The following is a 101393-nucleotide window of genomic DNA, read 5'->3' as shown; positions in this document are numbered from 1 at the left end:
CCTACGAAAGTAGTAAGACCCCTTGAAGACGACGAGGTAGATAGGGCAGAGGTGGAAGTGTGGTAACACATGGAGCTGACTGTTACTAATCGGTCGAGGGCATAACCAAGGAAGGTTCGGGAACGGATGAAGATTTCTTGTATGTGGTTTTGAAGGTACATGATACTTTCAATCTAGTATGGCCCAGTGGCTCAGTTGGTTAGAGCGCCGCCCTGTCACGGCGGAGGTCGAGAGTTCGAGTCTCTTCTGGGTCGTTTTACCGACTACTAAGTTTGCATTTCATGCTCGCTAAGGGCGTCGGTATGCATCGCACGTAAGCGTCTGAAGAACAGACGCCAAGTGCTCATAGCGAGGGGTCTTAGCTCAGCTGGGAGAGCATCTGCCTTACAAGCAGAGGGTCATAGGTTCGAGCCCTATAGGCCCCATTATATGGATGGATTCCCGAGTGGCCAAAGGGGGCAGACTGTAAATCTGTTGCAAATTGCTTCGGTGGTTCGAATCCACCTCCATCCATTTCATGCCGATGTGGCTCAATTGGCAGAGCAGCTGATTTGTAATCAGCAGGTTATCGGTTCGAGTCCGATCATCGGCTTTTGTCTCAGAAGAGACAGAATAATTTCATATCGCGGGGTGGAGCAGTCTGGAAGCTCGTCGGGCTCATAACCCGAAGGTCGCAGGTTCAAATCCTGCCCCCGCAACTTTGCCCAGATAGCTCAGTCGGTAGAGCAGAGGACTGAAAATCCTCGTGTCACTGGTTCGATTCCGGTTCTGGGCACTTTTTTTTTCTCTAAAACCGAACAGGGGCGTGTAGCTCAGGTGGTAGAGCACTTGACTTTTAATCAAGTTGTCCGGGGTTCGAGCCCCCGCACGCTCATAAAAAAAAACAAGCGGAAAGTCCTGAAAAACTGACTTTCCGCTGTCTTTTTTTGCTTATAGGGATAATCATTTCCTGTTTTTCCTGTGCACCATCCTCGCCTGCAGAAGCAGGTAGAGGGGATAGACGAGGCACAGGGCCGGCAGAAGGAAGTTCGCCGGGAAGCCGAGTTTCTCGATAAAGCCCTCGATCAGGATGAAGATGATGATGAGGGGAAGGATATACGTCAGATATCCTTTTGTCCAGGCCGGGAGCTTCAGCCCCCTGCCGCTGTTCACCTCCTCATAGTAGCGGTCCCATCCCCAGGCGTACCGGTTCGTGCAGAACAGAAGGTACAGAAGGGAGCCGAGAGGCAGAAGCGTGTTGGAGAGGATGAAGTCCTCCAGGTCCTGCACGGTGGAGCCTGCCCCGAACGGCTGGAACCCGCTTAAGACGTTGAAGCCGAGCGCGCAGGGAAGCGACAGGACGATGACTGCCGCAATGTTCACAAGGACAGCCTTTTTTCTCGTCCAGCCGAAATCCATGGCAAAGGCGATGATGTTCTCAAAGACTGCGATGACGGTCGTCAGCGCCGCGAAGGCCAGGAACATGAAGAACAGGGCGCCCCACAGACGCCCGCCGGCCATCTCGCTGAAAGTCTGGGGCAGGGTCACGAAGACAGCGCCTCCGTACTGACCGGTGATATAGGGAAAACGCCACACATTGCCGAGGCCGATGGCGCACCCGGCGCTTATGAGGACAAAGCCGAGCCGGGAAGAAAATTTTTCTCGTTTCATAGTAAAAATCTCTGTTTCCACACTCTCATCCTTTCTATTCTAAGGAATGCGCGTGATAATGTCAACCAAAGCCGCATAAACAGGGCGTTTCCGGAAAAAATAAAGGTTGACATGGAATGGAATATCGTTTATATTTGTCTTTGTAAATAAAAGGGAGTAACTGGCATGTGATCTTACACATGTTTGCGATATCGTCAGTACGATGAGAGATCATCCGTATCGTAATGAAACAGTGAGACTTTTATTGCATAACAGGACGTATGCAATAGAAGTCTCTTTTTGTATAGAGTCCTGAACTACTGCTTGCGAAAGAAGAGAGGAGAAATGCTATGTTAACAAGCGAACAGGCCAGACAAAACCAGGAAAAGTATGGTTTTAACGAGCTGGTGGAGGGAAAGAAGAAAAGTACGCTGCAGATTTTTCTGGAGCAGTACAAAGATTTCCTCGTTATCATTCTGATCATTGCCGCCATCGTGTCCGGTTTTCTGGGGGATTTTGAGAGCACGGTCGTGATCCTTGTCGTGATCACCATGAATGCCATCCTCGGAACCGTGCAGACCCTGAAGGCGGAGCAGTCCCTGGACAGCTTAAAGAAGATGTCCGCCCCGGAGGCAAAAGTCATCCGCGACGGGGTGCTGCAGCAGATCCCGTCCAGGGAAGTGACCATCGGCGACCGGGTGCTCCTGGAGGCGGGCGACTGCGTGCCGGCGGACGGGAAGCTGGTGGAGTGCGCCAGCCTGAAAGTGGACGAGAGCGCGCTGACCGGCGAGAGCCTGTCCGTGGAGAAGTCCCTGGATGAGGTGCCGGAGGGAGCCGCCCTCGGCGATCAGACGAACCGGGTATTCTCCGGAAGCTTCGTCACCTATGGGCGCGCGGCCTGCGAGGTGACCCAGATCGGCATGGGCACAGAGGTGGGCAAGATTGCCAGCCTTCTGAAAAATACGTCTGAGAAGCGGACGCCCCTGCAGGTCAACCTGGATGACTTCGGCCGGAAACTCTCTATCCTGATCATCATTTTCTGCGGGATCCTGTTCGGGATCAGCGTGCTGCGGGGGGATAAACCGGGAGATGCCTTCCTGTTTGCGGTGGCCCTTGCGGTGGCTGCGATCCCGGAGGCCCTGAGCTCTATCGTGACCATCGTGCTCTCTTTTGGCACCCAGAAGATGGCGAGGGAGCACGCCATCATCCGCAAGCTGCAGGCTGTGGAGGGCCTGGGCAGCGTGTCCATCGTCTGTTCCGATAAGACAGGGACGCTTACCCAGAACAAGATGACAGTGGAAGATTACTATGTGGACGGCAAACGGATCCCCGCGGAGCAGATCGACCTGAACGACGCAAACCAGGAGCGGCTTCTCAACTTCAGCATCCTGTGCAATGATTCGACCAACACGGACGGCCAGGAGATCGGCGACCCGACGGAGACGGCCCTTATCAATCTTGGAAGCCGGCTTGGCCGGGAGGCGCTGGAAGTCCGGGATGTCTACGAGAGAAAGTCCGAGATCCCCTTTGACAGCGACCGGAAACTGATGTCCACAGCGCATATCCTGGAGGGAAAGCACATCATGGTCATCAAGGGCGCGGTGGACGTGCTCCTTACAAGGATGACAAGCCTTCGGAAGGGGGAGGCAGTCTTCCCCATGACAGAGGAGGAGAAAGCCCGCATCGAGGCGCAGAACATGGAGTTTTCCAGGGACGGCCTGCGCGTGCTGGCGTTTGCCTACAAAGAGATTGAAGAGGACAGGGCCATCACCCTGGAGGATGAGAACGATCTGACGTTCCTCGGCCTTGTCGCCATGATGGACCCGCCGCGGCAGGAGTCCAAGGCTGCGGTCGAGGAGTGTATCCTGGCCGGCATCAAGCCGATCATGATCACGGGCGACCACAAGGTGACGGCGGCTGCCATCGCCAAGAGGATCGGCATCCTGAAGGAGGAGTCCGAGGCATGCGAGGGCGCGGTGATCGAGGATATGTCCGACGAGGAACTGCAGGAGTTCGTGCCGAAGATCTCCGTCTACGCCCGGGTGTCACCGGAGCATAAGATCCGCATTGTGCGGGCGTGGCAGGAGCGGGGTAATATCGTGGCCATGACAGGCGACGGTGTGAACGATGCGCCGGCTCTGAAGCAGGCGGATATCGGCGTGGCCATGGGCATTACGGGAACAGAGGTGTCCAAGGACGCGGCGGCCATGGTCCTGACAGACGACAACTTTGCAACGATCGTAAAGGCGGTGGAGAACGGGCGGAACCTGTACCGGAACATCAAGTTCTCGATCCAGTTCCTGCTCTCCGGCAACTTCGGCGCCATCCTGACGGTGCTCTTCGCGTCCATCGCCGGACTTCCGGTTCCCTTTGCGCCGGTGCACCTGCTGTTTATCAACCTTCTGACAGACAGCCTGCCGGCTATTGCCCTGGGGCTTGAGCCCCACACGAAGGACGTGATGAAGGAGAAGCCCCGCCCGATAGGCGAGTCGATCCTGACGAAGGACTATCTTATGCGGATCGGCACGGAAGGCCTGTGCATCGGCGCCATGACCACGATCGCCTTCCTCATCGGGCTGAACGAGGGCGGCAGCCTGCTGGGAAGCACGCTGGCATTCGGCACCTTATGTACGTCCAGACTTGTGCACGGCTTTAACTGTAAGTCCAACAGACCGGTCATCTTCACAAAACGGTTCTTTAACAACATTTACCTGATCGGCGCTTTTGTGCTCGGCCTGCTCCTGATCACGGGCGTGCTGATGATCCCCGGCCTGCACGGCCTGTTCAATGTGCAGACGCTGGACGGCGCACACCTTCTGATCGTGTACGGACTGGCGCTTCTCAACCTGCCGATCATACAGCTCTTAAAGAAATTGAGGAAATAACATGGATCTGAACGGGGAAAACATTAAAAAAATACGGGGGCTTATCCTTTTTACAGCGGTCCTGGTGGTGTGCCTGTGGAAATACGACGTCGTGTTTTCCGTGCTGAAATTTATCCTGGGCGTGACGTTTCCGTTTATCCTGGGCGGCGCGTTTGCCTTTGTGCTGAACGTTCCCATGAACTTCCTGCAGAGGCACCTGTTTCCCCGGAAAATAACACAGAAGAGCCGGGCCCTGCAGAAGCTGGCCCGGCCAGCGAGCCTTGTCCTTGTGCTTCTGCTTGTGGTGGGCGTTGTGGGACTTGTCCTGTTCGTCCTCATCCCGCAGCTGGGAAGCACGTTCGGCAGCCTGGGGCGGAGCATCCGGATCTTCATCCCGCAGGTGCAGAAGTGGACGGAAGAGCTCTTCCGGGATAACGCCCAGATCAGCAGCTGGCTGCAGGAGCTGAATTTTGACTGGAACCACATCATGGAGATGGGTGTATCCTTCTTTCGCAACGGTGCGGGCAGCATGCTGGACTCCACCATCACTGTGGCCCGGGGCATCATCAGCGGCCTGACCACATTCTTCATCGCCTTTGTGTTCGCCTGCTACATCCTGCTCCAGAAGGAGAAGCTGAACGTGCAGGTGCGCAAAGTGATCTTCGCCTTCATCCCAAAAGGGAAGGCGGAGGCGCTGCTGGAGGTGTGCACGCTGACGTACAACACCTTTTCCAGCTTCCTCACCGGGCAGTGTGTGGAGGCCATTATCCTGGGCACGATGTTCGTGGTGGCCATGACGGTCTTCCATATGCCCTACGCGCTTCTGGTGGGCCTGGTCATCGCAGTGTCCGCGCTGATCCCCATCTTCGGGGCCTTTATCGGCTGCGTCATCGGGGCTTTCCTGATCTTCATGGTGAACCCGGTGCAGGCCCTCGGATTTATCATTCTCTTCTTTGTGCTGCAGCAGATCGAGGGAAACTTCATCTACCCCCATGTGGTGGGCAATTCGGTGGGACTGCCCTCCATCTGGGTGCTGGCGGCGGTGAGTCTTGGCGGAAGCCTGATGGGCGTGGTTGGCATGCTCATCTTCATCCCCATCGTCTCTGTGGTCTACGCCCTCTTCCGGGAGGTCGTGTACCTGAAACTGAAGCAGCACCGGATCGATCCGGAAGAGATCGAGGCGGAAGCGAAAAAAGAATAGCGCACAGTCAAAGGAGCCTCCGGAGGGGGTTCCTTTTTTCTTTGCGGTATAAGCAGACGCATATATATGGTATACGGGGATTGGTATTTGAATCCGTCTGCCGCCGGACGTATGATAGATGCGAAGAAAGAACAGAAAAGGCGGGAACAAAAGTATGAAAAAAATAAAGCGTGCAGACAAGATGAACCATGTGCATTCCGATATACGGGGGCCCCTGTATGTGCGGGCCATGGAGATGCAAAGACAGGGGCGGGACGTGCTGAAGCTGAACACGGGAAATCCGGCCGCCTTCGCCTTCGGCCTGCCGGACAGTATAAGAAATGCGCTGGACGGGCATCTGGAAGAGGGCGTCGGCTACTGCGATTTCAAAGGTATGCCAAAGGCCCGGGAGGCCATCTGCGAGTATGAAAAGAGCAAGGGTATCCTGGTGATCCCGGGAAGCGGTTTCGACTGGCAGCAGCCGGATCATTTCCGGATCGTGATGCTGCCGGAGGCGAAGGTGCTGACAGACGCGGTGAGACGGATGGGAAACTTTTTGGACGGGTACAGACAGAATATGTGAGTGAGAGACGGGCGGCATATCCGCCCGTTTTTTTCATAAGATATAGAAAAGCAGTTTTTTGTAAGGGGACAGATATGCTGAATTATCTCTGGGCGGGCATGATCGTCACGGGCATCGCGTATGCCGCCTGTACGGGACGGATCGTGGAAGTGACCAATGCGGCGCTGGACTCCTCCAAAGAGGCCATCACCCTGTGCATTACCATGGCGGGCGTGATGGCCTTCTGGACGGGACTTATGGAGATCGCCAGGCGGGGCGGCCTGATCCGCGCCCTGACGCGGTCCCTTTCGCCGGCGCTCGCCTTCCTTTTCCCGGAGCTTCCGAAGGCGCATCCGGCCAGGGAGCACATCGCCGCCAATTTTATCGCCAATGTGCTGGGGCTTGGCTGGGCCGCCACGCCTGCGGGGCTGCGGGCCATGGAGGAGCTGGGGAAACTGGAGGAGGACAGAAGGGCCGGCAGAAGCAGAGGGCGGGCGAGAAAACGGGGGATTGCCGGCAATGAGATGTGCACGTTCCTGATCATCAACATCTCTTCCCTGCAATTGATCCCGGTGAATGTGATCGCCTACCGGAGCCAGTACGGGAGCGTCAATCCGGCCGCCATCGTTGGAGCCGGGATCCTGGCGACGATGGCCAGCACCGGGGCGGCGGTCCTGTTCTGCAGGCTGATGGGGAGGAGGAAGGCCTAGTTTTCTGCGGCTTTCTCCTTCCGGCTCAGCATCGGCCACACGGTCAGCAGCATGGTGACAAAGCAGGCGGTGCCGCCCACGATATTGGAGATGGGCTCCGCCAGGAACACGCCGTCTGTCCCGAGTCCGCCCACTGCCGGCAGCAGTATGGTTAAGGGGATCACGATGATCACCTTGCGGAACAGAGAGAAGAAGACGGCCTGCCTGGAACGCCCCAGTGCCACGGCTGTGGACTGGCCGGCGAACTGGAGGGACATCATGAAGATGCCGGCAAAGTAAATATGCATGGCGGGGACGCCCTTCTCGATCAGCTCCGGATCGCTGTTAAAGAGATGGATGAAAAAGTGCGGGAAGAAGAACAGGAGGGCCCAGGCGAAGAAGGAGAATACAATGCAGGCCCAGGAGGTGAACCGGATGGCGGATTTCACCCGCCCGTACTCCCCTGCGCCGTAGTTGTAGCTCATGATCGGCTGGGCGCCGTTTGTGAGGCCGTTGGCCGGCATGGTGATGATCTCCCGCACGGAGTTGATGACTGTCATGATCCCCACATACAGGTCGCCGCCCCAGCGCTGCAGGGTGGCGTTGCACATGATCTGGACAGATCCGTTTGTGACGGACATGATGAAACCGGACAGGCCCAGGCCGGTGATCTTCCGGATCAGACGGGGGTCCGGGCGCATATGCCGCCAGGAGAGGGTGATAACTGCCTTTTTCCCGGTGAGGAAGTGAAAGACCCACACGGCGGATACGAACTGGGAGATGATGGTGGCCAGCGCGGCGCCACGCACGCCCATGTGAAAGACAAAGATAAACAGCGGGTCCAGGAGCAGGTTCAGCACAGCCCCGATGGACACGGAGAGCATGCCCGTGACGCCGAACCCCTGGGCGTTGATAAAATTGTTCATGCCAAGACTTACCATGACGAACAGCGTGCCGCACAGGTAGATGGTGAGGTAGGCGTCCGCATAGGGATAGGTGGCGTCGCTGGCGCCGAACAGATACATCAGCGGCCGGCGAAGCGCATAGCAGAGGATGGCAAGGACCAGGCCGCTGAGCAGGAGCATGGAGAAGGAATTCGCCATGATCTTTTTTGCCTTCTCCGTCTCCCCGCCGCCCCTTGCAATGGAGAAGAGGGGCGCCCCGCCGGTGCCGAAGAGGTTGGCAAAGGCGGTGATGATGGTGATGACGGGCAGCGTCAGGCCGATGCCTGTCAGCGCCTGGGTGGACGTGTGGGGGATGTGGCCGATGTAGATCCGGTCCACCACGTTGTACAGGACATTGATGAGCTGTGCGCACGTCATGGGGACAGCCAGGCGCAGGATGTTGCCGGCCACGCTCCCCTTGCTGAAATCACTTGTGTTCGATGCAGTCGCATGCATGGAAAGATCACCTTCTGAATGTAAAATCGCTGTAAACAGTATAGGCTTTTTTGAAATTCTTTTCAAGATTGCCTCATATACATAAGGGAGAGTGAAAGACAGGGAGAATAAGAATGGAGATGTTTATGATCCTGTCCAACCTGATCGTCCCGGCCGTGATCCTCGGGATCGTCTGCTGCGGGGCAGCGCGGAAGGTACAGGTGTACGATGCGTTTATCGAGGGGGCGAACGACGGGTTTCGGATCGTGGTGAAGATCATGCCGACCATGGTGGCGCTCATGATCGCGGTGGGCATCCTGCGGGCCTCCGGGTTCCTGGATCTGGCGGCGTCCCTGCTCGGACGCTTTACAGACCGCATTGGGTTTCCCGGGGAGCTGGTGCCGCTGACGATCGTGAAGATGTTTTCCTCCTCCGCGGCTACAGGCCTGCTCCTGGATATCTTTAAGGAATTTGGCACGGATACATACACAGGTCTTGTGGCCTCTGTCAGCATGTCCTGCACGGAGACGATCTTCTACACCATGAGCGTGTATTTTATGACGGCAAAGGTGACAAAGACGAGGTTCACGCTGCCGGGCGCCCTTATCGCCACCTTTGCCGGTCTGGCAGCCAGCGTGGTGCTTGCGGCGGGGATGGCGCAGGCTAGCCCCGCAGGGATGCGATGATCCGGTTGGGATTCAGGAAGAGATCCAGGGCATCCAGGATGGAGTGCACGCACAGGTCTGTGGATGTCAGGAGCCGGCCGTAGGCGCCCTCCTGCCCCAGCACAGAGACGGAGAAGGCGGCCTCGCGGCACATGAGGAGGTCGTTGCGCCCGTTTCCGATGGCGGCGCAGTTCTCCTGGCCGAGAGAGTAGAGGATATCCTGCTTCTCCTGCATGGCGGAATCGTTCGGGAAGGTGAGGATCTCCACCGGGAGCCCCTCGCACATCTGGCGCGCCGTACCGTTCGTGTCGGCAGTCAGAACATAGATCCGGAACAGCTCGGAGAGCTGCCGGATCCGGATGGCAACTGCCTCGGAGATGACGCCGTCCAGGGCGATGGTGCCGTTGTAGTCAAGAAGAAGGTATTTCAGATCCAGTGACGGGTAGCCTGGGATTTCTATTTTCATTGGTATATGCTCCTTTCAAATGTTCTGCGATCTATCTATTACCATAGCATAACCGGGATAAAATAGCTATCTCTTCCGGATCAGATCTTCCAGTATTTCAAAAGGCGCGGGTCCTGCATCCAGCACTGTTTTGTGAAACTTTTTCTGCGAGAAGGAACCGCCCCATGCATCTGAGGCAGTCTTCTTCAGCTCGAGAAATTCCACGTAGCCGATGTAGTATTTCAGATAGTTTCCCGGATCCGCCAGGATCAGATCAAAGATCTCCCGGACCGTGTCCGTGTCTGTGATGCCAAAGCTGCGGAAGAAGGCGACCGTCTCCGTAAGGGTCCAGCCGTCGTAGTGGATTCCCATGTCGGCGAGGGCGTAGAGGCCCAGGATGACAGAGGCGTTCTTCTGCTCCAGGAGCGCCCGGTCCGCGTCCATGTCTGTAAAATAGTAGGATAGCATCTCCACGTAGGTGGCCCATCCTTCCGTGTAGCCGCCAAAGGAGAGAAGACTGCGGATGGGGGCGGGGTCTGTGGAGTCATAGTATACGTTCTGGTAGAGATGCCCCGGATACCCCTCGTGGGCCAGGGTGGTGTAGAGTGTCAGGTCGTCGGGCAGATGTCCCCGGTTGATGTAGATCACATTTTCCCCGGCGTTGTCGATGGCGGGAACCATGTAGAAGGCAGGGCTTAAGAATTCCTCCATCTCCGGCTGTACGAAGCGGACCTGGGCATCCGTGTCCGGGAGAGCGGGGAAGTATGCTTCCGTCTCGTCCTTCAGCGCCGCCAGAATGGCCTGCGGGCTGGAATCATCCAGGGAGAACGCCGCCGCGTCCTCCCCCACAGGGGCGACGGACTGCATGGCGGACAGGTCTTCCGCCATCTGTGCGCGGGTCAGCTCCTGGAGCTGGGGGACTGTGCGGGAGGAGCCGGTATCCCGTTTTACAAGACAGGTATAGTACTGTTTGCCGTCAGGCCAGTAGCAGAGGCCGGCGTCGTTGACGCCGGTGTGTTCCAGCGCGTCCATGGCGGCGGCCAGCCGATTGTAGGCGGGGAAGACGCAGCCATGCATCCGCTCCCTGTGCTGGGCGATGCAGGCGTCCTTCTGGGCGGCGGAGAGCCCTTCCAGCGCATCCAGGCGGGACAGGAAGGAGGAGAAGAGGTAGTGGTCATCCCCCAGCGCGGTGTGGGCGGCACACTCCTCCATGACGTCCCGGGCGTTTGCGGCAGACATGAAGAGCCCCTTTTCTGATTTTTCCTTTTCAAACGCAATGAGGGAATCAAAGTAAGCCGGGATCTCCTCCAGAACTGCCAGATAGAGATCCACATCTTCCGGCGAGTCAAACGCGAACTCGCTCAGGAGGACGGGAAGCTGGGCCTGGACCCCGGTCAGGGGACACAGGGGTTCCTCGTAGAGGCCGTAGGGGGCGCCGGCGAGCGCTGTCTCCAGCCAGGACTCCAGCACGTCAAAGGTGAGCCGGTTCTCTTCGGACAGGTTCCCGCGGCGGAACCCATGAAGGGCGGACAGGCAGTTCTCCAGGGCGGCGCCGGAGGCGGCTGTGTCTGTGTCGAAGGAGCCGAGGGTGACAGGGGTATCCCGGATGCCAAAGCTCCCGGGGTTTTTCAGGGTGTAGTGGAGGGTGAGGGAGTCTGCGGACACCTCCCGGCGGAACAGCTCGTCGGTAAACTGCAGGAACCGCGCGTTCTCATCTCGGACGGTCGCAGAACTGCAGGCGGACAGGATCAGGAGAAGGGAAGCGGGAAGAAGAAGGGCATATTTTTTTCTCATACGAAGGGATCTCTCCGGTGCACAGGGTGTGTTACTTATACGTATGCAGGGGAGGGGAAAACCATGCGCGCAGGGAGAGAGGAAACACCTGTACAAAAAATGAAAAAAACTGCTTGCATTCTGTCCGGAACTGTTATATAATATCACTTGCGTTGAGGAAAACCTCGACAAAACAGATAGATGCGCGATTAGCTCAGCTGGCAGAGCACCTGACTCTTAATCAGGGTGTCCAGGGTTCGAACCCCTGATCGCGCACTTAGAAATCGCTGTTTTTGCGGACATTGCGAGCCGCGGGGACGGCGGTTTTTTTCTGCCACAAATGGCGGATTTGCGCGGTTTCCATGCTTGCGACAGAAAAAGAACAAGGCAGAGCAAGGCGAAAAGAAAAATTGGACGGGAAACAAAAATGTGGCGCGAAATCCGTCGCGAGTTCGTCGCGAGCAAAATAAATAGTCCAAGTTGATAGTGAAAATTAATTGCAGAATTGACAGCAGATGTGTCTGGAAAGATACCTGCTGTTATTTTTTTGTAGATTTTTAAAACGTATATTATGTTTTTGATGTAGCAGAAGGAGGTGAGGAAGAATGTACATCAAAATATATACAAAAAGTCAGTTGGTGCTTCTTAGGAGTGTAAACCGTCTGTTCCGTAAGAAGTACAGACTGCCACAGGAAATACTGAACAGAGTCGAGGCGATCCTCATGGTAAAGGAGTTGGGAGAGAATGGCTTTGTAGCAGTACTGCTTGATCCTGTGGAGAACGACATGACAGGGATTGAGGATGTTCTGAATTGTTATCCACGACTCCTTAAGGATGGCGAAGATGTGACAGATGTTCCTGTGGAAGAAACGAATACATGGCTGACAAAAGGAAAGGAGTGGTACATGGATACATTAAAAATCAAAGGAGAAAAGAGTTGGATATATGCGATTTACTCCATGACTGTGGAGAGGATTTACGGAAAATAAAAAAGGAAGTGGAGATAATCCGGCTTCCTTAAGAGTCTTCTGTGAAGTTGACGATTTCATTTGGCGTACAGTCTAAAATCCTGCATAGTTTTTCAACAGTAAGAAGAGTTATATTCTTATTTTTCTTTAAAGCGTCTAAAGTCTTATTATCAATGCCGGATTGTAGTAATTTATATTGGCTGATATTCTTTGCGCGCATAGTTTCCCATAATGGAGAATAATCGATCACTACAATCACCGCCTTTCAAGTCTCTGATAGTATCGTACCCAGAAAGTGTAAAAATAAATATTGTGGATATATCCACAATGATGTAGACTGTGAATAGACAGAGGGTGATTATATGGTAGAGAAATATGCTCAGGATATGGGTGAGAAACAAAAAAGACTTTTTAATGATTTTGTAAAAATTTGTATATATGCAACAGATGAAGAGTTTGACGCGTTATTAGAAATGAGACCAGTAGATTACGGAATGTTTAAAAGTCTGTCCGAGCATTTGATAGAGATGGGTGCGGATACTAGTTTTTTTAAATTACATGAAAGATATCCTAAATACGCCAAGAGATATGGCGAAGAGATAGAGAATGAGACTTCAAATATAACTTTTCCTAAGATGACAGCAGAAGAAGAAAAGCGTATGAAAGAGGAGCTGTATGAAAAAATCAGAAAATTGTATGGAGATGATGCCGTATAAATACCAGGGGGAAGAGTGGTAAGCTCTTCCCCCTGATTTAGTCTTCCTGCTCTTCTGGTGGTATATATTCAATCAAATCTGTAAGATTACATTCCAATACATAGCAAAGCCGTCTTAATATGTCGATATCCAGCCGTTGAATTTTATTATCCCGATAATTCCGGAGCTGAGTTCTTTGCATTTCAGCACGGAAAGAAAGTTGATTTAAAGAAATATTGCGTTGTTCAAGAATATCTTTTAAGCGAATACGAATTTTGCCGCAGTCATCCATATTTACTGGGAGCTGACGCAAAGGATTTTCTTTTTTAGGCATAGTACCTACCTCCGTGAGTTAATTATAATTAATCATTCATCTGCTTGTAAGGTTGATAGTTGTATGGTATAGTTATCACATGGTTAGATATATGCTCATGTAAAAAGAAAAATACAGAATGATGAAGAAGAAAAGAGGTGAGAGAGGATGTTCTATTATTGTGCCAAATGTGGAAACATCAAAAAAGTAACTTTAAAAGGCAATGAAGGCGTAAGCTGTGAAGTATGTGGAACGCCTATGCAGCCTGTTCCGGCAGAGTACCTGATGCCAAATGGTAATTTCTTCAAGTCTCAGGATGCGCGTCAAAACTTCATTTCTGCAATTCAGTCATCTGATACATATGATCCTGAGATTGGCGGAAAGAAGGAAGAAGTAAAACGTGAGATTGAGGAAGAGAAGCAACAGCGAATTCAGGAAATGAACCAGAAGATGGAACAGGAGCAGTTTCATCTGACCTGCCCAGTCTGCGGCAGTCACAGCGTACAGAAGATTTCAACCGTAGGCAAATATGCAAAGATAGGTGCATTTGGAATACTTGGTGCAGATGATCTTGGAAAAAGATGGAAATGTAAGGTATGTGGAGCTAAATTTTAAATTACGAAAGGAAAGTGAAAGAGATGGGATTTTTTGATAAGGCTTTAAAAACGGCACAGAATATAGGAGACAGCATATCTACATCAGCAGTAAAGGCAGGTTCTTCTGTTGGTGTAGCGGCGCAGGATAACGCAGAATTAAGTGCGATAAAAATGCAGATTAATGTAATTGAGCAGGAACTTAATGCCGCATATGCGCAGATTGGAAAGAAATATGTGGATTATGTCAGTGAGACAGGGGATATGGGAGGACTGGATGTCACAGACCTGCTTACCATGATGGATCCCAAACTTACAAGAAAACAAGAACTGGAAGCACAGTTGATTGAACTTGAGAAACGTATGAAACAGAATGCTGTTCTCAGAGATAAGGCAAAAGCTGAAGAAGAGTTCCAGGAAGAAAAGACGAAACTCGACAGGGCGTTGGCAATGGATGTCATCTCTCAGGATGAATATAATTACAAGATTAGCGTTGCCAGAAAGAAAGTAGACAACTTTGAGGAAATCAGAAGAATCGAACAGCAGTGTGAGATGGGAATTATCACAAACGAAGAGAAAAATGCAAAGATTGAAGCGCTTACAAAGTAGAGAAAGCAATAGGTAGATAAATGTATACATTGATAGGCATTATATGGCTTGCCCTTAGTATTATAATAGCTATAAAGTGGTATAACAAAGCAGAAAAAAATATAATTCGCATGGGAAGCCCTATAAAGCGTTTGATATTCTCAGCTTGGGACTGGGTTCTTTATCTGATCGTTTCGGCTATTCTTGTAGCGGTAGTGCTGGGTATCCTGCTCGGAATACTGAATGTATGGGGGTGGATAATCGGACTGGTATGTATTGCAGGTATAGTGATATGGATGCTGGTGAAAAGAAAGCATTAAGGAGAAAATCGGTTCAGAAGAACGCGAAGAAGATAGTCATGCATGAACGTCCGCCAGAGTTCAAAGGAAAAGCTAAAAGAATAAAAGGTTAATTATCCGGGCGCACGGCAGTTTTGTCGTGCGCCCGGACTATTTTTAGGAGGAGGCAAAATGAGTTCTTATATCATAGGTATAGGTGCAGGGGTTCTATTGTTTAATGTAGTATATATAAATATGCTTATGTGGGAGAGGTGGGAAGTATGAAAAAGGATGTAGATGTAAAAATGATAATTGCCGGAGTAACAATGACTGTTTCTATCATAAAATTAGTTATTCAGCACAGGGGGCAGGTGAAACGGAAGAATGTATAGTATTGTATCGAATGAAGAAAAATTAAATCAACTTCAAAATAACTGCTCAATGCCGGAGGTTTTGAGTGATGAAAAAGTGTTCAAACGGCTTAGGGCTGATGTTGAATGTCTTAATGAAGCATATGGGGCTGACAGAGATTTACAGGCTGATCTTGGAGGTTTTGTAGTGGTGATATGGGGTGGTCGGAGCGAAGTACAAAATGAAGTTGAAAAAGTATTGACCCATCATAAACTCCACCCAGATGAATATGAGTACATGGATAAAATAATCTTGCCGGAACGTGACGATATAACAGTTACGTTCCGGCTTTTTCTATGTTCCTCAGACTATGCAGTGGAGATAGTGACGATAGAGGAGGTGGGAGAGTGACATTTGCAGAAAGATTAGAACGGGAGGAATGGTGGGATGAACAGGAAAGTCTCTTGAACTTGTCGGATATCAATATGCCGCCAGATTACTATACTGGAAGTAAATGGGAGTGGATTACTGAGATTACTGCCTACATATTCAGAGAGCCGGAAACTTGGCAGGACATATACAGACAGTATCTTGTTAAGGCACAGCAACAAGGAAACACGGAACATACAAGACTGAATTATTATCGAGATGAAGAGGGATATATCCATAGGGAGGGGGAAGATGAAACTTATTTCCAGATAAGTACAACAACAGCAGATATCGCTGTACTTAAAAAAGTTGGAGACTGGATGTGTGCGAACAGTATAAAGTTTCGCTTGGAATATCTAGTCTACTGCGAGATGATCTCAGACCAACGTATTCAATGGCTGAAACGAATGGAGACGTGTATAAAGAAAGAGTTCTCAGAAGTGCATAGAGTTAGGATGGCTCATGGACTGGAAGAGGCACAATTTAACAAAACAGAGGTGTTCTATGATTTTTTGAACACTGTATACATCATACTTTGAATAGGAGGATTACCATGGAAAATACAGTAAAACAGACAGGACTTTTAGAGAAGACAGGAGTTTTTGACGAAGAATTGAAGAACAGATATGAACTTCATTTGACCTACAATGGTGTGAAAGGGAAAAGAGTACTTGTGATTTGTATGAATCCGGCTAGTGATAATATACAGGTCTTTGACAGCACTACAAATTATCTTCTGAATAATTTCGGGATGATGGGGTACTCGGATATAACAGTCTGGAATCTTTTCTCGAGGATATGCACTAAGCTGAAACCCTCTGAAATTACAGACAACAATAGAAACTTGGAATATTTAAAAGAACTGTTACAGTCGTCATATGACGCGATCGTGATAAGCTGGGGATGCACATTCATAGGGAATAAGAAAGTGGAGGCGGCAAAAAAGGAAGTGCTTGAATTGTTACAGCCTTTTGGAAAACAGGTGTATGAGATCGTGGATAAGGCAGGGAGATACGCGAACCTTTCATATACTCATGTGCTCTTTGCCGGGCAGAGATATAGTGGTCTGTGGGAACTTCGGAAGGTGAAAATATTGTCATCAAAGGGGCATGACAGAGCTAAGAAAAAATAATGGGATTATGGTTGACAATAGCGACATTGTATTGTAAAATTCAATTCATATCAATAAAGAATATTCCTATCGAAAGCATCAATAATGTTTCCTAAATATCAGTCAGCTTTGGAATACTTTACTGGAAGCATGAATGTTAGTAGAGTAACATAAGTCAACATGTTGTTGGCAAAAGATACGTGAACATGGAAGTTTGCGTGAATAGAATGTGAAAGCCCCTATGAGACATGGGCAAAACCAAATGGTTCTTGAGGATACTGACGACAGACGTTAGTCTGTTTGCGGTATCCTTTTTTTGTTCCCACTAGGCGATGTTCTTGTTTGATAAATTTCTTTAAGGAGGTCTAAAGTATGGCGAATTTAGACAAATTTACGCCACTGGATGTGGCAAGCAAATCAAATAAGAAACGAGGTGGAAGAAAAGGGGCACTCACAATGATCTGCTCGAAGAAAAACGGCAAGCGGCTGATGCTGTCAGCAGAACTTCTGGAAACCCTCAATCTTGAAGAAGATTTGACTCTTCAGATGGGGTTCATTGAAGAGACACTGGTAATGGCAAAAAAACTTCCTGGCGAGAATAATCGCTTTGTTCTCAAAAAGAGCGGCAAGAAATATGCAATTTATTCAGCGGAAGCAGTACGTAAGATTAGTAGCGTGCAGGGACTCTCTTTTGAGAAAAAAGTTAGCTTTACATGGTATATGCCGGTAGTGGATGAAGTTAATGGTGTTCCAGTAGTCATGTTTCGTCCGGAGAAAGGGGGAGCAGGTGATGAAAGCTAGAATAGTATCAACGCAGGTAAATGTGAAAGAGGGATTTGTCCCACACCCTGAGTGTGGGATTAGAAAAGGGAAATACGGTTGTTGGAGGACGGAAAAAAATAAGGATGGCAGTGGAACAACAACATGGTTTCAGCCGTTAGGTAGGGCAATAAAGGTGGAGTTGGTACTGCTGAATATGGAAAATGCGGAAAAAACCTTGCGTTTGGTTATTACAGACTTACATGGGGTGAAAACGGAAGTCGATATGCCCAGAGAGCTGATGACAGAGTACAAACTACTCGAACTGGTAAAGTATGGCGCACAGGTAACCAAACAGACCGCCCCAGCCTTAATCCGTTGTCTGGAAAACTTGGAAGTCATAGCACCGGTGGTATATGAGTACAGCAAGACAGGGTTCGACATACTGAATGGGGAGAGGGTTTTCAAGTCCTACAAACTGATTAACCAAAATGATATGGAAGGGACTTACATAGGAGATGTAAAAATTGAACCCCAAGGAAGTCTTGAAAAGTGGTTAGAGCTGGTTCGTACCGAAGTTATGAACTCACCGTTGGAAGTTATTCTTGTAATGGCGTTATCATCAGTTGTCTTTGACTATGTCCATCCGGTGTTCCCGACAGAGAACTTGGTCGTAGCACTGACAGGATTGAGCAGTTCTGGCAAAACGACCGCGCTCAATTTGGCTGTAAGTACAGGGGCACTTCCCGTAACAGCAGACAACTCTCTTCTGTTGACTTTTTTAGATACCGAATTGAGTATCATGCACCGGATGATGTCGGGATACTGCATCGGGATAGATGAAGGCTCTACACTTAAGAAAAAAGATACGACGAAAATCCTTTATTCCATAGCAAACGGGAAAGAAAGAGCGAGAATGACAAAAGCGCTTGGCATGGCAGAATCTGTTAGTTTTCATTCTGTGGTATTTACGAGCAGTGAGACGAGTCTGCTTGCCCAGGCAGATAATAATGCCGGGCTTCGTGTTCGAGTTTTAGAGTTGTCCGCTATCTGGACAAAGTCGGCAGAATCGAGCGACAGGATTAAGGAGGTAGTCACAGAAAATTACGGATGGGCGACTCCTGAAATGGCGGAGCATCTCTTGAATAAGAAACCGGAGAAGGTTGTGGAACGGTGTAAGTACTGGACAGAAATTTTTAAGGAACATAAAAAAGAAAATTCAGACACTGTTCTTCTTGGGCGATTAGCGAAAAAAATGGGAATCATCCTTGCAACAGCGGAGATGGCAGAAGAAGTATTTGGCTTGAAGTTTGACACGGACAAAATCTGCAACTTTCTTGTTGAACAGATACTGATTGATCCGCAGGAATACGATATTGGAATTAAAGCCCATGAGATTATTACTGCCTACTATACAGAACATCCAGAAGAATTTGGCGAAAACCTACCGGCGAACCATGACGACATATATAGAAAAAATGGATATGTAAAAAAGGGCAGATATACAACTCTGTATGATGGAACTGTTTCTACAAAGATACTTTATATAAAAAGAGAGACATTTGAGAAAATTATGGATATGTGTCGTTTCCCGGATTGTAAAAGTGTTTTAAAAAGGTTGAAAGAATTAAATTTGCTGGTATCGGATAAAGATCGCTATCTTAGCAGATTTAAACTGGGCTCGGATGATAACGCTGTATTAGTAGCTGGATATGGGATACGACTTCGAACGGAAGAACAGGAAAAAGAAAAAAGTGAGTTCGTTTCGATAAAGGGCAAGAAGAACATGGAACAGCTTAATCTTGTCGGGATAAATCCTTTTGCAGAAAACTAGAGGAAGATAAAGTGGGAAAGTGCTGTTACGCACTTTCCCCATACACAATAGGAGGACAATTCTTATGGTTAAATACAAAACGGTTTCCGGGTCAGTGCGTCCGCGGCCTGACAAAGACAATATAAAATACTATGACGTTATTCTGGAACTGGGAAGAGACCCGCTCACAGGCAAGCGAAAAAGAGTGCGTTTTAAGAGTGACTCTGATAGCAGAGAAGAAGCGGAAAATCTCCTTACAATAAAAAAAGCGGAATACTTGCAGGGGGATTTGTTGCTTCCAAATGCTATGACGGTAGAATATTTTATGAATGAGTATCTGGAGGACTATGTACGTGTTCAGGACAGCCCGGCGACATTTCGCGACTACAAGACGAATATTGACCGTTACATTATTCCAATGATCGGAAAAATTAAGCTTCAGAACCTCACAAAAGCCGCCATCCAGAAAGTCTATAATGGGTGGCGTGAGAAATCTAATGCCAGTGATAAACCGCTCAAGGCTGAGTCGATACGGCACATCAACAGGATTTTAAAAGCGGCTTTGAATGTAGCGTGTGAACTGGGGTACATCAAAACAAATCCGACCAAGAATGTAAAGATCGGAAAAGACCTTGTGACGAAACATATTGATGTCTATACAACGGAAGAAATACAGGCGTTGAAAAATGCGGTAAAGGGAACTGACATGGAGCTCCCGGTCGCGCTCCTTTTTGATTGTGTCATGCGTCGGGGAGAACTGCTTGGATTGTGTTTTGAAGATGTTGATTTCGACAAGAAAACGGTAACCATTCAACATTCATGGGTAGAATCAGAGGACAGCAAGCATCCAGTGTTAAAAGATTGTAAAACGGACGGCTCATACAGGAAAATGGTTGTAAGCGACGAGACGATCCGACTGCTGAAGCGTCAGCAGTTGCTTTGCAAACAAATCTGTCTTAGAGAAGGTAAGCGGTTCACAGGCAAGCAGAGAGTTGTTTGTAAACAGGATGGAGAGCCGTTTCTTCCCAAGAGTTTTACAAGGAAGTGGGCAGAGACCTTAAAGAAGCATGGACTACGCCATATAAAACTGCATGGAACACGCCATAGTGCTATTTCATGGTTACTGTCGCAGGGAGTGCCACTACATATCGTACAGGCGAGAGCAGGACATCAAGACCCGAAGATAACGCTCTCAGTGTATAGTCATGTGGCAAAGGATGATGAAAATCTGGTAGCTAATCTTATGGATGAAAAACTTTTCAAGAAGGTCTCAAATGAGTAAAAACATATAGGATGGCGCAGAAATGAGGATTTTGAACATCTGAAAAAATTGGAAAATAGCGTAATACAGCCCTTTTCAGGAGATGGCTACCACCTGATTACCATACTGGTTTTGTGTAGTTTGTTCTTTTTTGGCTGGCACGGTGGATGAGAAAGACCCGAAAACCCGTTTTCCCGTCCCGGAAAACTGAATGCAAAGAGAAAATTCTTTAGAATTTTCTGCATTCAGGGGACGGGAAATCGGGGAATCGGGGATTTTCGAATCCAACCAGTGCCAGACCTTTAGGAAAGATTGGTGGAAAGAAATGTTGTCCATGAAAAGAAAGACTTATTTGTAGCGAGTGGGCGCGGATTTCGTCGCGGATTTTTTGGAAGAAGATTGTTTGAAAATGCAAATGGCTTGGAGGAACCTATATGGAAAAATTTGCCGCGAGTTTTTCGCTGTGAGCGTCTCTTAATCAGGGTGTCCAGGGTTCGAACCCCTGATCGCGCACTTAGAAATCGCTGTTTTTGCGGACATTGCGAGCCGTGGGGACGGCGGTTTTTTTGCGTGAAGCAATGAGCAGCGCGGAGCGCGGAATCGAAGTGCGCGCTGCGAATGGAAGCAGAGAAAGAGCGCAGAGAAGATTTTCCCCGTAAATATCAGGAATGTCTTACGGAAAAGTCTGGATAGAACCCCCTCAGTGCGTTCATGATGAGCTTAAATGTAAGTTCGGCCATATGCTGGGGACTTACGGAAGATCCATCTGACAGCCAGGCCTTGACCAGGCCGATACAGCCGGAGAGACAGAAGGCGTAGTAGTATGTCAGATCATCCATTTTCTCCGGAAATGTTTCTTTCAGGGCGTTCAGGCTGTGCTCGGAGAGGATATTCTCAATCCGGTGCAGAAAAGAGATATCACCGTTGGGACCCAGGAGAGCGGCGCAGATATCCCGGTTTTCCGCGAGGATGGAAAAAATATCCTCGATGAACGGAAAGCTGTCTTCGTTGAACGGACTTACCGGATGGGTATGGATCAGATCTTCGATGTCTCCGGTCAGTTCGTTTTCAATCTTTTCCATCATGTCATAGATATCCGCATAGTGCAGATAGAAAGTGGAACGGTTGATGTCCACTTTTTCTACGAGTTCTTTGACCGTGATCTCTTTTAAACTCTTTTCTTTCAGAAGTTCGGCCAGTCCCTGACGGAGCTGGGCTCTTGTCTTGCGAACCCGCCGGTCCATATTTTTTGACATGAAACATTCCCTCCTTTAAAAATAATAGACACCACATTGTTTGATTATCCATTAACAGACAGAGCAGTGTTACATTAATGGTTGTATCTTTTTTATGATTTTACTATAATTCAGGATGCTTAAAAAATCAACACGATATCTATTAATAGAATTAATGTTGCAAAAAGAAAGGGGACAGTAGACAATGCTGAGACAGGAATGGCACAGGCTGTTCAAAAATAAGATTTTACTGATTGTTACAGTAGCGGTCATCGCGATCCCGACAATCTATACCACACTTTTCCTTGGATCCATGTGGGATCCATACGGGAATATCGATAAACTTCCGGTGGCGGTCATCAACCATGACGTGCCGGTCACCTATGAAGATCAGAAGCTGGATATTGGCGGAACGTTGATGGAGGAACTGAAAAAGAACGATTCTCTGGACTTTCAGTTTCCGTCAGAGACGGAGGCGCGGAAGGGCCTTGAGGACGGCACGTACTATATGGTTATCACCATACCGGAGGACTTTTCGGCTCATGCCTCAACGCTGACAGACGCGCATCCGGAGAAGATGACGCTGGCTTATGAAACGAATCCGGGAACGAACTACATCGCGTCCAAGATGAGCGAGACGGCGATGAAAGAACTGGAGAGCTCGGTACGGGAAGAGGTTACAAAAACGTATACAGAAGTTCTGTTCGGCAGGCTTGCGGAATTGGGTGACGGAATGCAGGAAGCGGCGGATGGTTCGGGTGAACTGAAAACCGGAACGGATCGGCTGGCCGACGGAAATCAGACGATTACCGACAATCTGCAGGCCCTTTCAGACAGTGCCTTAGTATTTGTGGACGGAAGCCGGGAGCTGGAAGTGGGGATTGGCCGGTATACAGACGGAGCCAGTGCGGTTGCAGCAGGGGCAGAAGAGCTGCAAAGCGGTGCAAATGCACTGGACAGTGGTGTAAATGGTGCGCAGAAAGGAGGTTCTGATCTGGCAGCTGGCGCGGCGGATGTAGATGATAACATGACTATGCTCAATGCCGGACTGTCCGAACTGAATGCGGAGGCGTCGGCCCTTCCCGATGCGGCGGATGCGCTGAATGACGGCGCGGCTTCATTAGGTGACAGCGCGCAACAGCTCTCGGACGGGATTGCATCTCTGTCTGACGGGGCGGCCGGCCTGAAGACCGGTGCTGATGCGCTTAGTTCCGGCCTGCAGTCTGCTGCTTCCAGTTCCCAGTCGCTGCGCGACGGGGCGGCCGGGATCAGTCAGGCGCTTTCGGCACTCGCCGGAGAGGAAGGCGTGCCGGAGGAAGTGCGGGCACAGATCGCGGCAGTTCAGCAGCAGGCGGACACATTTTCTGCAAGTGTTTCCGCCTACACATACGGTGTCGATGAAGCGGCGGACGGGAGCGCGCAGATTGCAGCGGAGATCCCGGATCTTCAGAACGGCATTTCCGCGGTACAGAGTGGTGCAGATTCCCTTAAGAACGGGATAGGGCGGCTTCAGACCGGCACTTCCGCATTGGCGGAACAGGCGCCGGCGCTGGCGGGTGGAATTTCCAATGCCGCATCAGGGGCGGATCAGCTTCAGAAGCAGGGAACATCGGCGCTCCGGAAAGGAGCTGCGGATCTGGACAGCGGTCTGGGAGAGCTGGCACAGGGAAGCGCGAAGCTGAAAGATGGAACGGATACGCTTGCCTCCGGAACCGGGCAGCTTACCTCGAACAGCAAATCGTTGACGGAAGGCGCGGCGAAACTAACAGATGGAGCCGGCCAGATCAGCAGCGGTGCGGGACAACTCGCTGACGGCAGCGGAGAACTAGGCGATGGGATCAGGCAGGTTTCGGAAGGCGCGGAGACGCTGTCAAAGGAACTGGGAAGCGGAGCGGAGCAGATCCTGGAGACGAACACATCGGATCAGGCGGCGGATATGTTTGCCGCACCGATAGATGCGGAAGAGACACAGATTACGGAGGTGGCCGACAACGGCCATGCTATGGCGCCGTATATGATGTCCGTAGGCTTGTGGGTCGGCTGTATCGCGTTCAGTCTGATGTATCCGCTGACCAGTTATGCCGGGCAGATGAAATCCGGTTTCCGCTGGTGGATCAGCAAGGCGTCCGTGCTCTATCTGACGGCAGTGCTCCAGGCAGTAGTTATGATCGGCGCACTGCATATATTCGATGGTTTTATACCTGTGGAAATGGGAAAGACAGTCCTGACAGCGTGCGTGGCGTCCCTTGCATTCATGTCGGTGATGTACTTCTTCACCAGCCTGCTGGGGCGCGTTGGAAGCTTCCTGATGCTGATCTTCATGGTGATCCAGCTGGCAGGTTCCGTGGGGACATACCCTTATGAACTGTCAGGATCATTTGTGCCGTATCTTCACGGCTGGGTACCGTTTACCTATACGGTGAAAGCGTTCCGCAGCGCCATAAGCGGCGGGGGAAGTGTCCGGGGCTGCCTCATTTTCCTGCTGATCCTGTTCCTCGTATTTACAGGACTTACGATCCTGGAGTTCACTGTGCGGGCACGGAAAATGCAGGAAGGGAAGAACACCTGGATGGTATGGCTGGAAGAGCACGGACTGGCATAATGGATGAAATGTCTCTTAATCAGGGTGTCCAGGGTTCGAACCCCTGATCGCGCACTTGAAAATCGCTGATTTTGCGGACGATGGAGCCGCGGGGTCGGCGGTTTTTTTCGTGCAGCAATCGAGCAACGCAAGAACATGAGCCCACAGCCGGGAGATACTTGTATATCCATGGCTGCGGGCTCATGTTCTTATGTGGCGAGAGCCACGACCGAGATGAAGCGAAGCGAAATCGAGGTTGGCGTTGCTCGGTTGTGAAGGAAGCTGTGTGGCTAAAGCAATTTTTGCAGAATTGTGAAAAATCCGCCCAAAATGAGTTATAATAATCCCAGTTAGGAAAGGCAGAGCAGGCGATGAGAAAAAAGGAAGGGAAAAAAGTGAAGAAAAAGGGCAGATGGAGGCGCAGGGCCGCCGCAGTCTGCCTCGCCATCGTGGCAGCCGTGGGAGGCTATATCGGGGTGATCTTCGGCTACGTGGGGACAGTGGAGCCGGAGACGGACGCAGTCACCACGAGCACCGAGAGCGCCATCTACACCCTGGACGAGTTTAAAGAGCGGCTGGAGCCCTACCGGGGACTCTATGAGGAGGCGGTGCTGGCCCATGCGGATGAGCCGGACAGCGGCACATACGCGATCCCCGGGCTGGAAGCGGCCAGAACGCTGACGGACAACGGCGCGGGGGAGCGGGCCATGTGTACCGGCATGACGCCGCAGGGCATCGCGGTGTCGGAGAAATACCTGTTCATCAGCGCCTACTGCCATACGAAGAAACATAATTCCGTGATCTTTATGCTGGACAAGGAGACCCATGACTTTATCAAGGAGATCGTGCTTCCAAGCAAGGCGCATGTGGGGAGCATCGCCTACGATGAGCAGAACAACAATCTGTGGGTGTGCGGCAGCAGGAACGGGATCGCCCAGGTGAACGCCCTGGCGATGGAGGACCTGGAGGCCTATGACTTTGCGGAGAACTGGGAGCCTGTGAGCTTCCTTCATGTAAACAACATACTGGACATTCCGAGAAGCTCCTTTATGACATATCATCAGTCCTTCCTCTATGTCGGGTATTACTCAACAAAAGAAAACAGCGTGATCAAAAAGTACGAAGTGCAGGACGACGGAAACATCCGCAATGTGCCCCTTGACACGGGCGGCGCGCGGGCGCGGCGCGGGGTGGCTGCGGAGGAAGACCTGAAGATCTCCCGCTTTGCGCAGGGGATGACGTTCCTTGGAGATATCCTTTTCCTGTCCTATTCGACCGGGATCATGCCCTCCAGACTGGCAGCCTATCAGGTATCCGACGGGATCCGGGATTTTACGAACCAGATGGCTTTGGAAAACATCCATCTGCCCTATATGCTGGAGCAGATCTGCATGGACGGCGGGACGATGTACCTGCTGTTTGAGTCCGGTTCCCACGCGTACCGGTATCTGCCGGGGATTGCCGTGGACCGGGTGCTGAAGATCGATATCCTGTAAAAAAGAAAATGGAAATGCGAAAACCCGTTAACCTTCCGGCTAACGGGTCTTCGTTGTTGTTATAGTTATCTAAAGGAATGAGAGTAAAGTGCGACACCCAAGCTTCCGCCGCAGTGTCTACTTTATGAGGGGGAGATAGTTGACTGTCTATCAACTATCTGTATGTTATTATAGGCAGGGAATGTGTCTAAAATATGAGCAGTCTCTAAAAAAATCAGAAAGTTTCTTAACAGAACCTTAAGTTTTTATTATCTGTGTCTTTAGAATTGAAAATAAGACAAATAACGCAAATATTCGCGCTATTTATTACTCTTCATTATAGCACGAAAAGCAGGAAAAGCAAGATGATATTTTGAACAAAACAGCAGGAGCTGATCTCGCTCCTGCTGTTTCCAAAAGCAGATAACGGGAGTCGAACCCGCCTTTCCAGCTTGGGAAGCTAGCGTCATACCGATAGACTATATCTGCATAGTTCCAGTATACCATCTTTTTTGAAAAAAGCAAGCGGGTGATGGGAATCGAACCCACGTATCCAGCTTGGAAGGCTGGTGTTCTACCATTGAACTACACCCGCGAACGGATTATATATTAGCATAGAAGCCTGTGAAATGCAAGCAAAAACAGAAAAAAACCGCGTGAAGGCAAAGCCGGGAAAGAAAAGCAGGAAGGGAGGAGGGAGAAAGTTCTCTGGCTGTTACGCTTCTGTCATCTCAGATGGCAGGTCAGGATGTCGACGAATTCGCCTGTCGTGGGTCTGCCGGACAGCGGGCAGGGGGAAATCTCCTGCAGAAGGCCCTTGTTCCCCCTCTCCCAGCAGACATTTACGACAGTCCGCAGATCGCGCTCCACACTGCCGGCGCTCGTATGACACAATTCCGCGATCTTAGGATATAACAGTTTGCTGATACCGAGCAGGTAATCTTCGTCTTCCAGGCAAAGCGAAACAGCCATGACCAGATACCGGTATCCCCGGTAGGTGGCTCCGATCCCAAGAGAACGCACTAGGTACTGGATATCATTCATTTCAGCGATAACTATAACTCCCTTCCTGCCAGACAGAACTCCATATGCTATCTTATTGGAAAGCGGCCATGTTCTAATTATATACGACAATATTCGACATTTGCCGATAAAAGAAGACGCAGGAATAACCATTTGCAGCCGGCGGAATATACTGATCATGACAACACAGACGGAGGCGGTGCGGCGATGGGGGCTTTCGGGATCGATGTGAGCCGTTTTCAGGGGAATATAGACTGGGGGGAGGTAAAGCGCAGCGGCGTGGAGTTTGCCATGCTCCGGGCCGGGTTCGGCACGGGCAGCATCGACGTGCAGTTCCGGAAAAATGCGGAAGGGTGCACAAGATGCGGCATCCCCTTTGGCGTCTACTGGTTCTCCTATGCCTATACGCCGCAGATGGCGGCCGATGAGGCGCAGCAGTGCTTTGAGACGGTGGAGGAATACGACCTGGCGTACCCGGTGTGCATTGACTTTGAGGAGGACTCGGTCCGGTACGCGGCCACAAAGGGTGTGACGGTCACGAGAGAGCTGGCCACCCGGATCGTGGAGGATTTCTGCGGCCGCATAGAGGACCTCGGCTATTTCGCCATGTACTACAGCAACCTGGATTTCCTGGAGCGGATGTTTGACGACCGGCTTAAAAGCAGGTACGCCCTCTGGTTCGCCAGGTATGCAAAGGAGCCGGGGATCAGCGGCGCGGCCATCTGGCAGTACAGCCAGCGGGGGCGGGTGAACGGGATCGCCGGGGATGTGGACCTGAACACAGCCATGTATGACATTGCGGAAATGATCCGCAGGAAGGGGCTGAACCGGCCCCGGTGATTTCATAATTTCTTAAGAAATTCCCCAACTGCCTCTTAAAAAATCCCTGCTATTCTTGTAATATGTAAGGGAGGTGATAGAAGATGGCAAACATACTGGTATGCGACGACGACAAGGAGATCGTGGAAGCAATCGATATATATCTGACACAGGAGGGGTACCGTGTGCTGAAGGCCTACGACGGGCAGGAGGCGCTGAAGGTGCTGCGGGAAGAGGATGTGGATCTTCTGGTGATCGACGTCATGATGCCCCGCCTGGACGGGATCCGGGCGACGCTGAAGATCCGGGAGGAGAACAACATCCCCATTATCATCCTCTCCGCAAAGTCCGAGGATGCGGATAAGATCCTGGGTCTCAACGTGGGGGCGGACGACTATGTGACGAAGCCCTTCAACCCGCTGGAGCTGGTGGCCAGGGTGAAGTCCCAGCTTCGCAGATACACCCGGCTCGGGAGCACGGTGAAGGAGATCGGCGCGGCGGTGTACACGACCGGCGGGCTGTCCATCAACGATGATCTGAAGGAAGTGACGGTGGACGGGGAGCCGGTGAAGCTGACGCCCATCGAGTACAACATACTGCTTCTGCTTGTAAAAAATCAGGGGAAAGTCTTCTCCATTGAACAGATCTACGAGAGCATATGGAACGAGGATGCCATCGGCGCGGACAATACAGTGGCGGTGCATATCCGGCATATCCGCGAGAAGATCGAGATCAACCCGAAGGATCCCAGGTACCTGAAGGTAGTCTGGGGCGTGGGCTACAAGGTGGAGAAGATTTAGATAAGGAGGACTTATGAATAAATGGTACAGAGCAGCGCCCGTCAAGGGGATCCTGCTCCTTGTGCAGCACGCGCTGGTGGTCCTTGTGACGGTGAGCCTCATCTGGATGGCCGCCTATCCGGGGCTTGCGGGAGACATTGTCTCCGGGAAGCAGGCGGCTGCCTATGACAGGTCCGAGGGGTTCGGGCAGCAGGTGTACTGGGATGCCCAGGATATCCTGCGGGCCATCTCCGACAAGGACGATCTGGAGACGGACGGGAAGCTGGATGAAAATAAACTGGTTGATATCGAAGAGATCTGTGCGAACGGACGCATCACCGGAGAGAACAGCTCCGGGCTCGCCTACACGGTGAGAGATCTGCTGGACTGGGGAAAGAAGCTGGAGAACGGGGAGCTGGCCTCCAACGACATGGTGTATGAGCGGTCGGGGGCGGCGCCGGATCCCATCATTGTCTGCCAGAAACCGGACGGCAGCTACGACTACTATTACTACGGGGATCTCAGGGAGCGGATCGAAGCCGGGGAGCTGGCCTTCATGACAGACCCGGACGCAGAGCTCTCCTCGGAGGAGATCCTGGCGTACCTGCGGGACGGGAACCTCTACCAGGGGGACAGCGCAGGGACCGTGGTGGACGGGGAGAACCAGGTGATCTACCGCACGGTCTGGAACTATGACGGCTGGTGGCTGGAGGAGTGCTGCGCGCCGGACGGGGCGGACTCCATCCTCGACATCGTGAACAGCGATCCGGACTGGAACGGCCGCCTGAACGAGGCCTTTGGCCAGATCTCCACGGCCCTCAGCATGATGACGGATAAATGGGAGAATTACGAGGCGGCCGCCGATGCCTGGGGGGAGGGCAATACGAACCTCTCTTACCTGTACGCGGACACGGCGGGAGGCCGCATCTACACGAACCGGGAGGAGTTCCGGGACTATGACAGGCTGGAAGACAGTATCACGGCGCTGGAGAGCACGGACGCCTTTGCCGTGGTGCGGCCCAGGCTTGCGGACTATGTAAGCAGCCTGAGCGGCCCGGGCGGCGACGAGTGGCGCCATGCGGCACAGCAGCTCGGCCCGGCGGGAGAGGACTTCGTGTTCGCCGTGAGCGTGGATACGGATTACCCTGTGCAGGACGTCTACTACAGCCAGAATGAGATGTATGAGACATACGCCCCCTCGATCCGGGGAATGGTGGCGGCGGGCATCGCCTCCCTCATCGGGATCCTGGCCATCCTCGTGTGGCTCACAGCCGTGGCGGGGCGCAGGAACCGGGATGAGGAGCTGCACCTGAACTTCTTTGACCGGATCCGGACGGAGCTGGCGGCGGTCCTGACCGCAGGCATCTGGTTTGGTTCCGTCTTCCTGCTGCTGAATATATACGGGCCGTTTACCGGCGTGGTCTACCACGGGGATCCGTCCTACTACTATGGGGGTGTGTTCCGGGTGAACGTGTGGGACGTAGTTGTCGTGTCAGCGGTCGCGGTCGTAAGCTGCGCCATGTTCATGGTGGGGTACTTAAGCCTGGTGCGCAGGATCAAAGGCCGGACGCTCTGGAAGAACAGCGTCCTCAAGTGGCTGTGCGGCTTCGTCCGCCGGGTGATCCGGCATATCGGCGAGGTGTGGCGGGTCGTGCTGGCATTTTTGGGCATCCTGTTCCTCCACTTCCTTGTCCTGCTGTCAGACGGCAGCTCCCTGTTCGTGCTCCTCATGTTTGCCGTGGACATTCTGGCGGCGGTGTACATGGTGCACCAGGCCATCGGCCGGAACAGGCTGGGAAGAGGGATCGGGAGGATTGCCTCCGGCGAGGTGGACTACAAGATCCCCCTGGACGGGCTTAAGGGCGGCCAGCGGGATATCGCGGAGAAGATCAACACCATCGGGGAGGGGCTGGATGCGGCTGTGGCGGCCAGCATGAAGAACGAGCGCCTGAAGACGGACCTGATCACCAATGTGTCCCATGACATCAAGACGCCCCTTACATCCATCATCAACTATGTGGATCTTTTGAAGCGGGAGAACTTCGCGGACCCGAAGATCCGCGGCTACATTGAGGTGCTGGAGGCCAAGGCGCAGCGGCTGAAGAACCTGACGGAGGATGTGGTGGAAGCGTCCAAGGTAAGCTCCGGCAACATCACCCTGGAGTACATGAACATCGATCTGGCGGAGATGATCCAGCAGACGAGCGGCGAGTTCGCGGAGAAATTCAGCGCCCGGCATCTGACGGAGGTGCTGAGCCTGCCGGAGGGCGGGGCGGTCATCCACGTGGACGGGCGGCGCATGTGGCGGGTGCTGGAGAACATCTACAACAATGCGGCCAAGTACGCCATGGAGGGGACCCGCGTCTACGCGGACCTGACGGCGGACGGGACCCGGGTGGTCTTCAGCCTGAAGAATGTCTCACAGCAGCCCCTCAACATCAGCGCCGATGAACTGACGGAGCGGTTTATCCGGGGGGATGTCTCCCGCAGCACGGAGGGGAGCGGGCTGGGACTGTCCATCGCCAAATCCCTGGCCGAGATGCAGGGCGGCACCTTCGAGATCTACCTGGACGGCGATCTCTTTAAAGTGACGATCACCTTTCCCCAGGTGAGAAAGACTGACTCGGAAGAATAGAAGAAGAAAGACAGTGCGGGGAGCCGGGATTTTCTGAAAAAATCCGGCTCCCATTTACGTATGTTCCATCTTGCGCTATAATATGGCTATGGAAAATTTGAAAACACTGTTTGAAGAAAATTTAAATACAGATTTTATAGCCGCCACCCTGAGCAGTCCGAGGACCAAGGGGGGCGCGGTCAAGGTGAAGGTGCGTCCCCTCTTGAAGAAGGGCACACTTTTCTTTCAGTTGGAGGAATTTAAGGGGAACCAGGCGTTTCACAGGAACCTCCCCCCGCAGGAGGCATGCGCGGCGCTGCTCGCCTGCATGGAGGAGATGAAGCAGCTCCAGATGGAGACAAGGAGCGCGCAGATCACGGCGCTCGTGAGCAAGAAGGGGAAGGTCACCGTGAAGAAGAAGGCGAGGAAGGAGCCTGCGAAGGAGGCGGATCTGTCCCACAACCGGCAGAAGAGGTACATCCTGGAGGAGGGCACGCCGGTGCCGTTCCTTGTGGATCTGGGCGTCATGACGCCGGAGGGGAAGGTCGTGCACGCCAGGTTTGACAAATTCCGGCAGATCAACCGCTTCCTGGAGTTTATCGAGGATATCCTGCCAAGGCTCGCAGACCGCGCAAAGGACGGCCGGGAGCTCACCATCCTGGACTTCGGATGCGGGAAATCCTACCTCACTTTTGCCATGTACTACTATCTCCACGAGATGAGAGGGCTGGATATCCGCATCATCGGCCTGGATCTGAAGGCGGATGTGATCCGCCGCTGCAGCAGGCTTGGCGAGGCATACGGCTATACGAAACTGAAGTTCCTGGAGGGAGATATCGCCGACTACACAGGGGTGGACCGGGTGGACATGGTAGTGACGCTCCACGCCTGCGATACGGCCACGGACTATGCCCTGGCCAAAGCGGTGGGCTGGGACGCGAAGGTGATCCTGTCCGTGCCATGCTGTCAGCATGAGCTGAACCGGCAGATCCAAAATGATGTGCTGGAGCCCGTGCTCGGATACGGACTTATCAAAGAGCGGGTGGCCGCTCTGGTGACGGACGCCCTGCGGGCCCGGTATCTGGAGCTGGAAGGCTACGAGACCCAGATCCTGGAATTTATCGACATGGAGCACACGCCCAAGAACATCCTGATCCGGGCCGTGAAGACCGGAAAAGGGGAGAAGAAGGAGGAGGCAGCCGGGAAGCTCAAGGCCTGTGAGGAGGCCCTGCACGTGGATCCCACGCTTGGAAGGCTGCTGGAGGACAGATGAAGAGACGCTTGATCCATGCGGGCATTCTGACCGCCGTGTTCATCGTGGCGGTCTTTGTGTTCAGCTATATCACAAACAGAGGAAATAACAATATGACGGCAGATCTCGGGAGCGCCACGCTTCCCTCCCTGTCGTTTGTCTGCGAGGGGTATGCCGTAAACAACCTGGAGGGGTATACCGGGGACATGGACGCCGCGACCATGCGGGACAGCATCACGCCGGTGCAGAACCAGCAGCTGGAGCTCCATATCCAGACCTATGACGCGAAGGTCCGCTCTCTGGAGTACGCGGTGTGCACCCTGGACGGCGGGGAGCAGTTGGCGGCGGAGACGGTGGAGGATCCGAAGGAGACGGAGATCCTGTCTCTTGACGGCAGCCTTCTGACGCAGGAGCGGCTTCTTCTTCTGACCCTGGACGTGGACGGGCAGGAGATCCGCTACTATACACGGGTTGCCGACGGCGCGCAGTTTTCCCTGGCCGAGTGCCTGAAGTACGTTTCTGATTACCATATGAACGCCATGGGCAAGGTGGAGAACGTAGGCGTAGGCGCGGCGCTGGAGCCGGCCGGCGAGGAGACCGGCTTTCACCATCTGACCATCCACTCGGACTACGACCATGTGTCCTGGGGGGACCTTGCGCCCCAGATAAAGGGGACGGAGCGGTGGACGATCACAGAGTCCAACAGCACGTACACATCCGTGCTTCTCGAGTATGAGGTGCTGTGCGCCGGGGAGGAGAACGAGCAGGATCTGTACACGGTGCGGGAGTTCTTCCGGGTGCGGAATACATCCGGCACTATGTATCTTCTCGACTACGACCGGACGATGGAGCAGATCTTTGATCCCGCCCATACGGTGATGAGTGAGAAGGGGATCCTTCTTGGCATCACGAATCCGGATGTGCCCTATCTTGTCAGCGGCGACGGGACCCGCGTAGCCTTTGTCCAGGCAAATGAACTGTGGTATTACGACCAGGACCGGGACGAGATCTCCCTCCTGTTCAGCTTTCGCAGCGCGGAGGGTAAGGATATCCGGGACCTCACGGCTGAGCACGGGATCCGGCTGATCGCCATGGACGACGGCGGCAATGTCACCTTCGCGGTCTGCGGCTACATGAACCGGGGTTTCCACGAAGGCGAGGTGGGCGCCGCCATCTACTACTATGCGGCGGAGCAGAACAACGTGGACGAGAAGGCGTTCATCCCCAGCAATAAATCCGCGGCCGTGGCGGAGGATGAGCTGGGCCGGCTCGTCTACTACAGCGCCGGGCAGGACAGGCTCTATGTGCTGGCGGGCGGCACCCTCTATGAGATTGATATGAAAAAGGAAGAGCAGACAGTCCTGGCTGAAGAACTGGAGGAGGGACAGTACGTGACGTCTGAGGACGGGCATCTGGCGGCATGGCAGACGGACGGCTCCCTCTGCGAGGCGTCCCGGGTGACCGTGATGGATCTGGAGAGCGGGGAGAACTATGAAGTGTCCGCGGACGACGGCGCGTCCATCCGCCCCCTTGGCTTTATCAATACGGATTTCGTGTGCGGTATGTCCAGGCAGGGGGATGCGGGGAGCACCATCTCCGGAGGCGCGGTGTATCCCATGTACAAGGTGGAGATCTTAAGCGGCGCGGACCAGGTGGAGAGGACCTATGAGTCCGACACGGAGCTTGTCCTTGGCGCCGAGGTGGCGGACGGGATGATCAACCTGGACCGGGTGGTGAAGAGCGGCGGCTCCTACAGCCAGATCGCGGCAAGTCAGATCACCAGCAACGAGGAGAAGAAGGAGAGCAACATTTTCCTGGAATCCTATGTGACGGATTTAAAAGAGACCCAGATGCGGCTCACGTTTGCGGACGGGATCGCGGACCGGAATCCCAAGGTGCTCCGTCCCAAGCAGGTGATCTACGAGCAGCCTGCCCAGGTGGCTTTTGAGGAGACGTCCCCGAAAGAGATCTACTATGTGTACGGCACAGGAAAGCTGCAGGGCATATATGACAGGGCCGGCGACGCCGTCCTCCGGGCCGAGGAAGTGAGCGGCGTGGCGGTCTCCGGCGGGCAGAAGTACATCTGGGAGAGGGGCAACCGGTATCTCACCTATGCCCTGAACGGCAGGGACGATGCGGTCAGCGCACTGCGGGAGAAACTTTCGGGGGGCGCGTCCGCCGTGGATGCGGTCCGGGAGGTGCTTGGCGGGCAGACGCTGGATCTGACCGGCTGCACGACGGAGGAGATGCTCTATATCGTGAATAAAAATATGCCGGTGGTAGGCCTGACAGGAGACGGCGGCTCCGTGATCCTTGTCGGGTATGACCAGAACTATGTGACCTACGTGGACGTGGCCTCCGGGAACCGGACGGCCGTGTCCCTGGAACAGATGGACGCCATGCTGGCCGGAAGCGGGCGGACGTTTATCAGCGCGCTGGAATAGAGAGAAAAGACAGTCAGCCATACGCAAAAGGGGACATCCCGCAGGCAGTGCCTGCAGAGGATGTCCCCTTTTCACATATCTGTATCGAATGAGCATTTGGCGCCGGGCTTCCTACAGAGCGGCTGTCTTCGGGAAGATCATGCCCCGGTAGCGGTTCAGCGCACAGTATACGACCAGTCCCAGCACGGTGCAGGACACAACCTCGCCGATCCCGATGGTCAGCATCAGGAAGGGGAGCGGCAGATTCACGCCGTAGGCGATCTTCAGCACAAACGGCACGATGAGCACGTTGGCGATGACCGGCGGCAGTGTCCCCAGGACGGGCCTGCGGCCGCGCAGGAGCCAGGTGAAAATGGCGCCGGTCAGGGTGGCCAGGCTTCCGAAGACAATATCCGGAAGAAGCGCGCCGCCCGCGATATTCCCCAGCAGGCATCCCACGAAAAGCCCCGGGATGGCGGCCGGCGTAAAGAGCGGCAGGATGGTCAGCGCCTCCGCGATCCGCACCTGGATCTCCCCGAAGGAGATGGGTGCGAAGAGGTAGGTCAGCACCACATAGATGGCGGCGATCATAGCCGCCTGGGTCAGAAATGCTACGTTCTTGTTCTTCATATTCAGTTCTCTCCTTTAGTTTTGTTTTACGAGTGGAAGGTCTCGAACACTCGCGCCTAAGCGGACAGGAAAGGCTTCCGGTGGAAGGCTTTTCTGTCTTCCCTTAACGCCGGGAACTGGCGGCAGGCCCGGTTTGATGCGGGTCTGCAACGTGGGATAGTATAGCATGACAAGGAATAGAAATCAATGGTTAAGCCAAATTCACGCCAAAATGATATTTGAACAAAAAATATATACGGGGCAGGGTTTACTGTTCTTGTGGAGCGGATCATTCCAGCCGGAGAGATTGAAAATAATCGGGAATAATAGACATAAAATAAATTGCCTGACTTAGCTAGATGTGCTATACTATCTGCACGGAAAGTCAGAGCGCATAAAGGCGGCCTACCCTCCATTTATCGGAGGGGCAAACCCTCCAGACGAAAGAAAGGAGGGCGATGCCGATGAACATTACATACTCGGATTTAATCCAGTTGATGATATTCATTGTCGCTCTTGTTGGTCTTTGTTATGAGATCTTCAAGGAAAAGAAGTAGCCGCCCACTACTGCCAATAGTGAACGGCTGTGTAAAACAGTTATCGTAATTATTTGGGGGTAGGCCGTGTGTTTCTGGCTTTCCCTTTTTCTAGTATCAATATAGCATATCCCGAACCGGCTTTCAAGGCTTATCTTCTTTTACTACAGAAAGTCGGTATGTCACGTGGTGATCTGCAGAAGGGGGATTTTTAAAGACTTCTTCGTCTATGATCAGATCTGTCCAGACCTGTATCCGGCGGCTGAGGCTCAGGGACATAGCAGACGTCCCGCGGCCTCCCCGATCTTTCCGCCCCGCAGCAGATACTGCTTCAGATTCCTCTGCAGGGATGTGTCCTCCGGGAGATCCATAAGGGGGATGTCCGGCCGCTTGTAGACCCAGGTGAGGAACTGATCCCGGTCCGGGAAGATGCCCGTCACTTCAAAGTCATCCTGGAAGGAGAGGATCCGTGAACCCTCCGGCAGACACGCCCGCAGTCCGGGGGCGAGCAGCCACGAGATGCACAGGAAGGGGGCGCCGCAGTAGTCCGGGAAGAACCGGGCGAGAAACCGGCGGGCCCGGCGGTAGGAATCGCGGCGCGCACCGGCGGAAAGATCCGCGTCCGAGGGAATGTGGATCTGGACGGCTTTCTGCCCGTCTTCCTCTGTGAGTTCAAACTCCAGGGTGCCGAGACGGAAGAGCCGGGCCGCGAGCTGGCGCATGGTCCAGAAAGCCCGGTCAAACCCGCAGGTCCCGTAGCTTTCCGTATGTTCGTGTATAAAGCGGGTAAAGCACTCCATCGTATCGGCAAAGATGTCTTCCGGGATCTGCAGTTTCTCATATGTCCTTTTTGTCTCTCCGCAGACGGCCAGCATGCACGTCAGGATCTTCATGCCGGCGGGATCGCCGCCGAGCAGCGCCTCAAGCTGCGCCAGCGCCCTGTCCCAGGACGCGGGGACAAGAAGGTCTGCAAGCAGGGGCTGCGCTTTTTCGAGCAGGCGGTCAAAAGACGGGTCCGCGCGCAGCGAAAGGACCTGCCGGACGCAGGCTTCCGGGAGTCTGATCGACCGGCAGAGGGCGGATAATCCGGAAACAGACATAAGATGCAGCATAGGTAAACCGTTCCTTTCTTTACAAGCTGGATTGCACGTATATGCGATCATTGTATCACAGACGCGGGCGGCGCGGTACCGCTGCTTGACAATTTTTCTCCCCTATGCTACGATTTGAAAAGATGTGTTTCATATTAGGAACGCAGGGACGGAGAGAGTAGGTCCGGGAAAGCTTTACAGAGAGGTTTCCATTGTGCTGAGAGGAAACGGGCGGAAGCGGGCTGAAGATGGCTCCTGAGCGGCGCGTGCGAGCGTCCGGCCGGATCCGGGGTAAGCGCGCGAAGGGACCGCCCTCTACAGCGGGAAGATGCCGGGGCGCAAGCGCCTGTGCGGCACCTGATGAGGCTTCTGTCGCGAGACAGGGGTGAAGGAGAAGTGGTAACACGGCAGATCGTCTTCTCTGATTTCCGAAGAGCGGAAGTCAGGGGAGACTTTTTTTATCAGATGGGGCGGACGCCCGCTTTTGCAGGCGGCAGGCTGCCATCCTGGGAGAGGAGAGAAGAGAATGGAAAAAGAGAAGTACTATATCACAACAGCCATTGCGTACACGTCAGGAAAACCCCATATCGGGAACACGTACGAGATCGTGCTGGCGGACGCCATCGCCCGGTACAAGAGGAGCCAGGGCTATGACGTGTTCTTCCAGACAGGAACCGACGAGCACGGACAGAAGATCGAGCTGAAGGCCGAGGAGGCAGGCGTGACGCCCAAGGAGTTCGTGGACAGCGTGGCGGGCGAGATCAAAAGGATCTGGGATCTGATGAACACATCCTACGACAAATTCATCCGCACCACGGACGCGGATCATGAGAAGCAGGTGCAGAAGATCTTTAAGAAGCTGTACGACCAGGGCGATATCTACAAAGGGTACTACGAGGGCATGTACTGCACGCCCTGCGAATCCTTTTTCACAGAGTCCCAGCTTGTGGACGGCAAATGTCCGGACTGCGGCCGGGAGGTGCAGCCGGCGAAGGAGGAGGCATACTTCTTCAAGATGAGCAAGTACGCGGACCGGCTGATCGAGCACATCAACACCCATCCGGAATTCATCCAGCCGGTGTCCAGGAAGAACGAGATGATGAACAACTTCCTGCTCCCGGGACTGCAGGATCTGTGCGTGTCCAGGACTTCCTTCAAATGGGGCATCCCGGTGGATTTCGACCCGGATCACGTGGTGTATGTATGGCTGGACGCGCTCACCAACTACATCACAGGCATCGGGTATGACTGCGGCGGGGAGAGCACGGAGCAGTTTCAGAAAAACTGGCCGGCGGACCTGCATCTGATCGGGAAGGACATCATAAGATTCCACACCATCTACTGGCCCATTTTCCTCATGGCTCTGGGACTGCCGCTGCCCAGGCAGGTGTTCGGCCATCCGTGGCTCCTGCAGGGGGACGGCAAGATGAGCAAGTCCAAGGGCAATGTGCTCTATGCGGATGAGCTTGTGGACTTCTTCGGCGTGGATGCGGTGCGCTACTTCGTGCTGCACGAGATGCCCTTTGACAATGACGGTGTGATCTCCTGGGAGCTGATGGTGGAGCGGATGAACTCCGATCTGGCCAACACGCTCGGCAATCTTGTGAACCGCACTATCTCCATGACAAACAAATATTTCGGCGGCGCAGTGACGGACAAGGGCGCGGCTGAGGAAGTGGACGCGGACCTGAAGGCCGTGACCGGGAACATGCCGGCGGCTGTGGAGAAGAAGATGGCGGACCTGCGGGTGGCGGATGCGATCACAGAGATCTTCACGCTGTTTAAGCGGTGCAATAAGTACATTGATGAGACCATGCCCTGGGCTCTCGCCAAGGACGAGGCGAAGAGGGACAGGCTGGAGACCGTTCTCTTCAATCTCATCGGGAGCATCAAGGCCGGCGCGCGGGCGCTGGAGCCCTTCATGCCGGAGACTTCGGAGAAGATCCTCGCCCAGCTCGGGGACGGCAAAGTGACGGAGAAGCCGGAGATCCTCTTCCAGAGGCTGGATCTGGAGGAAGTCATGAAGCGGGTGGAGGAGCTGCACCCGGCTGTGGAAGAGACGGAGGAAGAGGCGGGTGTCATCGATATCGAGGCGAAGCCGGAGATCACCTTCGAGGAATTTGGAAAGATGCAGTTCCAGGTGGGCGAGATCCTGGAGTGCGAGGCAGTGAAGAAGTCCAGGAAGCTCCTCTGCTCCAAAGTCCGCGTGGGAAGCCAGATCAGGCAGATCGTGTCCGGCATCAGGTCCAGCTATACGCCGGAGGAAATGGTGGGCAAGAAAGTCATGGTCCTTGTGAACTTGAAGCCCGCGAAGCTGGCAGGCGTGCTCTCGGAGGGCATGCTGCTGTGCGCGGAGGATGCGGACGGCAACCTGGCCCTTGTGACGCCGGAGAAGGAGATGCCGGCAGGGGCGCAGATCAGCTAGATAAAGAAAGCAAAGGAGAAGGGGACGGCCTCTTCTCCTTTTTGAACCTTAATAAAAAATTCATTTTCCCGTAATAGGATTTCTGCCCGGATTGTGGTATAATTGTGCTACTTAGGTTAGACCAGACACGGAATTGGAAGATACGATCATGATTTTTGATACACATGCGCATTATGATGATGAACAGTTTGACGCAGACCGGGAGGAGCTCCTCGGATCCCTGAAAGAGGGGAGCGTGGATGCGGTTGTGAACGTGGGCGCCTCGCTTGCGTCCAGCCGGGCGGCCGTCGCCCTGGCCGGGAGATACCCTTTTATGTATGCGGCTGCCGGGGTCCATCCGGACCACGCGGCGGAGCTGGACGAGGAATCTTTTTCGCAGCTTCGGGAGCTGTGCCGGCAGGAGAAGGTGGTCGCGGTCGGTGAGATCGGCCTGGACTACTACTGGGACGAGTCGCCCAGGGATGTGCAGAAGAAGTGGTTCATCCGGCAGATGGAGCTGGCCCGGGAGCTGTCGCTCCCGGTGAACATCCACAGCCGGGATGCGGCGGAGGACACGCTGGAGATCGTGCGGGAGCACGGCCGGGACCTGCCCGGCGTGATCCACTGCTTTTCCTACTCGAAGGAGATCGCCTGCGCGTACGTGAAGATGGGGTACTACATTGGCGTGGGCGGCGTCGTTACATTTAAGAACGGGCGCAGGCTGAAGGAGACGGTGGCGGAGATCCCGCTTACGTCCATCGTGCTGGAGACGGACTGCCCGTATCTTGCGCCGGAGCCGAACCGGGGGAAGCGGAACAGTTCCCTGAACCTTGTGTATGTGGCGCGCGAGATCGCACGGATCAAGGATGTGCCCTATGACGAGGTGGTGGCGTGCACGGCGCGCAATGCCCGGACGCTGTACCGGCTGGACAGATAGAACACAGAAGGAACGGAGGAGTGCGGATGCCCGTACCTACGCTGGGGAATCCCCAGAACACGATCGAGATACTGAAGAAATACAATTTCTCTTTTCAGAAGAAATACGGACAGAATTTTCTGATAGACACACATGTGCTCGACAAGATCATTGCAGCGGCCCATATCACAAAGGACGATTTTGTGATCGAGGTGGGGCCGGGAATCGGAACCATGACGCAGTATCTGGCTGCGGCTGCGGGGAAGGTGGCGGCGGTGGAGATCGACGGGTCGCTGATCCCCATTCTTGAAGATACCCTCAGCGCATACGACAATGTGCATATCATCAACCAGGATATCCTCAAGCTGGACATCAGGAAGCTTGTGGAGGAGGAGAACGGCGGCAGGCCGGTGAAAGTGGTGGCCAACCTGCCCTACTATATCACGACGCCCATCATCATGGGGCTCTTTGAGAGCCATGTGCCGCTGGAGAGCGTCACGGTCATGGTGCAGAAAGAGGTGGCGGACCGGATGCAGGTGGGGCCCGGGACGAAGGACTACGGCGCCCTGTCCCTGGCGGTCCAGTATTACGCGGATCCCTATATCGTGGCCAACGTACCGCCCAACTGCTTCATGCCAAGGCCGAAAGTGGGGTCGGCGGTCATCCGCCTGACCGTGCATAAGGAGCCGCCCGTGCATGTGGAGGACGAGAAGCTCCTGTTTGCCATCATCCGGGCGTCCTTCAACCAGAGGCGAAAGACGCTGGCCAACGGCCTGAAAAACGCGGCGGGGCTGAACCTGCCGAAGGAAGTTATTGAGGAGAGCATAGCTGAGCTGGGGAAAGGCGCGGGGATCCGGGGGGAGACCCTGACGCTGGAAGAATTCGCGCAGCTTTGCAATAGTATTTGTCACAAGAAGTAAAAGAAAATGAACAAGAAGAAAGGGGTATGAGTATGGAGAGACATTATCCTGCAGCAAGGGCGCTTTTTGAGATCACGCCTGAGATCGAGCATCTCGCACAGTTGTGTGAGAAGAACACGGCCATCGACAAGGAGCTCTACACAAAATATGAAGTAAAGCGCGGCCTGCGCGACTTAAACGGCAAGGGCGTCCTTGCGGGACTTACGAACATTTCTGACATCATCGCCAAAAAGGTGGTGGACGGGGAGGAGATTCCCTGCGACGGCAGGCTGTACTACAGGGGCTACAACATCAAGGACCTGGTGAACGGCTTCCTGGAGGCGGGACATTACGGGTTCGAGGAGATCACCTACCTGCTCCTGTTCGGAGAACTTCCGAACGAGAAGGAGCTGCAGGATTTCCACGAGACGCTGGTGGAGCGCAGGACGCTGCCGCCCAACTTCGTGCGGGATGTGATCATGAAAGCGCCAAGCCGCGATATGATGAACAGCCTGTCCAGATCGATCCTGAACCTGTATTCCTATGACGCGAAGGCGGACGACACATCGATCCCGAACGTGCTGCGCCAGTGCCTGAACCTGATCAGCCAGTTCCCCATGCTGATGGTGTACGGCTATCATGCATACAACTACCGCATGGGCGAGGATCTCTTTATCTACGCGCCCAAGCCGGAGCTGTCCACAGCGGAGAACATCCTTATGATGCTCCGCGAGGACCGGAAGTACACGAAGCTGGAGGCGAAGATCCTGGATATGGCTCTCGTGCTCCATATGGATCACGGCGGCGGCAATAACTCCACGTTCACGACCCACGTGGTGACTTCCTCCGGAACTGATACATACTCCACCATCGCGGCGGCCATGGCCTCCCTGAAGGGGCCGAAGCACGGCGGCGCGAACATCAAGGTGACGCAGATGTTCGAGGATATGAAGCAGCACCTCTCCGACTGGGAGGATGAGGACGCGGTGCGCAGCTATCTGTGCGACCTGCTGGACAAGAAGGCCTTCGATCAGAAGGGCCTTATCTACGGCATGGGACACGCGGTGTACTCCATCTCTGATCCCCGTGCGGACATTTTCAAATCGTTCGTGAAGCAGCTTGCATCGGAGAAGGGCTATGAGAAGGAGTATGCCCTCTACGATCTGGTGGAGCGGCTGGCGCCGGAGATCATTGCCGAGAAGCGCAAGATCTACAAGGGCGTCAACGCCAACGTGGACTTCTACAGCGGACTCGTGTACGGCATGCTGGGACTTCCCCAGGCCCTCTACACGCCGATCTTCGCGGCGGCCCGCATCGTCGGGTGGAGCGCGCACCGGCTGGAGGAGCTGAAGAATGTAGACAAGATCATCCGTCCTGCGTATAAAGCGCTTGCGCAGCACAGAGACTATGTGAAAATGGAGGACCGCTAGGAGGCAGCATCATATGAAGAGAGAGTTCTTTTACCCGTCCGCTGACGGCGAGACAGATATCCACGCAGTGGAGTGGATCCCGGAGGGGGAGGTAAAGGCTGTGCTCCAGATCAGCCACGGCATGGTGGAATACGCAGACCGCTACGACGCGTTCGCCGCCTGGCTTGCACAAAGAGGATGGTATGTCACGGGAAACGACCATCTGGGACATGGAAAATCCGTAACGTCCGAAGAGAAATACGGGTTCTTCCATGTGCCGGACGGCAATGCGTGCGTAATCCGGGACATCCATGCGCTGAGGGAACGTACCGGGAAGAAGTACCCGGGCGTTCCCTATTTTATGCTGGGGCACAGTATGGGATCCTTCCTGCTGCGGCAGTATCTGCTCCGGTACGGCCGGGGGCTTGCCGGGGCTGTCATCATGGGAACCGGCTACAAGGGAAAACCCATCCTTCTGGCAGGCCAGCTCCTGTGCAGGCTCTTTGCGGCAGTGAAGGGATGGGGGTACCGGAGCCGCCTCATCGACAGCCTGGGGCTTGGCGGCTATAACCGGAAGTTTGAACCCTGTGAGAGCAGCAGGGCCTGGGTTACCTCGGATCTTGAGATGCGGGAAAAGTATGAGGGGGACCCGCTGTGCAGTTTTACTTTTACCGTCAACGGCTACTTTCAGATGTTTGAGGGGATGAAGCAGATCGCAGGCAGGAAGGCGGCCCTCAAGGTGCCCCGGACCCTGCCGGTGCTCTTTATCTCCGGCGCCCAGGACCCGGTGGGCGGGTTCGGAAAGGACGTGGAGAAGGTATACCGGATGTACCGGGACGCAGGGATAAAGGACGTGAGCCTGAAGCTCTGTGAGAACGACCGGCACGAGGTGCTCAATGAGCAGGACCGGCAGCAGGTGTACGAATATATTTGGAGCTGGATGGAGGAGAGAAGGTGAAGAAGCAAACATTAGCGGGAACAGATCTGGAGGTCGGACGGATCTGCCTGGGGACGGGCGGATTCGGCGAAAAGACAGATGATAAGCAGGCGCGCCTGCTGCTTGACTGCTTCGTGGACGGCGGCGGCTGCTTTATTGACACGGCGAACGTATACTGCCGCTGGGTGCCGGGACGGGGAAATTCCAGTGAGCAGTACATCGGCCGGTGGCTGCGGGACAGGAAGGCGTCTGGTAAAGTAGTCGTCGCTACAAAAGGAGGGCATTATGATCTCAGCCGCCCGCAGATTTCCAGAGTGACGGAGGCGGACGTGCGCAAAGATCTGGAAGACAGTCTCCGCACATTGGGACTGGAGCGGATCGATCTGTACTGGCTGCACAGGGATAATCCGGATCTGCCTGTTTCAGAGATCATCGGATTTATGGAAGAATTAAAACAAGAAGGAAAGATCCGGTTCTACGGGGCGTCCAATTTCCCGCGGGAGCGGATGGATGAGGCGGTCCGCTACGCCAGGGAAAACGGGATACAGGGATTTTCGGCAGTGTCGAACCAGTGGAGCATCGCGTCCGTCAATCCGGGGAAAAACCTGAACCAGGACCGCACACTGGTCATAACGGACGCGGCGTATCAAAGATGGCATGAAAAGACCGGCATACCGCTGATCCCGTTCTCGTCCGGGGCCCAGGGCTTTTTCTCACGCCTGGAAAGAGCGGGCGTTCAGGCGAAAGGCGGCGCTGTTGTGCGGGAGGGGGAGCTGTCCCTCATCCCGCAGTCTGTGAGGGACGCGTATCTGAACCGGAGGAATCTGGCAATATACGAGCGGTTCCTGGAGATCAAAAAAGAGACGGGGATATCCATGCACAGCCTGACCCTGCTGTCCCTCCTTGGCAGATCCTTCCAGGTGATCCCCGTGGCGGCGGCATCGCGCCCGGATCAGGTGGAAGAAATCCTTGAGGCAGGAGAAACAGATATCATGCAGGATCTTGCAAAAGAAATACAACGATTTGAGGAGGAAGAAGCATGAAGAGATCGGAGATAAACAGAGCATTGAAAGAGATGGAGGCCATGATCCGCGAGTACCGGATCTCCCTCCCGCCCTTCTGCCACTTTACGCCGCAGGAGTGGGAGACGAAAGGCCATGACTACGACGAAGTCCGGGACAACGGTCTTGGATGGGACATCACGGACTACGGGATGGGGGATTTTGATAAGGTGGGTTTTTCCCTGATCACGATCCGCAACGGGAACGTGCATGACGGAAGATACCCGAAGCCCTACGCGGAGAAGCTCCTGTACATCAAAGAAGGCCAGCATTCCCCCATGCACTTTCACTGGAACAAGATGGAGGACATCATCAACCGGGGCGGCGGCAATGTGCTGATCCGCGTCTACAACTCTGATGAAACAGAGGACTTTGCGGACACGCCGGTGACGGTGCACTGCGACGGGCATGCGTACACGGTGCCCGCAGGCACGCAGATCCGGCTCTGCCCGGGAGAGTCCATCACGATCACGCCCTATCTCTACCACGACTTTGATGTGGAGGAGGGGAGCGGCCCCGTCCTTCTCGGAGAGGTGTCCATGTGCAATGACGACAATACGGACAACCGGTTCTATGAGAACGTGGGGCGTTTTCCGGCGATCGAGGAGGACGAGGAACCGTACCGGCTGCTCTGCAACGAGTATCCGGAGGCCTGATCTGAAGACAGGGCTGTGCGGGGAATCTGAAAGTGGAATTTGAAATTTGAGATTCGATTTTAAATTCGCGTTATATATTTTAAATTCTGTTGAATAATTTAAAAAAGCATTGTAAAATCTAAAATAAGAGGTGGAATTTAAAATGACAACAGAAGAATTTAAAGATATTTTAAATCTCATACAAAAACAGAAAACAGAAACCCAGACGATGGAGATCAAAGCAGCCGCAGACGGATGTCCGAAAAAACTGTTTGATACGCTTTCCGGATTCTCCAATCAGGACGATGGAGGCGTGATCGTATTCGGCGTAGATGAAAAACAGGAATTCCGTGAAGTGGGCGTTTATGACCCGCAGGATCTGCAAAAGCAGGTGAACAATCAGTGCCTGCAGATGGATCCGGTGGTGAGACCGCTTTTTACTGTTTTGGAAAAAGACGGGAAAAGCTTTGTGGCGGCTGAGATCCCTGCCGTGGATCTTGCAGAGAGACCCTGTTACTATAAAGGCGTCGGGCGGATCAAAGGTTCCTACATCCGGGCCGGAGACAGCGATGAGCATATGACGGAATATGAGATCTACAGTTATGAGGCGTTTCGGAAAACTCAAGGAGGGGAAGCCGAACCTTGCCGGTCTTTCAGACGAGACGGTAAGCGAATTGATGAGTGTGACAAAAGACGGCAGCCTGACTTTGAGCACAGTCATGCTGTTCAGTCCTTATCCTCAGGCTTTTTTTCCCGGGTATGGGATCATAGCCTCTGTAGTTCCCGGAACGCAAGTGGGAGATGTCGGAGAGCAGGGAGAGAGATTTGCGGATAATGAGAGGATAGAGGGAAACATTCCCCAGATGCTGGAAGAGGCTCTTCAGTTTGTGCGGCGGAATATGCGTCACAGGACAATTATTGATCCTGATACAGGAAAGAGGGCTGACCGGACGGACTATCCGCTGACTGCCGTCAGGGAGGCTGTGCTGAACGCGCTGGTACACAGGGATTACAGTATGCATACGGAAGCCATGCCGATCCAGCTTCTGCTCTTTGAGGACCGGATGGAGATCAGAAATCCGGGTGGGATCTACGGCAGGATCCGGGTAGATCAGCTCGGGAAAGTGCAGCCGGATACAAGAAATCCTGTGCTGGCTATGGCGCTGGAAGTGTTGGATGTTACGGAGAACCGCTACTCCGGTATACCGACAATCCGAAGGGAGATGGAGCGCTACGGACTGCCGCAGCCGGAATTTATAGATGAGAGGGGCAGTTTTAAGGTCTGCTTTCGGAAGAAAGGGGAACGGTACATGACCGGTGAGCATAGGGAGGGCGATGAAGAGGAACGGCAGCGCAGTCTGCTCCTCTATTGCCGGACACCCCGCACAAAAAAGGAACTCAGCACGTTCCTGGGATTACACTCTACGTCCTATGCGATCCAGAAATATGTTATGCCGCTGGTAGAGCAGGGAAAGATCCGGATGAGTATGCCGGATAAGCCAAAGAGTCCCAGACAGCTGTTTTATACAGAGGAATAAGAAGATCCTGCCGGGGCAATGCCCCGGCGGGATCTTTCTGCGCCTGTCTACTGTTATTTTCCGAAGGAACAGGTGAATGTGTCATTGTAGAGATCCTGATAGCTTCCGTAACCGTCGGCCTCCACCCAGTGCAGGACATGCAAGGTGAAGGAGAGCTCCTCCAGGGCCTCGCCCTCGGCAAGCCCGTATGTTTTCTCTGCATCCGGACGGAAAGAGAGTTCGCCCTGGGTATGCCGCCCGGCCGGAAGATCATGTGCGGCATCGTTTACATACATGTCTTCTGAAGTGTAGCCGTTGACGGATATGTTATCCCAATTGTAGCTCAAGGGTTCAGCGGACCTGTTTTCAAAATAGGTGTGAAGTGTGAAATTGCCGTCCTCGTCCTCCTCAAGATCGCCGATGACGTAGATAAACTGTTCTGTCTCCGCCACGACCTGCTCGCCCTCGCCCGGCTCGTAGGAGGGGAACTCCACTGTGTCGGCGGTCAGGCCGGTGGGATAGACCGTGTACTCCTGCTCCGGGTTCATGGCCTGGATCTCTTCGTAGGCAATGGGGTTCGTGGCGTTTGGCTCGCTGGGGTCTTCATCAGAATGCTGGGGCTTGATTTCAGGGGTAAAGATGAGCTCCTCTGCAGCGGAAACGCCGTCAGGCAGCGGGAAGATGCATTTGCCGGTTCCGCTTCCCCCGGCCGGGGCCCCGATCCCGATGGGGAAATCCGTATCATCTCCGGCCGCTTCTATCATCCCTGCGTAGGTGCTGTTTTCGTCCGCATAGCAGATATCGCTTTCCTCCTCGTCCCAGTGGACATAGCCGAATTCCAGATAGCACCGGTTGATGTAGGAGTTGTAGGAAGAAATATCCAGTGCCAGATCGTATCCGGTCTTGTTGGTAAACTCGAATTCCATGATGCACTCTCCGTCCTCACCGGCCTCTGCCCCGAGGGCGGTGATGGTGTAGTAGTCGTTGTCGGCCACTACGGTCTCCTCCATGGAGTAATCTGCTTTCGCGGCAGAGGGTTTGTCTTCGGACGCATCTTTTGAAGAGCCGCTGCCGGAACCTGTGTCAGAGCCGCCGCAGCCTGCCAGGAGGGCGGCGCACATCAGTGCTGCGAGAAATACATTTGTCTTCTTTTTCATAGTCTTTTACCTCGTTTCTTAATTTATCCGGTTGGAATCTCGTATACAGTAAAACTATATCATTTCAAAAACAGAGCCATCAACACGGTAAAAATTAACATTTTTGTCCCTTTTTGCGCTTTTTGGGCGAATACATATATGGAGGATTTCTTCAAAATATCGTATGGCGAAAGGGATGAGAGCGACAGTATGAAGATAAAATCTGACAGGGCGCAGCGGATCCGGGAACAGATCATGAAGACGGCGCAGGATTGTATAGATGAGGCGGGGCAGGAGCGGCCGGAGGTGAAGTGGCTCCGGGAGAAGTTCGCGTATATGCAGGAGAAGTATGCACTGAAGAGCAGGACGCAGACAGACCGGTTCCTGTATGAGCGGATGTACGGGCGTGAGGCTGATACGCCTGCGGCATATCTGAAGATCCGTTACTGGAGGACAGGCAGATACACGCCTGTGAACAGGGAGCAGTGCAGGCGGCTTGGAGAGGCGCTGGAACTTTCTGCAACAGACAGACGGTATCTCCTGCAGGGGTATTATGACAGGCGGGATGTGGCGTATGATTCACCGGCGGATTGGGACAGCCCGGAGTGCAGGGACCAGCGTGCGCTCCTTAGCCAGCTGGCGGGAGAATACATGGACAGGAAAACAGAGGCGGAGCTGTCTGCCCTTAAGATCCGGCCGGAAGAGAGACATGCCTATTTCCGGCACGTCTACTTTACAGATGCCTTCCGCTATGTGAAGGTTCCGAAAGAGAGGATCATGAAGTCGCTTGGCAAACATATCACCAGCACCCGGTATGACTCGGAGCTGCGGCGGCAGATGCATCTGCAGGGGGAGATACCGAGGAAAACGATGCTGCGGCACCTGCTTATCTTAAACGCGCCGGAACTTGCGCGGGAGAAGATAGACGCGCAGCTTGCCTTTCTCGGCTATCTTCCTCTGTGTGAGGAGCATACCATGGCCGGCGGGGAGAGGCTGGACCGTCTGCTCATCCGTCTCCTGGAAGGGTATGCCTGGGTGTATGATCCGGGAAAGCCGCAGGAGTCCGGAGCGTGGCTGCAGGAGACGTGCCGGGAGCTGGATGCGTTTTTTGCAGGGAGGGGAGAACCGCGGATGCGGTTCATGCATTTTAAAGCGCTGGAATTGTGACGGGGATATCCAGGCTTTTGTTCCAGCGGTAATTGACGTCGTCCCCTGCTTCCGGCTGCTGCAGGTCGGCTGTGATCCGGAAGGAGGACGGATCACAGGTGAGCGTGTCCAGAGTCAGAAGAAATTCTATGACATCCGGGTCGTCTTCTATGAACATCTGTCCGAAGCCCCTGCTTCCGGTGCAGGTGTGGCCGGGATCCGGTCCCGGATCTACAGCTGTGCCGGGGAACAGATCGATGATCTCCATGTCCGGGGCGTCGGCAGTGCAGCGCAGGCAGACTTTCCAGGCCCGCTTCGCCGTACATTCGGATGCATACATATAGGTGCCGGGGATCAGCTGTCCCGGGACAGTCTCAATGGGCGTTACGCTCTCTATGGAGATGGAGCCGCCTGTAATGGGCTGGCCCGCCTCCTCCCAGGAGCAGGATGCAAGATCAATGGGAAGACAGAAGTCTTCCGGGAGGTTGTATTGCAGATACAGATAGGGGATGTGCAGGGTGTAATTCCCGGGAGGTACATTCCCGAAATCCCAGTCATAGTAGTCTTTTGTGGCATCCCCGGGACTGTAGTTTACCAGGGAGCCCGCATAGACGGATCCGTCCTCTCCTGTGAGCGTGATCTGTCCGTCTCCCTCTGATCCGTAGGAGCCACGGATCACGGAGGGGATGATGGAAGGCACGCCTTCTGCGCTGCGGGGCTGGATGGAGATGAGAAGGTCTCCGTCCCTGTGCCGGGGGACAGAGAGGATGCTGTAATGTTCGTTGATCTCGTACAGGCTGCTGTCCACGGCCTGCACCGGCTCCGGGGTCATGGTGAATGCAATGTCCAGTTCACACGGGATCTGCGCCTGCGTCTCTTCCGCAAACGAAGAGCACAGCTGCAGCCTTACAGGCCCGTCGCCCGCAGACAGCTCCGCGCCGGAAAAGACAAGGCAGCTCCAGGTGTAGTCGGGGGCCTGCCAGATCCGCGTGGCGCTGATGGTGTCTGTGAGAAGCTCCGGTCCCTGGTATATGCTGTCAAAATCAGGCAGCAGGGCCAGGTAGGACAGATCCGGGAAATACCTGTCGGCCATTTCGTAGAAATCCGTACCTTTCGGGCGGATCAGGAACGTGATCTTGAGCGTGTTGTCCGCATAGACTGCCTCCTGCAGCGTGCCGGTCACATACTCTGTCTCAAAGGGGACTTCTTCCGCCAGGGAGTAGGCGGCCTGCCCGGAAGAAGACACAGAGCCGAACCCGTTTATCCAGAACAGGGAGGAAGCAGCGGTTTCTGCAGTGTCTGCCGGAACCGGCGCATCCGTGTCGCCGGGGAGCAGGGCAGCAGCCGGCTCCTGCTTAGGATCCCATTCCTCCTGCGCGCCGTTAGCTTCTGACGATCGGTCCGGACTGCTTTTTCCGGGGATGATCAGCGGATCCGGGTCCGCCGGCCCAGGAAGCTCTTCTTCTTTTTCACCGAGGATGATCTGCCAGAGATCCGGCACGATGTCGTAGTGGCGCAGCACGCAGTACGTGCACGCCGACAGGGCCAGAAAGGCCAGGATGAGAAGCGTAAGAAGGAGGGAGCGGCGCAGTTTGCCGATGATCCGGTGCTGCCGCTTTTTTGCTGTCTCGTAAGGGATGCCAAGGGAGGCGGCGATTTCCTTCATAGTCATGCCGCCGTAGTATTTCATGCGGATGAGGGCCGCCTCTTCGGGACGGAGTTCCTGAAGCGCCTGCTCCACATCCGCCCGCAGTTCTGCAAGGGAGATGGTCTGACCGCGGTCTGCGGCGATGCAGTCCGGGTCTGTGCCGGCGCTGATCCGGGTCTGAAGGCGCTGCTCTTTCCGGCAGCGGGAGATGGACAGATTCCGGGCGATGGCAGAGAGATAGACGGGAAGAGAGGACCTTGCCGGATCGTAGGAATCGCGGTGAAAATAAAAGTGCGCAAAGGTCTCGTTTACGCACTCTTTTACATCCTCGGGATTTCTGAGATACCGGGATGCGATCTTCCATATCAGTCCTGTGTACTGGTCCATCAGAAGCGCCAGTCCCTCCTGCGGGCTGCGCGCTATCATGTCCAGATATTTCCGGTCGTTTTCCTCAAGTCGGTCCATAGTAGAAGTCTCCTGCGTTTATTTGTTGATAAAATAGTAGCACAGGAAAGGCCGGCTCATCAACAAGGTGAAACTTAACCGGAAAACATTGTCTAATCCTCGTGCAGAATGGCCTGCACGGGTATTTTGGTGCGCGGGAGCCAGAACTGTACGAGTGGGCCGGTGAGGAACACGGCCACGACCGTACCGGCCCCTACGGTGCCGCCCAGGAGAAAGCCGAGGACGACGAAGAACAGGTCGCAGCCGACCCGCACCCACCGGAACTGGACGGCCTCGATCTTGTCGGACAGGATCACAGCCACCAGGTCGTTTGGACCGGTGCCGGCGTTGCTGTTGATGACGGCGGACATGCCGCAGGAGAGGATCACGCAGCCGAGGAGCATGCTGGCGATGCGCACAGCCATGCCCGACTGGACGTTGATCCAGCCGCCCAGAAGCCAGGTGAACAGATCGATGATGGGGCCGCCGCAGAACGCGCACACGACGGTGCCGGGTTTGACGTAGCCCTTTGTTGTCAGGAGCATAAGGAGCATGAGGATGCACAGCACGATGACGTGGACGGTCCCTACCGTGAGCCCTGCCAGGCGGGACAGTCCCTGGATGAAGACGGTGAAGGTATCGGTTCCAAGCTCCGACAGAAGGAACAGTGTGACGCCAAGATGCGCGATGGTCAGTCCGGCCAGAAGGACGAGGAGCGCCCTGGCCCAGTCCGCGGCGCTGCGGCCGGATGTGTCGGAAGCGAATTTTTCTTTCTTCTGATTCATGGATGTTCCCCCTCACATGCAAAACTATCTTTGTCTATCATATAACAAAGAAAAGAGATGCTGCAACCATAACACGAAAAACCGTCCATTACGGACGGTTTCTCGCGGTTGTTATAGTTATCTAAAGGAATGAGAGTAAAGTGCGGCGCCCTGCCGGCGCCTTACTTAATGAGGGGGGTGATAGCTGAAGTGTTCTTCAACTATCTGAGTCTTATTATAAATGGGAAATATGTCCAAAGTATGGAGGAAAACTTAAAGAAATCGAAAATTTCTTAAGGGTCTGTTAAGTAATCCTAAAGAGGGCAGAAACAAAAACCCGCCGGCAGATGCCGGCGGGCTTTCTTTCATATTTGATACATCCGGTGATGAAAAAGGACTTCTCTTGCATCGAAGGGGAGGACCCTCCGATGCGTCTACTTTATGAGGGGGGAGATAGTTGATGTGTTTTTCAACTATCCGGGTTTTATTATAAAGGGGAAATGTGTCCAAACTGTGTATATTTTATTAAAGTTGGGTACCTTTGTAGAAAACGGGGAAATCGGTGCGGGATTTCAGGCCCGGCATGGCGGTATTGTATATTTTAAAATTGACAAAAACGCGAAAAACTATACAGGTTTTACAAAAATGAAAGTATTCAAAAGTGATAAATCAGTAAAAATTCATCTTGAAAAATCCGTACATGCAAGGCCGGTCTGATAAAATGCAAAAAACGGATAATTTTACTGTCAGGGGAGTCGGGAAAAGCAGAAAAAATAGATAAAAAACAGCGGGAGATCCGCCGCCTGGAAGCACGGTAAATTTTGTTGACAAACCCATTTGTTAGCAGTAATATTCTCAGGAAAAATATAGAGAAGGAAGGGGATAGTACGGAGGAATTAACAGCAAATCTCTTGGAAGAACTGAACTGTACACCGGTCTTTGAGATCCCTGTCTTCGGCGGCATCGCCGTGAACGAATCCATTGTCGTGACGTGGATCATCATGGCGGCCCTGACGTTACTGTCTGTCATCTTTGTGAGAAACTTAAAAGTGGAGAATCCCGGGAAAGTCCAGCTTGCGCTGGAATCGGCAGTCGGATGGGCGCAGGATTTCTTTGAAGGCATCATTGGAAAAGAAAACAGGCGCTATGTTCCCTACCTGATCTGCGTGAGCCTCTACATTGCGGTTTCCAACCTCATCGGGCTGACAGGCTTCAAACCGCCGACGAAGGATCTGAATGTGACGGTGGCCCTGGCCATCATGAGTATGCTCCTCATAGAGTATTCGGGCATACACAGGAATGGCCTGAAACACTGGATGGCGCATTTTGCCAAACCGGTTCCCTTTGTGGCGCCGATCATGGTGATGGAGATCTTCATCCGTCCGCTGTCGCTCTGTATGCGGCTTTTCGGCAACATGCTGGGAGGATTTGTGGTCATGGAACTTGTGAAACTGGTCGTTCCACTGATCGTACCCATCCCGTTGAGTTTCTATTTTGATATATTCGACGGGCTTTTGCAGGCGTATGTCTTTGTGTTTCTGACTGCGCTTTTCATGAATGAAGAGATGGAATAACAAAACTTGAAATGAAGGAAAGAAAAGGAGATTAAAATCATGACAGGAACAATCATTGCATTTGGAGCAGCTATCGCTGTATTTACAGGTATTGGAGCAGGTATCGGCATCGGTGTTGCCACAGGAAAGGCAGCGGAGGCTATCGCGAGACAGCCGGAGGCGGAGAGCAAGATCAGCAAGACGCTGATCCTCGGATGCGCCCTGGCGGAGGCGACGGCTATCTACGGTTTCATTATCGGTCTGCTTGTGATCTTACTTCTTGGCTAGGAACAGCGGCAGGATACGGCAAAGTAGGATTACAGGAAAGGCAGGTACTGGAAAGTGCTGAGTTTAGACTTTAATTTTGTCCTGGAAATGATAAACCTGGTCATTCTTTATCTGCTGCTGCGCAAGTTTCTCATAGGCCCGCTCATGAATATCATGGAAAAACGCAGGGCCATGATCGCGGACGGGCTTCAGAACGCCAGCGACCAGCAGGCGCAGGCCATGGAGCTCAAAAGCCGGTATGAGGACGCGCTGACCGGCGCGAAGGATGAGTCAAGGCGCATGATCGAGCAGGCGAAGGCGGACGCGAAGAAGGAGTACGACCGGATCCTTGAACAGGCCGGGACCGAGGCGGACCAGATGATGCGGTCTGCCCGTGAGACCATCGACGTGGAGCGCGAGCAGGCCCTGCGGCAGATGAAGGCGGAAGTCGCCTCCCTTGCTGTCGACGCGGCCAGGAAGGTCATGGCGGACAGCTGCACGGCCAGGGAAAGCCAGGCGGTTTATGACCAATTTCTGAAAGAAGCAGGTGATCTCCATGAAGACAAATAGAGATGCCTGGTGTTCCATGTCGTCCATCCGCTATGCGAAGGTGCTCTTTGATCTTGGACTGTCCCGGGAGGAGACGGACCGGGCGGAGCGGATCGTGGAGGAGACCCCGGAGGTGGTCCGGGTTTTGCACAATCCCGTTGTGACAAAGGAAGAAAAACATACGGTGATCGACCGGATTTTTGATGTCAGGATCAGAAATTTTTTCAAGGTCGTGACCGACTGCGGGAAAGCGGATGCCATCCCGGAGATCTTCCGGGCCTATCATCAGTACAGGGATCAGATGGCAGGCATTGTGACCGCCCATCTCGCCTATGTGGTCCCGCCAACGCAGGAGCAGAAGGCGGGCATGGAGCGGTTTATCTGCAGGGAGCTGCACGCGGCGGGCGTGATCTGGGAGATGGAGGAGCGCCCGGACCTGATCGGCGGCTTCCGGCTCCTTGTGAACGGCCGGGAGTATGATTACAGCATGCAGGGACGGCTGAAACGGTTAGAACAAAAATTGACCCGGAGGTGAAAAACTTGAGTTCGATCAACTCAGATGAGATTATCTCTATAATAAAAGAAGAAATAGCAAACTATGATATGGTCACCAGGGATCAGGAGGTCGGCTATGTCGTCTCTGTCGGCGACGGGATCGCGACCATCTATGGGATCGACCACGCCATGTACGGCGAGATCGTCACGCTGGAGACCGGCCTGAAGGGGATGGTGCAGGATATCAAGGCAAATGAGATCAGCTGCATCCTCTTCGGCGATGACTCCGACGTCAGGGAGGGTACGAAGGTGGCGCGCACGGGCCGCCGGGCCGGCATCTCTGTCGGCGAAGGCTACATCGGCCGGGTTGTGGACGCCCTGGGCTCCCCTATCGACGGGAAAGGCGAGATCCAGGCAGAGGAATACCGGCCGGTCGAGCAGGAGGCGCCGGGCATCGTGGACAGGAAGTCTGTAAGCGTGCCGCTGGAGACGGGCATCCTGGCCATTGACTCCATGTTCCCCATCGGGCGTGGGCAGCGGGAGCTGATCATCGGCGACAGGCAGACAGGAAAGACGTCCATTGCCACGGATACGATCATCAACCAGAAGGGAAAAGATGTGATCTGCATCTATGTGGCCATCGGGCAGAAGGCTTCCACGGTGGCCCAGCTTGTGAACACGCTGCGCACCCACGGGGCCATGGATTACACGACGATCTTCTGTTCCACGGCAAGCGAGTGCGCGCCGCTGCAGTACATCGTGCCCTACTCAGCCACGGCGCTGGCCGAGTATTTCATGTATAAAGGAAAAGACGTGCTCATCGTCTATGACGACCTGTCCAAGCACGCGGTGGCATACCGGGCCATCTCGCTTCTGCTGGGGCGCTCGCCGGGACGTGAGGCGTATCCGGGCGATGTGTTCTATCTTCATTCCAGGCTTCTGGAGCGGAGCAGCCGCCTGAGTGAGGCGGCCGGAGGCGGATCCATCACAGCCCTGCCCATCATTGAGACGCAGGCCGGTGATGTGTCAGCCTACATCCCCACCAATGTCATTTCCATCACGGACGGACAGATCTTCCTGGAGAGCGACCTGTTTAACGCGGGCATGCGGCCGGCGGTCAACGTGGGACTTTCCGTGTCCCGTGTGGGCGGCGCGGCCCAGACAAAGGCGATGAAGAAGGCGTCGGGAAGCGTGCGTATCGACCTGGCCCAGGCCCGGGAGCTGGAGTCCTTTACCCAGTTCAGCTCGGATCTGGATGAGACCACGAAGACGCAGCTGAAATACGGCAGCTGCCTGACGGAGCTTTTAAAGCAGCCTCTCGGCAACCCGCTGAGCCTGCACGAGCAGGTGATCACGCTGGTGGCAGCTACGCACCGCATCCTGCAGGAGGTGGACACGGATCAGATCAAGGCGTTCCAGCTCGACATGCTGGCATTCTTTGAGAGGGAGCATCCGCAGATCTGCAGCGCCATCGAGGAGAAGAAGGTCCTGGACGACGCGCTGACGGAGCAGATCCTGCAGGCTGCGAAGGAATTCAGGGAGAAAAGGTAAGCGGGTGTTGTTATGGCGAATGCAAGAGAATTGAAAGAGAGGATGGCAAGCATCCAGGAGACGAAGAAGATCACCAATGCCATGTACCTGATCTCTTCATCCAAGATGAAGCAGGCCAGGAAGAAGCTGGCGGAGACGGAGCCCTTTTTCTTTGCCATGCAGGCGGAGATCGCCAGGATCCTGCGCCATGTGCCGGATATGCACAGCCATTTCTTTGACGGCAGGGAGAAGATCCCCGCGCAGGACCGCAAGGTGGGCTGCATCGTCATCACGGCGGACAAGGGCCTTGCGGGCGCGTACAACCACAATGTACTGAAGATGGCGGAGCAGCTGCTCGAAGAGCCGGGCCAGCATAAGATGTTCGTGCTGGGCGAGGTGGGAAGGCAGTATTTCTCCAGGCGGGAGAGCGAGCTGGACTCGGAGTTCCGCTACACCGTGCAGGAGCCGAACCTGTACCGCGCCAGGGTGATCGCCGTGAAGATGGTGGAGATGTTTGAGACGGGACAGCTGGATGATATCTATATCATTTACACCCGCATGCTCAATGCCCTGCAGGCGGAGACGCAGCAGATCAAACTTCTGCCTCTGCACAGGATCGACTTTGCGCCGGACAAGATGGCGGCCATGGCCGGGGTGTACCGGGAGGCGGTGATGCTGTACCCGTCCGCCCACAAGGTTATGGACAGCATTGTGCCGAACTACCTGATCGGCATCATCTACGGCTGCCTCGTGGAGTCCTACTGCAGCGAGCAGAACTCCCGTATGCAGGCCATGCAGAACGCGACAGACAGCGCGACGGATATGCTGAATGAGTTAAATATAACCTATAACCGTGCACGGCAGGCCGATATCACCCAGGAGCTGACGGAAGTGATCGGCGGCGCCAACGCACAGAAAAGGAAGTGAGATATAGCACTATGACAAAAGGAAGGATTGTACAGGTCATGGGACCTGTTGTAGATGTGGAATTTGACCGCAGGGAAGATCTTCCGTTCATCAAGGACGCGCTGGAAGTGGACAACGGCGGAAAGCGCTGCGTCATGGAGGCTGCGCAGCATGTGGGGAACAACATCGTGCGCTGCATCATGCTCGCCTCCAGCGACGGCCTCAGCAGAGGCATGGAAGTGACGGCCACCGGCGCGGGCATCAAAGTGCCGGTCGGCGAGCAGACTCTTGGAAGGCTTTTCAATGTGCTGGGCGATACCATTGACGACAAGGAGAAGATCCCGGCGGACACCGAGCACTGGGTCATCCACAGGGAAGCGCCCAGCTTTGAGGATCAGAGCCCTGCGGTGGAGATCCTGGAGACGGGGATCAAGGTCATCGATCTTCTGACCCCCTATGCCAAGGGCGGAAAGATCGGTCTTTTCGGCGGCGCCGGCGTGGGCAAGACCGTGCTCATCCAGGAGCTGATCCACAACATCGCTACAGAGCACGGCGGCTACTCGATCTTCACCGGCGTGGGCGAGCGTTCCAGAGAGGGAAACGATCTCTGGACAGAGATGAGCGAGTCCGGCGTATTAAATAAGACGGCCCTGGTGTTCGGGCAGATGAACGAACCCCCCGGAGCCCGTATGCGGGTGGCAGAGACAGGCCTTACTATGGCGGAGTATTTCAGGGACGAGGAGCATCAGAACGTACTGCTCTTTATTGACAATATTTTCCGTTTCGTGCAGGCTGGCTCTGAGGTGTCCGCCCTTCTGGGGCGTATGCCCTCGGCCGTGGGCTACCAGCCCACGCTGGCCAATGAGATGGGAGCGCTGCAGGAGCGGATCGCCTCCACAAAGAACGGCTCTGTCACTTCCGTGCAGGCCGTGTACGTGCCGGCAGACGACCTGACAGACCCGGCCCCGGCCACCACGTTCTCCCACCTGGATGCGACGACGGTCCTCTCCAGAAAGATCGTGGAGCAGGGCATTTACCCGGCGGTGGACCCGCTGGAATCCACCTCCCGTATCCTGGAGGCCGACGTAGTCGGCGAGGAGCACTACCGGGTGGCCCGGACGGTGCAGGAGATCCTCCAGAAGTACAAGGAACTGCAGGATATTATCGCGATCCTGGGTATGGAGGAGCTGTCGGAGGCAGACAAACTGACGGTCAGCCGCGCCAGAAAGATCCAGCGGTTCCTGTCCCAGCCGTTCTCTGTGGCCGAGACATTTACCGGCACGCCAGGCAAGTATGTGCCGCTGAAGGAGACGATCCGCGGTTTTAAGGCGATCATAGACGGAGAGATGGATGAGTATCCTGAAAACGCGTTCTTCAATGTCGGAACCATCGATGAGGTCATCGAGAAGGCGAAAGCCATGCAGGCGCAGGCCTAGCGCGGCCATCCGGCAGGAGGAGTGAAGCAGATGAATACATTTTATTTGAAAGTCATATGCAGCGACAAGGTCTTCTATGAGGGAAAATGCCAGAACCTGGTCCTTCCCATGGAGGACGGGCTGTTCAGTGTGCTGGCGCACCATGAGAACATGGTGGTGGCCGTGGCGGCCGGCGAACTGCATGTCAAGACGCCGGAGGGAGAGTGGATCACGGCGGCGGTATCTCCGGGATTTGCGGAGATCATCAACAACCGCGTCTCTGTCCTTGTCAATTCCGCAGAGCGGCCGGAAGAAATCGACGTCAAGCGTGCGGAGGAGGCCAGGCAGAGGGCGCAGGAGCGTCTGCGCCAGAAGCAGAGCATCCAGGAGTACTACCTGTCCCAGGCATCCCTGGCCCGGGCTATGAACCGCCTGCGCACCTCCCGCGACAAACACTGGAATATCTGATGGCAATGAGCCATGCGAAAGCGGAGAAAAAAGGGCAGGGCAACATCGACTGTGCTTGCACGGAAAGATGCTGCCCTGCCCTTTTTTATGCGATTTCATAGGGCGAATGCCCGGGATCGTCTCGGCGCGGAAGAGGCGAGGCGATCGGCATGGCTTAGAGGTTGCACTTTTTTTTGCGCCATGCTATAGTCAGTGCAGCGGGGAGGTGGATTGGAAATGAAAGTGATCATGTACGGAACAAATGCATGTCCGGACTGCGTGCATGCGCAGGAGGTGCTCAGGGAAAAGAATGTCCGTTGTCTCTATCTGGACTGGACAAACAGCACTGCGAATCTGAAACGTTTTCTGAAGCTCCGGGACACAGAGGCTTTGTTCGATGAGGTGAAGGAAAAAGGAAACATCGGAATTCCGTGCTTTCAGTTGGAAGATGGAACCCTGACGCTGGATCTTGAGGAAGTGCTCAGGAGAGTCCTGAAATAGAGGTTGTTATTTCGAAAGAATTATGTTATTTTATAAATACTTTTAACAGTGCGCGTCTGTGCACTGTTATCTTTTCCCCGGACCGGGTTATGTCTTAACAGCCGTCCGGCTGTCTCATTTTCGGACGCTTCAGATCGGAGCAAAGGACCGTGAATGTTGTACAACTGAAAAATGACAAAAGGAGGAGTTTGTATGGCAAACAAACTGAAGCAGTATTTTCCTATGATACGCACGAGGGCAGAAGTGCTGGAAGAAATTTCTTCAAGAGAAGCGCTTCTGGAAAGGTATCGGGGATGGACGGGGGAACAAAAGGAGGAGTTTCTGGACTTCTGCTCCGGGAACCGGGGCGTCAAGATTCTTTATGATTCTTTTTTTAAAGAGATCATGAGCCCGGAGACTGCACCGGAGCGTCTGGAGGAATTCCTGACGCTTCTTCTGGGACAGAATGTGAAGATACTCCGCACCCTACCCAATGATTCCTCCAGGCTGGCTGATGAGAATTCTCTGGTGATCATGGATATTATCGTGGAGCTGGAGGACCACAGTATTGCGAATGTGGAGGTGCAGAAGCTGGGCTACATGTTTCCCGGACAGCGGAGCGCCTGCTATTCGGCGGATCTTCTGCTCCGTCAGTATAAAAGAGTCCGGGGAGAAAAGGGGAAGGCATTCAGCTACAAAGACATAAAAAAAGTATATACGATCGTATTGTATGAGAAGAGCCCCAGGCAGTTTTCTGACTTTCCGGACAACTATGTCCATCATTTTTCTCATGTATCTGACACCGGGCTTCAGATGGATCTGCTGCAGGAATATGTCTTTGTAGCGCTTGACATATTTAAAAAAGCCATTCAAAATAGAGATATCAGAAACAGGTTGGAGGCATGGCTGTTTTTCCTTGCTACTGACGATCCGGAGGATATAGGGAAGCTGCTGGAGCGATATCCGGAATTCGGGAAGCTGTACAGGGAGATTTATGAGATTTGCCGGAATGTAGAAAAAGTTATGGAGATGTTTTCTATGGAGTTATGGGAACTTGACAGGAATACGGTACAGTACATGATGGATGAGATGCAGGAGGAACTGGATGCTCTGAAGCAGGAGAAGGAAGAAGTATTCAGAGAGCTGACCAGGATGAGAGAAGAGACAGCGGATGTGAAAAAAGAAGTAGCTAAGGCAGAGGAAGAGAAGGTCAGGGCAGAGGAAGAGAAGGTCAGGGCAGAAGAAGAGAAGGTCAGGGCAGAAGAAGAGAAGGTAAGAGCAGAGGAAGAGAAAAAGAAGATGGCGGAAGAAATGAAAGAAGCGGCTCTGTCCTATCAGAAAGAACTCGCGCAGTTGAAAGCCCGGCTCGCAGAACTGGAGAGTGAAAGAGGGGAAAAAGAGTGAAAAAGCTAAAGACGCGCTGGAGCGACCAGGTCCCTCAGAACCCGGACCAGGTCCTGTGTGAATATCCGAGACCCTCTATGAGGAGGGAGAGCTATGTCAATCTGAACGGATACTGGGATTATGAGATCACGGGAAGAGGGAAAAGGCCGCAGTCTTTTGCAGGACAGATCCTTGTTCCTTTTTCACCGGAGGCGCCGCTGTCAGGTGTGGAGCGACATCTGCACCCGCGGCAGGTCCTCTGGTACAGAAGGGATCTGCCGGAAGAAGTGAAGAGAAAGAGCGGGATGCGCTGGCTGCTGCATTTTGGCGCAGTGGATCAGTTTGCCGCGGTGTATGTGAACAGGAGGCTGGCGGCAAAACATCTGGGAGGCTACCTGCCTTTTTCTGCAGACGTGACAGAATTTCTGAAGGAGGGGGGAAACGAACTGGTTGTGGGCGTCTGCGATTTTACGGATCGCTCCTACTACAGCAGAGGGAAGCAGAAGCTTGCCCGTAGCGGTATGTTTTATACGGCGCAAAGCGGTATCTGGCAGACAGTCTGGATGGAGGAAGTGCCGGATGCGCATGTGGAAGAACTGAGGATCACGCCTGTTTTTGATGAGGAAGAGGTGGAGATCACGGTGTGCTCCGGCGCGGCGCAAAAGGCGGCGGTCACTGTCTGGTCCGGGGAGATGCAGCCGCGGACGGTGGAGGTGCAGACAAATGAACCTTTCCGGATCCCGGTCTGCCGGATGCATGCATGGACGCCGGAAGATCCCTTTTTATACTCACTGCGGGTGACACTGGACAGGGACTGCGTGGAGAGTTATTTTGCCATGCGGAAAATATCGGCAGGCGCAGATCAGGATGGAGTGCCCCGCCCGTTCTTAAATAATAAGCCTTATTTCCAAAAGGGCGTCCTGGATCAGGGGTACTGGCCGGACGGACTCTATACGGCTCCCTGTGACGAGGCGCTCCTCTTTGACATTCGGGAAATGAAGCGGCTTGGATTTAATATGATCCGGAAGCATATCAAGATCGAGCCGGAGCGCTGGTACTACCACTGCGACCGGCTTGGCATGCTGGTGTGGCAGGATATGGTCTGCGGCGGAAGGCCCTACAAGAGATGGTATGTGACGTACCTGGCGACTGCCCTGGAGAAGCTGAATATCCGTATGACTGACCGGACATACGGCCTGCTGGGGCGGAAGGATAAAAAAGGAAGAGAGCAGTTTGCCGCGGAGATGCTGGAAACGATCCGACGGCTTGGCAACCATCCCTCCATCGTCACATGGGTGCTGTTCAATGAGGGGTGGGGGCAGTTTGATGCGAAAGAGCTGACAGCCGCTGCCCGGGAGGAAGATCCGTACCGGCTGGTCGACCAGGCCAGCGGCTGGTTTGACCAGGGCGGCGGAGACTTCCGGAGCATACATAATTATTTTTTCAAATTCCGGTTCTGGCAGGAAAAGCGGATCCAGGCGTTGACGGAATTCGGGGGATACTGCTGGCACTGCCGGGAGCACAGTATGTATGCGAAGGTATATGGATACCGGCTGTACAGGAACAGGGAGGAATTAAGCAGAGGATATGACGGTTTGCTGGAGGAAGTGGCCTCCCATATCCCGGAGGGACTGTCTGTGACGGTCTACACGCAGCTCTCCGATGTGGAGGAGGAAGTCAACGGGCTTTACACATATGACCGGGAGATCCTCAAGATAGAGGAAGATATAGTAAAAAAATGGAATGAAGTCTGCCGGATCGGATAGAAAGGAACGATTGCATGGTCCATACATGGATAGCGGACGTCTCAGCGCTGTGCGATGAGGCGGTCTATGAGAAATATTATAAGGAACTTCCGGACTTCCGCAGGGAGAAAGCGGACCGGCTGCGTTTCCCGGAAGACAGGGCGCAAAGCGTGGGAGCATGGACTCTTTGGGAGAAAATGCGGGTGCATTGCGGTTTGGATGCGGGAACGGTCTTTAATCTGTCCCATTCCGGCCCTTACGCTCTCTGTAGCCTGTCTGCGGAGGCGGATGTGCGGGTAGGATGTGATGTGGAGACGGTCAGGGCGCTGCGCCTGCAGGTGGCGGAGCGCTTTTTTCTGCCGGGGGAGACGGCCCGGATCCTGAGCCGGCGGACCAGGGAGGAGCAGGCAGAAGAATTTTACCGGCTGTGGGTGCTCAAAGAGAGTTTCATGAAGGCAGTGCGCAGAGGGATGGGCCTGGATACCAGGAGTTTTGAGATCGGCTTTGACGGGGAGGACCGCCCGGTGCTGCTTCGGAAGCCGGTCGCTTACCCGGAAGAGTATTACTACCAGGAATACTGCGTCCCGGGCATACCTGCCAGGATCGCAGTGTGCAGTACGGATGGGCAATTTGGAGAGATCCGGGTGGTACGGCTGGAGTAAAACCTGCATTGACGTATGGGGGATGTTTTGCTAAAATAGGAAAAGGGAAAAGCATAGGTTTATGAAGAAACTGATAAGTTTACAAAAACCTGTGTGGGGTGAGTATATTTAATTGAATAAGGAGGAGTATCATGTTAGATCTTACATTCGCAGAGCAGGTCAAAATTATCTTAAGCCGGAAAGGCATGACGATCAAAGAACTCGCAGAGATGATTGAAGAGAAGACAGGAAAGAAGATGTCCAGGCAGAATCTGACGCAGCGGCTCGGGAGGGATAACTTCCAGGAGCAGGATATGCGCATGATCGCCGATATCCTGGGCTGTTCTTTTCAGTTGAGCATACTGGGAGATGCAAGGCAGCCGGAACACGCCGGAGAAGAAACGGGCGGGGTTACGGAGGCTGAGTTGCAGCGCCTGGAAAAGAAAAAAGAGAAAAAGCGGCGCAGGTCGGCGGAGAGAGATATCACGATCGGCGAGCTGGCAAAGATGAGCGAGCATCTGGATGAGCTTTCTGCCGCGGCGCCTGAGCCGGAGGAAGTATTTGAACCGGAGGCTGCCGCAGAGGCACCGGCGGAGCCGGAAGCGCAGCCTGCCAGGAAAGCGCGCGGAAGCTGGAGGGATTTCTTCCAGCGCAGACCAAGAAAACAGGAGGAGCCGGCCGGAGATGAGATGATCCCGGAGGAGCCGGCCGAAACAACGGCAGATAAGGAAGAAGTTCCGGAAGCGGAGATGGACCCGGAGATTCCGGAAGAGCCGGATACAGAGGCAGTGGACGCGGCAGGCGATGAGGAGGAAGACCTGGAGAGGGGAGACATCAATCCTTATACAGGACACGAGTATGAGAGCAATACCGTGCGCATGCATCCGAACCGCATCGGCTATGTGCAGGTGTATGACCGCAGCAGCCATCAGTGGACAGATATGACGGAATGGGCCTTTTTGGGCTACCAGGAGAGAAAGAAAGCGCTCCTTGGAGAGGACTATGAACCGCCGATCTACCTGGATTAGATCCGTGTGCAGAAGAAGTGTGCCGGGAAAGGAGGATGCCCATGAACTGGGAACAGCTTTTATCGACCAGAAGGGCCAGAGAGGGAGCCGGAAGACATGCAGGGTCTGCAGATCTGCGCAGCGAGTTTGAAAAAGACTATCACCGGATCATCGGCAGCGCATCGTTCCGCCGGCTGCAGGACAAGACGCAGGTTTTTCCGCTGGATCAGAGTGATTTTATCCGAACGAGGCTGACCCATTCCCTGGAAGTTTCGTCCTTTGCAAAATCACTTGGACAGAATATAGGTGAGAATATTCTTACATATAAGAGGGATCCGTCCTTCACCGTGCAGATGAAGGAGGATATTTGCAGTATACTCCAGTGCGCGGGGCTGATCCATGATATAGGGAATCCGCCGTTCGGACATTTCGGAGAGATTGCGATCCGGGAGTGGTTTGAGAGAAACCTGCCCCGCCTTACCTATCGCGGGAGGCCGGTCGATGAGGTGCTCACGGAGCAGATGAAGCAGGATTTTTACCATTTTGAGGGAAACGCGCAGGCGCTCCGGCTTGTGACAAAGCTCCATTTTCTTGTGGATGAAAATGGAATGAATCTCACCTATGCCCTTCTTAGCACCATTGTGAAGTATCCTGTCTCCTCGCTGGAGATCGATGAGGCCTGCGGAGATATCGCCAGGAAAAAGATGGGCTACTATCTTGCGGATGCAGAGACTTTCCGTCGTATAGCGGAAGCGACAGGAACGGATGGCAGACGTCATCCGCTCACATTTATCCTGGAAGCTGCGGATGATATTGCATACAAGACAGCGGACATAGAAGATGCTTTTGTCAAGGGATTTATTTCCTATCACGCTTTGATAGAAGAGTTAAAGAAACTAAAAAGTATCCAAAACAATGATAAAGTTGTTTTTAATCCTCTTGGAAAACTTGAGGAACTATACCGGCAAGGCGTGGAGAAGCAGGTGGACCATCCGGAGGAGTATGCGGTGAAGAACTGGATCGTGCGGGTGCAGGGCTTCCTGATCTCCTGCGCGACATTTGGTTTTACATCCAACTACCGGGCGATCATGGAAGGCGCCTATCCATATGATCTGTTTCATGGGACGTTTGCGGAGGAACTGATGGAACTGCTGGGCGATATGGCCATGCGGCGCGTGTTCTGTACAAGGAAGATCTATCTGATGGAGCTGGTGGAGGCAGGCATCCTGGACTATCTGATGGACAGCTTTGCACGCGCGGTTCTCAGTTACGATGATGACGACAGTGCGCTGGACTCCATTGACAGGCGGCTGGTGTATTTTATCTCCGGAAATTATAAGGACGCCTATCATTTTCAGGCAAAGGGAAAGAGCGATGAAGAGAGGCTGTATCTGAGGCTTTTGCTTGTTACGGATTTCATCTGCGGCATGACGGACAGCTATGCGAAACGTCTGTGCCAGGAACTGAAGGCGATGCTCTGACACAGCCCGTCTCAAAAAGCAGGTATTTTCTACCGGCGCAGCGAATAGATTGTGATAACCAGACAAAGAATGGAAGTGGAGGTTTGAAACAGTTTATTCGCTATTTGTATGAATATCAGGACGGCAGGCGGATCCGGAACGTGGGCTTCGTGAAAGTGGAGCAGGCGGATGTATCCACTGTTGTCCATATCCATGGAAAGGGCCTGCACCTGGCCGGAGACAGAAAGCTGAAGGTCTACATTTTCTATATGGAAGAGGGGCAGTGCATCGGGATCTGGCAGGGGGATATCGAAAATGTGAACCCGGCTGTCAATTACCGGTTGACATTTACGCCGGAGGATACGGGCCGGGTCTGTCTGTATCCCCGTATTGAAGGGATTATCCTTGAAAATGGCGGATGCAGACGGTTTGCCGCCGTGTGGGATGACATGCCTGTAGCGGTGGAGAAGATGAGACTGTGGAAAGATGAGCCGGAACCGGATCTGGCGGAGCTGCTGCAGCAAAATGCCGCCGGGGCGCAGGAGGACCCCGCGGAAAAAGCCGGGGAAGAGACCGGTATTTTCACAGACGGCCAGAAGATATCGGACGCAGGGCAGCAGGATAAGGACAGGAATATCTGCTGCATGAAGATACGGCGCAGGGATATTGCCCAACTGAAGCGATGCGAGTGGCGTCTGGCTAATAACAGTTTCCTCTTGCACGGGTATTACAGTTATCATCATCTCCTGCTGGTGCAGGAAGAAGACCAGTGGCTTCTGGGAGTTCCCGGCATCTATCATCCAAGAGAGGCGCAGGCTGCGGAAGCCTTTGGTTTTCCGAGGTTTCTCCGGATTGATGAACAGGCGGTGGAGCTGAGCGAGGACGAACAGAATCGGGACGACGATTTCGGATACTGGTGCAGGCCGGTGAGACGGTGACACAATTGATACAATTTTAATTCCTAATTCCGGACGTAACACTTTTAAAAAGTGTTACGTCCGGAATTAAAAAACTGGTGTACATTTGTATGAAGAGTGGTGTGTAAAAGTGCAAATTGTAGATGAAAAATATATGAAAGAAGCAATTAAGCAGGCAAAAAAGGCCTACGCCCTGGATGAAACGCCCATAGGCTGCGTGATCGTGTATGACGGGAAGATCCTGAGCCGCGGGTACAACCGGAGGAACACGGACAAGAACCCGCTGGCCCACGCGGAGATCACGGCAATCCGGAAGGCAAGCCGGAAGATGGGGGACTGGCGCCTGGAGGGCTGCACCATGTATGTGACGCTGGAGCCGTGCCAGATGTGCGCCGGCGCTATTGTCCAGTCGCGGATGGACCGAGTGGTGATCGGGTGCATGAACCCGAAAGCGGGCTGCGCGGGCTCTATTCTGAACCTGCTGCAGATGGACCGGTTCAACCACCAGGTGCAGATTGAGACGGGCGTGCTGGAAGAGGAGTGCAGCAGTCTGATGAAGCGGTTTTTCCGGGAGCTGCGGGAGAGAAAGAAGAAAGAAAAAAGAAGCGGTATCTGACCGGAAATCTTCCGTCAGACCGCTTCTTTGCCGTATTCCTTTTTTCGTGCATTGCGCTTCGAACCAGGCCAGCAGACGTTACCTTGGCAGTTAACTCAACCCAGGCGCCCTCACGGCACCCGGAAGATTCCGCTTAGTGCTGCTTCGTTCCCGACCTGACACGGTTCACGGATTTCCGTCGCGTAAGACCCGGATATCAACGTCACTTACCAAGGGCAGCTCTGCCAGCTTTCGCCCTCCGCGCAATATCACCCCTGCTATAGCGGACTGCAGGTACAAGGCACCGCTACCGCCCCGGCTGCACGAGTCTATATTGTAACCTGTTTTTGCCGGGATGTCAACCGGTGGAGGAGGCGGATTGTAAATACAGATGGAATATAGTAAAATAACAGGCATGATGAAAAAAGTACTATTAGCGGCAGTCAATGCAAAATACATACACTCCAATCTGGCAGTCTACAGCCTGCAAAGGTATGCCAGGCAGCGGATCCCCGGCGGGATGGACCGGATCGGGATCGCGGAGTATACCATCAACCAGCAGGCAGAGACGATCCTGGCGGATCTTTTCCGGCGCGCCCCGGAGGTGCTCTGTTTCTCCTGCTATATCTGGAACATGGACATGGTTGCCCGGCTTCTCCCGGAAGTGAAAAAGGTGCTCCCGGAAACGCAGATCTGGCTGGGCGGCCCCGAGGTTTCCTACGACGCGGCGGCGGTACTGGTGAAATACCCTTGCGTCAGCGGCGTGATGAGGGGAGAGGGGGAAGAGACCTTCGCGGAACTGGCGCAGGCCTGGGCCCGGGGAGAACAGCCGGATCTGCAGGGGATCAGGGGCGTCACATACCGGGAAAGCGATGGCCGGATCCGGGAAAATCCCTGGCGGGAACCGGTGGAACTGGACAGCATTCCCTTTGTCTATACAGACATGGCACAGTTCCGGAACCGGATCCTCTACTATGAGAGCAGCAGGGGATGCCCGTTTTCCTGCAGCTACTGTCTCTCCTCCATAGATAAAAAACTCCGGTTTCGCAGCCCCGCCCTTGTAAAAGAAGAACTCTGTTTTTTCCTGGAGCAGAAGACGGCGCAGGTCAAGTTTGTGGACCGCACCTTCAACTGCAGGCGCGATCACGCGATGGAGATCTGGCGTTTTATAAAAGAGCACGACAACGGCGTCACAAACTTCCATTTCGAGATCTCGGCAGATCTGCTGGATGAGGAGGAGCTCGCGCTCCTTCGCTCTATGCGCCCCGGGCTCGTTCAGTTGGAGATCGGCGTCCAGTCCACGAACCCGGAGACCATCCGGAAGATCCGGCGCAGCATGGATCTTGCAAAGCTGGAGCGCGCGGTGCGGCGGATCGGGGAGGGAGCCAATATACACCAGCACCTGGACCTGATCGCGGGGCTTCCGGGCGAGGACCTGGAAAGCTTCGGGCGCTCCTTTGACCGCGTCTACGCCATGCGGCCGGGCGAACTGCAGCTTGGCTTCCTCAAGGTGCTCAAGGGCTCCCGCATGGAGGAGGAAAAGGAGGAGTACGGCCTTGTCTGCCGGGATACGCCTCCCTATGAGGTGCTGTTCACCAGGTGGCTTTCCTACGCGGATATCCTCGTCCTGAAAGGGGTGGAGGAGATGACGGAGATCTACTACAACAGCGGTCAGTTCAAACATACTCTTTTATTTCTTGAGAAATATTTTTCTTCCCCGTTTGCCCTTTACCGGAAGCTGGCAGCCTGCTATGAGGAAAATGGCCTGCGGGGGATGCAGCATGCCAGACCGGCCAGATATGAGTTCCTCCTAGCCTTCGGCGGGAGCGTATGCCCCGGGGAGAAGGAAGCGCTGCGGGAAGCGCTCGTTTTTGATTACTATCTGCGTGAAAATGCGAAGAGCCGCCCGGCGTTTGCAGGAGAGCCCCAGGCGGACCCGGAATGGGTGCGCAGGTTTTACGAGGAGGAAGTGTCCGGGCACTGCTATCTGAAAGGCTATGAGGGCGTGGATAAAAACCAGCTCCGGCGCATGACCCATCTGGAATACTTTCCGCTGTCTGACGGGTATGTGCTTTTTGACTACCGGAAAAGAGATCCGCTGACCAACGACGGGACAGCGATCTGTGTTGCAAAAAGAAAATAAAACGTTTACAATATAGAGACGATATAAAGAAGGAGACAACCGTATGAACTTTAATAATAGGAAGACAAGAAGGATCATCGCGGCCATCATCATGGTCGTTATTGTCGCTATGGTGGCGACATCCATCATTCCCGCGCTGATGATGTAGGCGGGAGCAAGAGGTGTAAATATGGCGGCGCTAAGAAGAAGCCTGAGAGAGAGTAAAGAGCGGTTTGCAAAGAAAAAACAGAGGTGGCGCCTGATCCTGGCAGCATGCGGGGGGGCGTTCCTTCTTATTTTTGTATGCGTATACCTGTATCTTTTGAGCTGGGTGAACCGGGTGGACAGGGGCGTGATCTGCGACAACGTGTACATTGGGACGCAGGACGTATCCGGCATGACGGAAAAAGAGGCGGCGGCCGCCCTGAAGTCCCATGCAAAGAGCGACGGCGCGGTGACCGTGACGCTGCAGGCAGATAGAGGAGACGCCGCGGCGACCCTGGATGAACTGGGCCTTTCCCATGAAGATGTGGACAAGCTGACAAAGGAGGCGGCTGATTACGGAAAAACAGGAGGCGTGTTCTCCCGGTACAGGAAACTGAAAAAACTGGAAAAGGAACCTGTCGTGATCAGCGAGCAGTTTGAGCTGGATGAAAAAAAGACAAAGGCCGTGCTTGAGGAGCGGGCCGCGCCCCTCGTGCAGGAGGCTGTGGACGCCGCGATAGAGCGGACGGGCGATTCCTTTACCGTCACGCCGGAGCAGGTGGGGCGGACCATCGATGCAGAGGCGACCATCCGGGCGGTCACAGACCATCTCAACGGTCCCTGGGACCATCAGGATTTTACGCTGGAGCTGCAGACCACGAAGCAGGAGCCCTCTGTTACAGAAGAAGATCTTTCCTCCATTGAGGATGAGCTGGGAAGCTTCTGGACAGATGCCGGCGGCGGGGAACGGTGGCAGAACCTGAAGACCGGTGTGGATAAGCTGAACGGGACGGTCCTCATGCCCGGAGAGACCTTGTCCGTAGGGCAGACGACCGGCCCCTTCACGCCGGAAAACGGCTATGTGGAGGCCGGCGCCTACGAAAATGGGCAGGTTGTCTCTGACTACGGGGGCGGGATCTGTCAGGTGTCCAGCACACTGTATAATGCAGTTCTGTATGCGGAGCTGGAGATTGTGGAGCGGTCCCCCCACTCTATGACCGTCGCTTATGTGAAGCCTTCCAGGGACGCGGCCATCGCCGGGGATTATCTGGACTTCAAATTTAAAAATAACTACGATACGCCGGTCTATATCTACGGCGGGATCAATGAGAGCAATCAGCTCCAGTTTGCGATATACGGGAAAGATACCAGGCCGGAAGGGCGCACCGTGGAGTATGAGAGCGAGACCATTGACACAGATCCATGCGGGACAGTGTACCAGGAGAACAGTTCCCTTTCCTTCGGGGAGATGCAGTACGCGGGAAGCCCCCACGACGGTCTGGATGCGCAGCTCTGGAAGATCGTCTATGAGGACGGCGTGGAAGTGAGCAGGGAGGTCTTCAATACGAGCCACTATGAGAGATCCGATCAGATCATCGAGGTGGGGACCGCTTCGGACAACGGCGCCGCCGTAAGCGCCCTGCAGTCCGCCATCGCGTCCCAGGACGAATCGCAGATCTACGCGGCGATCAGCGGGGCATACGGCTCGTCGCCTGAGGAGGAATACACGGAGGAAAGCGGGGAGGAGTATTGATACAGACATCCATCGTATACGGGAACAGCATACAGACCGGGCGCTGGGCGCTCGCCCACTGCGTCAACGGCCTGGCAGCCCGGGGGGCGGACAGGATCCGCGCCGCAGCCCTGTTCCAGGTCCCGGCACAGCAGGGGAACAAAGAGCTGTATGAACAGAAAAAAGAGTGGAAAAAGATGGCAGGGAACCTGCCTCTTTTTTCGGCCTGCCGCATTGCCCTGGAGGCGGAGGTGCAGACCCTGAAAAGTCCGGCACTCCTCCTGCCATGCGCTGCGGTGACGGCAGAGGCGGAGGCATCCGTGGATTTCGGTCCCGGCACGCCTGCAGCCGGGGAGGAGATCCTTATGACAGGTTTTGCCGGGCAGGAGGGAATGCTGCGCATTGCAAAGGAGAGAAGAGAGATCCTTGCCGCGCGGTTTGCCCCGTCCTTTCTGCGCCTTGTGGAAAGAGGGGCAGACCAAATCTTTGCGCCGGACAGCGCGCTTTTCGCTCTGTACGGGGGCGCTTCTTCGGCCCTTCACGTGGGGGAGGGGGGCGTCTTCGGGGCGCTCTGGGAACTGGCGCGCCGGACAGGCGCCGGCCTGGAGGCAGACCTTAAGAAGATCCCGGTCCTGCAGGAGACCGTGGAAGTGTGCGAGCTTTTTCATATCAATCCCTATCAGCTCACAAGCGCCGGATGCTTCCTTATGACCGCGCCGGACGGGGAAGCCCTGCGGGAGAAGCTGGAGACAGCAGGGATCCGGGCGGCAGTCATCGGCCGTCTGCGCCCGGACAGGGATAAGATACTGAGAAACGGGGAGGAGATCCGGTATATCGACCGCCCCGCGCCGGATGAGATAGGGAAATTGTGGGAGAGAGAAAGGCAGGAGGAGTAAGAATGCTGAATATCGTGCTGCATGAGCCGGAGATACCCGCCAACACAGGCAATATAGGAAGGACCTGCGTGGCCGCGGGCGCGCGGCTCCACCTCATCGAACCGCTGGGATTCAGGCTGGATGAGAAAAACCTGCGCCGGGCAGGGATGGACTACTGGAAGGATCTGGATGTGACGACCTACATCGATTACCAGGACTTTCTTAAGCGAAATCCCGGCGCGAAGATCTATATGGCCACCACCAAGGCTCCGAAGGTGTACACGGATGTCCGGTATGAACCGGACTGCTATATCATGTTCGGGAAGGAGAGCGCCGGGATCCCGGAGGAGATCCTGGCGGCGCACAGGGAAGCCTGCGTGAGGATCCCCATGATGGGGGAGATCCGCTCCCTGAACCTGGGGAATTCTGTAGCCATTGTCCTCTATGAGGCGCTGCGCCAGAACGGGTTCCGGAATATGAATCTGGAAGGCCATCTTCACCGTCTGACGTGGGAGTAAAAGCAAAGTGAAAAGTTCTGCGCGGACTTAGGTCCGCGCAGAACTTTTTCGTTGTGGGGGAAATCTGTATTTTGCAGGAAACTGCATCGGAAGCGTCAAAATGCAGGCGGATGGCCGGAATGCTATAGCGGATTTCTATACTATATATAGAGAGGAATAATTGTAAGATTATAACCTGAATTGTCCAATCACAAAAGGTGTGATAAAGAAAAAATACAAAAAATAATAGACTTATCAGGCAAATCATATTATAATTTGAACTACAAGATATAAAAAACAGGAAAAAGAGAGGTGGTGAATCCATGGTAGAAGAGACCATTCAGACCATAAAGCAGGCTGAACAGGAAGCGGAGGAGATCGTGGCAAAAGCGGACGCGCAGTGCGAAGAGATCCTGGCGCAGGCGTCGGATGAAGCGAAAAAAATGAAAGAAAAGCTCATTCAGGATGCAAAAGCAGAGGCTGCGGCTGTAATGGACGCTGCCAGGAAAGAGGGAAAGGAGACAGCAGAAAAAGCGGCCCAGGAGACGGATGAGATCATCCGCGCCCTGAAAGAAGAAGCGGGAAAAAAGACACAGGCCGCTGTGTCGGACGTCATCAGTCATCTGATCTGACCCGCTTGAAAAAAACAGAAAAAGGAGGGATGTGTCTATGGCAGTACTGCAGATACAGAGAGTCAGTATCTGTGCGCTGAAGAAGGACCGCAAGGCGATCCTGGAGAGACTGCAGTCCCTGGGTATCATGGAGGTTACCGATCTGATCGGGGATGATGAGGCCTTCCGGCGGATGGACACCGCGGGCGCCCGGATGGGGTTTGAGAAGAAGGCCCACACAGCCGACCAGGCGCTGGAAGTGCTGGATCAGTACGCGCCCCAAAAGACGTCCATGTTCGCCAGCCTGGAGGGGAAAAAGCTGGTGGACAAAGACAGGTTCCGGAGGGCGGCCGGGGACAGGGAACGGATCCTTTCTGCGGCAGCGGATATCCTGGCCTGCAGCAGGCAGATCGCGGAGAAGAAGGCGGCGATCTTAAAGGATGAGAATCAGATCGAGAGCCTTGCCCCGTGGATCCTGCTGGGCGTTCCCATGAATTTCGGGGGAACAAGGGATACGGCTATGATGCCGGGCATCATGCCGGCGGGGACGACACTGGAAGACGTGTACCGGATCCTGGCAGAGCAGCTTCCGGAGACGGACGCGCTGGATGTGGAGATCGTGTCCTCGGGAACCGACGGCGTCTATCTGGCGGTGTTCTGCATGCGACAGGACGCCGGCGCAGTGGAGGAAGCGCTCCGGCAGGGAGGCTTCGCCAGACCGGCCCAGACAGTGGACGAAGATCCGGCCGTGAAGACCGAGGAGCTGAAAGCCGATATCGGGAGACTGACCCGGGAAATTGAAGAGAAAGAAAGTGCGATCCGCGCGCATGCCGAAAACAGGGAGGAGCTCGAGTATGTGTCGGACTACTTCCGCGTGCGGGCGGAGAAATACCAGGTGCTGGGGACGCTGCCCCAGTCCCAGAGCGCGTTCTTTGTAAGCGGCTATGTGCCTGCGAAGGCAGTGCCGGCCGTGCGCAAGGCGATTGAGGAGAAATACGACTGCGTCATGGACGTGGAGGATCTGCGGGAGGAGGACGAACCGCCCACGATCCTTTCCAACAACGGTTTCTCCGACTGCGTGGAGGGCGTGCTGGAGTCCTACGGACTGCCCCACAGGGGCGAATTTGACCCGACGACGATCATGTCATTTTTCTATGTGTTCTTCTTTGGCATGATGCTCTCGGACGCGGCCTACGGCCTGATCGTCGCCGCTGCCTGCTTCATCCTGCTGAAGAAATTCCCGAGGATGAGCGCGGGGATGCACAAATCCCTGAAGCTGTTCATGTTCTGCGGCATCTCCACCATTGTGTGGGGCATCCTCTTCGGCGGATACTTCGGGGATGCGGTGGATGTGATATCCAGGGTGTTCCTCGGATATGAAGTCAGCGTGCCGGCGCTCTGGTTTGCGCCGCTCAATGATCCCATGAAGCTTCTCATCTATTCCATGGCCTTCGGCCTTGTGCATTTGTTTGTAGGTCTTGGGATCAAGGGGTATATGCAACTGAAGGAGGGGCAGGTGCTGGACTTCTTCTGCGACGTGGTCCTCTGGTACGTATTCCTGATCGGCCTGATCCTGATGCTTCTGCCATCAGAGATCTTTGCCTCGATCGCGCAGATGGAGATCGTGTTCCCGCCGTTTTTGAACACGCTGGCGAAAGTGCTGGCTATCGCCGGGGCGGTCGGGCTTCTGCTCATGTCGGGAAGGGCAAACAAAAACCCGGTGCTCAGGCTGGCGCTCGGCGCCTACGACATTTACAACATTACAGGATGGCTCAGCGACGTTCTTTCCTACTCCCGTCTTCTGGCCCTGGGCCTGGCGACGGGCGTGATCGCTTCCGTTGTGAACCAGATGGGCAGCATGCTCGGGAAGAGCATAGCGGGCGTGCTCCTGTTTGCAGTCGTCTTTGTGATCGGACATGCGATGAACCTGGCCATCAACCTGCTGGGCGCGTATGTGCACACGAACAGGCTTCAGTTTGTGGAGTTTTTCGGCAAGTTTTACGAAGGGGGAGGCAAGCCCTTTGAACCCTTTGAAAATGATACAAAATATGTAGATATTAAGGAGGAAACATTATCATGAGTATATGGGAGAATTTAGGACTGGTATATGCACTTCTCGGAGCGGCGGCAGCCGTATTTCTCGCAGGCGCCGGCTCGGCGCTGGGCGTCGGCATCGCCGGCCAGGCGGCAGCAGGAGTTGTGACGGAGGATCCAAGTAAATTCGCGAAGGTGCTGGTGCTCCAGCTTCTGCCCGGTACGCAGGGAATCTACGGACTGCTGGTAGGATTCCTCACCCTGTCCAAGATCGGACTTCTGGGAGGCGGCGCGGCGCAGCTTGATCCCCAGACCGGCCTTCTCGTTCTGGCAGCCTGCCTGCCGGTCGGCATCGTGGGACTGATCTCCGGAAAATCACAGGGCGAGACGGCGGCGGCGTCCATCGGGATCGTGGCGAAGAAGCCGGAGCAGTTCGGTAAAGCCATGCTGTTCCCCGCCATGGTTGAGACATACGCCATCCTTTCCCTTCTGATCTCCATCCTGGCTGTGACTGCGATCCAGGTATAGGATAGACACAGACAAAAACATTCAGGAAAAGGAGTGCGAAAGGTATGACCGGATTAGAAAAAATGAGAGCGCAGATCCTGGAGGAGGCGAAGACCTCCGCTGAGGCGAAGATCCAGGATGCGCGCGGCCAGGCGGAGCAGCTTCTTGCGCAGGCGAAGGAGGAAGCCGGCAGGATGGCCGGCGGGATCCTCGCAAAAGCCAGGAGCGACGCGGACAGCCTGCGGGACAAGACCGCGTCGGCCGCGGACCTTGACAGGCGCACGAAGATCCTTTCCGCCAAACAGGAGATGATAGCGCAGGTTCTCGCGCAGGCCGGACAGAATGTGCGTCAGATGGACGCGCCGGCATATTTTGAACTGATCGCCGGGATGGTGGAACAGTACGTGCTTCCGCAGGACGGGCAGATCCGTTTCTCGCCCGCAGATATGGAGCGCATGCCGGCCGGATTTGCAGAGAGGATCAAGGAGACGGCGCGCGCAAAGGGCGGCAGTCTTGCGCTGGAGGCCGGCGGGCCGGAAGTGCCGGACGGCTTTGTCCTAGTATACGGCGGTGTGGAGGAAAACTGCACGCTCGGGGCCGTTTTTGAGACAAAGCGTGACGAGATGAGCGACCGCGTGCAGAAGCTTCTGTTTCCGCAGGCGTGAAGGCGTAAGGAGGAACCAAGATGAGTGAAAGGTATACCTACGCGGTTGCGCGCATCAGGGCGCTGGAAGTCTCCCTGTTCTCAAATGCCGTGATCGACCAGCTTATCGCCTGTCCAGGCTATGAGCAGTGTCTCCAGTTTCTGGCCGAGAAAGGCTGGGGAGACGCGGACACATCAGAGGACGGGGAAAAGATGCTGAAGCGGGAGGAAGAAAAGATCTGGCAGACAGTTGGAGAACTGTCCATTGACAGAAAGAAATTCGACGTGCTCTCCTGCCAGAAGCTTTTCCACAATCTGAAAGCGGCGGTCAAGGTAGTGTGCACAAAGGAGACGCCGAAGGATGTCTTTTACGATGATGTATCCATTCCGGGAGAGGAAATGCTGGAGATCATCCGCGAGAAAGAGTTCGGGCGCCTTCCGGAAAATATGAGACAGGCCGCGCAGCAGGCGTACGAGGCGCTGCTGCATGCGGGAGACGGTCAGCTCTGCGATATCCTGATCGACAGGGCGGCGCTTGACGCCATCTATAAGGCCGGAATGGAAGCGGAGGACGAGATCATCCGCGAATATGCCCGGTCCGTTGTGGCGGTGGCGGATATCAAGATCGCCGTGCGCGCGCAGAAGACCGCGAAGCCAATCGAATTTATGAAGCAGGCGATGGCGGAGTGCGACAGCCTCAGCGTGGACCAGCTTTCCAGGGCAGCCCTTGCAGGGCCGGAAGCGATCCGCGACTACCTGCTGGGGACGGAGTACGCAGGCGGGGCCCAGGCCCTGGCGGAGTCCATGTCAGCATTTGAGCGCTGGTGCGACAACCGCATCATCGAGACCATCAGCCCGCAGAAATATAAGGCATTTACCATAGGCCCGGTGGTGGCGTATGTGCTTGCCAGACAAAATGAGATCAAGACAGTTCGGATCATCCTCTCCGGGAAGCGAAGCGAGCTTCCGGACGCGGCGATCCGGGAAAGGGTAAGGGAGATGTATGTATAAGATAGCAGTGATGGGCGATTACGACAGCATTTACGGATTCGCGGCGCTGGGACTCGATACATTTCCCGTCACGGCCGGGGAGGCGGGCGAAACGCTGCATCGGCTGGCGGCCGGCGGATATGGGGTCATCTATATCACAGAGGCGCTTGCGGCAGATTTAAAGCACGAGATCTCCCGGTATGCGGGACAGATCCTTCCGGCTGTCATAGAGATCCCCGGCGTGTCCGGCAACACGGGCAGCGGCGTTAAGGGGGTCAGGAAATCGGTGGAACAGGCCGTTGGATCTGATATCCTGTTCAGCAACTAAGAAAGTAGAGGTGATACGTCCATTATGAGTACAGGTACGATCAAAAAAGTAGCGGGACCGCTGGTCATCGCGTCCGGCATGCGTGACGCGAATATGTCCGACGTGGTGCGCGTCAGCAGGCAGCGCCTGATCGGTGAGATCATAGAGATGCACGGGGACGAGGCGTCCATCCAGGTATACGAGGAGACCTCGGGGCTGGGACCGGGAGAGCCGGTGGAATCCACAGGCGCCCCCATGTCCGTGGAACTGGGGCCCGGCCTTATCGCCAGCATCTATGACGGCATCCAGAGGCCCCTTGACGATATTATGAAGATCTCGGGCAACAACCTGCAAAGAGGCGTGGAGGTTGCCGCTCTCAAAAGAGATAAGAAGTGGGAGTTCGTTCCCGTGGCTAAAGAGGGGGACGAAGTGGAAGCCGGCGACGTTCTGGGAACGGTCCAGGAGACGGAGATCGTCCAGCAGAAGATCATGGTCCCTGTCGGGGTGAAAGGAACGGTGAAAGAGATCCGCTCCGGCGCATTTACCGTGGAGGAGACCGTAGCGGTCATCGCGACTCCCGAAGGGGACAGGGAACTGACCATGATGCAGAAGTGGCCCGTAAGAAGGGGGCGCCCCTATGTGAAGAAACTGCCCCTGGATGTGCCTCTCGTCACCGGACAGAGAGTCATTGACACCTTCTTCCCCATCGCCAGAGGCGGCGTGGCGGCCGTGCCGGGACCTTTTGGAAGCGGCAAGACCGTGATCCAGCACCAGTTGGCAAAATGGGCGGAGGCGGACATCGTCGTCTACATCGGCTGCGGCGAGCGCGGCAACGAGATGACGGACGTTCTGAACGAGTTCCCGGAGCTGAAAGACCCGAAGACAGGACGGTCCCTGATGGAGCGGACAGTCCTGATCGCCAATACGTCGGATATGCCGTTTGCCGCCCGTGAGGCGTCCATTTACACCGGCATCACGATCGCGGAGTATTTCCGTGACATGGGATACTCGGTGGCCCTGATGGCTGACTCCACATCCCGGTGGGCAGAGGCCCTGCGTGAAATGTCCGGCCGTCTTGAGGAGATGCCCGGTGAGGAGGGCTACCCCGCCTATCTGGGATCCCGCCTGGCGGAGTTCTACGAGCGGGCCGGCCATGTGGTGGCCCTCGGCAGGGATGGCAGGGAAGGCTCCCTGTCCGTGATCGGAGCCGTATCGCCTCCGGGCGGTGACACATCGGAGCCTGTCTCCCAGGCGACCCTGCGTATCGTAAAAGTGTTCTGGGGACTGGATTCCAACCTGGCCTATAAGAGACATTTCCCGGCCATCAACTGGCTGACCAGCTACTCCCTGTATCTGGACAATGTCAGCGGCTGGTTCAATGAGCAGGTGGCGCCTGACTGGATGGAAGACCGTCAGAAGATGATGAGCCTTCTGCAGGACGAGGCAGAGCTGGAGGAGATCGTGCAGATGGTAGGCATGGACGCCCTGTCTCCGGCCGACAGGCTGAAGATGGAGGCAGCCAGATCCATCCGTGAGGACTTCCTTCACCAGAACTCCTTCCACGAGGTGGACACCTACACGCCGCTGCGGAAGCAGTATCTCATGATGAAGCTTGTGCTGGCCTTCTACGAGCAGGCCATGGAGGCGCTCAGCGGAGGCGCATCCATGAACGCGCTCCTTCGGATGGACGTCCGCGAGAAGATCGGCCGTTACAAATACACGGAGAAAGAGAACGTGGAGAGCGAGTATGAGAAGATCATGGGTGAACTCGCAGAAGAGATCAAAGATGCATTCGGGAAGGAGGACTTCTAATTATGCCAAAGGAATATAGAACCATACAGGAAGTTGCCGGCCCGCTGATGATGGTAAAAGGCGTGGAGGGCGTCACATACGACGAACTCGGCGAGATCGAGCTCGCCAACGGTGAGAAGCGCCGCTGCAAGGTGCTTGAGGTGGACGGGGACAAAGTAGTCGTACAGCTCTATGAGAATGCGGCGGGCATCAACCTGAGCAACAGCAAAGTGCGTTTTCTTGGACGGAGCCTGGAACTGGGCGTGTCCGCGGATATGCTGGGACGCGTCTTTGACGGGCTGGGACGCCCGGCGGACGGCGGCCCGGAGATCCTGCCGGAGGAGAGGCGAGACATCAACGGCCTGCCTATGAACCCGGCGGCCAGAGTGTACCCTTCTGAGTTTATCCAGACAGGGATCTCCGCCATCGACGGACTGAATACACTGGTCCGGGGGCAGAAGCTTCCGATCTTTTCCTGTTCCGGCCTGCCCCACTCGCAGTTGGCTGCCCAGATCGCGAGGCAGGCAAAGGTGCGGGGCAAGGATGAGAAGTTTGCCGTTGTGTTCGCGGCCATGGGCATCACATTTGAGGAGTCCAACTTCTTCGTTGAGTCCTTTAAGGAGACAGGGGCCATCGACAGGACGGTCCTCTTTATCAACCTGGCGAACGACCCGGCGGTGGAGCGTATCTCCACACCACGTATGGCGCTGACTGCAGCCGAGTACCTGGCCTTTGAAAAGGACATGCACGTGCTTGTCATCCTGACAGACATCACGAACTACGCGGACGCCCTGCGCGAGATCTCCGCGGCCAAGAAGGAAGTGCCCGGACGCCGCGGATACCCCGGCTACATGTACACAGACCTGGCGCAGATGTATGAGCGCGCCGGAAGGCAGAGAGGCAAGACGGGAAGCATCACCATGATCCCCATCCTGACCATGCCGGAGGACGACAAGACCCATCCCATCCCGGACCTGACCGGATACATCACGGAGGGGCAGGTCATCTTAAGCCGCGACCTCTACAGAAAAGGCGTGCAGCCGCCCATCGATGTGCTCCCGTCCCTGTCCCGTCTGAAAGACAAGGGAATCGGCGAGGGCAAGACAAGGGCGGATCACTCCAACACAATGAACCAGCTTTTCGCGGCATACTCCCGCGGCAAGGACGCCAAGGAGCTGATGACGATCCTGGGCGAGGCGGCCCTGACAGATATCGACCTGATCTACGCGAAGTTCGCCGATGAGTTCGAGAAGGAGTACGTATCCCAGGGATACCACACAGACCGCTCTATAGAAGAGACGCTGGAGATCGGCTGGAAGCTTCTCTCCATCCTGCCCAGATCCGAGCTGAAACGTATCGATGACAAGTACCTGGATCTGTACTATGGGAAACAGTAAGCCGTGCGCAGATTTGCGGAAATAGCCGTGCAGGCCTGCCTGCATACGGATAGTTCCGCAAAGATGCATAGGGCGTGCGCCCGGCAGCGATGCTTGAACACTTGGCGAGGTATTGTCGAGACTAGTGTGAAAGTAGATATCCTAAGCGGAGCGCAGGATATCTTCCGAAGCAAAGATCATCGAGCTGGTGCACGGCGCGATTGTGCCGGGACACGGCGGAAATAGCCGTGCAGGCCTGCCTGCATACGGATAGTTCCGCAAAGATGCATAGGGCGTGCGCCCGGCAGCGAGATGAAGCGCTAGCGTAATCGAGCTGGTGCACGGCGCGGTTGTGCCGGGACACAGCGGAAATAGCCGTGCAGGCTGCGGCGGGAACTGCCGTGCGCACGTGGAATATAGAAGGAGGAAAGCATATGGCATCGACACAGATCACTCCTACCCGCATGGAGCTTACGAAGACCAAGAAAAAGCTTGTCACCGCCAGAAGGGGCCACAAGCTCCTGAAGGATAAACGCGATGAGCTGATGCGTCAGTTCCTGGATCTGGCGAGGCTGAACATGGAGCTGCGGCAGAAGGTGGAAGCAGGCATTCTGTCCGCCAATAAAAATTTTGTCATCGCCAGGGCAGGCATGGATGAAGCCACGCTGCACACGGCGCTGATGGCGCCCAAGCAGCAGGTCAGCCTGGAAGCCGGGACGAAAAATGTCATGAGCGTCAACATTCCGGTGTTTGACACAAAGACGCGGACGGCGGATGCGAATGATATCTACTCCTATGGGTTTGCCTTCACATCCAGCGACCTGGACGGCGCGGTAAAATCCCTGGCGGATATCCTGCCGGACATGCTGAAGCTGGCTGAGACGGAGAAGGCCTGCCAGCTCATGGCGGCGGAGATAGAAAAGACAAGACGGCGCGTAAACGCGCTGGAGCACGTGATCATTCCCCAGGCGCAGGAGACGATCAAATATATCACCATGAAGCTGGATGAGAATGAGCGAAGTTCCCAGATCCGCCTGATGAAGGTGAAGGATATGATGCTGGAGGAGGCGCATCACTACAGCGAGCGGGCGTGATAGTATACAACAGAGATGTATCGCATGAAAAAGAGGGTGCCGCAAAATCATCAGATCATGACTTTGCGGCACCCTTGCTGCGTCAGTTCGCCGGCTTCGCACCCGCCAGCCAGCTCTTTACCTGTTCCAGGCTCTCGCCCACTGCGCCGGCGATCTGCTCCGGCGTCAGCCCCATCTGCGAGAGATTCAGGGTGGTAGAGCGGGCTTTTCTCTCCTCGCCGATCTTCCTGCCCTGCGCCTCACCGATCTTCCTGCCTTGCTCCTCGCCGATCTTTCTGCCCCGTTCCAGGATCCTTTCCGATACTTCACACATGATATCCACGCCTCCTTCTTCCCGTTTCAGATAACGCACCCGTTTCGATAATCCTCCCTCGCTGTCATCGTCCGGATCCGCCGACTTAAAGTACTTCATCAGCTTGGCGACCCGGGATCCGTCGTCTACCGCCGCATTCACAAAAAAGATATGGACTCCGTCGTCATATGGAAGCCCTGTGCCGCCAAGTTCCTTCTCTATCGGGTAGATCGCCCTTCCGCAGTGATAGATGTCTTTTTCGCTGATGTAAAAGTGGATCCTGTCCGGCAGGGACTCATACTTCACTCCCTTTGCCAGGAACTCCGCGTCAATCAGCGATCCGTTGTACCGGATCCTTTTCGGCGGATCGATCTCATCCTTCCGCTGGATCTCGATATGATACAGCTTCCCTTTTCCTGTCTCCGCCAGCACATCAAGCCGCACGGAGTGGGTCTTGATCCGGGAGATGGTATACTGCGTCCGCACCTCCTTTACCTTCAGGTCGTCGATGCCTGTCAGGATCCGGAGTATATGCTGACACGCCGGAACGTCTTTCAGCGCCACGGACATGAACACATCACTCAGGAGATTGAACGACTGGATCTCCTGGATCCGCTCCTCCCTGGAAAGGATGTGATCCCTTTCCGGCCTTGCCCTGTCTGCATTTACCATACGCACAGCCTCCTTTTGAAAATGTACTGCAAAGAGACTGCACTGTCTGTCCGCCTTCCTGCCAAAGCCGCATCCGCAAATCTCTCTGCTGATAATGGGGAATTAAAAGCATTGAGATTTTCCTGAATGTAATAGAAAAACAGATGCAGCTGGCGCTGCGTTGGAATCAGACATGCCGGAAACATAATGCTTTTACATATGATAGCACAGGCGAGAAGAAAATGCCAGAGGATTATATGAGGAAGGCAGGTCCTTTCTGTCTTTTGCGAATTGACATATACGCCTGCGTGTAACAAAACTGCCAGGGAAAGAATATCCTGTAAGCAGAAAGATATTTTCAACCGGGAGCGTGGGTGTATGGAGCGGAAATTACCGTACTATATGGCATATCCGATGCCTCTTCTGTATGATGACGAGAGGATCGAGCGGCGGGATTTTGCGTACATGAAGAGCCTGTATCCGGAGACGGCCCGGCGGGCCCTTCCCTATGTGGAGGACGAGTGCGACCGCATGGAATATGAGGGCAGCATGCTTTATGATGAATATCCGGATAAACTGCAGCTTCATCTCATGTGCGGACGCATCTGTGAGAAGATGGAGGAAGAAGAGGAGGAACCGGGCGAATGGCTGCGGGAGCTGATCCAGGTCATGCTCTACCAGGAAATCTATAAGAGACGCTGTGATCACCGGAAATACAGGAGGAAGTTTTATTGACAGAAACAAGCTGCGGGCATACAGTCCGCAGCTTGTTTTAAACAGGCACCAGGCCTTGATCTGTTAATCATCAAGATCATCATCCCGGTCGTCGTCAAGATCATCATCCCGGTCGTCGTCAAGATCATCATCCCGGTCATCGTCCTGGTCATCGTCCCAGTCGTCCCAGTCGTCCCGGTCGTCATCCCAGTCATCCCGGTCATCCCGGTCATCATCCCAGTCATCGTCATCGTATACGTTGACGGGGGAGTTCAGGTGCTCGGCGGCCGTATAGCTTTCGACATCTGCGGCAATGCTGTTCAGGAAATCTTTTTCCGGAAGCACGGAGCCTTTCTCAAGTTCCAGGGTGATCTTTCTGGCTTCGCCTTCTGTTTCTTCTACAAAGTACCCGGCGTCATGGATCCGTGTGACCAGTTCCCGGACCACGTCCCGGCAGCTCTTTCCGGTATAGCCTTTATAGTCCGCGATCACAGAGCGGCCATCGTCATTCTCCCCCTCGATCTTTGTTACCAGTCCGTCTGCGTCATAGAAGATCTCAATCTCGGGATTTACTTTGAGAAGGATAGCGCCGCCTCCCTCTTCCGAAGCGGTCTGTACGCTGACCGGATTTCCTGTGGCCGGGGTGCTGCCGGAGCTGCATCCCGTGAGAAGCCCTCCCGTTAACCCGATACATACCATTGCTGCAACGATACATGCTGTGTGTTTTTTTCTCATAACATTTCACTCCTTTTTTGGTGTTTTTTTGTTTTGTATGATTGAGAATACGCGGCAAAAGATCAGAAACCGGGGTTGGAAATAAAAAAAGTAAAGAAAAAATATCTGCGGCTGATTTTGCAAATCCATAACGCAGATTTTACAGATCCATAACGCGGATTTTACAATCTCCATGTATATTTAAATATAACTATGCTTTCAGACCCCGGAAAAGAGGGACTGTTCTTCGTATTCTGTACTATATACTGAGGAGGGCGAACGGATGAAGGACGGACATGATATCATTGACCAGGTATATGCGGCCAAATCCGACCCGGAAGCGGCGGACGGGATGATACGCCAATATATGGGATTTATCCGGTCAGAGACAGCCAGGTTTATGCACCGGCCACCCGCCGAGGGAAGGGACGAAGAATTCAGCATTGCCATGCTGGCTTTCTATGAGTCGATCCTTGGGTATGAGAAAGGAAAAGGCGCATTCCTTCCCTATTCTGCAAGAGGGATACGAAACCGGCTCATCGATTACTACCGGAAGGAAAAGAGACACAGGAATCTCACATCCCTGCATGAGGGGATAGACGACGGTTCAGACACGATGAAGATAGACATGCTGGAGGACTCAAGAGACCATATTCAGGCGCTGCACGACAGGAGCGCGGCACGTGAGGAGATTGACGAATTTGAGAGGAAGCTGCAGGAATTCGGGATCTCGTTTTCAGATGTGGCGGATAACTGTCCCCGCCAGGAGAGGACGCTGCGCGCCTGCCAGCGTGTCCTGGAGGCGGCAAGAAATATGCCGGCGCTTCTGGACGAACTTCTGGATACGCGGAAGCTTCCTGTAAGAGCGCTGTCACAGGCTTCCGGAGTGGAGAGGAAAACGATAGAGCGGCACAGGAAATATGTTGTGGCGATACTGGTGGCATTTACAAACGGATACGAGATCATCAGAGGACATCTTTATCATCTGTATTCTCCCGGCGGGGGAAAAGAAAGAATGGAGCTGTAATATATGGAAGAGAAGACAACCTATCTGGTCATGGAGACACATCCTGCCTATGTGATCCTTCTGGACAGCGAAGGCAGGTTTCTCAAAGCGGCAAACTATGGATATGAAAGAGGAGAGAGGATCCATACGGCAGTTCTCTTTCAGGATCCGAAGGAAGCGCTCCGACGCCGCAGGAGACGCGCCCTGCGGGCGGTTGCGGCGCTGGCGGCCTGCATCTGCCTGGCGGCTGCCGGGGGATGGCAGTACCGGGAGCATTTTGTTCCTTACGGAACGCTCCGGGTAGAGATCAACCCGGAGGTGGAACTGGAGATCAGCCATTCGGGGAAAGTGCTCCGGGCAGAGGGGCTCGATGCGGATGGGGATATCCTGCTTGATGGGTATGATATCGAGGGGAAAGACCTGTATGAAGCGGCGCGGGAGCTGGCTGTCCGCGCGATCCGGATGAACTATCTGCAGGAGGGCGGCGCGATCCGGCTCACTGCGGCATCCGGGCACAGCGCATGGGAGAAGGAAACGCAGGAGGCAGTGACGGAGGATCTGGAGGCGTATCTGGCTGACTACAATATCCACATTTTATCAGCAGATGAGCCGGTGCCGGCCCCTGTTCCGGAATCGGAAGACCCGGAGATGCCGGCGCAGGAGGCGCCGCAGCAGAATGCGACGGCACAGGAGGATCTCCCGCAGAATGCACCGGCAGACGCAGATGATGATGACGACGGCAGTGATAATGACGGTGGTGACGATGATAGTGACGACGATGGCAGCGACGATGACAGCGACGACGATGATGACGATGACTAGATGACGTGCAGACAGGAGGGAGGCCGGTGACAGGAGGCCTCCCTTCTGCATAGAATAGAACAGGAGCAGCGCTGCATTACAGCCCGCAGCATAGACAAAAGAGGCTGTTTCGTGCTATAATACATTAAATATCCCGTAAAGCCGGCGGCCGCTGGGGAGCGGCGCCGCGGGCAGTGAGGGCACGTAAGAGAAGACGAAAAGGAGAAGGGAGTATGGATAATATCATCTTTATCGGTATGCCGGCAGCCGGGAAGAGCACGGTGGGCGTAGTGGCCGCCAAGCGGCTCGGTTACGGCTTTCTGGACACGGACCTCCTGATCCAGGAGAAAGAGGGAAAGCTCCTGCATGAGATCATCCGGGAGAGAGGAACGGACGGATTTCTGGAAGTGGAGGACCGGATCAACGCGCAGGTGGACGTCCGCCGCTGCATTATCTCGCCGGGCGGAAGCGTTGTCTACTGCAAAAACGCCATGGAACATTATAAGAAGATCGGGACAGTGGTGTATCTGAAGGCCTCCTTTGAGACGATCGAGGAGCGGATCGGGGACCCACGCGCCAGGGGCGTTGCGCTCCGCGAAGACCAGACGCTCCGGGACCTCTACGAGGAGAGACGGGAGCTGTTTGAAAAATACGCGGATCTTACAATTTGCGAAGATGGGTTGACATTGGAGCAGACAATTGGTAAAGTATTAAAGGTTTTGGGGAAATAGCCTTTTTTCGACCAATTCCGCAGTTAAATGTTACAAAAGTTTTTCAAAGATATAAAAAATATTTAACAAACAGAGTCTGTATGGTATAATGATTGCACGAAGTGCAATCCAGCCCGGCAGCCGGGCTGCCCTGCTTCGCAGGGATTATACCGGCAATCCACGGCTTGGGAAGTAAATGCTGCCTGCGGCAGCGCTCCCTTCCCTGCGCACGTGGTATAATGATTGCACGAAGTGCAATCCAGCCCGGCAGCCGGGCTGCCAGGAATGTTCAGACAGATAATTCGGGATACTACCAGATAGATAGAAGAAAAAGAGAGTATGATCGAGGTGCGGTATGGAACAGTATATTATTAAAGGCGGCAACCCGCTTGTCGGAGAGGTGGAGATAGGCGGAGCAAAGAACGCGGCCCTCGCGATCCTTGCGGCTGCGATAATGAGCGATGAAACTGTCATGATCGATAATCTTCCGGATGTAAATGACATCAACGTACTTCTGGACGCGATCGCCGGGATCGGGGCGATGGTGCACAGGGTAGACCGGCACACGGTGAAGATCAACGGAAAAAGCGTGACAAGCGTTGATATCGAGTACGACTATATCAAAAAGATCCGGGCGTCCTACTATTTGCTCGGCGCCCTTCTTGGGAAATACAAGCATGCGGAGGTGGCGCTTCCCGGAGGCTGCAATATCGGCAGCCGTCCCATTGACCAGCACCTCAAGGGCTTCCGGGCCCTGGGGGCCGACGTGGAGATCGAGCACGGGAAGATCATTGCCGAGGCTTCCCATCTGGTGGGCAAGCACATCTATTTTGATGTGGTCAGCGTGGGGGCCACCATCAATGTGATGATGGCGGCAGCCATGGCGGACGGCCTTACCATCCTGGAGAACGTGGCCAAGGAGCCCCATGTGGTGGATGTGGCAAACTTCCTGAACAGCATGGGGGCGAATATCCGCGGCGCAGGAACGGACGTGATCCGCATCCGCGGCGTTCAGAAGCTCCACAGGACGTCCTACTCCGTGATCCCGGACCAGATCGAGGCCGGCACCTTCATGTTTGCGGCGGCAGCCACGAAGGGGGATGTGACGGTGCTGAACGTGATCCCCAAGCATCTGGAAGCCACGACGGCCAAGCTTCTGGAGATCGGCTGCGAGGTGGAAGAATTTGACGACGCGGTGCGCGTGGTGTCCAAGGGACGGCTCAAGAGCACCCATGTGAAGACCCTTCCCTACCCGGGATTCCCGACAGACATGCAGCCCCAGATCGGTGTGACCCTTGCTCTGTGCGAGGGGACGAGCATCATCACGGAGAGCATTTTCGAGAACCGCTTCAAGTACCTGGATGAGCTGGCACGCATGGGCGCCAGCGTGAAGGTGGAGGGCAATTCCGCCGCCATTGAGGGCGTGGAGAAATTCTCGGGCGCCAGAGTGAGCGCGCCGGATCTGCGCGCAGGGGCGGCCCTCTGTATCGCAGGCCTTGCGGCGGACGGGATTACCATTGTGGACGACATCGTCTACATCCAGAGAGGCTACGAGAGGTTCGAGGAGAAACTCCGGAGCCTGGGCGCGGTCATCGAGAAGGTGTCCACGGAGAAGGAGATCCGCAAGTTTATGCTGAAGGTGGGTTAAAACCCGCGAAAATCCGCTTGACATGACGGGAAAAAACATGTAGAGTAACAGTTGTTAAAAATCAATATCAAGATGCTATTTCTCTTATTCAGAGCAGTGGAGATACAAAGGATCTGTGAAGCTGCGGCAACCCCGGAGACGGAAGGTGCCAACCTGAGCGAGTGATCGAACAATAAGAGGATCGTTGTGAGTATGACAGTCCGCTTGTTGCAAAATAAGCGGACTTTTTATGCGCAGGGTTTGAACTGGGAGAAAAGAAAAGGAGAGACAATGGAAAAGGAAAAGAGATTATTTACATCCGAATCAGTAACCGAAGGCCATCCGGACAAAATGTGCGACCAGATCTCGGACGCCATCCTGGACGCGCTCATTGAGCAGGATCCCATGAGCCGCGTGGCCTGCGAGACATGCACGACCACAGGGCTTGTGCTTGTCATGGGCGAGATCACCACGAACGCCTATGTGGACATTCAGAAGATCGTGCGGGACACCGTGCGGGAGATCGGCTACACAAGAGGAAAATTCGGGTTTGACGCGGACACCTGCGGCGTGATCACGGCCATTGACGAGCAGTCCTCCGACATTGCCATGGGCGTGGACCAGGCGCTGGAGGCGAAGGAGCACGGCATGTCCGAGGAGGAACTGGACGCCATCGGCGCAGGCGACCAGGGCATGATGTTCGGCTACGCCACAGACGAGACGCCGGAGATGATGCCCTACCCGGCCGCTCTGGCCCACAAGCTGGCCAGAAGGCTGACAGAGGTGAGAAAGAACGGGACCCTTCCCTACCTGCGCCCCGACGGCAAGACCCAGGTGACGGTGGAGTACGATGAAAACGGCGTTCCCTCCAGGCTGGAGGCGGTCGTTCTGTCCACCCAGCACGACCCGGACGTGACCCAGGAGCAGATCCATGCGGACATCCGGAAGCACGTGTTTGGCGCGGTGATCCCGGCAGGCATGACAGATGCGGACACAAAGTTCTTTATCAACCCGACCGGCCGGTTCGTCATCGGCGGTCCCCACGGTGACAGCGGCCTGACCGGGCGCAAGATCATCGTGGACACCTACGGCGGTATGGCCCGCCACGGCGGCGGCGCCTTCTCCGGCAAGGACTGCACGAAAGTGGACCGCTCCGCGGCCTACGCGGCCCGGTATGTGGCCAAGAACATCGTGGCGGCAGGCATTGCGAAGAAATGCGAGATCCAGCTCTCCTACGCCATCGGCGTGGCGCACCCCACGTCCATCTCTGTGGATACATTCGGCACGGGGCGGCTTTCCGACGAGAAGATCGTGGAGATCATCCGCGGGAACTTCGACCTGCGCCCGGCGGGCATCATCCGGATGCTGGACCTGCGCAGGCCCATTTACCAGCAGACGGCCGCCTACGGACATTTCGGCCGCACAGACCTGGACCTGCCCTGGGAGAAGACCGACAAGGCGGAGGCGCTGAAGGCATATCTGTAAAATCTAAAGTTTTTATAAAAAATGAGGGAGCGCTTCCGAAGAAGCGCTCCTTTTATGTTAAAATGAAAGATGGAGGATTACAGTATGAAGTTTAAGACGAGACTGATCATCGCGTTCCTCACCGTGATCATGATCCCGGTGGCGCTCACCTCCCTCTTCGTGCTCCTGCTTGGGAGGTACCAGATCAGCGCCATCGAGAAGACATACGGCCTGACCGGCACGACAGTGGAAGTGCTGGCCAATCCCATCCAGGTGCTGGAGAAGCTCACCATAGAGCCCTATGAGGAGCTGGAGGAGACGGCCAGGCAGGATGCCGGGAAACTGGAGGACGCCACATATCTGAACGAACTGAATGATACGCTTCTGGAAAAGAAGTCGTTCCTCATCGTGCGAAGGGAGGACACGGTGACCTACATGGGCCGGGAGATTGAGGAGTCCGGCGACGTGATCCGCCGCCTCCCGCCCCGCGGCAGCACGGTGACTGATCCGGACGGCGGCATCTATCTGGGCGGCGGCCTGCAGGTGCTGCTCAAGCAGGTGGACTTCCGGTACGGCGACGGGACACAGGGGAGCGCCTTCATTGTCACGGATGTGGGGGATATGATCCCGGAGATCCGGGAGTTTGCCTTTGACGTGCTCCTGGTGATCGCCCTTGTCCTTGTCTTTACCGCCACGGTGCTTGTCCTTTGGATCTACCAGAGCGTGGTCCAGCCCCTCTCCAGGATGCAGAAGGCGGCCCAGTACATCAAGGAGGGCAACCTGGACTTTGAGATGAAGTGGGAGACCGACGATGAGCTGGGACAGTTGTGCCGTGACTTTGAGGAGATGAGAAGGAGGCTGAAGGAGAGCGCGGAGGAGAAGCTGACTTTTGACAAAGAGAGCAAGGAGCTCATCAGCAATATCTCCCACGACCTGAAGACGCCGGTGACGACCATCAAGGGATACGCGGAAGGGATCCTGGACGGGGTGGCGGACACGCCGCAGAAGGTGGAAAAATACGTCCGCACCATCTACAACAAGGCGGGGGAGATGGACACCCTCATCAACGAGCTGACGTTTTACTCCAAGATCGATACGAACCGCATCCCCTACAACTTTGACACGATCTTCGTGAACCGGTACTTTGACGACTGCGCGGAGGATCTGTCCCTGGAGCTGGAGCAGCGGGGCGTGGAGTTCGGCTATTTCAACTACGTGGAGGAGGACGTGCGGATCATCGCGGACGCGGAGCAGATCCGTCGGGTGGTCCACAACATCGTCAACAATTCGCTGAAGTATATGGACAAGGCCACGGGCAAGATCAACCTGCGGGTGAAGGACGTGGGGGATTTTGTCCAGGTGGAGGTGGAGGACAACGGCTGCGGCATCGCGGCCAGGGATCTTCCCAACATATTTGAACGGTTTTACAGGACGGACGCGTCCCGGAATTCCTCCAAAGGGGGGAGCGGGATCGGGCTGTCCGTCGTGAAAAAGATCATAGAAGACCACGGGGGCAAGATATGGGCCACCAGCCGGGAAGGCACGGGGACGACCCTGTATTTTGTACTCCGGAAATATCAGGAGGTGCCGGTATATGAATAAGATACTGATCGTGGAAGATGAGGAGGCTATCGCAGATCTGGAGAAGGATTACCTGGAGCTGAGCGGGTTTGAGGTGGAGGTCGCCAACGACGGCCAGACAGGGCTCGACCGGGCGCTGGACGGGGAGTTCAACCTGCTGATCCTGGACCTGATGCTGCCGGGCGTGGACGGGTTTGAGATCTGCCGGCAGGTGCGGGCCAAGAAGAATACGCCCATCATCATGGTGTCCGCCAAAAAGGACGACATTGACAAGATCCGGGGACTGGGCCTGGGGGCGGACGACTACATGACCAAACCCTTCAGCCCCAGCGAGCTGGTGGCCCGGGTGAAGGCCCACCTGGCCCGGTACGAGCGCCTTGTGGGCAGCGCGGCGGAGGCCAATAAAGTCATCGAGATCCGGGGGCTGAAGATCGATACCACAGCCCGCCGGGTATGGGTCAACGGGGAGGAGAAGAATTTTACGACAAAAGAGTTTGATTTGCTGACTTTTCTTGCAAGCCACCCCAATCACGTGTATACTAAGGATGAATTGTTCAGCGAGATCTGGGACATGGAATCGATCGGGGATATCGCCACGGTGACCGTGCATATCAAGAAGATCCGTGAAAAGATAGAGATGGACACATCCAACCCCCAGTATATCGAGACGATCTGGGGCGTGGGGTACAGGTTCAAGATGTAAGGAGAGAGGATCTGTCCGGCCGTCTGCGCTGCTGCTGTAACGCGCAGGCGGCTGTATTTATATCAGACGAGAGGCGTATATGATCACAAGCACAGCAAACCAGAAGGTAAAGCGCCTGGCTGTCCTGCAGAAAAAGCGCAGGGCCAGGGACGAAGAGGGCATATTTCTGACAGAAGGAGTGCGCATGTTCCGGGAGATCCCGCCCGGGCGGATCCGGGAGATCTGCGTGACGGAAGAATTCCTCTCCCGGGAGCGGGACCTGGTGGAGAGGAAGGCCGGGGAGGCCGGCGTGCGCCCGGAGGTATTTTCCGACCACGTCTTTGCATATGTATCGGATACAAAGACCCCGCAGGGGGTGCTCTGCGTGGCGGACAGAGGCCGGGAGGCAGGGCCGGAGGAGATGTTCAAAGCGGGCCCGGACGGGCGCGCGCCGCTTCTTATGGTGCTGGACGGCCTCCAGGATCCGGGCAATCTGGGGACGATCCTGCGCACCGGGGAGGGGGCCGGCGTCACCGGCGTGATCCTGAGCCGGGACTGCGTGGATCTCTACAATCCGAAGACGATCCGCTCCACCATGGGCTCCATTTTCCGGATGCCCTGCCTGTACGCGGACGATCTGACGGAAGTGCTGGCACAGATGAAAGAGAAGGGGATCCGCACCTACGCCGCCCACCTGGAGGGGAAGACAGACTACGACCGGGAGGATTACACCGGGGGATGCGCCTTCCTCATCGGGAATGAGGGGAACGGCCTGCGCCGGGAGGTGGCAGATATGGCCGACACGTACATCCGCATCCCCATGGAGGGGGAAGTCGAGTCCCTCAACGCCGCCATTGCCGCCACCGTGCTCATGTTTGAGGCCGGCCGGCAGAGGAGGCTTCATCATAGAAAAACAGTATAGAATAAACAAGAGGAGAAGGAGGGAGAGACATGGCGCCGATTTACTGGATCATCATCTGTATCGTTCTTCTGATCATTGAGATCGCCACCCTGGGCCTTACGACCATCTGGTTCGCGGCGGGATCCCTTGCCGCGTTCCTGGCCGGCATACTGGGCTTTGGGCTTCCGGTCCAGATCGGACTGTTCCTTGTGGTGTCCATCGTGCTTCTCGTACTGACGCGCCCGGTGGCGCTGAAATATTTTAACAGCCGCCGGCAGAAAACAAATGTGGAGAGTATGACCGGCAGGCAGGGCGTCGTCCTGGAGAGGATCGACACGATCAAAGGCCAGGGACTGGTGGAAGTGGACGGAGAGTCCTGGTCCGCCAGGACAGACGGACAGGAGGGGACGATCCCCGAGGGGGCGGTCGTCTCTGTGGAAGGCGTGCAGGGCGTGAAACTGATCGTAAAGGAAAAGGAGGAAGTCTGATATGTTTGGAACAATTGTTGGAATCATACTCATCATTTTTGTGGTGCTGATCCTGATCTCCTGTGTAAAAGTCGTGCCCCAGTCCAAGGCCCTCGTCGTGGAGCGCCTCGGGGCGTACCAGGCTACGTGGGGCGTTGGCATCCATTTCAAGATCCCCTTCATCGAGCGGGTGGCAAGGCGGGTGGACTTGAAGGAGCAGGTCGTGGACTTTGCACCCCAGCCGGTGATCACAAAGGATAATGTCACCATGCGGATCGACACGGTCGTGTTCTACCAGATCACAGATCCCAAACTGTTCTGCTACGGCGTGGCGAACCCGATCATGGCGATCGAGAACCTGACGGCCACCACGCTCCGGAACATCATCGGCGATCTGGAGCTGGATCAGACGCTGACTTCCAGGGAGACCATCAACACCAAGATGCGGGCGACCCTCGATGTGGCGACGGATCCGTGGGGGATCAAGGTAAAGCGCGTAGAGCTCAAGAACATCATCCCGCCGGCTGCCATCCAGGACGCCATGGAGAAGCAGATGAAAGCGGAGCGGGAACGCCGTGAAGCGATCCTGCGGGCGGAAGGCGAGAAGAAGTCCTCCATCCTCGTGGCAGAAGGCCAGAAGCAGTCCGTGATCCTGGACGCAGAGGCGGAGAAGCAGGCGGCGATCTTGCGGGCGGAGGCCCAGAAGGAAGCCACCATCAAGGAGGCGGAAGGCCAGGCGGAGGCCATCCTCAAAGTGCAGCAGGCCAACGCGGACGGTATCCGGTTCCTGAAAGAGGCGGGCGCGGACAAGGCGGTCCTGACCATCAAGAGCCTGGAGGCGTTCCAGAAAGCGGCGGACGGCAAGGCCACGAAGATCATCATCCCCTCCGAGATCCAGGGGATCGCGGGCCTCGTGAAATCCGCGACTGAGATCGCGTCCGATGGGACCGAAGAGAAAACAGTATAAATATACAAAAATATTGCATAAAAATAAAATAAGTGCTATGATGTAAGCGGTACATCTCATTTTTATACATTTTTGTGCATAAACAGGACGCGCAGATCCGGGATGTATACATGAATCACAGGAAGGAATGTATATGCCATGAATTTAAAGGGACGCAGCTTTTTAAAATTACTTGATTTCACACCGGAGGAGATCCTCTACCTCGTAGACCTGGCGGAGGACCTGAAGCAGAAGAGGAAGCAGGGGATCAAAGGACGCAGCCTGCAGGGGAAGAACATCGCCCTGATCTTCGAGAAGCCGTCCACAAGGACAAGGTGCGCGTTCACCATCGGCGCCCAGGACGAAGGCGCCACAGCCACATATCTGGCCGGAAGCGAACTGCAGCTTGGCGAGAAGGAGAGCATCGAGGACACGGCCCGCGTGCTGGGACGCATGTTCGACGGCATCGAGTACCGGGGATTTGAGCAGTCCTTCGTGGAAGCCCTGGCAAAGTACAGCGGCCTTCCTGTGTGGAACGGCCTGACGGACCAGTGGCACCCGACCCAGTGTCTGGCCACGCTCCTCACCTTAAAAGAGCACTTCGGTTCCCTGAAGGGGCTGAAGGTCGTGTACCTGGGCGACGGCCGCAACAACGTGGCCAACAGCCTCCTGGTGGGATGCAGCAAAGTGGGCGTGAGCGTAGCTGTAGCGGCGCCAAAGAGCCTGTGGCCGGACGAGAAGCTGGTGGAGACATGCAGGGGCTTTGCCGCGGCCGCCGGTTCCACGGTGGAGATATCCGACCGGCTGGACGTCGTGGAGGGCGCGGATATGCTCTATACGGACGTGTGGTTCTCCATGGGCGAGGAGAAGAAGGAGCAGGAGAGGACAAAGCTGGCCCTCCCCTACCAGGTGAACGCAGAGCTGATGAAGCGGACGGGAAAGGAGACGACGCTCTTCTCCCACTGCCTGCCTGCAAATAAAGGAAAAGAGGTAACCGAGGATGTGTTCGAGGGCAGCGCGTCCGTCGTGTTCGACGAGGCGGAGAACCGGCTTCACACGATCAAGGCCATCATGGTTGCCACATTGGGTGAAATGTAGGATATGATGAAAACAGACATTCTGTCCATGCTCCGTAAGAGCGATGGATACGTATCCGGGCAGCAGCTCTGCGAGCGCTTTCACGTCTCCAGGACTGCTGTCTGGAAAGTAATGGAGCAGTTGAAGGAAGAAGGATACCGGATAGAGGCAGTCCGCAGCAGGGGCTATCGCTTAAGCGAGAGCCCGGACATCCTGTCCGTGGCGGAGATCGAAAGCAGGATCTCCACCCGGTGGGCGGGGCGGAATGTCTCTTCTTTTCGCGAGACGGACTCCACCAATGTCCAGGCCAGGAGGCTGGGGGAGGCGGGGGCGCCCCACGGGACCCTGGTGGCGGCGGACGCCCAGAGCGGGGGCAGGGGACGGCGCGGAAGGCAGTGGGAGTCGCCGCCCGGAAGGGACATCTACATGTCCCTCCTTCTGCGGCCGCAGATCCCGGCCGCGCAGGCGCCCATGCTCACCCTGGTCATGGCCCTGGCGGTGGCGGACGCCCTGCGGGAGCAGACCGGCGTGGACGCCCGGATCAAATGGCCCAACGACATTGTGGCCCGCGGCCGGAAGCTGTGCGGCATCCTCACAGAGATGAGCGCCGATATGGACGGCGTCCGCTACGTGGTCATCGGCGTGGGCATCAATGTGAACGGGACCGGCTTCCCGGAAGAGATACAGGAGCGGGCCACGTCCCTTGCGCTGGAGAGCGGACGGCGGTTCCTCCGCCCGGCGCTCATAGCGGCGGTGCTGGAAAAGTTTGAAGCGCGCTACGACAAATTTATGAAAGAAGGAGACCTCTCCGGCCTGCGGGACGACTACAACGCCCTGCTCGTGAACGTGGGAGAGCAGGTGCGGATCCTGGAGCCGGGGCACGAGTACAACGCCATCTCCTCCGGGATCAACGGGAAGGGGGAACTTCTCGTCACCCGGGAGGACGGCAGGCAGGAGGCCGTGTTCGCCGGCGAGGTCTCTGTGAGAGGAATCTATGGATATGTATAATGGAAAGATCGTGCTCTGCGGAGCCAATTCCTATGAGGAAAAATACTATCTGAACCCGGACTTTGAGCAGTTGCCGGATCATGTGAAGGACGAGCTGAAGATCATGTGCGTCCTCTATGTCCACGATGTGGGCGGCATCCTCACCCTTGTGTACGAGGAGAGCGGGGAGCTCTGCTTTGAGGTCACATCCGCCGAGGGGGATCCCATGTTCGACGAGATCGGCAGCGCCCTGAAGATCAAGGAACTGCAGCGGGAGAAGGCGGAGCTTCTGGAATCCCTGCAGCTCTACTACAGGGTCTTTTTCCTGGGGGAGGATCCGGAAGGGACGAAGGAGGGAGAGACGTAAGATGCTTCTTGCCATTGATGTTGGAAATACAAATTTTACAATGGGACTGTTCCGCGGGGAGAAGCTTGCGGCAAAGTTCCGCATGACGACGAAGCTGCCCCGCACATCAGACGAGTACGGGATCGCCATCCGGGAACTGATACGCAACCAGGGGGAGGATCCGGACGAGGTGGACGATATCATCATCGCCTCCGTTGTGCCGGATATCATGCACTCCCTGGCAAGCTGCATCATCAAATATTTTGACCGGAAGCCGATCATCGTATCCGCCGGGATCAAGACCGGCATCCGGGTGGCGACGGAGAACCCGAAGCAGACCGGCGCGGACCGGATCGTGGACGCGGCGGCGGCCTACTACCTGTACGGCGGGCCGGTCATCGTGGTGGACTTCGGTACTGCCACCACCTACGACCTGGTGGAGCCGGACGGCACCTTTGCCGTGGGCGTGACCGCACCCGGCATCCGAACCTCCGCCCGGGCGCTGTGGGGGGATGCGGCCATGCTGCCGGAGATTGAGATCCGCAAGCCCGACAGCATCCTGGCCCGGGAGACAGTGTCCAGCATGCAGGCGGGACTTGTCTACGGTTATATCGGCCAGACGGAGTACATCATCAGCCGGATGAAGCAGGAGTCCGGCTACACGGACGCCAAGGTGGTGGCCACCGGCGGCCTGGGGAATATCCTGGCCGAGGCCACGGAGAGCATCGATATCTACGACCGCAACCTGACCCTGGAGGGACTGCGGCTGATCTATGAGAAAAACAGGTTCCGGAGCAGACGCCCGGACGACGGAAAGGACAAGTAAGGCGATGAAGATAGGCAGCCTCACAATCAGGCACCCCTATGTGCTGGCCCCCATGGCAGGTGTGACAGACCTGCCATTTCGTCTGCTGTGCAAAGAGCAGGGCGCGGGCCTTCTGTGCATGGAGATGGTGAGCGCCAAGGCGCTCCAGTACAAAAACAGGAACACAGAAGCCCTGCTGGCCATCCACCCGCAGGAGTACCCGGTCTCCCTCCAGCTCTTCGGCTCCGAACCGGAGGTGATCAGCGAGCAGGCCAAAGCCATCGAGGAGCGGCCCTTTCAGATCCTGGATATCAACATGGGCTGCCCGGTGCCCAAGGTGGTGAAGAACGGGGAGGGATCCGCCCTCATGAAAAACCCGCGCCTTGTCTACGAGATCGTCTCCCGGACGGTGAAGGCCATTCAGAAGCCGGTGACCGTGAAGATCCGGAAAGGTTTTGACGACACCTGCGTCAACGCGGTGGAGATCGCCCGGATCATCGAGGAGGCCGGCGCAGCCGCCGTGGCGGTCCACGGCCGGACAAGGGAGCAGTACTACGCCGGGAAGGCGGATTGGGACATCATCCGCCAGGTGAAGCAGGCCGTGGGCATCCCGGTCATCGGGAACGGGGACGTCACCTGCGTGGAGGACGCCCGCAGGATGATGGATGAGACCGGCTGCGACGGCGTCATGATCGCCCGGGGCGCACGTGGCAATCCGTGGATCTTCCGGGAACTGAAAGCGTATGACGAGACGGGTCAGATCCCGCCCCGCCCCTCCGTGCCTGAGATCCGGGAGATGATGCTGCGGCACGCCCGGCTGCAGGTGGAGTACAAAGGGGAGTACACCGGCATCCGGGAGATGAGAAGCCACGTCTCCTGGTATACGCGGGGCCTGAAAGGCGCGGCCCGGCTGCGGGAGGAGATCAACCGGGTGGAGACATACCATGAGCTGGAGAAGCTCCTGATGGAAAAACTGATAGAAACTGCATAAAAAGGAAAAGGACGGGGCATCACAAGGTGGTGTCCTGTTCTTTTTCCGCCGTCCTTTGTATATACATGGATAAAGCCGGGCGGGCCTGAAACGGGCCTGAAACCGGGCAGAAATCTATTGACAGCAGAAGGGCTGTTCTGTATAATATTGAAATTGTGAAAGTAGACTCAAACAGGAAATATTTCCTGTGAAATAGACAGAAAAAAATGCAGGAATAGGAGAGATTGGAAATGGAAGAGAAAAAGACGATCCTGACCTACGCAGGTCTGAAAAAGCTGGAGGAAGAGCTTGAGACCCTGAAGGTGGTCAAGAGGAAAGAGGTCGCCGGCAAGATCAAAGAGGCAAGGGAGCAGGGAGACCTCTCAGAGAACGCCGAGTACGACGCCGCCAAAGACGAGCAGCGCGACATCGAGGCGCGGATCGAGGAGCTGGAAAAGCTTCTCAAGAACGTGGAAGTCGTCGTGGAGGACGAGGTCGACCTGGACAAGATCAGCGTGGGCTGCACGGTGACCGTGTACGACGAGGAATTCGAGGAGGAGATGGAGTTCAAGATCGTTGGCTCCACCGAGGCAAACAGCCTCCAGGGCAAGATCTCCAACGAGTCCCCGGTAGGCCAGGCGCTGCTCGGCCACAAGGAGGGCGACAGCGTGACCGTGGAGACGCAGGCAGGAGAACTTGTATACAAGGTGCTCAGGATCGAGCGTTCGATCTAGCGCAGATACATGTAAGAAGACAGAGAAGAGAAAAGGAGTGAATACAGTGTCCAACCAGCAGAACAACGTACAGGAACAGGATGTGAACCAGCTCAGAAAGGTGCGCCGCGATAAACTGGCGGAGCTCCAGGCGGGCGGCAAAGACCCGTTTGTCATCACAAAATACGACGTGACATGCCATGCGGCTGACATCAAGGAGCATTATGAGGAGATGGAGGGAAAACAGGTTTCCCTGGCGGGCCGTGTGATGCAGAAGCGCGTGATGGGCAAGGCGTCCTTCTGTAATGTGCTGGATCAGAGCGGCAATATTCAGTCCTATGTGGCCCGTGACAGCGTGGGCGAGGAGAACTACAGGGAATTTAAGAAGCTGGACATCGGCGACATCGTCGGCATCGAGGGAGAGGTCTTCAAGACAAAGACCGGCGAGATCTCCATCCATGCCTCCGGGGTGAAGCTTCTGTCCAAGAGCCTGCAGATCCTGCCCGAAAAGTACCACGGCCTGACCAATACCGATACCCGCTACCGCCAGCGGTATGTGGACCTGATCATGAACCCGGAGGTGCGCGACACCTTTATCAAGCGCTCCCACATCATCAGCGCCATCCGCCGGTACCTGGACGGCCAGGGATTCCTGGAAGTGGAGACGCCCATGCTGGTGAGCAACGCCGGCGGAGCGGCCGCCAGACCTTTTGAGACATACTTTAACGCCCTGGGGGAGGAGTTCAAGCTGCGCATCTCCCTGGAGCTGTATCTGAAGCGGCTGATCGTGGGCGGACTGGAGAGAGTCTACGAGATCGGCCGGGTGTTCCGGAACGAGGGTCTGGACACGAGACACAACCCGGAATTTACCCTGATGGAGCTCTATCAGGCGTACACAGACTACAACGGCATGATGGATCTCACGGAGAATCTGTACCGCCATGTGGCTCAGGAAGTGCTGGGCACTACCACCATCACCTACAACGGGGTGGAGATGGACCTGGGCAGGCCCTTTGAGCGTATCACCATGGTGGGCGCTGTGAAGAAATACGCAGGCATTGACTGGAATGAGGTGGAGACGACGCAGGACGCCAAAAAGCTGGCGGACGAGCATCACATCGAGTACGAGGAGCGCCATAAGAAGGGCGATATCCTGAACCTGTTCTTTGAGGAGTATGTGGAGGAGCACCTGATCCAGCCCACTTTCGTCATGGATCACCCCATCGAGATCTCCCCGCTCACGAAGAAGAAGCCCGGCAACCCGGACTACGTGGAGCGTTTTGAGTTCTTTATGAACGGCTGGGAGATGGCCAACGCCTACTCCGAGCTCAACGACCCCATCGACCAGCGGGAGCGTTTCGCCCAGCAGGACGCCAACGCGGCAGCAGGCGATGAGGAAGCCCAGCACACGGACGAGGACTTCCTGAACGCGCTGGAGATCGGTATGCCGCCCACAGGCGGGATCGGATTCGGCATCGACCGCATGTGCATGCTGCTCACAGACAGCGCCGCAATCCGCGACGTGCTGCTGTTTCCCACAATGAAGAGCATTGGCGGTAAAACCGTTGAAAATAAAGGGGAAAACGGAAACGAAGCTGCGAATTGCGAAACTTTTGCGAAAATCGACTTATCCAAAGTGAAGGTGGAACCTTTATTTGAAGATATGGTTGATTTCGACACCTTCAGCAAGTCCGATTTCCGGGTTGTAAAGGTGGAGGCATGCGAGGCAGTTCCGAAGAGTAAGAAGCTCCTGAAGTTCACACTGAACGACGGAACAGACCGGAAACGCACGATCTTAAGCGGCATTCATGAGTATTATGAGCCGGAAGAACTGGTGGGAAAGACCTGTGTGGCGATCACAAATCTGCCGCCCAGGAAGATGATGGGCATCGACTCCGAGGGAATGCTGATCAGCGCCGTGTACGAGTACGACGGACACGAAGGACTGAATCTTCTGATGCTGGATGACAGTATCCCGGCAGGGGCAAAGCTGTACTAAGTTTATAATAAGCCTCTTAACATGCGTGAATAAAGGGCACTTTTCTAAAAGAAAATTTTAGAAGAGTGCTTTTTTTTGAACAGAAATATTTCTCAGAATAGAAAACCATGGTTACAATTCGCTGGTATTTTCTCCTGGCTTGTGTTATCATATGTAAAGGCATTATGTTTCCGGCATGTCTGATTCTAACGCAGCATTAGCTGCATCTGTTTTTCTATTACATTCAGGAAAATCTCAATGCTTTTAATTCCCATTATCAGCAGAGAGATTAGCGGATGCGGCTTTAGC

Annotated in this window: 96 protein-coding genes, 10 tRNA genes, 1 rRNA gene, 1 other RNA gene and 1 riboswitch; of the genes, 90 read left to right on the top strand and 18 right to left on the bottom strand. The window is 55.0% G+C overall.

The window, feature by feature from the left end; all coding sequences use genetic code 11:
• The 8 genes from H6A20_RS08190 to H6A20_RS08155 all read left to right on the top strand — a co-directional run.
• Positions 1 to 109, top strand: a 23S ribosomal RNA gene (locus H6A20_RS08190); the annotation flags it as partial.
• Between the two features lie 71 nt (positions 110 to 180).
• Positions 181 to 254: transfer RNA gene (locus tag H6A20_RS08185), tRNA-Asp, on the top strand.
• A gap of 98 nt (positions 255 to 352) precedes the next feature.
• Positions 353 to 425 (top strand) — tRNA-Val (locus H6A20_RS08180).
• 6 nt (positions 426 to 431) lie between these two features.
• A tRNA-Tyr gene (locus H6A20_RS08175) sits at positions 432 to 513 on the top strand.
• A 6-nt stretch (positions 514 to 519) separates the two neighbouring features.
• A tRNA-Thr gene (locus H6A20_RS08170) sits at positions 520 to 592 on the top strand.
• A gap of 32 nt (positions 593 to 624) precedes the next feature.
• Positions 625 to 698: transfer RNA gene (locus tag H6A20_RS08165), tRNA-Met, on the top strand.
• 4 nt (positions 699 to 702) lie between these two features.
• Positions 703 to 775 (top strand) — tRNA-Phe (locus H6A20_RS08160).
• A 26-nt stretch (positions 776 to 801) separates the two neighbouring features.
• Positions 802 to 874 (top strand) — tRNA-Lys (locus tag H6A20_RS08155).
• 68 nt (positions 875 to 942) lie between these two features.
• On the opposite strand, the gene H6A20_RS08150 is transcribed toward H6A20_RS08155, so the two are convergent.
• Positions 943 to 1650 carry a hypothetical protein gene (locus H6A20_RS08150; RefSeq protein ID WP_204906639.1) on the bottom strand — a complete coding sequence of 236 codons (708 nt, stop codon included), beginning with the start codon at positions 1648 to 1650 and terminating at the stop codon, positions 943 to 945.
• A gap of 329 nt (positions 1651 to 1979) precedes the next feature.
• Between H6A20_RS08150 and H6A20_RS08145 the strand changes: the two genes are divergently transcribed.
• The 4 genes from H6A20_RS08145 (at position 1980) to H6A20_RS08130 (ending at position 6945) form a co-directional block, all read left to right on the top strand.
• Positions 1980 to 4514 carry a cation-translocating P-type ATPase gene (locus tag H6A20_RS08145; protein ID WP_204906638.1) on the top strand — a complete coding sequence of 845 codons (2535 nt, stop codon included), beginning with the start codon at positions 1980 to 1982 and terminating at the stop codon, positions 4512 to 4514.
• 1 nt (position 4515) lies between these two features.
• Positions 4516 to 5694, top strand: a complete 1179-nt coding sequence (locus H6A20_RS08140) for an AI-2E family transporter (protein WP_204906637.1) — start codon at positions 4516 to 4518, stop codon at positions 5692 to 5694.
• A 154-nt stretch (positions 5695 to 5848) separates the two neighbouring features.
• A complete protein-coding gene (locus tag H6A20_RS08135) occupies positions 5849 to 6256 on the top strand; it encodes a pyridoxal phosphate-dependent aminotransferase (RefSeq protein ID WP_204906636.1) in 408 nt (135 codons plus the stop codon).
• Between the two features lie 74 nt (positions 6257 to 6330).
• Complete coding sequence (locus tag H6A20_RS08130; RefSeq protein WP_204906635.1) at positions 6331 to 6945, top strand: nucleoside recognition protein; 615 nt, start codon at positions 6331 to 6333, stop codon at positions 6943 to 6945.
• Here the strand turns inward: H6A20_RS08130 and H6A20_RS08125 are convergent.
• Positions 6942 to 8324, bottom strand: coding sequence for an MATE family efflux transporter (locus H6A20_RS08125; RefSeq protein WP_204906634.1), 1383 nt, complete (start codon positions 8322 to 8324; stop codon positions 6942 to 6944). The genes H6A20_RS08130 and H6A20_RS08125 overlap by 4 nt on opposite strands.
• A 113-nt stretch (positions 8325 to 8437) precedes the next feature.
• On the opposite strand from H6A20_RS08125, the gene H6A20_RS08120 reads away from it, so the two are divergent.
• Positions 8438 to 8989 carry a spore maturation protein gene (locus tag H6A20_RS08120; protein WP_204906633.1) on the top strand — a complete coding sequence of 184 codons (552 nt, stop codon included), beginning with the start codon at positions 8438 to 8440 and terminating at the stop codon, positions 8987 to 8989.
• Here H6A20_RS08120 and H6A20_RS08115 read toward each other — a convergent pair.
• Both H6A20_RS08115 and H6A20_RS08110 read right to left on the bottom strand, forming a co-directional pair.
• Complete coding sequence (locus tag H6A20_RS08115; RefSeq protein WP_204906632.1) at positions 8967 to 9434, bottom strand: HAD family hydrolase; 468 nt, start codon at positions 9432 to 9434, stop codon at positions 8967 to 8969. The two genes, H6A20_RS08120 and H6A20_RS08115, sit on opposite strands and share 23 nt — an antisense overlap.
• Before the next feature lie 66 nt (positions 9435 to 9500).
• Entirely contained in the window at positions 9501 to 11207 is a 1707-nt protein-coding gene (locus H6A20_RS08110; RefSeq protein ID WP_204906631.1) for a DUF885 domain-containing protein, read from the bottom strand.
• Positions 11208 to 11389: 182 nt separating this feature from the next.
• Here H6A20_RS08110 and H6A20_RS08105 point away from each other — a divergent pair.
• Together H6A20_RS08105 and H6A20_RS08100 are read left to right on the top strand one after the other, a co-directional pair.
• A tRNA-Lys gene (locus tag H6A20_RS08105) sits at positions 11390 to 11462 on the top strand.
• Positions 11463 to 11791: 329 nt separating this feature from the next.
• On the top strand, positions 11792 to 12175 hold the full coding sequence (locus H6A20_RS08100; protein ID WP_204906630.1) for a hypothetical protein: 384 nt from the start codon (positions 11792 to 11794) through the stop codon (positions 12173 to 12175).
• A gap of 28 nt (positions 12176 to 12203) precedes the next feature.
• Here the strand turns inward: H6A20_RS08100 and H6A20_RS08095 are convergent, their stop codons facing one another.
• The gene (locus H6A20_RS08095) at positions 12204 to 12374 is read right to left on the bottom strand and encodes a helix-turn-helix domain-containing protein (RefSeq protein ID WP_207750393.1); all 171 of its coding nucleotides are present in this window, start codon (positions 12372 to 12374) and stop codon (positions 12204 to 12206) included.
• Between the two features lie 142 nt (positions 12375 to 12516).
• Between H6A20_RS08095 and H6A20_RS08090 the strand changes: the two genes are divergently transcribed.
• The gene (locus H6A20_RS08090) at positions 12517 to 12870 is read left to right on the top strand and encodes a hypothetical protein (RefSeq protein ID WP_204906629.1); all 354 of its coding nucleotides are present in this window, start codon (positions 12517 to 12519) and stop codon (positions 12868 to 12870) included.
• Positions 12871 to 12907: 37 nt separating this feature from the next.
• On the opposite strand, the gene H6A20_RS08085 is transcribed toward H6A20_RS08090, so the two are convergent.
• On the bottom strand, positions 12908 to 13183 hold the full coding sequence (locus H6A20_RS08085; protein ID WP_204906628.1) for a helix-turn-helix domain-containing protein: 276 nt from the start codon (positions 13181 to 13183) through the stop codon (positions 12908 to 12910).
• 147 nt (positions 13184 to 13330) lie between these two features.
• On the opposite strand from H6A20_RS08085, the gene H6A20_RS08080 reads away from it, so the two are divergent.
• The 9 genes from H6A20_RS08080 (at position 13331) to H6A20_RS08040 (ending at position 20366) form a co-directional block, all read left to right on the top strand.
• Positions 13331 to 13777, top strand: a complete 447-nt coding sequence (locus tag H6A20_RS08080; protein WP_143931076.1) for a hypothetical protein — start codon at positions 13331 to 13333, stop codon at positions 13775 to 13777.
• A 23-nt stretch (positions 13778 to 13800) separates the two neighbouring features.
• Positions 13801 to 14364 carry a hypothetical protein gene (locus tag H6A20_RS08075; protein WP_204906627.1) on the top strand — a complete coding sequence of 188 codons (564 nt, stop codon included), beginning with the start codon at positions 13801 to 13803 and terminating at the stop codon, positions 14362 to 14364.
• 20 nt (positions 14365 to 14384) lie between these two features.
• Positions 14385 to 14663, top strand: a complete 279-nt coding sequence (locus tag H6A20_RS08070; protein WP_204906626.1) for a hypothetical protein — start codon at positions 14385 to 14387, stop codon at positions 14661 to 14663.
• Positions 14664 to 15005: 342 nt separating this feature from the next.
• A complete protein-coding gene (locus tag H6A20_RS08065) occupies positions 15006 to 15383 on the top strand; it encodes a hypothetical protein (RefSeq protein ID WP_204906625.1) in 378 nt (125 codons plus the stop codon).
• Positions 15380 to 15940 (top strand): hypothetical protein, encoded by a 561-nt coding sequence (locus H6A20_RS08060; protein WP_204906624.1) that lies wholly within the window; start codon positions 15380 to 15382, stop codon positions 15938 to 15940. Before H6A20_RS08065 ends, H6A20_RS08060 begins: the two co-directional genes overlap by 4 nt.
• Before the next feature lie 14 nt (positions 15941 to 15954).
• The gene (locus H6A20_RS08055) at positions 15955 to 16533 is read left to right on the top strand and encodes a DUF1643 domain-containing protein (protein ID WP_204906623.1); all 579 of its coding nucleotides are present in this window, start codon (positions 15955 to 15957) and stop codon (positions 16531 to 16533) included.
• A 351-nt stretch (positions 16534 to 16884) separates the two neighbouring features.
• On the top strand, positions 16885 to 17313 hold the full coding sequence (locus H6A20_RS08050; RefSeq protein ID WP_204906622.1) for a hypothetical protein: 429 nt from the start codon (positions 16885 to 16887) through the stop codon (positions 17311 to 17313).
• Complete coding sequence (locus tag H6A20_RS08045) at positions 17303 to 19105, top strand: DUF927 domain-containing protein (RefSeq protein ID WP_204906621.1); 1803 nt, start codon at positions 17303 to 17305, stop codon at positions 19103 to 19105. The genes H6A20_RS08050 and H6A20_RS08045 overlap by 11 nt, the downstream gene beginning before the upstream one ends.
• 64 nt (positions 19106 to 19169) lie before the next feature.
• The gene (locus H6A20_RS08040; protein ID WP_204906620.1) at positions 19170 to 20366 is read left to right on the top strand and encodes a tyrosine-type recombinase/integrase; all 1197 of its coding nucleotides are present in this window, start codon (positions 19170 to 19172) and stop codon (positions 20364 to 20366) included.
• A gap of 641 nt (positions 20367 to 21007) precedes the next feature.
• Here the strand turns inward: H6A20_RS08040 and H6A20_RS08035 are convergent.
• A complete protein-coding gene (locus H6A20_RS08035; protein WP_072524545.1) occupies positions 21008 to 21601 on the bottom strand; it encodes a TetR/AcrR family transcriptional regulator in 594 nt (197 codons plus the stop codon).
• Positions 21602 to 21785: 184 nt separating this feature from the next.
• Here H6A20_RS08035 and H6A20_RS08030 point away from each other — a divergent pair, with 184 nt between their 5' ends.
• Positions 21786 to 24182 (top strand): YhgE/Pip domain-containing protein, encoded by a 2397-nt coding sequence (locus H6A20_RS08030; RefSeq protein WP_204906619.1) that lies wholly within the window; start codon positions 21786 to 21788, stop codon positions 24180 to 24182.
• A gap of 350 nt (positions 24183 to 24532) precedes the next feature.
• Positions 24533 to 25657: a YncE family protein gene (locus H6A20_RS08025; RefSeq protein ID WP_204906618.1), complete on the top strand. Its 1125-nt coding sequence runs from the start codon at positions 24533 to 24535 to the stop codon at positions 25655 to 25657.
• A gap of 397 nt (positions 25658 to 26054) precedes the next feature.
• On the opposite strand, the gene H6A20_RS08020 is transcribed toward H6A20_RS08025, so the two are convergent.
• From H6A20_RS08020 to H6A20_RS08010, 3 genes are all read right to left on the bottom strand, one after another.
• A tRNA-Gly gene (locus H6A20_RS08020) sits at positions 26055 to 26125 on the bottom strand.
• 35 nt (positions 26126 to 26160) lie between these two features.
• A tRNA-Gly gene (locus tag H6A20_RS08015) sits at positions 26161 to 26231 on the bottom strand.
• 131 nt (positions 26232 to 26362) lie between these two features.
• Positions 26363 to 26680 (bottom strand): sporulation initiation factor Spo0A C-terminal domain-containing protein, encoded by a 318-nt coding sequence (locus H6A20_RS08010; RefSeq protein WP_207750391.1) that lies wholly within the window; start codon positions 26678 to 26680, stop codon positions 26363 to 26365.
• A gap of 132 nt (positions 26681 to 26812) precedes the next feature.
• On the opposite strand from H6A20_RS08010, the gene H6A20_RS08005 reads away from it, so the two are divergent.
• From H6A20_RS08005 to H6A20_RS07985, 5 genes are all read left to right on the top strand, one after another.
• Complete coding sequence (locus H6A20_RS08005) at positions 26813 to 27499, top strand: glycoside hydrolase family 25 protein (protein WP_243426174.1); 687 nt, start codon at positions 26813 to 26815, stop codon at positions 27497 to 27499.
• 83 nt (positions 27500 to 27582) lie between these two features.
• On the top strand, positions 27583 to 28278 hold the full coding sequence (locus tag H6A20_RS08000) for a response regulator transcription factor (RefSeq protein ID WP_204906616.1): 696 nt from the start codon (positions 27583 to 27585) through the stop codon (positions 28276 to 28278).
• 13 nt (positions 28279 to 28291) lie between these two features.
• Positions 28292 to 30892, top strand: coding sequence for a sensor histidine kinase (locus H6A20_RS07995; RefSeq protein ID WP_204906615.1), 2601 nt, complete (start codon positions 28292 to 28294; stop codon positions 30890 to 30892).
• An 88-nt stretch (positions 30893 to 30980) separates the two neighbouring features.
• On the top strand, positions 30981 to 32144 hold the full coding sequence (locus H6A20_RS07990) for a class I SAM-dependent methyltransferase (protein WP_204906614.1): 1164 nt from the start codon (positions 30981 to 30983) through the stop codon (positions 32142 to 32144).
• Complete coding sequence (locus H6A20_RS07985) at positions 32141 to 34567, top strand: hypothetical protein (protein ID WP_204906613.1); 2427 nt, start codon at positions 32141 to 32143, stop codon at positions 34565 to 34567. The genes H6A20_RS07990 and H6A20_RS07985 overlap by 4 nt, the downstream gene beginning before the upstream one ends.
• Before the next feature lie 111 nt (positions 34568 to 34678).
• Here the strand turns inward: H6A20_RS07985 and H6A20_RS07980 are convergent, their stop codons facing one another.
• On the bottom strand, positions 34679 to 35176 hold the full coding sequence (locus tag H6A20_RS07980) for a QueT transporter family protein (RefSeq protein WP_204906612.1): 498 nt from the start codon (positions 35174 to 35176) through the stop codon (positions 34679 to 34681).
• Between the two features lie 784 nt (positions 35177 to 35960).
• Positions 35961 to 36803: an acyltransferase domain-containing protein gene (locus H6A20_RS07975; protein ID WP_204906611.1), complete on the bottom strand. Its 843-nt coding sequence runs from the start codon at positions 36801 to 36803 to the stop codon at positions 35961 to 35963.
• A gap of 505 nt (positions 36804 to 37308) precedes the next feature.
• Between H6A20_RS07975 and metG the strand changes: the two genes are divergently transcribed.
• The 9 genes from metG to H6A20_RS13890 all read left to right on the top strand — a co-directional run bounded on the left by metG (position 37309) and on the right by H6A20_RS13890 (position 46581).
• Complete coding sequence (gene metG, locus H6A20_RS07970) at positions 37309 to 39207, top strand: methionine--tRNA ligase (RefSeq protein WP_204906610.1); 1899 nt, start codon at positions 37309 to 37311, stop codon at positions 39205 to 39207.
• A 148-nt stretch (positions 39208 to 39355) separates the two neighbouring features.
• Positions 39356 to 40123 (top strand): TatD family hydrolase, encoded by a 768-nt coding sequence (locus tag H6A20_RS07965; protein ID WP_204906609.1) that lies wholly within the window; start codon positions 39356 to 39358, stop codon positions 40121 to 40123.
• A gap of 26 nt (positions 40124 to 40149) precedes the next feature.
• A complete protein-coding gene (gene rsmA, locus H6A20_RS07960) occupies positions 40150 to 41022 on the top strand; it encodes a 16S rRNA (adenine(1518)-N(6)/adenine(1519)-N(6))-dimethyltransferase RsmA (protein WP_204906608.1) in 873 nt (290 codons plus the stop codon).
• Between the two features lie 32 nt (positions 41023 to 41054).
• Positions 41055 to 42431, top strand: coding sequence for a citrate/2-methylcitrate synthase (locus H6A20_RS07955; RefSeq protein ID WP_243426173.1), 1377 nt, complete (start codon positions 41055 to 41057; stop codon positions 42429 to 42431).
• A 13-nt stretch (positions 42432 to 42444) separates the two neighbouring features.
• Complete coding sequence (locus tag H6A20_RS07950) at positions 42445 to 43368, top strand: alpha/beta fold hydrolase (protein WP_204906606.1); 924 nt, start codon at positions 42445 to 42447, stop codon at positions 43366 to 43368.
• The gene (locus tag H6A20_RS07945; protein WP_204906605.1) at positions 43365 to 44390 is read left to right on the top strand and encodes an aldo/keto reductase; all 1026 of its coding nucleotides are present in this window, start codon (positions 43365 to 43367) and stop codon (positions 44388 to 44390) included. Before H6A20_RS07950 ends, H6A20_RS07945 begins: the two co-directional genes overlap by 4 nt.
• Positions 44387 to 45064, top strand: a complete 678-nt coding sequence (locus tag H6A20_RS07940; RefSeq protein ID WP_204906604.1) for a D-lyxose/D-mannose family sugar isomerase — start codon at positions 44387 to 44389, stop codon at positions 45062 to 45064. Before H6A20_RS07945 ends, H6A20_RS07940 begins: the two co-directional genes overlap by 4 nt.
• Before the next feature lie 142 nt (positions 45065 to 45206).
• Positions 45207 to 45878 (top strand): AlbA family DNA-binding domain-containing protein, encoded by a 672-nt coding sequence (locus tag H6A20_RS13570; protein WP_243426171.1) that lies wholly within the window; start codon positions 45207 to 45209, stop codon positions 45876 to 45878.
• A complete protein-coding gene (locus H6A20_RS13890) occupies positions 45838 to 46581 on the top strand; it encodes an ATP-binding protein (RefSeq protein ID WP_338106640.1) in 744 nt (247 codons plus the stop codon). Before H6A20_RS13570 ends, H6A20_RS13890 begins: the two co-directional genes overlap by 41 nt.
• Positions 46582 to 46634: 53 nt before the next feature.
• On the opposite strand, the gene H6A20_RS07930 is transcribed toward H6A20_RS13890, so the two are convergent.
• Positions 46635 to 47717, bottom strand: coding sequence for a hypothetical protein (locus tag H6A20_RS07930; RefSeq protein WP_204906603.1), 1083 nt, complete (start codon positions 47715 to 47717; stop codon positions 46635 to 46637).
• A gap of 189 nt (positions 47718 to 47906) precedes the next feature.
• On the opposite strand from H6A20_RS07930, the gene H6A20_RS07925 reads away from it, so the two are divergent.
• Positions 47907 to 48863, top strand: a complete 957-nt coding sequence (locus tag H6A20_RS07925; protein WP_204906602.1) for a hypothetical protein — start codon at positions 47907 to 47909, stop codon at positions 48861 to 48863.
• Here the strand turns inward: H6A20_RS07925 and H6A20_RS07920 are convergent.
• Together H6A20_RS07920 and H6A20_RS07915 are read right to left on the bottom strand one after the other, a co-directional pair.
• Entirely contained in the window at positions 48844 to 50955 is a 2112-nt protein-coding gene (locus H6A20_RS07920) for an RNA polymerase sigma factor (protein WP_204906601.1), read from the bottom strand. The genes H6A20_RS07925 and H6A20_RS07920 overlap by 20 nt on opposite strands.
• 92 nt (positions 50956 to 51047) lie before the next feature.
• Positions 51048 to 51719 carry a YczE/YyaS/YitT family protein gene (locus H6A20_RS07915; protein WP_204906600.1) on the bottom strand — a complete coding sequence of 224 codons (672 nt, stop codon included), beginning with the start codon at positions 51717 to 51719 and terminating at the stop codon, positions 51048 to 51050.
• A 420-nt stretch (positions 51720 to 52139) separates the two neighbouring features.
• On the opposite strand from H6A20_RS07915, the gene H6A20_RS07910 reads away from it, so the two are divergent.
• The 17 genes from H6A20_RS07910 (at position 52140) to tadA (ending at position 67109) form a co-directional block, all read left to right on the top strand.
• The gene (locus H6A20_RS07910; RefSeq protein ID WP_204906599.1) at positions 52140 to 52415 is read left to right on the top strand and encodes a hypothetical protein; all 276 of its coding nucleotides are present in this window, start codon (positions 52140 to 52142) and stop codon (positions 52413 to 52415) included.
• A gap of 194 nt (positions 52416 to 52609) precedes the next feature.
• Entirely contained in the window at positions 52610 to 53272 is a 663-nt protein-coding gene (locus tag H6A20_RS07905; protein WP_204906598.1) for a F0F1 ATP synthase subunit A, read from the top strand.
• Between the two features lie 39 nt (positions 53273 to 53311).
• Positions 53312 to 53539: an ATP synthase F0 subunit C gene (atpE, locus tag H6A20_RS07900; RefSeq protein WP_204906597.1), complete on the top strand. Its 228-nt coding sequence runs from the start codon at positions 53312 to 53314 to the stop codon at positions 53537 to 53539.
• 87 nt (positions 53540 to 53626) lie between these two features.
• Positions 53627 to 54088: a F0F1 ATP synthase subunit B gene (gene atpF, locus H6A20_RS07895; RefSeq protein WP_207750390.1), complete on the top strand. Its 462-nt coding sequence runs from the start codon at positions 53627 to 53629 to the stop codon at positions 54086 to 54088.
• Positions 54075 to 54602, top strand: a complete 528-nt coding sequence (atpH, locus tag H6A20_RS07890; protein WP_204906595.1) for an ATP synthase F1 subunit delta — start codon at positions 54075 to 54077, stop codon at positions 54600 to 54602. Before atpF ends, atpH begins: the two co-directional genes overlap by 14 nt.
• On the top strand, positions 54599 to 56113 hold the full coding sequence (gene atpA / locus H6A20_RS07885; protein ID WP_338106639.1) for a F0F1 ATP synthase subunit alpha: 1515 nt from the start codon (positions 54599 to 54601) through the stop codon (positions 56111 to 56113). Before atpH ends, atpA begins: the two co-directional genes overlap by 4 nt.
• 12 nt (positions 56114 to 56125) lie before the next feature.
• On the top strand, positions 56126 to 57019 hold the full coding sequence (gene atpG, locus H6A20_RS07880) for an ATP synthase F1 subunit gamma (protein WP_204906593.1): 894 nt from the start codon (positions 56126 to 56128) through the stop codon (positions 57017 to 57019).
• An 11-nt stretch (positions 57020 to 57030) separates the two neighbouring features.
• On the top strand, positions 57031 to 58434 hold the full coding sequence (atpD, locus tag H6A20_RS07875) for a F0F1 ATP synthase subunit beta (protein WP_204906592.1): 1404 nt from the start codon (positions 57031 to 57033) through the stop codon (positions 58432 to 58434).
• A gap of 30 nt (positions 58435 to 58464) precedes the next feature.
• A complete protein-coding gene (gene atpC, locus H6A20_RS07870; RefSeq protein ID WP_204906591.1) occupies positions 58465 to 58881 on the top strand; it encodes an ATP synthase F1 subunit epsilon in 417 nt (138 codons plus the stop codon).
• Positions 58882 to 59097: 216 nt separating this feature from the next.
• Positions 59098 to 59361 (top strand): hypothetical protein, encoded by a 264-nt coding sequence (locus tag H6A20_RS07865; RefSeq protein ID WP_204906590.1) that lies wholly within the window; start codon positions 59098 to 59100, stop codon positions 59359 to 59361.
• A 192-nt stretch (positions 59362 to 59553) separates the two neighbouring features.
• Positions 59554 to 60744, top strand: coding sequence for a PD-(D/E)XK nuclease family transposase (locus H6A20_RS07860; RefSeq protein WP_204906589.1), 1191 nt, complete (start codon positions 59554 to 59556; stop codon positions 60742 to 60744).
• Entirely contained in the window at positions 60741 to 62489 is a 1749-nt protein-coding gene (locus H6A20_RS07855) for a sugar-binding domain-containing protein (RefSeq protein WP_204906588.1), read from the top strand. The genes H6A20_RS07860 and H6A20_RS07855 overlap by 4 nt, the downstream gene beginning before the upstream one ends.
• Positions 62490 to 62503: 14 nt before the next feature.
• A complete protein-coding gene (locus H6A20_RS07850; protein ID WP_204906587.1) occupies positions 62504 to 63130 on the top strand; it encodes a 4'-phosphopantetheinyl transferase family protein in 627 nt (208 codons plus the stop codon).
• Between the two features lie 131 nt (positions 63131 to 63261).
• Positions 63262 to 64137, top strand: a complete 876-nt coding sequence (locus H6A20_RS07845; RefSeq protein WP_204906586.1) for a hypothetical protein — start codon at positions 63262 to 63264, stop codon at positions 64135 to 64137.
• A gap of 41 nt (positions 64138 to 64178) precedes the next feature.
• The gene (locus H6A20_RS07840) at positions 64179 to 65597 is read left to right on the top strand and encodes a deoxyguanosinetriphosphate triphosphohydrolase (RefSeq protein WP_204906585.1); all 1419 of its coding nucleotides are present in this window, start codon (positions 64179 to 64181) and stop codon (positions 65595 to 65597) included.
• An 83-nt stretch (positions 65598 to 65680) separates the two neighbouring features.
• The gene (locus tag H6A20_RS07835) at positions 65681 to 66514 is read left to right on the top strand and encodes a hypothetical protein (RefSeq protein ID WP_204906584.1); all 834 of its coding nucleotides are present in this window, start codon (positions 65681 to 65683) and stop codon (positions 66512 to 66514) included.
• Positions 66515 to 66623: 109 nt separating this feature from the next.
• Positions 66624 to 67109 (top strand): tRNA adenosine(34) deaminase TadA, encoded by a 486-nt coding sequence (gene tadA, locus H6A20_RS07830; protein WP_420846596.1) that lies wholly within the window; start codon positions 66624 to 66626, stop codon positions 67107 to 67109.
• A 44-nt stretch (positions 67110 to 67153) separates the two neighbouring features.
• On the opposite strand, the gene ffs is transcribed toward tadA, so the two are convergent.
• An RNA gene (gene ffs, locus H6A20_RS07825) (signal recognition particle sRNA large type) lies at positions 67154 to 67415 on the bottom strand.
• A 91-nt stretch (positions 67416 to 67506) separates the two neighbouring features.
• Here ffs and H6A20_RS07820 point away from each other — a divergent pair.
• The 13 genes from H6A20_RS07820 to H6A20_RS07760 all read left to right on the top strand — a co-directional run bounded on the left by H6A20_RS07820 (position 67507) and on the right by H6A20_RS07760 (position 81652).
• Complete coding sequence (locus tag H6A20_RS07820) at positions 67507 to 69231, top strand: B12-binding domain-containing radical SAM protein (protein WP_204906582.1); 1725 nt, start codon at positions 67507 to 67509, stop codon at positions 69229 to 69231.
• A 169-nt stretch (positions 69232 to 69400) separates the two neighbouring features.
• Positions 69401 to 70948 (top strand): VanW family protein, encoded by a 1548-nt coding sequence (locus H6A20_RS07815; protein WP_204906581.1) that lies wholly within the window; start codon positions 69401 to 69403, stop codon positions 70946 to 70948.
• Positions 70945 to 71823: an AIR synthase-related protein gene (locus H6A20_RS07810; RefSeq protein ID WP_204906580.1), complete on the top strand. Its 879-nt coding sequence runs from the start codon at positions 70945 to 70947 to the stop codon at positions 71821 to 71823. Before H6A20_RS07815 ends, H6A20_RS07810 begins: the two co-directional genes overlap by 4 nt.
• A gap of 2 nt (positions 71824 to 71825) precedes the next feature.
• Positions 71826 to 72320 (top strand): tRNA (cytidine(34)-2'-O)-methyltransferase, encoded by a 495-nt coding sequence (locus tag H6A20_RS07805; RefSeq protein WP_204906579.1) that lies wholly within the window; start codon positions 71826 to 71828, stop codon positions 72318 to 72320.
• A 302-nt stretch (positions 72321 to 72622) separates the two neighbouring features.
• Entirely contained in the window at positions 72623 to 72931 is a 309-nt protein-coding gene (locus H6A20_RS07800) for a hypothetical protein (RefSeq protein ID WP_204906578.1), read from the top strand.
• A 37-nt stretch (positions 72932 to 72968) separates the two neighbouring features.
• Positions 72969 to 74990, top strand: coding sequence for a V-type ATP synthase subunit I (locus H6A20_RS07795; protein WP_204906577.1), 2022 nt, complete (start codon positions 72969 to 72971; stop codon positions 74988 to 74990).
• Positions 74987 to 75472 (top strand): V-type ATP synthase subunit K, encoded by a 486-nt coding sequence (locus H6A20_RS07790; protein ID WP_204906576.1) that lies wholly within the window; start codon positions 74987 to 74989, stop codon positions 75470 to 75472. Before H6A20_RS07795 ends, H6A20_RS07790 begins: the two co-directional genes overlap by 4 nt.
• Before the next feature lie 44 nt (positions 75473 to 75516).
• Entirely contained in the window at positions 75517 to 76116 is a 600-nt protein-coding gene (locus H6A20_RS07785; protein ID WP_204906575.1) for a V-type ATP synthase subunit E, read from the top strand.
• Between the two features lie 20 nt (positions 76117 to 76136).
• Positions 76137 to 77105, top strand: a complete 969-nt coding sequence (locus H6A20_RS07780) for a V0D/AC39 family V-type ATPase subunit (RefSeq protein ID WP_204906574.1) — start codon at positions 76137 to 76139, stop codon at positions 77103 to 77105.
• Entirely contained in the window at positions 77098 to 77412 is a 315-nt protein-coding gene (locus tag H6A20_RS07775; RefSeq protein WP_204906573.1) for a V-type ATP synthase subunit F, read from the top strand. The genes H6A20_RS07780 and H6A20_RS07775 overlap by 8 nt, the downstream gene beginning before the upstream one ends.
• A gap of 24 nt (positions 77413 to 77436) precedes the next feature.
• Complete coding sequence (locus H6A20_RS07770; RefSeq protein ID WP_204906572.1) at positions 77437 to 79203, top strand: V-type ATP synthase subunit A; 1767 nt, start codon at positions 77437 to 77439, stop codon at positions 79201 to 79203.
• A gap of 2 nt (positions 79204 to 79205) precedes the next feature.
• Positions 79206 to 80579 carry a V-type ATP synthase subunit B gene (locus H6A20_RS07765; protein WP_204906571.1) on the top strand — a complete coding sequence of 458 codons (1374 nt, stop codon included), beginning with the start codon at positions 79206 to 79208 and terminating at the stop codon, positions 80577 to 80579.
• Between the two features lie 413 nt (positions 80580 to 80992).
• Positions 80993 to 81652: a V-type ATP synthase subunit D gene (locus tag H6A20_RS07760; RefSeq protein ID WP_204906570.1), complete on the top strand. Its 660-nt coding sequence runs from the start codon at positions 80993 to 80995 to the stop codon at positions 81650 to 81652.
• Between the two features lie 82 nt (positions 81653 to 81734).
• Here the strand turns inward: H6A20_RS07760 and H6A20_RS07755 are convergent, their stop codons facing one another.
• Positions 81735 to 82616, bottom strand: a complete 882-nt coding sequence (locus tag H6A20_RS07755; protein WP_204906569.1) for a hypothetical protein — start codon at positions 82614 to 82616, stop codon at positions 81735 to 81737.
• Between the two features lie 357 nt (positions 82617 to 82973).
• On the opposite strand from H6A20_RS07755, the gene H6A20_RS07750 reads away from it, so the two are divergent.
• On the top strand, positions 82974 to 83330 hold the full coding sequence (locus tag H6A20_RS07750) for a hypothetical protein (RefSeq protein WP_204906568.1): 357 nt from the start codon (positions 82974 to 82976) through the stop codon (positions 83328 to 83330).
• 63 nt (positions 83331 to 83393) lie between these two features.
• On the opposite strand, the gene H6A20_RS07745 is transcribed toward H6A20_RS07750, so the two are convergent.
• Positions 83394 to 84044, bottom strand: coding sequence for an anti-sigma-I factor RsgI family protein (locus tag H6A20_RS07745; protein WP_204906567.1), 651 nt, complete (start codon positions 84042 to 84044; stop codon positions 83394 to 83396).
• A 262-nt stretch (positions 84045 to 84306) separates the two neighbouring features.
• On the opposite strand from H6A20_RS07745, the gene H6A20_RS07740 reads away from it, so the two are divergent.
• The 17 genes from H6A20_RS07740 (at position 84307) to lysS (ending at position 101105) form a co-directional block, all read left to right on the top strand.
• Positions 84307 to 85050 (top strand): sigma factor, encoded by a 744-nt coding sequence (locus H6A20_RS07740; protein ID WP_204906566.1) that lies wholly within the window; start codon positions 84307 to 84309, stop codon positions 85048 to 85050.
• A 3-nt stretch (positions 85051 to 85053) separates the two neighbouring features.
• On the top strand, positions 85054 to 85851 hold the full coding sequence (locus H6A20_RS07735; protein WP_204906565.1) for an anti-sigma-I factor RsgI family protein: 798 nt from the start codon (positions 85054 to 85056) through the stop codon (positions 85849 to 85851).
• 212 nt (positions 85852 to 86063) lie between these two features.
• Positions 86064 to 86561, top strand: a complete 498-nt coding sequence (locus tag H6A20_RS07730; protein WP_204906564.1) for a shikimate kinase — start codon at positions 86064 to 86066, stop codon at positions 86559 to 86561.
• A gap of 334 nt (positions 86562 to 86895) precedes the next feature.
• Positions 86896 to 88188 (top strand): UDP-N-acetylglucosamine 1-carboxyvinyltransferase, encoded by a 1293-nt coding sequence (locus H6A20_RS07725; RefSeq protein ID WP_204906563.1) that lies wholly within the window; start codon positions 86896 to 86898, stop codon positions 88186 to 88188.
• Between the two features lie 81 nt (positions 88189 to 88269).
• Positions 88270 to 88367, top strand: a riboswitch (SAM riboswitch).
• A gap of 91 nt (positions 88368 to 88458) precedes the next feature.
• Complete coding sequence (gene metK, locus H6A20_RS07720) at positions 88459 to 89652, top strand: methionine adenosyltransferase (protein ID WP_204906562.1); 1194 nt, start codon at positions 88459 to 88461, stop codon at positions 89650 to 89652.
• Between the two features lie 84 nt (positions 89653 to 89736).
• Positions 89737 to 91233, top strand: coding sequence for a sensor histidine kinase (locus tag H6A20_RS07715; RefSeq protein WP_204906561.1), 1497 nt, complete (start codon positions 89737 to 89739; stop codon positions 91231 to 91233).
• Positions 91226 to 91915, top strand: a complete 690-nt coding sequence (locus H6A20_RS07710) for a response regulator transcription factor (RefSeq protein WP_204906560.1) — start codon at positions 91226 to 91228, stop codon at positions 91913 to 91915. The genes H6A20_RS07715 and H6A20_RS07710 overlap by 8 nt, the downstream gene beginning before the upstream one ends.
• Before the next feature lie 79 nt (positions 91916 to 91994).
• Positions 91995 to 92816, top strand: coding sequence for a TrmH family RNA methyltransferase (locus tag H6A20_RS07705; protein ID WP_204906559.1), 822 nt, complete (start codon positions 91995 to 91997; stop codon positions 92814 to 92816).
• A 29-nt stretch (positions 92817 to 92845) separates the two neighbouring features.
• Positions 92846 to 93283, top strand: a complete 438-nt coding sequence (locus tag H6A20_RS07700; protein ID WP_204906558.1) for an NfeD family protein — start codon at positions 92846 to 92848, stop codon at positions 93281 to 93283.
• A gap of 1 nt (position 93284) precedes the next feature.
• Positions 93285 to 94229: an SPFH domain-containing protein gene (locus H6A20_RS07695; protein ID WP_204906557.1), complete on the top strand. Its 945-nt coding sequence runs from the start codon at positions 93285 to 93287 to the stop codon at positions 94227 to 94229.
• A gap of 138 nt (positions 94230 to 94367) precedes the next feature.
• The gene (gene argF / locus H6A20_RS07690; protein ID WP_204906556.1) at positions 94368 to 95306 is read left to right on the top strand and encodes an ornithine carbamoyltransferase; all 939 of its coding nucleotides are present in this window, start codon (positions 94368 to 94370) and stop codon (positions 95304 to 95306) included.
• 3 nt (positions 95307 to 95309) lie between these two features.
• Positions 95310 to 96293 carry a biotin--[acetyl-CoA-carboxylase] ligase gene (locus tag H6A20_RS07685; protein WP_338106638.1) on the top strand — a complete coding sequence of 328 codons (984 nt, stop codon included), beginning with the start codon at positions 95310 to 95312 and terminating at the stop codon, positions 96291 to 96293.
• Positions 96286 to 96639, top strand: a complete 354-nt coding sequence (locus tag H6A20_RS07680; RefSeq protein WP_204906555.1) for a DUF6145 family protein — start codon at positions 96286 to 96288, stop codon at positions 96637 to 96639. The genes H6A20_RS07685 and H6A20_RS07680 overlap by 8 nt, the downstream gene beginning before the upstream one ends.
• Before the next feature lies 1 nt (position 96640).
• Positions 96641 to 97444 (top strand): type III pantothenate kinase, encoded by an 804-nt coding sequence (locus H6A20_RS07675; protein WP_204906554.1) that lies wholly within the window; start codon positions 96641 to 96643, stop codon positions 97442 to 97444.
• 4 nt (positions 97445 to 97448) lie between these two features.
• Positions 97449 to 98414 (top strand): tRNA dihydrouridine synthase DusB, encoded by a 966-nt coding sequence (gene dusB, locus H6A20_RS07670; protein WP_204906553.1) that lies wholly within the window; start codon positions 97449 to 97451, stop codon positions 98412 to 98414.
• A gap of 230 nt (positions 98415 to 98644) precedes the next feature.
• Positions 98645 to 99127: a transcription elongation factor GreA gene (greA, locus tag H6A20_RS07665; RefSeq protein WP_204906552.1), complete on the top strand. Its 483-nt coding sequence runs from the start codon at positions 98645 to 98647 to the stop codon at positions 99125 to 99127.
• A 46-nt stretch (positions 99128 to 99173) separates the two neighbouring features.
• A complete protein-coding gene (gene lysS, locus H6A20_RS07660) occupies positions 99174 to 101105 on the top strand; it encodes a lysine--tRNA ligase (RefSeq protein WP_204906551.1) in 1932 nt (643 codons plus the stop codon).
• Positions 101106 to 101393 lie beyond the last annotated feature (288 nt).

This window comes from Mordavella massiliensis (assembly GCF_016901695.1).
Lineage (GTDB): Bacteria > Bacillota > Clostridia > Lachnospirales > Lachnospiraceae > Claveliimonas > Claveliimonas massiliensis_A.
This window is presented reverse-complemented; position numbering and strand designations above follow the sequence as displayed.

Coding starts and splice junctions, on each gene's coding strand:
- H6A20_RS08150 (WP_204906639.1), bottom strand. CDS start 1,650: ATGAAACGAGAAAAATTTTCTTCCCGGCTCGGCTTTGTCCTCATAAGC.
- H6A20_RS08145 (WP_204906638.1), top strand. CDS start 1,980: ATGTTAACAAGCGAACAGGCCAGACAAAACCAGGAAAAGTATGGTTTT.
- H6A20_RS08140 (WP_204906637.1), top strand. CDS start 4,516: ATGGATCTGAACGGGGAAAACATTAAAAAAATACGGGGGCTTATCCTT.
- H6A20_RS08135 (WP_204906636.1), top strand. CDS start 5,849: ATGAAAAAAATAAAGCGTGCAGACAAGATGAACCATGTGCATTCCGAT.
- H6A20_RS08130 (WP_204906635.1), top strand. CDS start 6,331: ATGCTGAATTATCTCTGGGCGGGCATGATCGTCACGGGCATCGCGTAT.
- H6A20_RS08125 (WP_204906634.1), bottom strand. CDS start 8,324: ATGCATGCGACTGCATCGAACACAAGTGATTTCAGCAAGGGGAGCGTG.
- H6A20_RS08120 (WP_204906633.1), top strand. CDS start 8,438: ATGGAGATGTTTATGATCCTGTCCAACCTGATCGTCCCGGCCGTGATC.
- H6A20_RS08115 (WP_204906632.1), bottom strand. CDS start 9,434: ATGAAAATAGAAATCCCAGGCTACCCGTCACTGGATCTGAAATACCTT.
- H6A20_RS08110 (WP_204906631.1), bottom strand. CDS start 11,207: ATGAGAAAAAAATATGCCCTTCTTCTTCCCGCTTCCCTTCTCCTGATC.
- H6A20_RS08100 (WP_204906630.1), top strand. CDS start 11,792: ATGTACATCAAAATATATACAAAAAGTCAGTTGGTGCTTCTTAGGAGT.
- H6A20_RS08095 (WP_207750393.1), bottom strand. CDS start 12,374: ATGCGCGCAAAGAATATCAGCCAATATAAATTACTACAATCCGGCATT.
- H6A20_RS08090 (WP_204906629.1), top strand. CDS start 12,517: ATGGTAGAGAAATATGCTCAGGATATGGGTGAGAAACAAAAAAGACTT.
- H6A20_RS08085 (WP_204906628.1), bottom strand. CDS start 13,183: ATGCCTAAAAAAGAAAATCCTTTGCGTCAGCTCCCAGTAAATATGGAT.
- H6A20_RS08080 (WP_143931076.1), top strand. CDS start 13,331: ATGTTCTATTATTGTGCCAAATGTGGAAACATCAAAAAAGTAACTTTA.
- H6A20_RS08075 (WP_204906627.1), top strand. CDS start 13,801: ATGGGATTTTTTGATAAGGCTTTAAAAACGGCACAGAATATAGGAGAC.
- H6A20_RS08070 (WP_204906626.1), top strand. CDS start 14,385: ATGTATACATTGATAGGCATTATATGGCTTGCCCTTAGTATTATAATA.
- H6A20_RS08065 (WP_204906625.1), top strand. CDS start 15,006: ATGTATAGTATTGTATCGAATGAAGAAAAATTAAATCAACTTCAAAAT.
- H6A20_RS08055 (WP_204906623.1), top strand. CDS start 15,955: ATGGAAAATACAGTAAAACAGACAGGACTTTTAGAGAAGACAGGAGTT.
- H6A20_RS08050 (WP_204906622.1), top strand. CDS start 16,885: ATGGCGAATTTAGACAAATTTACGCCACTGGATGTGGCAAGCAAATCA.
- H6A20_RS08045 (WP_204906621.1), top strand. CDS start 17,303: ATGAAAGCTAGAATAGTATCAACGCAGGTAAATGTGAAAGAGGGATTT.
- H6A20_RS08040 (WP_204906620.1), top strand. CDS start 19,170: ATGGTTAAATACAAAACGGTTTCCGGGTCAGTGCGTCCGCGGCCTGAC.
- H6A20_RS08035 (WP_072524545.1), bottom strand. CDS start 21,601: ATGTCAAAAAATATGGACCGGCGGGTTCGCAAGACAAGAGCCCAGCTC.
- H6A20_RS08030 (WP_204906619.1), top strand. CDS start 21,786: ATGCTGAGACAGGAATGGCACAGGCTGTTCAAAAATAAGATTTTACTG.
- H6A20_RS08025 (WP_204906618.1), top strand. CDS start 24,533: ATGAGAAAAAAGGAAGGGAAAAAAGTGAAGAAAAAGGGCAGATGGAGG.
- H6A20_RS08010 (WP_207750391.1), bottom strand. CDS start 26,680: ATGAATGATATCCAGTACCTAGTGCGTTCTCTTGGGATCGGAGCCACC.
- H6A20_RS08000 (WP_204906616.1), top strand. CDS start 27,583: ATGGCAAACATACTGGTATGCGACGACGACAAGGAGATCGTGGAAGCA.
- H6A20_RS07995 (WP_204906615.1), top strand. CDS start 28,292: ATGAATAAATGGTACAGAGCAGCGCCCGTCAAGGGGATCCTGCTCCTT.
- H6A20_RS07990 (WP_204906614.1), top strand. CDS start 30,981: ATGGAAAATTTGAAAACACTGTTTGAAGAAAATTTAAATACAGATTTT.
- H6A20_RS07985 (WP_204906613.1), top strand. CDS start 32,141: ATGAAGAGACGCTTGATCCATGCGGGCATTCTGACCGCCGTGTTCATC.
- H6A20_RS07980 (WP_204906612.1), bottom strand. CDS start 35,176: ATGAAGAACAAGAACGTAGCATTTCTGACCCAGGCGGCTATGATCGCC.
- H6A20_RS07975 (WP_204906611.1), bottom strand. CDS start 36,803: ATGCTGCATCTTATGTCTGTTTCCGGATTATCCGCCCTCTGCCGGTCG.
- metG (WP_204906610.1), top strand. CDS start 37,309: ATGGAAAAAGAGAAGTACTATATCACAACAGCCATTGCGTACACGTCA.
- H6A20_RS07965 (WP_204906609.1), top strand. CDS start 39,356: ATGATTTTTGATACACATGCGCATTATGATGATGAACAGTTTGACGCA.
- rsmA (WP_204906608.1), top strand. CDS start 40,150: ATGCCCGTACCTACGCTGGGGAATCCCCAGAACACGATCGAGATACTG.
- H6A20_RS07955 (WP_243426173.1), top strand. CDS start 41,055: ATGGAGAGACATTATCCTGCAGCAAGGGCGCTTTTTGAGATCACGCCT.
- H6A20_RS07950 (WP_204906606.1), top strand. CDS start 42,445: ATGAAGAGAGAGTTCTTTTACCCGTCCGCTGACGGCGAGACAGATATC.
- H6A20_RS07940 (WP_204906604.1), top strand. CDS start 44,387: ATGAAGAGATCGGAGATAAACAGAGCATTGAAAGAGATGGAGGCCATG.
- H6A20_RS13570 (WP_243426171.1), top strand. CDS start 45,207: ATGACAACAGAAGAATTTAAAGATATTTTAAATCTCATACAAAAACAG.
- H6A20_RS07930 (WP_204906603.1), bottom strand. CDS start 47,717: ATGAAAAAGAAGACAAATGTATTTCTCGCAGCACTGATGTGCGCCGCC.
- H6A20_RS07925 (WP_204906602.1), top strand. CDS start 47,907: ATGAAGATAAAATCTGACAGGGCGCAGCGGATCCGGGAACAGATCATG.
- H6A20_RS07920 (WP_204906601.1), bottom strand. CDS start 50,955: ATGGACCGACTTGAGGAAAACGACCGGAAATATCTGGACATGATAGCG.
- H6A20_RS07915 (WP_204906600.1), bottom strand. CDS start 51,719: ATGAATCAGAAGAAAGAAAAATTCGCTTCCGACACATCCGGCCGCAGC.
- H6A20_RS07910 (WP_204906599.1), top strand. CDS start 52,140: ATGAGGGGGGAGATAGTTGATGTGTTTTTCAACTATCCGGGTTTTATT.
- atpE (WP_204906597.1), top strand. CDS start 53,312: ATGACAGGAACAATCATTGCATTTGGAGCAGCTATCGCTGTATTTACA.
- atpF (WP_207750390.1), top strand. CDS start 53,627: ATGATAAACCTGGTCATTCTTTATCTGCTGCTGCGCAAGTTTCTCATA.
- atpH (WP_204906595.1), top strand. CDS start 54,075: ATGAAGACAAATAGAGATGCCTGGTGTTCCATGTCGTCCATCCGCTAT.
- atpG (WP_204906593.1), top strand. CDS start 56,126: ATGGCGAATGCAAGAGAATTGAAAGAGAGGATGGCAAGCATCCAGGAG.
- atpD (WP_204906592.1), top strand. CDS start 57,031: ATGACAAAAGGAAGGATTGTACAGGTCATGGGACCTGTTGTAGATGTG.
- atpC (WP_204906591.1), top strand. CDS start 58,465: ATGAATACATTTTATTTGAAAGTCATATGCAGCGACAAGGTCTTCTAT.
- H6A20_RS07865 (WP_204906590.1), top strand. CDS start 59,098: ATGAAAGTGATCATGTACGGAACAAATGCATGTCCGGACTGCGTGCAT.
- H6A20_RS07860 (WP_204906589.1), top strand. CDS start 59,554: ATGGCAAACAAACTGAAGCAGTATTTTCCTATGATACGCACGAGGGCA.
- H6A20_RS07850 (WP_204906587.1), top strand. CDS start 62,504: ATGGTCCATACATGGATAGCGGACGTCTCAGCGCTGTGCGATGAGGCG.
- H6A20_RS07845 (WP_204906586.1), top strand. CDS start 63,262: ATGTTAGATCTTACATTCGCAGAGCAGGTCAAAATTATCTTAAGCCGG.
- H6A20_RS07840 (WP_204906585.1), top strand. CDS start 64,179: ATGAACTGGGAACAGCTTTTATCGACCAGAAGGGCCAGAGAGGGAGCC.
- H6A20_RS07820 (WP_204906582.1), top strand. CDS start 67,507: ATGAAAAAAGTACTATTAGCGGCAGTCAATGCAAAATACATACACTCC.
- H6A20_RS07815 (WP_204906581.1), top strand. CDS start 69,401: ATGGCGGCGCTAAGAAGAAGCCTGAGAGAGAGTAAAGAGCGGTTTGCA.
- H6A20_RS07805 (WP_204906579.1), top strand. CDS start 71,826: ATGCTGAATATCGTGCTGCATGAGCCGGAGATACCCGCCAACACAGGC.
- H6A20_RS07800 (WP_204906578.1), top strand. CDS start 72,623: ATGGTAGAAGAGACCATTCAGACCATAAAGCAGGCTGAACAGGAAGCG.
- H6A20_RS07795 (WP_204906577.1), top strand. CDS start 72,969: ATGGCAGTACTGCAGATACAGAGAGTCAGTATCTGTGCGCTGAAGAAG.
- H6A20_RS07790 (WP_204906576.1), top strand. CDS start 74,987: ATGAGTATATGGGAGAATTTAGGACTGGTATATGCACTTCTCGGAGCG.
- H6A20_RS07785 (WP_204906575.1), top strand. CDS start 75,517: ATGACCGGATTAGAAAAAATGAGAGCGCAGATCCTGGAGGAGGCGAAG.
- H6A20_RS07780 (WP_204906574.1), top strand. CDS start 76,137: ATGAGTGAAAGGTATACCTACGCGGTTGCGCGCATCAGGGCGCTGGAA.
- H6A20_RS07775 (WP_204906573.1), top strand. CDS start 77,098: ATGTATAAGATAGCAGTGATGGGCGATTACGACAGCATTTACGGATTC.
- H6A20_RS07770 (WP_204906572.1), top strand. CDS start 77,437: ATGAGTACAGGTACGATCAAAAAAGTAGCGGGACCGCTGGTCATCGCG.
- H6A20_RS07765 (WP_204906571.1), top strand. CDS start 79,206: ATGCCAAAGGAATATAGAACCATACAGGAAGTTGCCGGCCCGCTGATG.
- H6A20_RS07760 (WP_204906570.1), top strand. CDS start 80,993: ATGGCATCGACACAGATCACTCCTACCCGCATGGAGCTTACGAAGACC.
- H6A20_RS07755 (WP_204906569.1), bottom strand. CDS start 82,616: ATGGTAAATGCAGACAGGGCAAGGCCGGAAAGGGATCACATCCTTTCC.
- H6A20_RS07750 (WP_204906568.1), top strand. CDS start 82,974: ATGGAGCGGAAATTACCGTACTATATGGCATATCCGATGCCTCTTCTG.
- H6A20_RS07745 (WP_204906567.1), bottom strand. CDS start 84,044: ATGAGAAAAAAACACACAGCATGTATCGTTGCAGCAATGGTATGTATC.
- H6A20_RS07740 (WP_204906566.1), top strand. CDS start 84,307: ATGAAGGACGGACATGATATCATTGACCAGGTATATGCGGCCAAATCC.
- H6A20_RS07735 (WP_204906565.1), top strand. CDS start 85,054: ATGGAAGAGAAGACAACCTATCTGGTCATGGAGACACATCCTGCCTAT.
- H6A20_RS07730 (WP_204906564.1), top strand. CDS start 86,064: ATGGATAATATCATCTTTATCGGTATGCCGGCAGCCGGGAAGAGCACG.
- H6A20_RS07725 (WP_204906563.1), top strand. CDS start 86,896: ATGGAACAGTATATTATTAAAGGCGGCAACCCGCTTGTCGGAGAGGTG.
- metK (WP_204906562.1), top strand. CDS start 88,459: ATGGAAAAGGAAAAGAGATTATTTACATCCGAATCAGTAACCGAAGGC.
- H6A20_RS07715 (WP_204906561.1), top strand. CDS start 89,737: ATGAAGTTTAAGACGAGACTGATCATCGCGTTCCTCACCGTGATCATG.
- H6A20_RS07710 (WP_204906560.1), top strand. CDS start 91,226: ATGAATAAGATACTGATCGTGGAAGATGAGGAGGCTATCGCAGATCTG.
- H6A20_RS07705 (WP_204906559.1), top strand. CDS start 91,995: ATGATCACAAGCACAGCAAACCAGAAGGTAAAGCGCCTGGCTGTCCTG.
- H6A20_RS07700 (WP_204906558.1), top strand. CDS start 92,846: ATGGCGCCGATTTACTGGATCATCATCTGTATCGTTCTTCTGATCATT.
- H6A20_RS07695 (WP_204906557.1), top strand. CDS start 93,285: ATGTTTGGAACAATTGTTGGAATCATACTCATCATTTTTGTGGTGCTG.
- argF (WP_204906556.1), top strand. CDS start 94,368: ATGAATTTAAAGGGACGCAGCTTTTTAAAATTACTTGATTTCACACCG.
- H6A20_RS07685 (WP_338106638.1), top strand. CDS start 95,310: ATGATGAAAACAGACATTCTGTCCATGCTCCGTAAGAGCGATGGATAC.
- H6A20_RS07680 (WP_204906555.1), top strand. CDS start 96,286: ATGTATAATGGAAAGATCGTGCTCTGCGGAGCCAATTCCTATGAGGAA.
- H6A20_RS07675 (WP_204906554.1), top strand. CDS start 96,641: ATGCTTCTTGCCATTGATGTTGGAAATACAAATTTTACAATGGGACTG.
- dusB (WP_204906553.1), top strand. CDS start 97,449: ATGAAGATAGGCAGCCTCACAATCAGGCACCCCTATGTGCTGGCCCCC.
- greA (WP_204906552.1), top strand. CDS start 98,645: ATGGAAGAGAAAAAGACGATCCTGACCTACGCAGGTCTGAAAAAGCTG.